Origin of the sequence: Sphingopyxis sp. Root1497 (assembly GCF_001427085.1) — a bacterium.
Classification (GTDB): domain Bacteria; phylum Pseudomonadota; class Alphaproteobacteria; order Sphingomonadales; family Sphingomonadaceae; genus Sphingopyxis.
Genome location: NZ_LMGF01000002.1, coordinates 64168 through 179510 on the forward strand (window position 1 = coordinate 64168; position 115343 = coordinate 179510).

Consider the following 115343-nt stretch of genomic DNA (forward strand, 5'->3'; position numbering starts at 1 on the left):
CAATATCCGCTCCAACTCCGCCTTCATCATCGCCGCGCGCTGATCGTCGAAGCGCTTCCAGCGCCCCAGCGGCGGGATCATGCGGGCTGCGGTTTGCGGGTTCTTCGGATCGAGCGCGATCACCATGTCGGCGATCAACTTGTAGCCCGCACCGTCCGCCTGGTGAAACGCCGCCTGGTTGCCGGTCAGCGCGCCATAGAGCGAGCGCACGCGATTGGGGTTCGCCAGCGTGAAATCGGGGTGCCCCGCGAGGTCCTTCACCGCCGCGACCGTGTCGGGGCGCATCGACCAGGCCTGCACCTGGAACCATTTGTCGAGCACCAGCGGATTGTCGCGATAGCGCTGGTAGAAGATGTCGAGCGCGTGCGTCCGCTCGTCGCTGTCGCCATGCGCCAGCGTCGCCAGCGCCGCCTGACGCTCGGTCATGCCGTCGGCGTTCGAGAAGATGCCGAACACCAGCGCCGGCACGTCGGCGATGCCGGTCGCGGCGAGATAGGCGATCGCGACACCGCGCAGGCGGCGGCCGCCCTTCGCCTTGGGCGACAGGTCGGTCGCGGGCGGCGCGGCGCCCGCGAGGATCGCGCGCCATTCGCCCTCGAGCGCGCGGCCGATCGCGGCCTGCAGCGCCAGGCGCTCGCGGCGGATCGCGTCGGGATCGACCGTCACCATCTGGTCGCCGACGAAGGCTTCGCTGGGCAGCAGCACGGCTTCGGCGACAAAGGCCGGATCGTCGGCGCGGCCCGCGAGCGTTCCCGCGACCGCGTCGATCACCGCCTGATGGTCGGCCGTTTCGCCCGACACCGCCGCCACCAGCGTGTCGAGCATCAACTGCTGCAACGCCTCATAGCGTGCAAAGGGATCGTCATCATGCGCCGCGAGCCAGGCCAGTTCGCCCGGCGCGCGGACATAATCGACGATCACCGGCGCAGAAAAACCGCGGTTGACCGACAAGGCCGGCCTCGCCGCGAAGGCGCCGAGCGGCACGCGCTGGCTCGCCCCGGTCAGCGTCACCAAAGTACCGGGCATCGCCGCCCCGCTGCCGTCCATCGCGAAGGCCGCCAGGCGCAGCGGCATCATCATCGGCTGCTTGTCGGGCTGGCCGGGCGTCGGCGGCACCGTCTGCGCGACGTCGAGGAACCAGTCGCCGCCAGCCTCGGCCAGCGCAAGCGTCAGCCGCGGCGTTCCCGCCTGTTCGTACCAGCGGCGGAACAGCGACAGGTCGATATCGCCGCCCTCCTCCATCGCGCGCACAAAATCCTCGCAGGTCGCGGCCTCGCCGTCGTGACGCTCGAAATAGAGGTCGGTGCCGGCGCGGAAGCGCTCGGGTCCGAGCAAGGTCGCCATCATCCGGATGATCTCGGCGCCCTTGTTATAGATGGTCGCGGTGTAGAAATTCGAGATTTCCTGAAAGCTGTCCGGACGGATCGGGTGCGCGAGCGGTCCGGCATCCTCGGGGAATTGCGCGGCGCGGAGCAGGCGGACATCCTCGATGCGCTTGACCGGCGGCGATCCCATGTCGGCCGAGAAGCTCTGGTCACGAAAGACGGTGAAGCCTTCCTTCAGGCTGAGCTGGAACCAGTCGCGGCAGGTGACGCGATTGCCCGACCAGTTGTGGAAATATTCATGCGCGACGACACCCTGCACGCCGTCGTAATCGAGGTCGGTCGCGGTATCGGCGTCGGCGAGGATGTAGCGGGTGTTGAAGACGTTTAGCCCCTTATTCTCCATCGCCCCCATGTTGAAATCGCTGACCGCGACGATGTTGAACAGGTCGAGGTCATATTCGCGGCCATAGACGCGCTCGTCCCACGCCATGCTATCCTTGAGCGCCTGCATCGCATGGCCGGTGCGGCCCTCATCGCCCGCGCGCACCCAGATACCGAGTTCGACCTCGCGCCCCGAAACGGTGGTGAAACTGTCGCGGTTGACCACCAGGTCGCCCGCGACGAGCGCGAAGAGATAGCTGGGTTTCGGCCAGGGGTCTTCCCACAGTGCCCAATGCGTGCCCTCCGGACCGTCGCCCTGCTCGACGCAATTGCCGTTAGACAGCAGGATCGGAAAGGCGGTCTTGTCGCCCGCCATGCGCACGCGATAGCGGCTCATCACGTCGGGACGGTCGGGATGGAAGGTAATGCGGCGAAAGCCCTCGGCCTCGCATTGCGTGCACAGCATGCCGTTCGATGCGAACAGGCCCATCAGATTGGTGTTGGCGCTCGGGTCGATCACCGTGTCGACCTCGACCGTCGCCGCCATCCGGTCGCCGAGATCGACGATCAGGTCGCTGCCCTGCATGCGCCAGTCGTTCCACACCGCGCCGTCGACGCGCACCTCGACCGGCGTGATCGCGTCGCCGCGCAGCGTCAGCGGCACCGGCGTATCGGCACGGCGCTCGACCGACAGGCCGGCCGACACCTTGGTCTCGTCGATGCCCAATGCGAAATCGAGCGCGACGTCGGGGACTTGCCATTCGGGCGGACGGTAATCGCCGCGGTGGATGGTGACGGGAAGGACGGGCGTCGAGGAGGCATCGGTCATGCCGGCAGGTCTAGGCGCGGGCCGCAGCCTGCGCAATAAGGCGCGGCGATGGGACAGATGCTGATCTTTGGAATGGGCTATGCCGCAAGCCACCTCGCGCGGCGGCTGGAGGCGCGCGGCTGGAACGTGAGCGGCACGACGCGCGATGGTCGCGGCGGGACGCTCGCGTTCGGCGACCGCGATGCGGTGCTCGCCGCGCTGCGCCCGGCAACGCACATCCTGTCGTCGGTCCCGCCCTCGGACGGGCGCGACCCGGTGCTCGACCATTATGGCGATGCCATCGCGCTCGCCGGCGCCACATGGACGGGCTATCTCTCATCGACCGGCGTCTATGGCGACACCGGCGGGGCGTGGGTCGATGAGACCGCCCCGATCAAGGGCCGCCGCGCCGACCGCAACCTGGCAGACGCGGCCTGGCAGGCGCTGCGCGGCGACATGTGCGTGTTTCGCCTCCCCGGCATCTATGGCCCCGGCCGCAGCATCCTCGACCGCATCGGCGAAGGCCGCGCGCACCGCATCGCCCTGCCCGATCAGGTCTTCAGCCGTATCCATATCGACGACATCGCGAGCGGCGTAATCGCGTCATTCGGCGGCCCCCCGGGCGTGTATAACCTCGCCGATGACGAACCTTGTCCCCAGAACCGCCTCGTCGAGTGGGGCTGCGCGATGCTCGGCGCGCCGGTGCCGCCATTGCAGGCCCTCGACGAAGCCGGCCTGTCGCCCGCCGCGCGCGCCTTCTATGCCGAGAATCGCCGCGTCGCGAACGGCAAGGCGAAACGCCTGCTGGGATGGACGCCGCGCTATCCGAGTTTTCGCGAGGGGCTTGTCACATTAAATGGTGACTTGTCATGAAGATAAAGTCGATAAGGCGGAAGCTTGGGCCCGCTTATCGTACCATGCTGCTCCCGTTTCTCTCAGCACCTCTTGTCGCCGCAGGTGAATTTTTTCCAACGCCTCCTCCGAAGGAATTGATTCATTGGCAACAATGAAGTCAAGGTCATCAGAGACTGCATAAAGCTGTGAAAGCGTGTTGGTATATTTCATCCAGAGCCATCGGTGATCGAAGAACGCCTCATATGCCGAAACCACGGCAACAGATGCGCTAATGACCAGCGCTATCATGTCCATCGATGATTGTAAGCCGTTTTCGACAACGATCTGATTGGATTTCGAACCTATTATTATCGAGAGCATCGCGGCCGCGGATGCGACATATATTTTGGTGCGGAACGCACTCGTCTTGTTTCTCCCAATCTTTCTTCGAAATGAATCGGCATCTCGATCAAGGGATTTTCTGAGAAAATCGACCTTCTTTTCTACACTCTCCATACAAGCCCCCCGATTTTTAGTACCGGATATCCAAGAAAGCTAAGCAGGGAATACTCGTCTGTCGGCGAAAGCTCAACTAGATCAGATCAACACATCCACCGTGTGGATCAGCACCCCGACCAGCCCGCCGACCAGCGTCCCGTTGATGCGGATATATTGCAGGTCGTCGCCGACGGCATTTTCCAGCCGGTCGGTGATCGTCTTGGCGTCCCAGCCGCGGATCGTGTCCGACACCAGTTTCAGCGCGGTCTCGCCATAGCTGTCGACCGCGCCGACGACCGCGCGCCGCGCGTAGCGGTTGAGCGTCCGCTTGATATGCGCATCCTCGCCCAGCATCGCGCCGAACTGGGTCACCAGTTCGCCGAGCCGCCCCGCAAGCATGGTGTCGGGATCGCGCGCGGCTTTCAGCAGTGCGCCGCGCCCCTGTTCCCACAAACCATCGAGCCAGCGCTTGACCGCCTTGTTCTCGAGCAGTTCGTCGCGGACCCGCGCGACCTTCGCCTGCACTTCGGGATCGTGCTGCAGGTCGAGCGCCATCTTGGCGAGCCCTTCCTCGACGCGGATGCGCAGCGGATGATCGGGTTCGACCGCCATTTCACTGAGCAGCTTGCCCAACCCCGCGACGATGCGGTTCGAAATGCTTTCGTCGAGCCCGGTGAAGCGCACGATCGCATTCGAATTGTCGTGCACCATCTGGTGGATCAGATGGTCGTTGAGTTCGAGCGTCTTCGACCCCCATTTGACCATCGCGTCGAGCAACGGCTGGTGCCGCCCCTCGGCCAACGCCGCCTGCAGCGCCTGCCCCAGCAGCGGCGCGACGTCGAGTTCGCGCAGCCGATCGGCGATCGCCGATTTGACCATGCCGCCCAACCGCTGCTGGTCGAGCGCGCCGAGGCCGTCGGCGATGATCCGCGACGCGCCGCGTTTCAGCCGCCCGCCGCCTTCGCCCGGTTGCGACAGGAATTTGCCCACCGCGCCCGCGATGTCGACCGTCTGCATCTTGCGCGCGATCAGCCGCGGCAGCAGGAAATTGGTGAGCAGGAAGCGCGCCAGCGTGTCGCCGATGCGGTTCTTGTTGCGCGGGACGATCGCGGTGTGCGGGATCGGGATGCCCATCGGGTGGCGGAACAGCGCGGTGACCGCAAACCAGTCGGCCAGCCCGCCGACCATCGCCGCCTCGGCAAAGGCGCGCACGAAACCGACGGCAGGATGGACGTCCTGGAAATATTTGGCGCTGACGAAGACGATCGCCATCACGACGAGCATGCCGGTCGCCACGGCGCGGATATTGAGCCCGCCCGTGGGAACTGCAACGCCCACCCCCCGGTTGATATGGGGGGGGTGAGCGCGACCGGTATCGGTTTGCGGCGAAACGCTGTCCGTCATGACCATCCAATGGCGAAGCGCGGCAAAGGTTGCAACCGGCGCCGCGCCGCGCGCTTTCGCGTCACTCCGCCGGGTGCGGTTCAGAAGGAATGCCGTGCGGCTTGGTGTCGTCGCCCGGCTTATAGGTCAGCAGGTTGCGCGAGAAGAATCGGCCCAGGCGCTTTTCGATGCTGTCGGCGAGGCTGAAGCCCGCCGGCACGATCAGCAGCGTCAGCATCGTCGACAGGATCAACCCGCCGATGACGACAACGCCCATCGGTGCGCGCCACGCGCCATCGCCCGACAGCGAGATCGCCGTCGGCACCATGCCCGCGACCATCGCGATCGTCGTCATGACGATCGGCTGGGCGCGCTTGCGCCCCGCGTCGAGCAAAGCCGGTCCCTTGGCGATGCCATGGTCCATCTCCTCAATCGCGAAATCGACGAGCAGGATCGAGTTTTTCGCCACGATCCCGAGCAGCATCAATATGCCGATATAGACGGGCATCGAGATTTCCATGCCGGTGATCCAGAGGCCGAGCAGGCCGCCGAGCGGGGCGAGCAACAGCGACGACATATTGACCAGCGGCGAGAGGAAGCGGCGGTACAGCAGGACCAGCGTCGAAAAGACGAGCGCGAGGCCCGCGACGACCGCGATCGCGAAGTTGAGGATCAATTCCTCCATGAACTTCTGCTGGCCCTGCACGATCTTGCGGATGCCCTGCGGCATGTTCTTGACCGACGGCAGCGCATCGATCTTGGTCTGCGCGTTGCTGGTCACGAGGCCCTTCGTCAGATCGGCACCGATCACGATACGGCGGGTCTGGTTATACCGGCGCAGCTCGGTTGGCCCCGCGCCGAAGCTGATCGCCGCGACCGATTTCAACGGAACCGTCGTACCGCGTGTCGTCGGTACCGGCAGATTTTCAAGCGTCGCCAGGCTGCGGCGCGAATCTTCGGACAGCAGCACGCGGATCGGGATCTGGCGATCGGACAGCGAGAATTTCGCCGCATTCTGGTCGATGTCGCCCAATGTCGCGATGCGGATCGTCTGGCTGAGCGCCGCCGTCGTAACGCCGAGGTCGGCGGCAAGGTCCATGCGCGGATTGATGATGATCTCGGGCCGCGGAATATCGCCCTCGATCCGCACCGCCCGCAGCTCCTTGAGCGCGCTCATCTCCTTGACAATCTTGAGCGCATGCTTTTCGAGCGCGACCGGATCGTCGCCGCCGATGATGAAGCTGATGTCGCGGCCCGAAAAACCGCCAGCCTGGCTCTGGAACGACACGCGCGCGTCGGGGATCGCCGCCATCTTCGGCTGCAGACCGCGCTCCCAATCGACGCTGCTCGTCTCACGGTCCTTTTTCAGGGTGATATAGACGCTGCCGCCGCCGACATTGACGTCGTAAAAGGCGTTTTCCACCGACTTGTCGGCCGCCAGGATCGCGTTGACCTGGTTCGAGATCCGTTCGCTCTGCGCCAGCGTCGACCCCGGTGGCAATTCATAGGTGATCTGGCTGTAGTCGCTGTTGATCGTCGGCTGGAACTGGCTGGGAAGCGTCGCGAAAAGGATGATGCTCCACACAAAGGCTCCGACGCCGATCCCGACGATCCACACGCGGTGATCGAACAGGCGCGCATACGCGCGCTGAGTCATATATTGCGCCCATCGGGTGAAGCGCCAGTGGTGCATCCCGAACAGGCGCCCGAGAAGCCAGGCAAGCGCTCCGAGCAGGATCGCCGCGGCCATGACCATGGCCCAGGACGTGATCGCCATCTGAGCCGGCGCCAACTTGCCCAGGAACCACAGAATCCCGCACAGCACGGCAACGATCCCGCCGACCCACGCATAGGCGCGCAAAGCCGACCTGAGTGTGGTCTGGTTGATCCATGCGACGAATGCGCCGAACAGGATCATCACCAGACTGCTCAGGAGGAAAGCGGCGACGGCCGCCATCGGCGTCAGCAGCAGGAAATGGAGAGCCGCATTCGGCCCGCTCTGCCCCACCGGCACCGGCTGGAAATATTTCATCGTCATCACGACCAGCGCGCCGAACGCCACCAGCAGCGGCAGAATCAGGAAGGTCGGCCGCGTCGCCGTCGGCTCGAAGCGCGCCCGCACCACCTTGTGCTTGCTGTCGTCGAGCGTCCAGCGCAGGATGTTTTCGTACCGGTCGACCCACGGCCCCGACGCATGGTCCTGCTCGCCCTGCGCCGACAGGAAATAGGCCGCGATCATCGGCGTGATCATGCGCGCGACGGCCAGGCTGACGAGCACCGCGAAGACGACCGTCATCCCGAACTGGATGAAGAATTGTCCCGACACGCCGGGCATCAGGGCGACGGGCAGGAACACGGCGACGATCGACATCGTCGTCGCGACCACCGCGAGGCCGATTTCGTCGGCGGCGTCGATCGATGCCTGATAGGCGGTCTTGCCCATGCGCATATGCCGGACGATATTCTCGATCTCGACGATCGCATCATCGACGAGCACCCCGGCGACGAGGCTGAGCGCGAGCAGCGACAGGCCATTCAGCGAAAAGCCCATCATGTCCATGAACCAGAAGGTCGGGATCGCCGAGAGCGGGATCGCGAGCGCCGAGATCAAGGTCGCGCGCCAGTCGCGCAGGAACAGGAACACGACGATGACCGCGAGGATCGCACCCTCGATCATCGCCGCCATCGAGCTGCGATATTGTTCCTTGGTATATTCGGTGCGCGTGAAGAGTATCTTGAAATTGACCTTGGGGTTGTTCTTCTTGATCTCGGCGAGCTTCTTCATCGTCTCGTCATGGACGGTGACGTCAGACGAGCCCTTGGCCTTTTCGATCGAGAAGGACAGCACCTGCCGCCCCTCGATCTTGGCGAGGTTGCGCTGTTCGGCATAGCCGTCGGTGACCGTCGCAACATCGCTGAGCCGGATCGTGCGGCCATTGCCGAGCGACAACTGGTAATTGCCGAGCTGGTTCGCGGTCCCGGCGTTGCCCAGCACGCGCACGGCCTGTTCGGACCCGGCTATTTCGGTGCGCCCGCCCGCGGCGTTGACGTTGACCTGGCGCAGTTGCTGGTTGATCTGGCTCGCGGTCACACCATAGCTTTGCATGCGCGCGGGATCGAGGATGACGCGGATTTCGCGGTCGACGCCGCCCGACCGGCGCACGCGCGCCATGCCGGGGATCGACAGCAGATCCTTGGCCACATTGTTGTCGACGAACCATGACAGCTGTTCGAGCGTCATGTCGGTCGCTTCGACCGCGAAATAGGTGATCGGCCCGCCGGAGAAATCGACGCGCACGACCTGCGGTTCGAGGATTCCGTCGGGCAGGTCGCTACGAATCTGCTGAACCGCCTGGTTGACGTCGTTATAGGCGCGGTCGATCGGCGTACCGATCGCGAACTGCACCATCGTGCTGCTGCTGCCCTCGCCGACATAGGAGGACATGTCCTCGACCCCGCTGACCGCCCGGACCGCGGCCTCGACGCGCTGCGTGACCTGCGTCTCGAGCTCGGTCGGCGCGGCACCCGGCTGCGCGACCAGAACCTGCACCGCCGGGAATTCGACGTCGGGGTTGTCGTTGACGTCCATCCGGTTGAAGCTGACGACCCCCGCCAGCAACAGCAGCACGAACAGGACGATCGGCGGCACCGGATTGCGGATGCACCAGGCGGAGATATTACGGAAGCTCATGGTTCAAACGCCCTTGTGCGCACGTCCGGCAAAAATCGGATATCAGTTCGACGTTTTCTGAAGGACCGGCTTCACGGTATCGCCGGGATTCAGGAAGGCGCCGGCCAGCACGACGACGCGCTCGTTGCCGGTCAGACCCGATGCGATCGCGATCCCGGCATCGGAGACCGAACTGACCTGGACCGCGCGACGCTCGACCTTGTTGTCGTTGCCGACGATCAGGACGAAGCTGCCCTCGGGGCCGCTCTGGACCGCACTTTCGGGCAGCAACGGCGCCTCGGCCGAACCGGCGACCAGCTTGGCATCGGCGAATCCGCCGGGGCGCAGTTCGGCGCTGTACGGGATCGCGATCCGCACCATGCCCTGTCGGGTCTGCGGATCGATGACCGGCGACTTCTGCCAGACCTGGCCCGCAACGCCCTGTGCGGCGCCGACCGGGGTCACCGTCGCCCGCGTTCCCACCGGAATGCGCGCCAGATCGGCCTCGGCCAGCTGTGCCATCATTTCCATCTCGCCGCCCTTCGCCATGCGGAACAGCACACCGCTGCCCGAGCTGACGATCTGCCCGGGTTCGACCTGGCGCGTCAGCACCAGGCCCGCCGCCGGGGCGACGATGTTCAGCCGGCCGTTGCGCGCCTGCGCTTCGCCATATTGCGCCTGCGCGACGCGGACGCGCGCATTGGCGGCATCGCGGGTCGCGCGCTTGCGATCCATGTCGGCCTTGGAGATGAAGCCGCGCGATACCAGCGCCTCGGCACGGGTGAGTTCGGCCTGCGCCAGATCGGCGTCGGCCTGCGCCACGCGGATCGAGGCGGACAGCGCCGCAGCCTGCTGCGATTGGACCGAGCGGTCGATCACCGCCAGCGTCTGCCCCGCACCGACCCACTGGCCCGGCTCGACGAGCACGCGGACGACCTGACCGCCCTCGCCGGCGACGCCGACGGGCATTTCGCGGCGCGCCGCGATGGTGCCGTTGGCCGAGATCTGCGCCTGAACCGACTGCTTGCCCGGGATCACGACGGTGATGTTCGGAATGCTTTCGCTCGATGGTCCGCCGGCGGACCCGCCAGCGGCGGCGGCGCCGTCGCCCTTGCCGGCCGAGAAGGCGAAATAAGCCGCGGCGAGCGCCGCGAGGATCAGCGCGATCGCGACGATCAGCAGCATCCGGCGCCGACGATTGCCGGCCTCGTCATCATAGCCCGCGAGGCTGTCCATCACATCCACTTTCCGCTCGTAGTTCACGCCAAATTCCTCTGTCCCGCCCCAACCATGGCATGCGAGGGCCGCTTCGTCCGTGCCCGCGAAGGGGCGCCGGAACCTCGGCCATTCTTCGCGGTGTATTATCCAATTAAATCACCCCTGACAAGGGGGAAACGCGACCGCACCGCTGCCCACGGCGCGGCGCTTCATAATCGGCCCGGCGGCCGAACTCCAGTGGCCTGGCGCCAAAAAAGGCGGCCGACTCGCGCCGACCGCCTTTTGGAAACCGATCCGAAAAGGACCGTCTATGTCAGCGGGATCAGCGCACCTTGCCGCGCCGCACGAGATTGACGATCCCGAGCAGGACCACCGCGCCGATGAAGGCGGTGAGCAAGGTCATCGGATCGAAGGCGTCGCCGCGCAAATGCCCGCCGCCGAGAAAGCGGCCGAACAGGAAACGGCCGAGGATCGAACCGAGACAGCCGACGATGATATTGAGGAAAATGCCCTGTTGCGCGTCGGTGCGCATCACGATGCTCGCGAGCCAGCCGATGACGCCGCCCATGACAATTGCGATAATCCAAGTCATATATGACCCCCTACGATCGTTTTGGATGCCCGAATATTACCGGGCAGACGCGATGGTAAACCAAATCGCGTCAACCGCCTAGCGATATGGCGGCGACGCCGAACGCCGCCGCCACGGGTGTCAGCGGACGCTGCCGCGACGCACCAGGTTGATCAGGCCGAGCAGCACGACCGCACCGATAAAGGCCCACAGCAGACCGATCGGGCTGAAGGTACTGAGGCTGGCGCCCATGCCGAACATGCCGCCCAATATATTGCCGAGAAAAGCGCCGACGATACCGACGACGACATTCAGGATGATGCCCTGCTGTGCGTCGGTGCGCATGACGATGCTGGCCAGCCAGCCGATGATTCCGCCGACGATCAGCGTGATGATGATACCCATAGACACACTCCCTTATTGCCGGACCTGCGGAGCACGCAGACCGGGTGACTTCCGGCAACGCCCGATGGCGTCCGAACCTCGTTTTGCCGATGTCAGCATAATGCGAGCGGGGTGCAAAAGGTTCCCGGCCGGTCCGCGAGGACGCGGCCGGGAAAGTGGGATCCGTTCCGATCGGGGAACTTCTCCGGGTCGCAAGCGGAGGGATAAGCAGGCGGGGGCGACGGCGGTGTGACAGAAGTCACAGGGCGCACGAAATATTTGGCGGTGGTTGCGGACGGGGCGATTTCGGGGTGGGACGCGGATGGTCCTGAAATCCTCCCTGTCGCGCAGCCATGGGGAGGTGGCAGCGGCAAAGCCGCTGACGGAGGGGCCGAGCCGTCACGCGTCGCGCAGCCTTTCGGCCCCTCCACCANAGGGAGGATATTTACGTCCGCTTGCGCTCGAAAGCAGACGTTCCAACGACCGCCTGCCCTGCATCGGTCGAGGCCACCGCCCCACCCACATCACGCGCACGCGAAATGGGGGCCGGCATCGCTGCCAACCCCCACTATCCGGTATCCTTCCGGTCGCTGCCCGCTTGCCTTCATCCCGGTCCGCTTCTCTTGCGATCGGCGGCCCGCAAAACGACGCTTGCGGCGCGTTCCGGAGCTATCCGGCGATGGTTTGGTCGGCCCCCTTTCGGGGGCCGGCCGCACCTGGAAAGCCCTTCATCATCTCTTCCTGCGTCTGCCGAAGCAATCGCCGTCCAAGCGATGGACTGCATTTCCTGTCCCGATCGGGTCCGCCTCAACTCGTGGGAATCGCGGCGTTCCGTGACCAGGGTATCGGTCCACTTCCTCGTCGTTCCGGTCCGTTTCCTTCCGGCTGGTCTTGCAACCTTCCTTCGTGTCCCGGCGGTCCGTCGTCTCCGTCGTCCGATGATTGGAAGCTGTCATGAGTCGGCGGAGTCGCCAACAAAAATTGCCGCGAAACGCCCCCGATTGCGCCGGCGACTGTGGATAAGTCCGGCATTAGCAATTAGCAGATTCGCTGCAGCATTTTTGTAACAAGAGCGCAGCATTTTCGGATTCGGTTTTCGAAAAGCTGGCCGCGACTCATCGCCGCGACTCGGTTTTTTAGACGCGACTCAGGCGCGTCCCAAATCGCCCTTGCCCACCGTCCCCGACGCCATCTCCAGCATCCGGTCGAGGCTCTTGCGCGCGGCGAGGCGAAGTTCCTCGTCCATCTCGATCCGCGGCTGCAGGTCGCGGAGCGCTATGTAGAGCTTCTCCATCGTGTTGAGCGCCATGTACGGGCAGATGTTGCAGTTGCAGTTGCCATCGGCCCCCGGCGCCCCGATGAAAGTCTTTTCGGGGATCGCCAGTTCCATCTGGTGGATGATGTGCGGCTCGGTCGCGACGATCAGCGTGTCCGACGGGAAGGTCTTGGCAAACTGCAGGATGCCGCTGGTCGACCCGACATAATCGGCATGGTCGACGATATGCGGCGGGCACTCGGGGTGGGCGGCGACCGGCGCGCCGGGGTGCTGTGCCTTGAGCTTGAGCAGCTCGGTCTCGCTGAACGCCTCATGGACGATGCACACGCCCGGCCACAGCAGCATCTCGCGCCCGAACTTGCTGTTGAGATAGCCGCCCAGATGCCGGTCGGGACCAAAGATGATCTTCTGGTCCTCGGGGATCTGGCTGATGATCATCTCGGCGCTCGATGAGGTGACGATGATGTCGCTGAGCGCCTTCACCGCCGCGGAGCAGTTGATGTAGGTCAGCGCGATATGGTCGGGATGCTTTTCGCGGAAGCGCTTGAACTGTTCGGGCGGGCAGCTGTCCTCGAGGCTGCACCCGGCATCCATGTCGGGCAGGATGACGATCTTTTCGGGGCTGAGGATCTTCGCGGTCTCGGCCATGAACTTGACGCCGCAAAAGGCGATGACGTCGGCGTCGGTGTCCGCGGCCTTGCGCGACAGTTCGAGGCTGTCGCCGACGAAATCGGCAAGGTCCTGAATCTCGGGCTTCTGGTAATAATGCGCGAGGATGACCGCGTTGCGTTCCTTGCGCAGCCGGTCGATTTCGGCGCGCAGGTCGAGGCCGGAGAGGTTTTCACGGATCGGAGCAGTCATCTTACTTCCTTGTCAGAGCAGGAATTTCCCGCCCCTCTACACGTCACCCGCCAGCGGGGCAATTCGCCGCGTCAGCCACCGGTCAGCCGCGCCGCCAGCGCGATCACCGGCGGCGCCAGCGACAGGAGATAGATGGTGGCGCGCACCGCGATGACAATGAGGAAGATGGCCTTGGTCGCCGGATGAACCCGCCCGAAGGTGCGGCGGTCGTGCAGCGCGATAATGCCGACGACGGCGAGCTGGATCAGGCCGATCGGGATGTCGGACCAGCCGATCATCAACGGCATCGGCAGGATGCGCCCTAGCGCGGGTTCGAGGATGACGATCGTCGCGCCGATCATCAGCCGTCGGTGCCATTGCGTCGCGTGCCGCCGGCGCACCGCCCACCAGACCATCGCGCCAAAGACCAGCGCCTCGACCGTCGTCAACGCGAGGAAATAGGGCGGCGAGAAAAAGGGCGGAAAGCGGTTCAGCACAAGCGACGCCAGACCGGTGAAAATCCCCAGCCCGGTGATGACGAGCGCAAGCCCGCCGCCGATCCAGCCGAGCCGCCGGTGCAGCGGCAGCTCGGCCCGCGACACAAGCGTGGGCTGGACGATCAGCAGGCCGAGCCAGGCGAGCATCGCGATCCCGTGGAGATGCACCCAGAAGGGCGCGGCCACGGGGTCGACGAACCCGCGCAAGGCGAATTGCGCAAAGCCGAAGATAATGAAGACCGCGAGGCCGATCGCCATCCGCTGCCAGAAACGCTCCGCGGGAATCACCCCCGCCGCCGACGTCGCCATGCCATCCCCCCCAGGTTGGTTACGCGGCAGGACTAGCGCAGCGAAGGCCGCGCGCAAAGGCCGATTCAGTCGGCCGTGTCCCCGGCGAACCGGGCAGTCACCTTGGCGTCGATGCCCGCCGCCCTCAGCGGCATGGCGAAGCTCTGCTCGATGGCAGTGCGCGCCGCACTCTGCGCCAGGCGCATCGGGGTCGTGGCCCTGGCCTGCTTGATCAGTTCGCCCTGCGCCGCCCTGCGGTTCGCGTCGTCGAGCGTCTTTTCGGCATCGGTCAGCGTCAGCAGGATCGCGCCGTCGCGAAACTCACTGATCGCGTCGATATCGATCTCGGGTCCGGCGAGCCGCAACGGCGGCAGCGTCACGGTCAGCGTGCCCGCCTCGGCATTCCAGTCGAGGTCGGATTGCTTGAGCTTCGCAAGGTCGAGTTCGTAGCGCACCGTACCCGGCATGATCAGCGTCTTTTTGGCGCTCAACCCGAGCCGGCTCTGCGTCGAGGTCACTACCGCGACATAACGCGCGGTGAAGGGGACGAGGATATTCTGCTCCTGCAATCCCTGCAGGCTCGCGGCGACGACGGTCTCGGGCTCATAACCGCGCTGCCAGTCCTGCCAGGCGCGCCAGCCGAGGAAGACCCCGACCGCCAGGACGACGAGGATCAGGATGCGGAAGAGCGAGCGGCTCATGCGACCAGCCGCCATGCGTCGGCTTCGCGCGCGACGCGGCCGCGCTGCTCGAGATCGAGCAGATGTGCGAGCACCGACCGCCCGGCAGCACCGGTCAGGCGCGGATCGAGACCCTTGTACATATGCGACACCATATCGGGGATAATGGTCGTGCCGCGTTCGAGTTCCTTCAAAATCTGGCGCTCGCGCTGTTTGCGGTGGCCGAGCATGCCGCGCACCAGTTGTCGGGGCTTGGTCACCGCAGGGCCGTGCGCCGGATAATAGACGCGGTCGTCGCGGTCGTAGAGCTTCGACAGGCTGGCCATATAGGCCGCCATGTCGCCGTCGGGCGGGCTGACGACGCTGGTCGACCAGGCCATGACATGGTCGCCGGTGAACAAGGCGCCGCTTTCGCGCAGCGCGAAGCAGAGGTGGTTCGACGTATGCCCCGGGGTCGCCACCGCCTCGATCGTCCAGCCGTCGCCCGAAATCCGCTCGCCATCGAGCAGCACGCGATCGGGGGCGTAATCGGGGTCGAAGGCCGAATCGGCGCGCGGGCCGCTGTCGCTGATCACCAGCGGAGCGCAGCCGATGATTGGCGCGCCGGTCGCCTCGCGGAGCGGAGCGGCGGCGGGGCTGTGGTCGCGGTGGGTGTGGGTACAGAGGATCGCCGCGACGCGCGCATCGCCAACCGCGCGCAGGATCGCATCGACATGGCCAACGCCATTGGCATCGGCGGGGTCGCCGACGCTGAACCCGCTGCCCGTCGGGCCGGGGTCGATCACCGCGACGTCGCTGCCCGCCCCGACGATCCACGTCTGGGTGCCGGTGAAGGTATAGGGCGAAGGGTTCGGCGCGAGCACGCGGCGCACGAGCGGCTCATGCTGCTCGCAATCGCCGGCGTGGATGGAGTCGGGCCAGGGCTTTTCGTCGCTCATGGGGTGCATGTGGCATCGGGAGCCGTCGAACGAAAGGGGGCGCAAATAAAAGAGAATGGCCGGTTACGGCCCACACCGCATCTTTCGACGGATGATATCAGGATTTCAACATCATTCGGATACCCGCCATGGCTAGGCCGATCACCAGCAGAGTCGCCAACTGTAAAAGGCCATTCTTCCAATCTTGATTGGCAAGCGGGACATCGTCAGGGAGGTCCTCCAAATTCTGGTACCATCGTTTCTCGAAATCTCGGAGCCAGAACCAGTACCAAATAGCCGCGGGGACCAGCGCGCCGACGGGCCACACCCAAATCGGAAAAGGGCTGTCAGCAGGTGCCGTGCCGAAAAATACGCATAGCGCATAGGCGGGCGCGACGGTCCAGAAAGCGCGCCTTCGTGGCGGTGCGTTGAGCGCGACAAAGAAGTGCAACACGGCGGCGACTAGCGCGATGATCAACAGACTGGCCGCCGCACTCAGACCCAGCATCGTCAGGATGCCTTCGTAACTCTCCATCACCGCCCCCAAGAAATAGTCCCGTCGCCACCTTATGCGCCAGCGTACGGGTCGCAAAGAAAAAGGGAGCGGTCGCCCGCTCCCTTTCCCCGCCCCTGCCGCAGATGCCCACCGGGGAGAAGGCACCCGCGTCAAAGCTGAAACTGTCAGTCGACCGGTTTTTCGAGGTCGGCGATCGCGCGGTCGAGGTCGGCGGTGACCTTGGCGCGCGTCTCGGCCGACATGTGGCCGGCCGTGTCACCCTTCGCGAAACTCTCGCGCGCCTTCTTGAGCGCCGACAGCCGCGCCGCCTTGCCCTCGTCGCCGCACGCCATCATCACGACGCGGCTGCGCTGTCCGCCGTCCTTGTCGTCGCGGTTGACCAGCGACACCGGCTTTTTCCCGTTGCCGCAATGGCCGATCGCCATCGCCTTGCCGTCGAACGACGACCAGGCAGCGGGCGGGAGCGGGGCCATGGGCGGCATCGGCGGCATCGGCGGCATTGGGGCCAGCGCGGTGCGGAAGCTTTCCTTGCGCTTCGCCTCCAGCTTGTCGGCGATCGCCTCGGCCTGCGCGCCGGTGACGCCCTGTTCCTTCAGCGTCGCGAGGATGTCGTCGCGCGACAGCGCACCGGGCATGCGCAGTTCGAAACGCTTCGCCTTGGCGTCACCAGGCGCGAAGACCATGGCCTTGCCCTCGCCGTCCTTGACCTCGCCGTTGCGGATCACGATGCGATGCACCTCGCGCTTCGTGCCGTCCCTGGCGGTCGCATCGCCCCCGCCATGCTCTTCGCTGGTAAAGATCATCACGCGCGAGGTGCCGGCGATGACCTCGGGGGCTTCGGGCGCGTCGGGCGACAGCGGCGCGTCGGAAGCCTCGGGCGGCGGCGAGGGTGCAGCGGGCACGTCACTTTGCACGCTCGCACTCGCGATCCCGGCCGGGACCAGCGTCGCGGTCGTCGCGAGCACCGCGAGCGTCGCGCCGCCGACGAGCAGCCGTCCGACGAGGCCGCGCTTCTTCGAAATATCCTGCTGCATCAGCATCGTCAGTCTCTCCTGCAAATTGTCGTGGACCGCCATCGGCGCCGCGAGCGACAGCCGCGAGCCGACCGCAGCCTTGGCAATGGCCGTCGCATAGCGCGCGGTGCGAACATTGCGCGGGGCGCTGTCGGTCAGCGCGAGAACCCGCGCGTCGCACGCGGCCTCCTGGTCGAAACGAAAGGCGCGGAGCGCGCGCCAGGCGAAGGGGTTGAACCATTGCACCGACAGCAGCAGCAGCGCGGCGGCATTGGCCCACAGATCGCCGTGCCGGTGATGCGCCAGTTCATGGTCGATCGCGAGCGCGCGTTCCTCGATCACATAGCGCGCGAAGAAGTCCTGCGGCACCGCGACATAGCGGCGCCACAGGCCGAAGGCGACGGGCCCGTCGACCGCGTCGGTCATCACCAGCCGGATCGTCCCGATCGGTTCGAGCGCCACCGCGCCGGTCAGCACCTGACGGCGGAAGCGGTGGTGCGACACCATGGCCGCCACGAGCACCGCAACCATACCCGCCGCCCAGGCGGTAAACAGCACCGGCAGCACGTCGGCCATGGTCAGCAGCGGAGCCGCCTGCACCGTCGGCGCCGCCGCGACCGTATCAGTCGGGGCGAGCATGATCAGTTCGGTAACGGGTTCGGCCGTCGCAGAGGCCGCGGCGGCAACGGCCGGTGCGACCTCGGGCTGCGCGAAGGGCAGCGGCGGCAGCAACAGGCGCAGCGCGGGCACCGCCCACAAAGCATAGGTGAGCCCCGGGCCGAAATGGCGCGCGAAGGGCTTGCGGATCAGCAGGATCATCAGGACGAGCACGGCGGTGGTGACCAGCGTGTCGCCCCAGGCCTGGAAGACCATATCGGCGCTCATGACTTCAGCCTCCTGAGCAGCGCCTCGATCTCGGCGATGTCGGTGTCCGACAGCGCCTCGCGCTCGGCGAGATGGGCGATCAGCGGGCTGACGCGGCCGCCGAACAGGCGATCGACGAAGCGCTGCGATTCCTCGCCCACCGCTTCGGCGCGTTCGACCGCGGGACTGTAGAGAAAGCGGCGCCCTTCGGCCTCGGCGGTCACCGCGCCTTTCTGGACGAGGCGCGCGACGAGCGTCTTGACCGTCGCGAGCGTCCAGCCGTTGGCGGCCCCGACATTCTCGGCAAGATCGGTCGCGCTCTGCGGGGATTCGTCCCACAGCGCCGACAAGATCTGCATTTCGGATTCGCTGGCGCGTTCTGCCATCGTGGAACCCCTCCCTTCGGCCTCATCTGCGATACGACTACAGATGTAGTCAATAGGCTGAACCGATGATGAATGAAGCTGAACGGCGCTGAGGGAACGATCTCCCTGTGGCGAAGCCATGGGGCGGTGGCAGCGGCGTAGCCGCTGACGGAGGGGCAATAGCGCCGAAGTTGCTGGCCCCTCCACCACTCGCTTCGCGAGCGCCCCCCATGGCTTCCCACAGGAAGGACCGACCTGTCGGGATTTTTGACACCCCCGATGCCCGGTAAGGAATTGCTAACCAGCACCTCCCCCCGAAAACCGCGATGTCGCCAAACTGGCACGCCCCTTGTATGGTATCGGATGTTCCCGAGTGTTCCGCTCAAAGGAGCGGTGGGGGACATCAGTCTGGTCCCTGATGTCCCCTGCCCCCACTCAGGACATCCCCACTTACCCCCGACGCGACGGGGGGCGGAGCGGCCGAAAGGCCCCGCCCCCCGGACGCACTTTCAGCCCCTTGACGCTGCGGCACGCCAACAGCGCCGCGAAATGCGTGCGATCAAGCCGCTGCCGAAAATCCTCTGAAAACCCGGCCTTCGTCATAATATGTATTTTTGTTGCATGTTTTAAGTTCCGCGAATAGATGCGCGTCATATGCATGTTCGGAGCGAGTCATGGAACAGGACGAGCAGATCGACGAAACCGCGCTCGAGCGCCTGATCCCCGCCTTCTACGACCGCGTGCGCGCCGATGCGGAGATCGGCCCGCTGTTCAACGACGCGGTGCACGACTGGCCCGGCCATCTGGAAAGGCTGGTCGCCTTCTGGTCGTCGGTGATGCTGACCAGCGGCCGCTACAAGGGCAGCCCGATGGCCGCGCACCTGAAGCACAAGGCGCACATCACCCCCGCGATGTTCGACCGCTGGCTCGCGATCTGGTCCGCGACCACCGACGAACTGCTCGCGCCCGCGGCGGCTGCCGCACTGCAGGCGAAGGCCGCCCGCATCGCCGAAAGCCTGCAACTCGCGCTTTTCTTTCGCCTCGAAGATCCTGGCATCCGGACCAGCTGACCTTCATCTGGTTCAGGACAAAGCCCCTATGCGCACCGCCTCCGCCGAGACGCGGGCCTGTGAGACCCCCGACGCGTCCCGAAGCCGCGTACCGGCACAAAAAGGCCCGCCGACGCACTCCAGCGTCGGCGGGCCCTTTTGTTCGGAAAGGCGATGTTCCCTTATTCGGCGCGTTATTCGGCGCGCGCCGGGACGTCGGCGACCAGCGTGTGCAGTTCGCCCGCCTCCCACATTTCCATCATGATGTCGCTGCCGCCGACGAATTCGCCCTTCACATAGAGCTGGGGGATCGTCGGCCAGTCGGAAAACTCCTTGATGCCCTGACGGATCTCCATGTCCTGCAGCACGTCGACGGTGTCATATTCGACCCCGAGCCGGTCGAGCATCGCGATCGCGCGCGACGAAAAGCCGCATTGCGGGAACAAGGGCGTGCCCTTCATAAAGAGCAGGACGGCATGGTCGCCAACCAGCTTGGCGATACGATCGTGGGTGGCTTCGGTCATGGTGCAGTCTCCGGTTGGGCGCGATGTCGCGCCCGAAAATCATCTGGTTCCTATGAAGGAACGCCGGTGGTCAATTGCAAGGCATGAAGTTCACCGCCCATGCGTCCGCCGAGTGCGGCGTACACCGCCTTATGCTGCGCGACGCGGGTCAGCCCTCGAAAACTCTCGCTGACGACATGCGCGGCATAATGGTCGCCGTCGCCGGCAAGGTCGGTGATCGTCACCTCCGCACCCGGAAAAGCGGCGGCGATCATCGCCTGCAGATCGGATTCGCGCATCGCCATCGCGCGGCGCCTTACTGCTTGTCCATGAACTGGCGGCGCGCTTCGACCGCCTTGTCGTTCAGCGCGGCGCGGATTTCGGCGTCGCTGATCTCGACCTGCGCCGCGGTCAGGTCGCCCGCGAGCTTGCGGATCACGTCCTCGTCACCGGCTTCCTCGAAATCGGCCTGGACCACCGCCTTGGCATAGGCGTCGGTTTCCTCGGGGGTCAGCCCCATACGCTCGGCGGCCCATTCGCCGACCAGCCGGTTGCGGCGTGCGGTGATGCGGAACTGCACCTCCTGGTCGCGGGCGAACTGCGCCTCAAATGCTTTTTCGCGATCGTCGAATGCGCTCATCATGTCCTCTTGGTTTGAAACCTGTCGGCTTGCAGATAGGTCGGGCGGCCAAGGCACGCAAGGCGCCTGTGCGCCAGATCACTTCCCTTTTGAATGCGAAGGGGTTAGGGTTCGCGCCAACGGTTATGGGTCGTACCGCAGCAACAAAGACTGCGCCTTGCCGCCATCGGGCTGGCACGGCGCCCTTGCGTTTGTGTTTGGGGGATTACGTTCATGGCCGCTCGACGTCCGTTTTTCGTCTCGTTTCTGGGAATGCTGGCGCTTGCCGCACCCGGGACGGCGTCGGCGCAGGCGTCCGACCCGACGCTGCGCGACAGCTTCGCGATCGGCGACAAGGGCGGGTCGCTGTGCGAGGTCCAGTCGACGGTGCGCGACTCGGTGATCACCGGCATGTTCGACCGCGCGTGGATGATCGTCTGCCGCGATGCCAGCCAGCCCGTCGGCTATGTCCGGATGCTACGCGCGACCCCGGCCGAAACCCAGGCCCGCGTCGATCGCGCGCGCGCCGGAACGATCGCCTGTACCGCGACGGACAACTGCATAGTCAAGGACAGCGACGTCCAATGGACCACGCGCATCGAGGGCGAGGGCAACACCAGCTACGCGGTCGAGGGCTTTACCGCCTATAAGGACGCACTGAACCTCGCGCTCGAATCGATCCGCCAGCGCAAGGTCGCCTCGGGCACGATCAATGTCGCGACCACCTCGATCGGCGGCAACGACGGCTTTGCCCGCACGCTCGCGGGGACGATCGACGTCGACCGCGCGCTCGCCGAGGGTTATCGCCGCAACCACAGCGGCGATTATGCCGAGGCCGCCGAATTTTTCGAAGCGCTGTCGCGTCGCGCGCTCGAGGAACAGGCCGCCGCCGACATCGATCCGACCGAATTCACCCTCAACCGCGCGCTGCAGAAATCGAACCTCGGCGAATTCGCCGAGGCCGAGCGGCTGTTCGGCGAGGTCGAGGCGATCCCGACCACCGATGCGGTGCAATTGCGCCTGCGCCGCAATTTTCGCGCGATCCACGCGCTCAACCAGCGCGACTATGCCGGCGCCGCCGACCTGCTCAACACGCCGATCCCGCCGCTCGCCAGCGCGGTCACCGTGTCGGGCGACGCGGTGACGCTGACCCCCGAGATCGTCGCCGGGGTCAACAGCGGCAGCAATTCCCGCGCGATCCGCCAAAGTTCGGACAATGAGCGGCTGACCCCGCTCGAACGCGCGCAGATCATCGACGCGCAGGCGGTCCACCTGCTCGGCACCGTCGAGCGGTTGCGCGGCAATCCGGCGGCGGCGAAAGCGGCGCAACTCAAGGGGCTGGCCGACGCGATGGCGGTCCGCGAAGGCCGCGTGACCTCGATCGTGCGGCTGCGCTCGCAAATGCTCGGCGAACTCGCGCTCGCCGAAGAGGCCGCGGGCGACAAGGACGCCGCCGATGCGCGCTTCCTGGAATCGATCAACGCGCTCGCGGTCGAATATCCCGAAACCAACGCGCTCGCCTCGGCGCGCGCGCGCTATGCCGCCTTCCTGACCCGCCAGGGTCGCGATGGTGAGGCGATGACGATCTATCACGACGTCGTCGGCGCGCTCGCGAGTTCGCAGCGCTCGACCTCGGGCATGGCGAACATGATGGCGCCCTATTACCGGCTGCTCGCTGCCAAGGCCGCGAGCGACACCGCCGCGGTCGGCGACTTCTTCGTCGCCAGCCAGTTGCAGGTCCGCCCCGGCGTCGCCGATACCCAGGCGGTGCTGGCGCGCGAATTGTCGAGCGGCAGCGCCGAAGGATCGCGGCTGTTCCGTCAGGCGACGACGCTGAACCGCGACATCGAACGCGCGCGGATCGAGGATGCGCGGCTCGCGCAAATGGTGGAAACGCCCGAAATCAACGCGCTGCGCGCCGACCTCAAGACGCGGCTCGACAATCTTGGCTTCCAGCAGGCCGAAACCGTCGCCGCGCTGTCGGCCTATCCGCATTATCGCGTCGTCGCGCCGGGCAAGCTCGACCTTGCCGAACTGCAAGCGGTGCTGCGCCCCGACGAGGGCTATCTGAAGATGCTCGTCGTCGGCGACGCCGTCTATGCGATGCTGATCGACACCAAGGGCGCGCAGCTGTGGCGCTCGGACATCAGCACGACGCAGCTCGAGAATGCGGTCGATAGCGTCCGCTCGACGATCTCGATCGTCGAAAATGGCCGCCGCGTCACCTATCCCTTCGACGCCGCGACCGCGCGCAGCCTTTACACCCAATTGTTCGGCCCGGTCGCCGACCGGCTGCCGACGATCGCCAACCTGATCTTCGAACCCGATGGCGCGATGCTGCGGCTGCCGATCAACCTGCTGATCACCGCCGATACCGGGCTCGCCGATTATGAGCAGCGCCTGCTCGATCCGGGGGCCGACGCGTTCGACATGCGCCGGATCGCCTGGCTCGGGCGGACGACGCGGCCAAGTACCGCGGTGTCGGCGCTCGCGTTCCGCAACGCGCGCCAGGCGGCACCGTCGAATGCAACGCACCAATATTTCGGGCTCGGGCAGAATCTGCCGGTGGGGCCCACCCTCCCCTCGCTCGGGTCGCGCGGCGCCGCCGGCGGGGTCGACGACAATTGCCAATGGGCGCCCTCGCAGTGGAACCGCCCGATCTCGGCCGACGAACTGAACACGGCGCGCGTCGCGATGGGCGACCGGGCGGCGGCGCTGCTGACCGGCGGCGCCTTCACCGATACGGCGGTCAAGGCGCGGGCGGACCTCAACGACTATCGCATCATCCATTTCGCGACCCACGGCCTCGTCACCGCACCGCGCCCGTCCTGCCCGGCGCGCCCGGCGCTGGTGACGTCGTTCGGCGACAGCGATTCGGACGGCCTGCTGACCTTCCAGGAAATCTACGACCTCAAGATCAACGCCGACCTGGTGATCCTGTCCGCCTGCGACACCGCGGGCGCCGCCTCGGTCAGCGCGACGCGCGAGGCCGGCGTCGCGAGCGGCGGCGGCAATGCGCTCGACGGGCTGGTCCGCGCCTTCATCGGCGCCGGTGGCCGGTCGGTGATCGCGAGCCACTGGCCCGCCCCCGACGATTTCGACGCGACCAAGCGGTTGATCGGCGGATTGTTCGCGGCACGGCAGGGTGAGAGCGTCGGCGACGCCCTGTGGGCAACGCAGACGCTGCTGATGGACGAAAAACAGACCTCGCATCCTTATTATTGGGCGGGCTTCGCCATCATCGGCGACGGCGGCCAGGCGCTGCTCCACGGCGGCACCGCGACCGCAGCGGCACCGCAAACCGGAGAGGCCGCCGGCCGCGCCGCCCGCTGATCCGATGACCGAAACCCCGACGACCGAAGCAGAGACGGCGCCCGAAGCCGCGGCCGAGAAGCGCGCGGCCATCCCGCTGCGCAAACAGGTGCGGCGGCTGTTCACCCAGCTTGGACCGGCGCGACTGGCGACGACGCTGATCTTCCTGATCGTCGCGATATTCGTCGCGCGGATGAGCTGGCAATTGCCGCTCGCCGGCGACGCCGAACGCGCGCTCTACGACAGCCGCGCCTCGCTGACGGCGCAGCATGTGGGGCAAGACCCGCGCATCGTCATGATCACCTATAATGACGAGACGCTGTTCAACACCGGGATCCGCTCGCCGCTCGACCGCACCCTGCTGACGACGGCGCTCGCCAACATCGACGCGATGGGCGCCAAGGCTATCGGCATCGATATCCTGTACGACTCACCGCGCCCCGACGACGACGCGCTGAAGGCGCAATTGCGCGCGATGAAGACGCCCACCTGGCTCGCCTATCTCTCGCAATCGGACAACCCGACCACCATCCAATACCAGCAACAGCAATTCCTCGACGCCTTTCTGGCCGATGTGACCACCGCCAGGACCCATCCGACCAGCGTGCGCTTCCGCACCGACGAGGACGGGGTGATGCGCAACTGGCCCGACCGGCCCAAGGGGTTGCCGCCGCTGATGGCCAATGCGCTGGCGCCGGTCGACAAGGCGCATGCTGACTATCAGGGCAATATCCGCTTCCGCTTGCCCGCCCGCGCCGATGCGGAGCAGGAAGAGCCGGTCTTCGCCAATATCCCGATCGACAGCTTCGCCATCCCGATGGACGACGAGACGCGCGTCGGTTTCGCCGAACTGGTGCGCGGCCGTTATGTGCTGATCGGCGGCGACATCGTCGACAACGACCTGTTCACCACCCCGCTATCGCGCCTGCCCGACCTGCAAACGGGCGAGCGCGAGCAGATGATCGGGCTGGAGGTGCACGCGCATATGCTGGCGCAGCAACTCGACGGCGCATGGTCGAACCCGGTTCCGGGCTGGGGCCTGTGGGCGCTCGCGCTGCTCGTCGTGATCGCGGGCGGGCTGACCAGCCTGATCGACCTCAAGGCGCGCTGGGTGGTGCTGATCTTCATCGCCCAGATGCTGTTCTTCCTCGCCTATCCCTTCTGGCTGCAAAAAATCGGGGTCGATACCACCGGCCTGCCCGCCTTCGGACAGGCGCTCGGCTGGCTGTTCGGTTTCGTCGCGGTCGGCTCGGCGGCGCGCGCCGTCGGCTCGCGCCAGCGCGCCTTCGCGCAATCGGCGCTCGGCAAATATCTGCCCGCCGACGTCGCCGAACAGATCATGCGCGATCCCGAACAGCTGTCGCTGCACGGCGAGCGGCGCAACATCTTCTGCGTCTTCACCGACCTCGAGGGCTTTACCAAGCTCAGCCACGCGACGACGCCGGAAACCGTCGCGCGCCTGCTCAACGCCTATCTCGACCGCCTGTCCGACGTCGTGCTGAGCCACGGCGGCACGATCGACAAATTCGTCGGCGACGCGGTCGTCGCCTTCTGGGGCGCGCCATTGAGCCGCCCCGACGACGGACCGCAAGCCGCCGCCGCGGCGATCGCGATGTACGAGGCGGGCGAGAAATTCCGCGTCGACCTCGCCGCCGAGGATGTGCCGCCGCTCGGCATGACGCGCGTCGGGCTGCATGTCGGCGACGCGATCGTCGGCAATTTCGGCGGCGAGGGCCGCATCCAATACACCGCGCTCGGCGACAGCATGAACACCGCCTCGCGGCTCGAGGCGGCGAACAAGAGCCTGAAGACCGGCGTCCTGATCTCGGCCGAGGCCGAGGCGCGCGCGAAGCGCGACGATCTGGTGCCGATGGGCCGGGTGACGCTGCGCGGCCGCGCGCAACCGGTCGACACCTTCACCCCGCGTCCCGACCTCAGCGCCGACCAGCGCGCGCGCATCGCCGAAATGGTTGCAGCGCACGCGGCGGGCGATAAAAATCTTTATGTGACCTGCGCCACAGCGGTGGGCGCCGAATTCAGTCACGATACATCCATCCTGTTCTTGATAGAACGACTGAACGAGACCGAAAGTGGAGAAAGCTATGTCCTGTCCTGAGATCCGCACGCGCCGGCTGGGATTGACCGCCGCCGCCGCGCTCGTCGCGATCGCCGTCACCGGCACCGCCGCGGCGCAATCGATGGTCGTCCGCTCGACCGGGCCGTCGGCCTCCAAATATCCGGCGGGCACCAAGCTCAAGAACAGCGACCGCGTGACGCTCGTCGCGGGCGACAAGGTCGTGCTGATCCAGGGCGGCAAGACCAAGACGCTGACCGGCGCGGGCACCTTCACCGCCGGCGCCACCGTCGTCGCCAGCCAGTCGATGGGCACCACCGTCACCCGCATGATGGCCAAGCGGCCGATGGCGACGCGCGGCGGGGCGTCGCGCGGGCCGGAGGAAATGAGCGCCGAGAACCGCGCGCCCAATTTGTGGCTGCTCGATTATCGCGCCGGCGGCACCTTCTGCGTCGCCGATCCGGCGACGCTGATGCTGTGGCGGCCCGACATGACGAGCGACACCGCGCTGACCATCGCCAGCGGCGACAAGAGCGAGACGGTGGCGATCGTCAGCGGCGCGCAATTCCGCAAATGGCCGACCGACAGCCTGCCCGTGCAATATGACGTCGACTATCGCCTCTCGGGCGGCGGGCTCGCCGCGCCGGTGACGGTCCGCTTCGCCGCGCTCGCGGCGATGCCCGAAACCCCCGACGCCGCCGGCGAAATGCTGCTCGGCAAGGGCTGCACGCCGCAGCTCGACAGGCTGGTCGACGCGATGGCCGAATCGGAAGCGACGGGCGGTTGACGGAAACGGGCGGGAATGATTGAACCCGCCCGATCCATCTGATAACAATGGGATGAAAAGCTGCCGTACGAGCGGCAAGTCCTTTCCTTGGGTCGAAAATTCGCGCAGCCCGTCACCGGGCTGGGCATGATGAATTGGACGTGCGGCGGCGACGCCGCGCGCCGTCGAACGCAAGGGGTGGAGATGATCGGCAGCGGCTATCAGGGGCAATCGCGCGAAGCCGAAACGCGGCGGCGGGCCTTCCGGCGCTTCGTCGCCGGGTCGGGCCTGATCGTCGCGGCCTTGCCCGTCGTCGGGCACGCGCAGGTCGCGACCCCGCAAATCCCGACCCGCGAGGAAATCCAGCGCCCGGCGCCGCCGCCGGTTCCGCAGGCGAACGAACAGGTCGTCACCGCCGACGATGCCATCGAACGCGCACCCTGCCCGCTCGCCAACCCCGAATTCGCCAATATCCGCGTCACGCTGCGCGACGTCCAATTCTCCAGCGTCGAGGGCATCGACCCGGCGACGCTCGCCGCGACCTGGTCCGACCGCGTCGGTCAGGACCTGCCAATCTCGGTGGTCTGCGACATTCGCGACCGCGCCGCGACGATGCTGCGCGCGAAGGGCTATCTGGCCGCTGTCCGCGTCCCGCCCCAGACGATCGACGACGGCATCGTCAAGCTCGAAATTCTCGCCGCGCGGATGAGCCGGATCGAGGTACGCGGCGACGCCGGCGCCAATGAAGGGTTGCTCCAGCGCTATCTGTCGCATCTTCAGGACCAGCCTGTCTTCAACATCGCCGATGCCGAGCGCTATCTGTTGCTCGCGCGCGACATTCCCGGCCTGTCGGCGCGGCTGACCCTGCGCCCCGGCGCCGCGCCGGGCGAAGTGGTCGGCGAGGTGACGGTCGACCGCACCGCCGCGATCCTCGACTTCAACGTCCAGAATTTCGGGTCGAAGGACGTCGGTCGCTGGGGCGGCATCGCCCGCGCGCGCGTCTTTGGCCTGACCGGCATGGGCGACATGACCACGGTCAGCTTCTATACGACTCCCGATCTCGACGAGCAGAATGTCGCGCAGGTCGCGCATGAATTCCGCGTCGGTGACGAGGGGCTGAAATTCGGCGCCAGCTACACCTATGCTTGGACGCGGCCGAGCGTCGCGACGCTGCCGATCAAGTCCGAAACCCAGATCATCAGCCTGTTCGCATCCTATCCGCTGGTGCTGACGCAGGCGAACCGGCTGACCGTCGGCGGCGGGTTCGACCTGATCGACCAGGACATCGGGCTGGGCGGCGTGCCGCTCAACCGCGACCGGCTGCGCGTCTTCAACCTGCGTGCCGATGGCAGCTGGACCGACCCGGCATCGATCGGCGGGCGCAGCGGGTTCAGCCCCGCCGAGCCGCGCTGGTATCTCGGCGCCTCGCTCGAAGCGCGGCAGGGCGTCAATTTCCTCGGCGCGAGCGACGATTGCGGCCCCACCGGCGCCGCCTGTTTTGTCCCCGGCGCGATCCCGCTGACCCGCATCGAGGGCAAGCCCGACGCCTTCCTGGTGCGCGCCAACGCGCTCGCCGAATGGCGTCCGGTCAAGAATTTCACCCTGTCGGCGGCGCCGCGCGCGCAATGGGCGAGCGATCCGCTGCTCGCCTATGAAGAGTTTTCGGGCGGCAACTTCACCGTCGGGCGCGGCTTCGACCCCGGCACGGTGATCGGCGACAGCGGCGTCGCGGTGTCGGTGGAGGCGCGCTACGGCAGCCTCGTCCCTGCGAACACCGAAAGCGGCGCGCTCCAGCCCTTCGTCTTTTTCGACGCCGCCTGGGTCTGGAACAAGGACCTCGCCTTTGCCGGGCTCAATCCGCAAAAACTCTATTCGGCGGGCGGCGGCATCCGCCTTGCCTATGGCGATGTCGGGCGGCTCGACCTGACTGTCGCGGTGCCGCTCAACCGCGCGGGCTTCCTGACCCAAAAGCCCGAACCCCGCTTCCTGCTCAATTTCACCACCCAGTTCGGCGTGAAGGCGCGCTGACATGAGCTTTTCATCGAGGACATCCGCCATGCGTGCCACCGCTTCGATCCCGACCGTCCGTACGGGCAAGCCGCACCTGCTGGCGAGCTGCGCGATCGCGGCGGGACTGGCCGCGATCGCCTTAGGCGGTCCGGCGCTGGCGCAGGTCGCCGGCACCGGTCAGGTGGTCGGTGCCAACCCGACGGTCATTACCACCCCCATCAATCCGACGAACACGACGCAGGTCAATACCAACGGTGCGAGTCAGACAATCATCAACTGGACCCCCACCGACAACGCACCAGCGGGCGGCACGATCGACTTTCTGCCGACAGGCAACAATCTGCAATTTTTCGGCACCGGAAACTATACGGTGCTCAACCGCTTCGTCGGACTGGACGCGCTCGGCAATCCGATCCCGCTCTCCCGCCAAATCGGCCTCAACGGCACGGTCAACGGTTATGTCGGCACCCCGGCGGGACTCGCGGCGGCAGGAACGCTGCCGCAGGGCGGCAATATCTGGTTCTACAATGCCGGCGGGATATTGATCGGCGCGCGCGCGGCGATCAACGTCGGCAGCCTGGTGCTGACCGCGAACGATATCGACACCACCGGCGGCCTGTTCGGCCCCGGCGGCGAAATCCGGTTTCGCGGCGCATCGGGCAGCACGGCGTCGATCGACATCAGCCCGCAAAGCTTCATCAGCGCTTCGTACCCCGGCAATCCGGGCAGCAGCTATGTCGCGCTCGTCGCGCCGCGCATCAACCAGGGCGGGATTATCGACGTCGACGGTTCGGCCGCGCTCGTCGCCGCCGAACAGGCCGACATCCGGATCAACAACGGCCTGTTCGACATCAATGTCACGGTCGGCGCCGAGGGCGGCAACGCCATCACCCACACCGGCATCACCGGCGGCCCGGCGCACCAGCAGGGCGATACCGACCAGAGCCGCGTCTATATGGTCGCGATCCCGAAGAACGACGCCGTCACGATGCTGATTTCGGGGCAGGTCGGCTATCGGGACGCGGTGGTCGCGCAAACCGACCCCGACGGCGCGGTGGTGCTGTCGGCGGGTTACAATGTCGCCAATGGCGTGATCGCCGGCGCGCCGGTGGGCACCGCCGCCGCGAACATCACCGTCAACGACACGATATTCCAGAGCAGCGTCACGGCGCACGCCAGTGGCGCTTTCGTCGGCCAGCCGATCGCGTCGATCCCCGCTGGCGGCCCTGTCGTCGCCGTGCCGCCGCCGCATCTCGGCCGCCTGATCGTCCAGGGCAACGCCACCTTCATCGGCGACGCCAGCGCGACGGTTTCGGTCGGCAACAATCAGATCGTCGGCGCCACCGGCAATTTTGTCGTCAGCTCGAACGGCAGCGGCGGCCAGGCCGGCAATGCGGCGATCAACGTCAATCCGGGCGGCGGGCTGGCGGTGCTCGGCAATCTGTCGCTGCTCGGCGCCGGGCGGCCCGATGCCGTCACCGGTAACAGCACCGGCGGCAGCGCCCAGTTCACGGTCGACGGCGGCACCGTCGTCGTCGGCAACGGCATTGCGATTTCGGCGGCCGGGACGGGCGACCTCAGCGCCACTGGCATCGGCGGCACCGGCACCGGCGGCACCGCCGGCCTCACCGTCCAGAACGGCGGTTCGCTGACCGCCGACACGATCGCCGTCTCGGCCAGCGGTCGCGGCGGCGGCGTCACCCTGTCGTCGCTGGGTGCGCCGATCATCGCCGACCAGGGCGGCAACGGCCAGGGCGGCACCGCCGAGGTCACCGTCGACAGCGGCGGCACGCTCACCGCGAACACCAGCCTCAGCGTCACCGCGAACGGCGCCGGCCAGATCGGCAACGTCCAGTCGGGCAATGGCACCGGCGGCACCGCGCGCATCCAGGTGCTCGGCGCGCTCAGTTCGCTGGCCTCGCCCACCACGACGCTCGCGGCGGGCGGCACCGGCGGCGGCTCCGTATCCAGCCCCAATATCGGCACCTTCCCCTCGCTGAACGGCGGCGACGGACAGGGCGGCACGATCGAACTGACCTTCACCGCCGACAATTCCTCGACCGCGGCGCTCGGCGACCTGACGGTCAATGCATCGGCGGCCGGCGGCAACGCCACCGGCGACGGCGCGACCGGCGGCAATGCGACGGGCGGCACGGTGACGATCACCGCCGACAATGGCATCAACGCCGAACAAAACTCCCTGTCCGTCGACGCCAGCGCGCTCAGCGGCGGCGCATCGAGCGTCAACGGCACCAGTTCGACCACCGGCGACGCCGTCGGCGGCACGATCAATGTCACCATCAACGGGGGCGCGACCCTCGCGTCGGACAGCTCGATCGGTTTCGACGCCAGCGCGCAGGCCGCGTCGGGCGAGAACCGCGGCAATGCGCGGGGCGGCACCATCGCCGTGACCGCGATCGGCAGTGGCGGCAACAGCAGCCTGACGGCTTTGACCACGATCACCGCCAATGCGAGCGTCGGCGGGGCCAATGGCACCCTGCCCAACAGCACCGGCACGGCAACCGGCGGCGACATCGATTTCACCGCCGATGGCGGCACGATCACCGCCGGATCCTTCGATATCGCTGCCACCGCGGCCTCCGGCAACAGCGCGGGTGCCGGCGGCGCCGCGCAGGGCGGCACGATCGACATTCGCGCCGCGAACACCGGCGTATTTTCGGCAACCGACAGCGCCGGAACCAGCTCCTTCGCGACCGATGCGGCAACGGGTTTTTCGCAGGGCGGCGCCTCGGCCACCGGTGGCCGGATCGGCGTCGTCGTCGATGGCGGGACCGTCAGCTTCGGCGCCCCCGCCTTTTTCAGCTCGACCGGCATCGCCGGGGGCGACGCGAGCAGCGCGGGCAACATCGTTGTCGGCCGCGGCGGCTCGATCCTGCTTCAGGTGCTCGACAACAATCTCAACACCAGCATCCTCAATTTCCAGAGCCTTTCCGTCAGCGCCGACGGACGCGCGGCCCAGATTTTCGAGGGGCCGGCACAAATGCCCGGCACCGCCGCAGGCAATGGCGGGGACATCACCGTCGACGTCCAGGGCGGCCAGGTGACCGGCGGACAGCTTCAGCTTTCGGCCAGCGGCTTCAGCGGCTCGGTCGCCGGGGACAACGGCGTCGGCAGCGGCGGCATCGCGGCCTATAGGCAGACCGGCGGCGCCGCGAACGTCGGCGACCTCGTTGTATCGGCGAACGGTGTCGGCGGCGGCAACCTGCGCGCGTCGGCCGGCGGATCGGGCTTTGGCGGCACGGCAACGATCGACCTTCTCGGCGGCACGCTCGACGCCACGACCATCAGCGCCGAAGCGGTCGGCGCCGGCGGCGTCGGGCAGATCGGCAGCGACAGCGACCCCGCGAACCCGGTCGACGGCCAGAATGGCGGCTTTGGCCAGGGCGGCACCGCGACGATCAACCTCAACGGCAACGCGGTCGTCACCACCACCACGCTCAGCGCCCTTGCGTCGGGCATCGGCGGCGACGGCGGCGATTTCATCAGCGCCGCGGGCGTCGTCGGCAACGCCGGCAACGGTGGCAACGGCCAGGGCGGCACCGCCGCGATCAACCTGACCGCGGGAACGCTGACCTCGGGGGACATCACCGCCGACGCCGGCGGTTTCGGCGGCAACGGCGGCGGGCTGCTCAACCTCAATTCGGGTCCGGTGTCGAGCGTCGCACGCGGCGGCAACGGCGGCAACGGCCAAGGCGGCACCGCGACGATCGACCTCGCGACTTTGGTCACCGCAACGGGCACCATGGGCGGCTATGCGCTGGGGGTCGGCGGCATCGGCGGCACCAACAATATCGGCGGCGACGGCGGTTTCGGGCAAGGCGGAACGGCAGAGCTGATCGTCGACAATATCGCTGCCGGCAGGGTCGACGTGATCCTCGATTCCAGCGCCGAGGGCGGCGACGGCGGCGACGGGATCGACGGCGCGGGCGGTTTCGGCGGCTCGGCCTTTGGGGGCATATCGCGCGTCCGGGTGACCGGCGCGAATGGCAGCGCCACCATCTCGCAGGACAATTTCACGGCCGGCGCACTGGGCGGCCAGGGCGGCAATGCGGCACTCGCAGCGGGCAATAATCCCCGCGTCGGCCCGGCCGGCGGCGGCGGCGGCAACGGCACCGGCGGCACGGTCGAAGTCATCGCCGACGACGGCGCGGTGACGCTGACCTTCGGGCGGCTCAGCGCCGTCGCGCTCGGCAGCTTCGGGACCGGCGGCGACGGCGGGACCGGCGCCGACAATCCCGGCACCATCACCCTGCCCGGCCCCGACGGCATCCCCGGCACGCCCGACGATGTGGTCATGGGGCTGAGCGGCGGCGACGGAGGCCTTGGCGGCGCCGGGTCCGGCGGACTCGTTCACCTGGTCGCCAATGGCAGCGGCAGCATTTCGTCGAGCGGGGCGCCGGTCTCCATCGCGGTCGGCGGCACCTCGGGCGCGGGCGGCGCGGGCGGCGTCGGCTCGGGGGGCGACGGCGCCGGAAATGCCTTCACCGGCACGATCGGCGGCCGGGTCCAGATCGAAACCTTCGGCAACGGGACCGCTGCCGGCACGATCACCCTCGGCGACACGACGATCGACGCCAATGGCGATGTCGCGGGACGGATCGAACTGCGGAGCGCGGGCACGATCCAGATGGCCAGCCTGACTGCCAATGCGTTCGGTGGCACCTCGCTGACCAACAACGACACCGACGTCGCGCCGCACGGCATCTTCCTCGGCGTCACCAACGGGCTGATCCAGACCGACGGCGCCGTGGCGCTGAACACCGACGGTTCGGTCGGCGTCTATGCCCAGGGCACCGGCCAGCTCAACGCCGGCGGTGCGCTCACCGTCAATGCGGGCGACCAGGTCGATATCCGCCACGATTTCCGCACCGGCACCGCGCCGACGATCCAGTCGGGCACCAGCGCCTCCTTCACCGCAGTGAATTCGATCCGCAGCGCTCCCGGCAGCCTGGTCAGCGCGGGCACCAGCCTGTTCATGAACGCGACCGGCACCAACAGCGCGATCGACGTCGATTCGCTCGATGCGCAGACGCTGACCCTGCTGCTCGCGACCGAAGGCCGCATCAACGTCTATGGCACCACGACCAGCGGCGACGACCTGACCGCCAATGCGCGCGACGAGGTGGCGATCAACGCCGCGACGGCGGGCGACGACATCAGCCTGACCGGCAACACGATCGTCGCCGGGCGGCTGGTCACCACCGGCACCGGGCTCGATTCCGAAGTCGACGGCAGCAACATCTTCTTCAGCACGGTGAGCGCGGCGAGCGTCGACCATGCCGAGGCCGACAATGATTTCACCGCCGACGTCGGCAGCTTCGCGACCGGCCCCAATTCGATCATCACCGGCGGCGACATCGACATCAATGCGGTCGGCGCGGTCGACCTTGGCAATTCGACGGCGGGCGGGTTCGTCGCGGTCGATGGCCAGTCGATCGTTTTCGACACCATCGGCGCCGGGACCACGGTCACCCTCAACGCGACCGGCACCGCGCCGGGGGCCGAGGGGATCCTCGGCAACGGCATCACCGCGGGCGACAATGTCGCCTTGTTCGGCAACACGATCCGGATCAACGACAGCGTCGTCACCTCGGCCTCGCTGTTCGCTTCCTCGAGCGGCGGCAATGCCCGCCTGTCGGCGACCACCGACGGCGACATCGTCATCAACAGCGCCGGCGACATCGCCGGCAATTATGCGGCCGGCGGCAACGTCAGCCTGACCGCGGCCACCAACATCACGGCGCAGGCGAACGCCGCCGGCACCTATGTCGGCCCCAACGGCCCGTCGGAAGGCTATCTCTTCGTCAACGCCGCGGGCGATGCCAATCTGCTCGCGGGCAGCAGCGCGGCGACGATGATCGGCGTCGCGGCGGGCACCAACGCCAATGTCGACGGCGCGACGGCGGGCGAGGATCTTTATGTCGTCGCGGGCAACACCGCGACCGTGACCAATTCGCTCGCGGGCGACGACCTGATCGTCACCGGCACCTGCTGCGTCATCGTCGACAATGTCTCGACCACCGGCGCCGGACCCGACGGGCGCAGCCTGATCCTCGCGCCTTCGAGCGCGGGCGGACCCGACATGTGGCAGATCCAGACCGGCCCCACCGACCTGTCGAACATCGTGCTGACCGCCTCGGCGGGGACGATCGACGCGTCGAACGCGGTCGCCTTCGACAATCTGACCGCGACCGCCAGCAATGTCGTACGCACGACGAACACCATTCGCTCGGGCCTCGTCACCACGATCACCGGCAGCGCGCTCGATCTCGAATCGGTCACCGCGGGCACCGACATCATCCTGACCTCGACCAGCGGCGGCATCGGCGCGATCGGCGCGCTGTCAGCGGGTCACGACCTGACGATCACCTCGGCCGCCGGCGGCAGCTTCGCCGACCTGTCGGCGGGCGACGATATCCGTATCACCGCCAACGGCAATGTCTCGGCGGCAACCCTGCTGACGACGGCGGGCGGTGCCGACAATGAGGCCGACAACTCCGGCGCCTATATCACCACGCCGGGCAGCATCGCGATCACCGGGGCGACGAACACCGTCGGCCAGACTCGCCTGACCGCCGGCGGCACCGTCGACGCCGGCGCGATCAACGCCGATTATACCTTCATCGACGCGGTGGGCGCGGTCAATATCACCGGCGATGTCACCAGCGGCGGCATGTTTATCGAGGGCAGCAGCGTCGCGCTGCGCAACGCCAACGGGCTTTCCAACCAGATCCTGCTGCGCGCGACCGGCGGCGACGTGACCGCCAACGGCAATGTCACCACGCTCGCCGACCTGCAGGTACAGGCGACGGGCGCGATCACCATCTCGGGTGCGGCCAGCGGCGGCAATTTCGTCGAGATGATCGGCGGCTCGATCGACGTCGCCGACGTCAGCTCGAACAGCTTCGTCACGCTGCGCTCGAACAGCGGCGCGATCAATTCGACCGGGACGATCTCGGCGGGCAGCGATGTCTTCATCAACGCCGCGACGGGCGGCACCTTCAACGCCATCACTGCGGGCGACGATGTGTCGATCGGCGCGGGCGGCGACGTCACCATCGCCTCGATCACCGCCGAGGGCAGCAACCCGCAAGGCGAGGAAATCGGCAGCAACGTTTCGGGCACCATAGCGGGCGTTCTGACCGTAACCGGCAGCACCTTTGCCAACGACGATGTCAATTTCAGCGCGACCAGCATGTCGCTCCAGGACGTGACCGCGGGCGGTTCGTTCACGGCGACGACAACCGGGGGTCCGCTGACGCTGGTCAGCGCCGATGTCGCTAACAATATCACGCTGACCTCGGCGCGCGACGTCGTCGCGACCGGCCTGCTGCAATCGGGCGGCGACACCACGGCCACGGGCCGCAACCTCAACCTCCGGTCGATCGCCGCCGATGGCGACGTCGACCTGACCGCCACCGTTGGCACGATTGCGACCGGCGGCAGTGTCAGTGGCTTCAACGTCACCTACGACGCGAACGGCGATATCACCCACGACAGCGACGGCCTGATAAACGCGGCCAACATCCTCACGCTCACCGCGGGCGGCAATATCGCGGTCGGCAACGCCACGTCGGGTGACAATATGCGTTTCACCGCCGGCGGCACGATCGACGCCAACGCGTTGACCGCGGGACGGCTGCTGGCGCTGGATGCCGATGGCGCCGTGACATTGACCGGCGACACCTTTGGCGCGCTGCTCGTCTCGATCACCGGCAGCACCGTCGATCTCGGCGACAATGATGTCGGCGGCGGCAATATCGCGCTGTTCGCAACGAATGGCGACATCGGCGGGACCGGGGCGATCACCGCGAACGGCGGCGTCACCGCGCTGGCGACGGGCGCGGTCGACCTGACCGGCGACATCGTCGCGGCATCGTCGGCCGACCTGCGCGGTGCCAGCGTCAACCTCGGCAACGTCTCGGCCAATGGTTTCGTGTCGATCGCCGCGACCAACGGCGCGGTGACCTCGACCGGCCTGCTCAGCGCCGGCCAGGACCTTTTCATCACGACGACGCAGGGCGCGACGCTCAATAATCTGGTCGCGGGCGACGATATCGGCATCACCGGCAGCGGGTCGGTGACCATCGCGTCGATGCGCGCCAACGGCACCAACCCGCAGGGCGAAGAGATCGGCAGCAACGCGACGGTCGACATCACCGGCACATTGACCGTCACCGGCGACACCTTCGCCGCCGACGACGCAACCTTCAACGCCCTCGGCATCGCGCTGCAAGGCGTCGAAGTCGGCGGCTCGCTGACCGCGACCAGCACCGGCAGCCCGATCACCCTCGCCAGCGCCGACGCCGGCGCCAATGTCATCCTGACCTCGGCGCGGACGGTCACCGCGACCGGCCCGATCCAGTCGGGACAGGCGACGACGATCCGCGGCACCGGGCTCGACCTGCAGTCGGTCACGGCCGGCACGGACGTCGGCCTGACCGCGACCACGGGCAATATCGTCACCGGCGGCGACGTCAGCGGCGTCAACGTCACCTTCAACGCGGGCGGCGACATCGCGCATGACAATGACAGCCTGCTCAGCGCCGGCAACGCGCTGACGCTGACCGCGGGCGGCGACATCGATATCGGCAACGCCAGCGCGGGCGGCAATCTGCTGATCGATGCCGGCGGCGCGATCGCCGCCAATGCCCTGACCTCGGGCAATAATCTGGTCCTGTTCGCCGACGAAGCGGTCGACCTGACCGGCGACCTCGACGCGACGAACCAGTTGCGCATCGAAGGCGCCAGCATCGAACTCAACGATGTCGGGGTCAACGCCGGCGCGCTCGCGCTCACCGCGACCACCGGCGGCATGCACGGCACCGGACAGGTCGATGTGGGAGGTGCCTTGGTCGCCTCGGCGAACACCCTCGTCGACCTGACGGGCGACATCACCGCCGGCGGCCTGATCGACATCACCGGCGGGTCGATCACCGTCGGCAATGTCACGGGCGGCGGCGATGTCGGGCTGACCGCGATCACCGGCGCGGTCAACTCGGCGGGCACCGTCCAAGCGGCGCGCGACATCGAGATCGTCACCGCGGACGGCGGCAGCTTCAATCGCCTCGTCGCGGGCGACGATATCCGCCTCTTCGGCCGCGGCGATGTCGACATCGCCTTCATGGACGCCACCGGGACCAACCCCGAAAGCGGCGAGAGCGGCAGCAACGTCGGTATCGACCTCGTCGGCAATGTCTCGGTCGGCCATGGCGAAGCCGCGGGCGATTTCATCGTCAATACGACCAGCTTCACCACCGGACTCAACTCGCTGATCGCCGACGGCGACATCGACATCACGACCACGGGCGCTTCGAATCTCGGCAATTCGACCGCGGGCGGATCGATCAGCGTCGATGCCGAGTCGATCGCCTTCGCCACGCTCGACGCCGGCGACTTCGTCAGCCTCACCGCGAGCGGCACCGCGCCGGGCGCCGAAGGGATCGCCGGGTCGACAATCCTCGCGGGAAGCAACGTCTTCCTGACCGGCAACAGCATCACGGTCGGCAACATCGACTCCGGCGGCCTGTTGTCGGCGTTCGGCAGCGGCGGCGACGTCGCGATCGCCAACGGCACGGCGGTGGGCAACATCGGCGTGCTGGCCGGCGGCAATATCAGCGGCGCTTATGCGGCCGGCGGCGACATCGAACTGAGCGCGGGCGGCAACATCAATGTGACCGCCAATGCCGCGGGCGGCGCCCCCGACCCGAGCAACGGTGACGTCGACACGGCGGGCAATGTCTTCGTCGACGCCGGCGGCAATGTGACGCTGACCAACAGCAGCGGGGCGGGCATGGTCGGCGTCAACGCCGACGGGTCGGCGACGCTGACCAATGTCACGGCGGGCGAAGACATGCTCGTGCTCGCCGGCACGACCGCCAACCTCTCGGGCATCACCGTCGGCGACGATCTCGACGTCCGGGCCGGCGGCGCAGTGATCGCGACCGGCGTTCGCGCGACCGCTGCGGGACCCGACGGCTTCGTCCTCGACTATACGGCGAACGGCTTCACCATCGGCCAGGGCGAAGGGGTCTCGTCGCTCGACGGCGCCGACATCGACCTGCGTTCGACCGGCGGGTCGGTCACCGCCGCCGGACTGTCGGCGGGCGACGACATCATCCTCGGTGCCGCCACGTCCTTGTCGGTCAGCGGCGCGACGACGCTCGGCCTCGGCCAGACCGGAGGCGACAGCAGCATCCGGACGCAAAGCGGCAGCGGCACCTTTGCCGGCCTCGCCGCTTTCGACGATGTCCGCATCAATTCGTCGGGCAATGTCGCGGTGACCGCGCCGGCAACCGCGGGCCGCGACATCACCATCGCCGCGGCGTCGGTCGATATCGCCAGCCTGACGACCCCGGTCGGCGACGGGATCGACAGCCTGAGCGCCGGTCGCAACCTGCAGGTCACGACAAGCGGCGCGATCAGCGGCGGCGCGGTGCGCGCCGGCGGCAATCTGGAACTCGCCGCCGGGACGACGATCGCAATCACCCGCGCCGTCACCGGCACCGGCGGCTCGCTGGCGCTCAGCGGCGGCGAAGGCGTGGCTGCGGGCACCGTGGCCAGCGGCGGCACCACCTCGCTCGACAGCGCCGACGGCGCGATCGAGATCGCCAGCCTGAGTTCGGTCGGACCGGTCGATGCGAGCGGCAACAGCATCGTGATCGGCAGCGGCAGCGGCAATCTGGTCTTCAGCACGTTGACCACCGATGTCGGCGACGCGTCGATCACCAACAGCGGCAATCTGTCGGTCACCGCCGGTACCGTGGCGGGCCGCGCATCGCTGCGTTCGACCAATGGCGACCTCAGCGTGACGCAGCTCGGCGCCGCCGACGTCCAGCTCGAATCCGACGATGACATGACGCTCGGCGCGGTGGCCGCGACCAACAGCCTGCTCGGCGAAGCGGGCGGGGTGCTGACGGTCAATGGCGCGGTCACCGGGCGCGAAATGTCGTTTGGATCGGCGGACATCGTCATCGGGTCCGGCGGGCGCCTCGGCACCGCCGGCACCACCGCCGTGCTCGACGTGCGCAACACCGACGGCAACAGCCAGACCTTCATCGGCGGCACCGGCGCGCGCGACGGCTATCATATCGACGCGGCCGAAATGGCGCGCCTCTATGGCACCGACATCCGTATCTTCGCCCCGCAGGTTGACGACAACAATGGCGGGTTCGTCGCGGCGGCGCCCGGCGGACTGCCGATCGGTTCGGTCGGCAGCAGCGCGCAGCCCGACGTGATCATCGACGATTTCACGATGACCGCGGGATCGCCGACCTCGAACCTCGGCACCAACGGCACGCTGACGATCGAAACCCCGGGCAAGGCGCGCGTGCTCGGCGACGTGTTGCTCACCGGCATGGGCGACAACAACGGCCTCGCGATCCGCGCCAGCGACGCGCTCGAAGTCATTTTGGGCGAAGGCACGATCCGGCTCACCGGCGGCAGCAGCACCAGCGGCGCCTCGACCCCCGGCGGCCTCCTGACGCTCGAATCGGAGGATGTCATCGTCGCGACCGCCAGCGCGATCGCCGACGTCGCGGCGGCGGCCGACATCGATGCGATCGACGACCGGCTGGCACAGAATGACGGGGTGACCAGCGACGAAGGCGCACTGTTCGCGGGCGGCATCGACGTCAGCGTCGTCGGCGGCTTCTATGTCCAGAACAGCGGCCTCGGCACGCGCTTCGCGCAGCGCCGCGGGCTGACCTTCGGCGCCCTCGGACTCAATGTGAACGTCGAGGGGTCGGATTCGCGAATCGTCATCAACGGCGTCCACCTCGGCCCGTCGGGCCAGGTCACCGGACTCGACGCCATCCCGCTGCTGTCGATCGACGGCTTCGTGATCGGCAGCGGTCCCTTGAGTGGCAGCGGCCTCGCCTTCGACTCGGGATCGACGATGAACGGGTGCCTGATCGTCAGTTCGACGACCTGCGCCTTCCTCGAATTCGAATCCTCCTTCCCGGTGCAGGACGTCATCAACAAGGAGGACGATGACGAAGGTGATAGCGACGACGCCGAGGGCATGAGCCTGCCGGTGCCGCTGATCACGATGCGCAGCCTCGACCCGCTGACCGGCGAGCCGCTGCTCGACGATCCGGTGACCGGCGCGGGCAACGACGACCTGTGGACGCCGCCGAGCGAATAAGCGTTTCGGTTGACGTTGGGCCTCGCGGCGGGGCATGGCGCGGTCGATGACCGACGCCCCTGCCCTGCCGCTGAAGCTGTTCAACAGCCTGACGCGCTCCCTCGAGGAGTTCGTCCCCGTCCATCCGGGCGAGGCGCGCGTCTATTCGTGCGGGCCGACGGTCTATAACTATCCGCATATCGGCAATATGCGCGCTTATGTCTTCGCCGACACGCTCGGGCGCACGCTGTCGTTCAAGGGGTACAAGCTCACCCATGTCATCAACATCACCGACGTCGGCCATCTGACCGACGACGCCGATGCGGGCGAGGACAAGCTCGAAAAAGCGGCGGCCGAGCGCGCGCAGTCGATCTGGGACATCGCGCGCCATTATACCGAGGCCTATTGGGCCGACATCAAGGCGCTCAATATCCGCCAGCCCGCGCACTGGTCGATCGCCACCGACTATGTCCCGCAGATGATCGAGTTCGCCAAGGCGATCGCCGACAAACATTGCTACGAACTGGACAGCGGCCTCTATTTCGACACCGCGAGTGTCAATAATTACGGGCGCCTCGCACGCCACGGCACCGATGAAGGCGAGAGCCGCATCGACCCCGTCGACGGCAAGCGCCAGCCTGCCGATTTCGCGATCTGGCGCAAGACGCCCACTGGCGAGACGCGCCAGATGGAATGGGATTCGCCCTGGGGCCGCGGCGCGCCGGGCTGGCATCTCGAATGCTCCGTGATGTCGGAGGCGCTGCTTGGTTTCCCGTTCGACATCCACACCGGCGGCATCGACCATCGCGAGATCCACCACCCGAACGAAATCGCGCAGAACCAGGCGCACAGCTGCAGCGACGCCAGCGGCGCGCGTTTCTGGATGCACAATAATTTCCTCGTCGAACGCAGCGGCAAGATGTCGAAATCCAGCGGCGAGTTTTTGCGTGTCCAGCTCTTGATCGACAAGGGCTACCACCCACTCGCCTATCGCCTGATGTGCCTGCAGGCGCATTATCGCAGCGAACTGGAGTTCTCGTGGGAGGGGCTGGGTGCGGCGCTGACGCGGTTGAAGCGGATGGTGATGGCAGTCGCCACCCTTCGCGACGCCGACGATGCGCCGGTCGCCGATCGCCGGCTGACCGACCTCTTGGCCAAATTCGACGCGGCGATGTCCGACGACCTCAACACTGCCGTCGCATTGACCCTGCTCGAAGAAGCAGCGGCGATGAAAAAGATCGACGCCGGGCAGAAGCGCACGGCGCTCGTCGCGATGGACGCTGTGCTCGGCCTCGACCTGCTGGCGATCAGCCGCGCCGACCTGCGCGTCCGCCCCAAGGCCGCAGCGATCGCCGAAGCCGACATCGAAGCCACCCTCATTCGCCGCAAGGACGCGCGCGCGGCCAAGGACTTCGCGACCTCCGACGCGCTGCGCGACGAGCTCATCGCCGCCGGGGTCGAGGTGATGGACGGCGACCCGCTCGGCTGGGATTGGCGGTTGGAGGCATAGCTGCCGTAATCATGGGCGAGGTTGGATTTCGACCGGTAGCGGCCATAGCGCTCCGCCCCGGAACGGGGAGGGGGACCAGCGAAGCTGGTGGAGGGGTACAGGCAGTTTGGCACTCCGTTGAGATCGCGCACCATGGGTCATTATGGATAAGTCCCAGGCGATGAAGGCCTTTCCGGTCTCACGCTGCGGAAACCTCCTGTGCCCCTCCGCTACCCTTCGGGTGGTCCCCCTCCCCGTGCCGGGGAGGATCGGCACCGTCCGCTTCCCACCCCAAATCTGACGCCACGCCCCTTGCTTACACTCCTGTAAGCGCTACACTCCCGCCATGCTCGACCGCATCGCCTGGCTCATCCTCGCGCTCATCCACCTCGCCCCGGCGCTCGCCTTCTTCCGCCCCGCGATGCTGACGCGCCTCTACGCGACCGACGCCCAAAGCCCGACCTTTCTGCTGCTCCACCACCGCGCGGCGCTGTTCGTCGTCGTCTGCACCCTCTGCGTCTGGGCGGCGTTCGACCCCGGCACGCGCCGTGCCGCCAGCGTCGCCGCCGCGATCAGCATGCTCTCCTTCCTGTGGCTCTATTGGCAGGCCGGATCGCCCCCGTCGCTCCGCACCATTGCGTTCGCCGACCTTGCCGGACTGCCCTTTTTGGCCATAGTGGTCTGGCGGGCCTTCTCCCCCGCCTGAAACACGGGATCGCCAACCAATGACCAAGACCGTCACCGTCCTCTCGGGCCTCGTCCGTCCGCTCATCGAAAGCCGCCTGCCCGACTGGGTCGAGCCGCGCTTTTTCCAGTCGAAGGAGGAGGCGATGGCGCTCGCGCCCGAGGCCGACATTGGCTGGTTCGACATGTACGACAAGCGCGACATGGCCGCCGCGATCACCGCTGCGGCGAAGATGCGCTGGCTGAACTCGATCTATGCCGGGGTCGACGGCATCCCGCTGGGCCTGCTCGCCGAGCGCGGCACGGTGCTCACCAATGGCGTCGGCATCAACGCGATCACCATCGCCGAATATGTCGTGATGGGCATGCTCACCGTCGCCAAGGGGTACCGCGAAGTCGTGCGCGCGCAGGAGCGGCATGAATGGCTCCAGGATTCGCCCGGCAAGGTCGAACTCTACGGGTCGAAGGCGCTGCTGCTCGGCTATGGCGCGATCGGCAAGCTGGTCGAGGAGCGGCTGAAGGCGTTCAACGTCGACGTCACCGTCGTGCGCCGCTCACCGGGACCGAACACGCTGACCCCTGACCAGTGGCGCGATCGGCTCGGCGACTATGACTGGGTGATCCTCGCCGTCCCCGCGACGCCAGAGACCGAGGGCATGATCGGCGCCGCCGAACTCGCCGCGATGAAGCCGTCCGCGACTTTGATCAACATCGCACGCGGCAGCGTCGTCGACCAGGCGGCGCTGGTCACCGCGCTCGACGCCAAGCAGATCGCCGCGGCCTTCCTCGACGTCACCAGCCCCGAACCGCTGCCCGCCGACGACGTGCTGTGGAGCCTCGACAATGCGCATATCACCATGCACCTGTCGGGCCGTGCGCAGGACAAAATGTTCGTGCGCGCCGCCGAGCGCTTCCTCGAAAATCTCGGCCGCTGGCACAAGGGCGAAGCGGTCGAGCCGCGCGTCGACCTGACGCTGGGCTATTAGCCCGGCCGTTCGGCCTTCAACTCGCGCACCAGCGGTTGCAGCCGCTCGTCATATTTCGCCAGCATCGTGTGCGATCCGGCGTGGTCGTAGAAGCTCACCAGCTCGCGCCCGTTCCAGCGATGGAGCGCATAGGCGGGGTCTTCGGCGACGATCATCGGGCGGTCGTCGGGCTTGTTCTCGTCGATGGGCCTGAGGTCGAGCGACACCTGCGGCGCGGTCGACGAACATATGGCGATGGTCCGCCCCTCCCACGACACGGTGACGCTGCGGTGAAGATGCCCGCATATCAGCCCGCGTACCTGCGGGTGGCGGCGGATCACGTCGGTGAAGGTCGCGACCCAGGGTTCGTCGGGATGCGTGTTCATCCACTCGATCCCGCTTTCGACCGGCGGATGGTGCATCACGACATAGGTCGGCTTGGCCGGGTCCTTCGCCAGTTCGGCGTCGAGCCACGCCGCGCGCGCCTCGCAAAAGGCGCCGCCATGGCGCCCTTCCTCAAGCGTATCGACGGTGACCAGCCGCAGTTCGGGCAGGTCGATGCTGTACTGGATAAAGCCGTTGCCGTCGTCGAAGCCCGGAAACTGCGCATGAAAATTGTCGCGCAGGTCGTGGTTTCCGACGCTCGGCCACACCGGAAAGGGGCAGCGCGAAAAGGCCGTCGCCAGACGGCGATAGCTGTCCGGATCGCCGCGATCGGTGATGTCGCCGGTGGCGAGCAACAGGTCGGGCCGGTTCGGCCCCTCGATCAGCAGGTCGAGCACCTCGTCCAGCCGCTTGCGATTATATTCGGCCGGATTGTCCGGATCGAACCCGATATGGATATCGGTGATCTGGGCGATCAGCATATCCGTCCCCTGTCTCAGGGCCTAAACCCAAGAACTGCGCGTTCGAGGCGTCGAAATGGCGAAGATATCGCCTTCGCGTGGCCGCCGCGGATGGTGGTTCCATCTGCAAGGCCGCGCGCAGGCGAGATCGAAGCCATTTCGGCGTCCCTTCGGGATTTGATCGATTTTGTCCATGGCTGCGTCAGCGAGTGTTGAAATATCGACATATTCCTGCCCCTCGCTTTCTGGCCCTGAACAAAATCGCTTCAAACCTCGAGCGCGCAGTTCTTGGGTTTAGGCCCTTTTGGTCGGCTGGTCCGACCGCCCTGTTGTCATCCGCCCTGTTCAGTGGCTTGTAGCGCTGGAGTGCGCCAAGTCACATTATAAAGATTTCGGCCCACACGCCCTGTGATTTGGCTCACAGCATAAGTATCGTGCGACGGTTGTTTTGTCATGAACGCCGTCTTTTTCTTGCGCTGGGTCGGAGGCATCCAGGGTTTGCCGCCGTCGCTGTGATATTCGTGGCACATCGCGCAGGGCGATTCGGTCGCGGTCTCGACCTTGACCAGCCGCGCGCCGCCCTCGCCGACATGGCAGTCGCGGCACTGGCGCAGCCCCGGGACGAGCAGGTCGGCCGATTGTTTCGACGCGCTCGCCGCGGTGTGGCAGTCGGCGCATTCGGTTTCCTTGTGCGCGTCATGGTCGAACCAGCCCTTTTGCAGGAAGCGCGGCGTCTGATTGACCGCCATCACTCGCCAGTCGTTGCCCGACGTCGGCGCAAAGATCGTGTGGCAGTCGTAACAGGCCCCGCCCTTCGAAAAGACCGCACGCACGGCGTCCTGGGCGCGGCTCGGCCGCACTGCGACCTCGCGGAAATAGATGTTGTAGACCTGCCCCTCGGCATATTGGCCCGGCCGCCGCCGCTCCATGCCGCCGAGTTGCAGCGGCCGTGCGGGCGGGGTCGAACGATAATAAGCGGTGAGGTCGGCAACGACCTGTCCAGGCTCGCCGTGGCGCAGCGTCCGCGTCACGCCGCCGACGGTTTCGAAGGCGAGGCTGTGACACATCGCGCAATCGCGCTCCATCTCGACCGGCTTGATCCGCACCCCGTCGGCGTCGGGCTTGTGACAGTTCGCGCATTCGAGCTTCTTGCCGAAGTCGTAGCGGCCCCGGAAGCTCGCCGCCATGCGCGCGACCCCGCCGGCCGCCTGCAGGTGCAGGTCGTGCGGGAATTTCAGGCCGTTATAGTCGAGCGGCGGCTTGCCGAGCGCGGCGCGCACCGGCTTGGCGCCCGGCGTCGCGTGGACGAGCGGACGGAAATCGGGATGGCTGGTGCCGAAATCGCCGGCATCGGCAAGCGCGGTCGGATGCCCCGCGGCCTTCAGCCGGCCGTTCATGCCCTCATGGCAATCGGCGCAGAATTTCTGCGGCGTCGCCGCCATCGGCCCCGCGCCCTCATGCTCGGTATGACATTCGACGCAGCGACCCTGCGGCCGGTTGAACGCCTGCCCGACCCCTGCGAGGAATTTGTCGAACCCGCCCGGCGGCGCGCGCGCCGCGAGCAGCATCGCGGTCGGCGCATTGGCGTGCGCGGTACTCATCGCCTTATGCTCGCCGGTGTGACAGCCGACGCACGCCTTGTCGGTCACCGCCACGAACGGCTCGACATGGCACGACTGGCAGTCGTTCTTCAGATTGGCGTGCGCGCTCGACAGCGGCCCCGACAGCCAGGCGGTGTCGGCATGATAACCCTTCGGCCGCTCGTCGACATTCTTGTAGCTCTGCCAGGCCCAGATCGGCCCGACGAGGAAGGCGAGCAGCATCAGGATCGCGAAGGTCCAGGCGCCGACACGCTTACCCGGCATCACCCCTTGCAGCGAGAAGGCCTTGGCCTCGTCGACGTCCTTCGACGACTGCGACAGCTCGTCGATGCGTTCGACGAGCAGGATGATCGCCTCGCCCTCGCGCGCGATCGTCAGGCGGTGGCCACCGAAGCGCAGCTCGGCACCGGCGGCGCTGTCGATGTCGGCGACCGTCTCGGGCCGGCCGTTGATGTCGAAGCCCAGCCCCTCCTGCGCCTGCACCCGGACATGACGCCCGTCGGTGCTGGTGATCGTCGCATGATGCGGGTTCACCGCCAGGTCGGCGATGTGAATGATGTTGCCGCCTTCGCGGCCCAGCGTGATCGCATCGCCGGGCAGCGCCTGGTCGCGGATGATCTGTTTGCCGGTCTTCGTTGTCGAGATACGGCGCAGGATGAAGCTCATATTTCCCCCTCCCCTCGCCTTACCAATAGAAGAACACGCTGATGATGTGCGCCGACAGCGCCGCGATCAGCGCAAAGGTCAGCGGCACATGCACGTAAAGCCAGATTTCGAGCAGCGCGCGGATGCGCAGATGCTGGCGCAGCCGCCCGAGCGCCGCCTGTTTCTGCTTCAACAGCCCGACGACCTTCTCGCGCGCATCGGCATCGCTGCTGCGCGATCCCGCGAGCGTGTGCAGCGCGGCGGCTGTCGCGCATTTGGGATAGCGCCCCGACAAGCGCGCGCCGATGCCGCCCGCGAAAGGGTCCTCGTCCAGCGCCGCGAGCACCGGCGCGGTGTCCTCGGGGGTCAGCGGCTGTGCGGCGCTGTGCAGCTGGCGGTCGAAGGCACGGATCGCCTCGAGCATCTGCATCTGCGTCATCTCGTCGCGATTGTTCGACAGCGCCGCGGGAAGCGTCGAATAGACGACGATGCCGTAAAGCCCCGACAGGATGACCAGCATCATCAGCGCCCAGGCGAGCGTATGGACGTTCCAGCCGAGCTGAAAGCCGGTGTGCCAGGTGCCGATCACCATCAGGCTGAGCCCGAGATAGACATGCGCCGAGGTCCAGGCCTTGAGCGACCAGTAATCGCTCGTCATCTTGCGCTTGCGATAGCCCAATGCGGTGAGCCACAGGATCAGCCCGGCGCCGAGCGTGCCGAGCGTATAGCCGTACCAGCTGCCGCCATTGTGCCGCGGCGTCACGTCGACCATCGCATAGCTGACGATGATCAGCAGGCAGAGCCCGCCCGAAATCTTGGCCCAGCGGAAATTGGCGTAGCGCAGGAAACCCTCGTGCCGCCGCTCGCGGACGCGTTCGGTCTGCGTCGCCTTGCTGCGGCGGCCGCCGCGGAACAGGTTCGAAAACAGGCTCGCCATCAGCCGGCGTCCTCTTCGAGCCGCGCGATCGACAGGAATTCCTCGGGCGATACGCGGATCGCGGCGCCGGTCGGGCACGCCCGCACGCATGCGGGGCCGCCCGCGATGCCCTTGCACATGTCGCATTTGACCGCGATCTTCTTCGGCTTCTCCTCGCCCAGTTTCTTCTTGGTCCATTTGGGCGAGGGTTCGCCGGGACCGGGACCGAAACCAGTGAGCAGCCAGCGCAGCAGGCTCGGCTTCTCGGGTGGTGCCGCCTCCATGCGGATCACGCCATAGGGGCAGTTGCGCATGCAGTTGCCGCAGCCGATGCACCCCGGCTCCATGAACACCTCGCCGTCGGGGCCGCGGTGGATGACGTTCGGCGGGCAGTCGGCCATGCAATGCGGATGCTCGCAGTGGCGACAGCTTGTCGGCACATGCAGATGCGCGAAGGTCTTGCCCGCCTCACGGTCGAGCCGCGACAGCCCTTCATGGCTGTCGGCGCAGGCCTTTTCGCAATTGTCGCAGCCAACACAGAGATTCTCGTCGATCAGCAACGCGTCGGTCGCCTCGCCCAGCCCTTCCTTCATGATGAAGCCGGCGGTGTCCGAATACAGGTCGACCGCGCTCGAATAGCTCGCTTTGCGCGATTCGATGAAGGCATTCATCGCGGCGCGCTCGGCGACCGCGGCCTCGGTCGCCTCGCGGACCTTCGGCCGCTTGGCGAGCATTTCCTTGAACTGCTGTCCCTTCAGCCGGATCACTTCGCTCGCGACCGCGGCCTTGACCGTGGCGTTGCGCGGCGCGCCGCTGAGCACCGCCATTTCGCCGAAATAGCTGCCCGCCGGCAGGTAGCGCAGGAAGATCGCCTTGCCGCCGATATCCTTCTCGACCACCATCGAGCCCGAGCGCACGACATAGACATCGTCGCCCTCGTCGCCCTCGGCGAGCACGACCTTGCCCGCCGGAAAGCGTTCGATCGCCGGATCCTCGACGATCGGTTCGAGATCCTCGACCGTCAGCCCGCCCTTGAAGATCTGGAGCAGCTGGCGCTCCAGCGAGATGCGGTTGATCACGCGCTTGGCGCCCGGCACCGACGCCATCAGCTTGAGCGCGGCGGTACGCGACACCTCGACAAAGATGCTATCCTCGCCGGCGCGGATCGTCGCGCCGCGCTTGCGGCCCGAGATCAGGCCGACCTCGCCGAAGATCGACCCCTGCTCGATCGGCACCGTCATGTCGGACCCGATCTCGACCACGGCATGGCCGTCGGCGATCGCGAACAGCGACGATCCCGGCTCGTCGGCGTAGAAGACGACTTCCCCCTTGGGATAATAGCCGACCTTCGAATCGAGCATGAACTCGCGCATCTGCAGCGGCGAGACATCGGCGAAGATGCGGACGCGGGTGCGGATATAGTCCAGCCACTCGCTGACCGATTTCTTCTGCGGCAATTTCTCAAAGATCGCCGCCAGATCCTTTTCGTCGGCGGGGGTCAGGTCAGTGTTGCCATTGATGAACTCGACGACGTCATAGCCCTGGTTCATGCAATGCTTGATCAGCGGATAGCCCGCGAGCGCGCCGATGACGAAAATGCCGGGGACGGTCGATTCAAAGGTCGGCGACAGTTTCGGAAAGGCTTCGCGATCGGGGCCGGTGAATTCGATCCCCATCGACTCGACGAACGCGCGCGGCGCGACCGACCCCAGGCGCGCAACGATCACGTCGCACTCGATCTTTTCGTCGCCGGTCGGGGTTTCCAGCGTCAGCCAGCCGGGCTCGACCAGCTTGGGCTGGGTCTCGGTGCGGATCGACATGAAACCATTTTCGCCCGCCTCCATCATGTCGGAGACATTCTTGGCCTTGGCGCGCGCGAAATCCTTCGAGCGGTTGAGGATGGTGACGGTGTTTTCCAGCGCCTCCTCGGCGACGCCGAGCGCATTCTCGATGCCCGCGTCGCCCGACCCGACGACGGTGATATGCTTATCCTTGAAATCCTCGGGGTCGTCGACGGTATAGATGATGTGCGGCAGGTCGTTGCCGGGGCAGCGCATCCGGTTCGGATTGCCCTGCGTGCCGATCGCGAGGATGATGTTTTCGGCGTGAAACACGTCACCCTTGGCGGTCTTGATCGCGAACGCGCCCTTTTGCCCGGTCACCTCGGCGACTTCGGCATGATAGGCGACCTGGACCTTGTTGTTCGCGGCATCCTCGTCCCAGTTGCCGAGGATATATTCGCGCGCGCCCTCGGCGAAGCGGCAGTCGGACCTGAGGTCGAGCCGCTCGGGCGTCGCCAGCACGCGCTTGCCCTTCTGATATTTGAAGATGGTGTCGGAAAGGTGATCGGTCTTTTCGAGCAGGATGTGCGACAGGCCAAGCTGTCCGGCGCGCGACGCGGCGCTCAGCCCCGCGGGACCCGACCCGATGATCGCGACCCTTACGACATTGGGGACCGACTCGCTCATGCGCGCGTCCGCCAGCCGCGCGATACGCCGCCCGACCTTGTCGCCGTGATGCTCACAAACCTGCGCACGGGCATCCCTGTCCCCCTGTCGCCAGCCCCCCGGCGAGTACAATATGGATGCGACCCGGACTTATGTCCTGGGCGTCAAGCTATGCCCTTGAAAGCGGGGAAAGGTCAACCGGCGAACGTCCAGTTTCTGGCTGCTGCGAGCCGTTCGCAACAGCGCCCCGACCACGCCAAAAACGCCGCGTGTCAGGCGAGTTCGAACTGCGCGGCGATACGGTCCGACGCGACCGGCTCGAATCGCGACCAGCCCTCGGGGCCAAGCTTTTCGAGCGGCCGGAAGCGCGCCTTATACGCCATGCGCGCTGACCCCTCGATCCAATAGCCAAGATAGACATAGGCCAGCCCCGCCTGCGCTGCGCGCTGGACATGGTCGAGGATGATGTACGTGCCGAGTCCCTCGCGCAGCGGGTGCGACGCATCGAAGAAGCTGTAGATCATCGACAAGCCGTCGCTCTGCCGGTCGGTGAGGCAGCATCCGATCAGCCGCCCGCGCACGCCGTCGACCGTCGGTTCGCGATATTCGATCAGATAGGAGTCGACCGGGGTCTGTTCGACCATGTCGGCGAAATCCTGTTCGTCCATGTCGGCCATGCCGCCATTGGGATGGCGTGAGGCGAGATAGGCGCGGAGCAGCGCATATTGTTCCTCGGTCGCCCAGGGCTTGCAGGCGGTCGCGACGATGTCGCCGTTGCGGCGCACATTGCGCTTATGCGACGTGTTCGGCGCGAATTCGCCGGCGCACACGCGCACCGACACGCACGCGGCGCAATCCGAACAGCTCGGGCGATAGGCGACCGACTGGCTGCGACGAAAGCCGATGCGGCCGAGCGCGTCGTTGAGTTCGCCCGCGCTGTGGCCGCTGAGTTCGGTGAACACCTTGCGCTCGGTCTTGCCCGCCAGATACGGGCAAGGCGCCGGGCTGGTGACAAAAAAGCGCGGGAATCGGAACGGGGCGGACACGCGGGCTTCATCTCCGAAACTGGCGCAGCAGGCCCCGACGCAAGGCCCCCCGACGCGTTGATGCAGGGGGTTATGCCGCGCCGCGCCGATGGTGCAAAGAGGATTTACCAATTTCGACCGTCCGCACGCGGGTCCGACCGATAAAAATTGTGCCTGTCCGGCACATCTGTGCCGGACTGAATCAACCCTCAGCTGTAACCGCGCAATTCATCGCCGGTCAGCGTCGCGACATGCAGCACATTGGTCGACCCCGGGGTCCCGAACGGCACCCCCGCCATCATCACCAGCTTCGCACCGGGCCGGCCGATGCCGTGGCGCAGCGCCATGCGCTTGCCCTTGGCGATCATCTCCTCGAAGCTGCCGATGTCCTTCGTCGGTACCGCATGCGCGCCCCACAGCAGCCCGAGCCGCCGCGCCGCCTCTTTCTTCGGGGTCAGCACGAGCAGCGGCGCATTCGGCCGCTCGCGCGCGACGCGGCGCGCGGTCGAACCCGACGCGGTGAAACAGATGATCGCATCGGCGGCGATCGTCGCGATGATGCTCCCCGCCGCTTCCGCCAGCGCATCGGCGGTCGTCGCGTCGGGCAACGTCTCGGTGAAATGCAGGCGGCGGAAATAATCGGGATCGCTTTCGACCGAGCGCGCGATCGAATCCATCATCGTCACCGCCTCGACCGGCCAGGCGCCCGCCGCGGTCTCGGCCGACAGCATGATCGCGTCGGCGCCGTCATAGATCGCGGTCGCAACATCGGACACCTCGGCGCGCGTCGGCGAGGGTGAGGTGATCATCGATTCGAGCATCTGCGTCGCGACGACCACCGGCTTGCCCATCCGCCGCGCGGTCGCGACGATGCGCTTTTGCAGCGGCGGAACGGCTTCAGGTGGCAATTCGACCCCCAGGTCGCCGCGCGCGACCATCGCGGCGTCGGCAAGCTCGAGGATCTCCTCGATCCGCTGGACCCCCGACGGCTTTTCGAATTTCACCAGCAGCGCCGCCTTGCCGCCGATCAGCGTCCGCGCCTCGGCGACGTCCTCGGGCCGCTGGACGAACGACAAAGCGATCCAGTCGACATGCTGTTCGAGCGCGAATGTCAGGTCGCGGCGGTCCTTTTCGGTCAGCGCCGCGAGCGGCACGACGACGTCGGGAACATTGACACCCTTGCGATCCGAAATCTTCCCCCCGACCTCGACGACCGTGTCGATCCGTGTCGGTGACACCGCCTGCACGCGCAGCACCAGCTTGCCGTCGTCGATCAGCAGCCGGGTTCCGGCTTCGAGCGCCGCGAACAATTCGGGATGCGGCAAATGCACCCGCGTCGCGTCGCCTGGCGCCTTGTCGGTGTCGAGCGCGAAGGGTTTGCCCTTGACCAGTTCGACCGGGCCACCCGCAAAGCTCCCGACGCGCAGCTTCGGCCCCTGCAGATCGACGAGGATCGTCGTCGGGCGGCCGGTATCCTTCTCCAGCGCGCGGATCGCGGCGATCACCTTCGCATGGCCTTCATGATCGCCGTGGCTCATGTTGACGCGAAAGGCGTCGGCACCGGCACGGTGCAGTTCGGCGATCATGTCGGGCGTCGCGCTGGCGGGGCCAAGCGTCGCGAGGATGCGCACCTTGCGCTGGCGGGGAGTGAAGCTCTGGACCACGGGGTGCTCCGGTCAAAAATCTGGGGGTGAATGTCGGCCGCTTGCCTAGGCGCGTTGCGGCGGCCAAGGCAAGCCGCGTATAGCTATTCATCGCCCCGAACCGGCCCAGTGGAGAAACGATCATGTCGTGCAGCGAAGACCAGAATGTTCCGAACGACGCGCTCGACACGCTCGACGATGCCGTCGCCGCCGCGGCCTTTCGCCGCCTCGTCCGTTTGCTCCAGCATCGCAGCGACGCCGCGAACATCGACCTGATGGGCCTCGCGGGCTTCTGCCGCAACTGTCTCGGCGACTGGATCGCCGAGGCCGGCGGCATCGACAAGCAGGATGGCCGCGCGATCGTCCACGGCATGCCGACCGCCGAGTGGAAGGCGCTCCACCACACCGCCGCGACCCCCGAACAACTCCGGCGGATGGAAGAAAGCATGGCGAAGAATCCCTGACCTCGCTAGGGACGCGCCAAGCGCGATTCTCGCGTCCCACCATCCCCATCACCGGAGTCCAAAATGAGCGAAGCCACCGTGTCCGACCAGCAACTGCGCCTGTTCATCGAGCGTATCGAGCGGCTGGAAGAAGAGAAAAAGGGCATCGCCGACGATATCCGCGACACCTATAATGAGTCGAAATCGCAAGGTTACGACCCGAAAATCATGCGCCAGATCGTCCGCCTGCGCAAATTGCCGGTCCACGACCGCAAGGAAATGGAAGCGATCCTCGACGTGTATAAATCGGCGCTCGGCATCGACTGACGCCCACATTCAGATCAGGAGAGAGTGACGATGTTCAGCACCACCACCAACGCCGTCGAGGGCCGCCCGGTCCGCGAATATCTGGGCATCGTCACCGGCGAAGTGATCGTCGGCGCCAATCTGTTCCGCGACCTGTTCGCCAGCATCACCGACATCGTCGGCGGCCGCTCGGGCAAATATGAGGACGTCCTCGCCCGCGCCCGCAAGGAAGCGCTGGGCGAGATGGAGGCCGAGGCCGCCAAGCTCGGCGGCAATGCGGTGATCGGCGTCGACCTCGACTATGAGGTGCTCGGCCAGAATGGGTCGATGCTGATGGTCAGCGCGTCGGGGACCGCGGTCGTCCTCTGACGATGCACCGGTTGTCTGCCCGCCGCGCCCGCGCTAGGGCGGCGCCCACATCCCAAAACCATATGGAGGACGGCGATGGCCGGCCATAGCAAATATAAGAACATCATGTACCGCAAGGGCGCGCAGGACAAGAAGCGCAGCTCGCTCTTTTCCAAGCTCTGCCGCGAAATCACCGTCGCGGCGAAAATGGGCCTGCCCGATCCCGACGCGAATGCCCGCCTGCGCGCCGCGATCAACGCCGCCAAGGCGCAGTCGGTGCCCAAGGACAATATCCAGCGTTCGATCGACAAGGCCGCAGGCAACGACGGCGATAATTACGAAGAAATGCGTTACGAGGGCTATGGCCCGGGCGGCGTGTCGCTGATCGTCGAGGCGCTGACCGACAACCGCAACCGCACCGCGACCAACGTCCGCACCGCCTTTTCCAAGAACGGCGGTAACCTCGGCACCTCGGGCAGCGTATCGCACGGCTTCGACCGCCTCGGCCTGATCAGCTATCCCGCGACCGCGGGCGATGCCGACACCGTGTTCGAAGCCGCGCTCGATGCCGGCGCCAACGATGTCGAATCGTCCGAGGACGGCCACGACATCTGGACCGACGTCGACGGGCTGCACGAAGTCGCCAAGGCCCTCGAAGCCAAGCTCGGCGAAGCCGAAGGCGTCAAGCTCGCCTGGCGCCCGACGCTGAAGAGCGACGTCACCGACGAAAGCATCGCGCAAACGCTGTTCAAGCTGATCGACACCCTCGACGACGACGACGACGTCCAGACCGTGTGGGGCAACTACGACATCGCCGACGAGGTGATGGAAAAGCTTGGCTAAACGCCAAAACCCGTTCGCATCGAGCGACGTCGAGATGCCCATCGGACGCGCACGCCGTCTGGGTGTCTCGACGTCGCTCGACACGAACGGGTCACCATGATCATCCTCGGCCTCGACCCCTCGCTCAGCTGCACCGGCTGGGGCGTGATCCGTGTCGAGGGCAGCCGGATCAGCCATATCGCGAACGGCCAGATCAAGACCGACGCCAAGGCCCCCCTGCCCGACCGCCTCGCCCATCTCGACACGGCGCTCGCGGCGGTGATCGCCGACCATGCGCCAAGCCAGGCCGCGGTCGAAGAGGTCTTCGTCAACGACAACCCGCAATCGACCCTGAAACTCGCCCACGCCCGCGGCGTCGCCCTCCTCGGCTGCGCGCGCGCCGGGCTGACGGTCGGCGAATATGCTCCGCGCCTCGTCAAGAAGGCGATCGTCGGCACCGGCGGCGCGGCGAAGGAACAGGTGCAAGCAATGCTGCGCGTGCTGCTGCCGGGCGCCAAGGTCGCGGGGGCCGATGCCGCAGACGCGCTCGCGGTGGCGATCTGCCACGCGAACCACCGGCCGCGCTTTTGATATTTCACGCGAAGACGCGGAGAAATTGTCTCGATCTCTCCTCCATTCGTCATGCTGAACTTGTTTCAGCATCCATGGCCTGAACGCAAATCCAGTGCCGCGCCGAAGGAAACGACAGGCCACGGCCCCTGAAACAAGTCGGCGTTTATCCCGTTTGCATCCGTAATCACGTCATTGCGAGCGAAGCGAAGCAATGATGGAGTGATGAAGCCTACGGATGCCAAGGGCATGATCGCCAAACAGAGTCTGGGTGACTATGATGTGGCAAGTCGCTTTTCTGGACCAAGGCAAATCTCTTCGCGCCTTCGCGCCTTTGCGTGAGCCCCCTTTTTCCTTCCCTGTTCCCTTTTCATTCCCGCCGGGCTAGCACAGCGAAATGATCGCAAAACTCACCGGACGGCTCGACAGCAGCGGCGCAGGCCATGCGGTGATCGACGTCGGCGGCGTCGGCTATCTGGTCGAGGCCTCGGCGCGCACCCTCGACGCGCTCGGCGCGGTCGGCGGCGACGTCACCATCCACACCGAAATGCTCGTCGGCGAGGATTTCCTCCGCCTGCTCGGCTTCGCGCGCGCCGAGGAACGCGACTGGTTCCGCCTGCTCACCAGCGTCCAGGGCGTCGGCGCCAAGGTCGCGCTCGCGATCCTCTCGGCGCTCGAAGTCGCCGACCTCCAGCGCGCGCTCGCCAGCGGCGACAGCGCAATGATCGCCCGCGCCAACGGCGTCGGCCCGAAACTGGCGCAGCGGATTACGCATGAGTTGAAAGACAAGGCGGGCGCGCTCGGCGGCATTGCTGGTTCGAGTCCGGCCAGGGGCACCACCTCCGGCCCCCTCGGCGACGCTGTCACAGCCCTCACCGGGCTCGGCTTCAAACCCGGCGAAGCAAGCGCCGCGGTCGCGGCGGCGAACGAGGAATTGGGCGCGGGTGCGAGCTTGGATGCACTAGTTCGCGTGGCTCTCCAGAAAGCAGCCAAATGATCATGAAGAGCTCGCGAACTTCGTTGGCTTTGAGCTGGCTGCTAACGATCCCCGCGGTCCCCACGACCGCGCATGCGCAAAGTTTTGACTTGGAGTGCGCGCCGATCGAAGAGAATGGCGAACCAAAATTCGGCGCTCAAACCATACACTATCAGATCGATCGAAGTTCGGGCCGATGGTGCGACCGGAAGTGCGAGAAAATCGAAACCGTCGCGCGCGATGCAGGCACCACGGTGACGCTAAAGGACTCCCTCTTCTACGGCGATCGAACGCTGATCGAATATCACGATGACGCCGGCCTGCTGGTCGATAGCTTTGCCTTGGGCACCGAATTCGAACGCATTTTGAAACACGCATGTACAAAGGATGCCTTCGGCAATTTGACGCCATATTTGGCTGAGCCGGTTCGACAGAAGGGAAGCTTCCCTATCAAGGGAGCGGACCTGTTCGACGACCCTAAAGCGAAGATGCCTTCGGGCATGGTGGGTTTCGAAGTGACTGCAGATTCGGAGGGAGTGCTTCGGGACTGTACGATTACCCTGTCGAGCGGAAACGCGTCGCTGGATACGCGCACCTGCGCCTTGGTCATGGAAAGGCTGAGGGTGCTGCCCGCCCGTGATCGGGTCGGCCTTCCCGTCGAAGGCAAGTTTCGAAACAGGATTCGCTGGTTCGGCGACGATGACTGAACCCACCCGCCACGCCTCCTGCCGTTGCGGCCAGCTCCGCATCGCCTGCACCGGCGAGCCGATCCGCGTGTCGGTGTGCCACTGCCGCGAGTGCAAGGCGCGCAGCGGCAGCGCCTTCGCCGCGCAGGTCCGTTTCCCAGAGGACCAGGTCCGTACCGAGGGCGAAGCGAAGATGTGGCAATATACCGGCGACAGTGGCAACACCGCCGACTTCTTCTTCTGCCCCACCTGCGGCGCACAGGTCTGGTACCGCGCACGGCCCTATCATGACGCCTATGCCATCCCGCTCGGCAATTTCGAGTCCGGCCACGGCTTCGTCCCCGACTATTCGGTCTATGAGGAGCGCAAGGAGCCTTGGGTTTCGATCACCGGCGAAGGCATCGATCATTATGATTGACCGCCGCGACCTCCTTTCCGCTCTCCCGTCGGGCGAGGGTTGCGCAGACTTGGCTGCGCAGCAGCCTAGTCGAAGCTGGGTGAGGGGATCACCGTCATCGCGAGTCCGCACCGCCGAACCCCCTCATCCAACTTCGCCTAGCCGCTTTCAGCGGCAAGGCTTCGTATCCTTCTCCCTCCGAGGGAGAAGGTATAAGGCGACACCGTGACCGATCTCACCACCCCGCAGCGCACCCCCGAGGACGCCGACGCCGCGCTACGCCCCAAGACGCTCGCCGAGTTCGTCGGTCAGGCTGCGGCGCGCGAGAATCTGCGCATCTTCGTAGAGGCCGCGAAATCGCGCGGCGATGCGCTCGACCATGTGCTGTTCTTCGGCCCGCCGGGGCTCGGCAAGACGACGCTGGCGCAGATTGTCGCGCGCGAGCTCGGCGTCGGTTTCCGATCGACCAGCGGCCCGGTGATCGCCAAGGCCGGCGACCTCGCCGCCTTGCTCACCAACCTCGAGGATGGCGACGTGCTGTTCATCGACGAGATTCACCGCCTGTCGCCCGCGGTCGAGGAAATCCTCTATCCCGCGATGGAGGACCGCGCGCTCGACATCATGATCGGCGAGGGGCCGTCGGCGCGCAGCGTGCGCATCGACCTCCCCAAATTCACTCTCGTCGGCGCGACGACGCGGCAAGGCCTGCTGACGACGCCGCTGCGCGACCGGTTCGGCATCCCGGTGCGGCTCAATTTCTACACCCATGGCGAACTCGAACAGGTGATCACGCGCGCCGCGCGGCTGCTCGCGCTGCCGCTCGCGCCCGACGGCGCGCTCGAAATCGCGCGCCGCGCGCGCGGCACCCCGCGCATTGCCGGCCGCCTGCTCCGCCGCGTCCGCGACTTCGCGACCGTTGCCGGACACGCGATCGTCGATGCGAAAGCGGCCGACGCCGCGCTCAACCGGCTCGAAGTCGACGCACTCGGGCTCGACGCGATGGATCGGCGCTATCTCCTTATGATCGCGGATATTTATCGCGGCGGCCCGGTCGGGGTCGAAACGCTGGCGGCAGGTCTCAGCGAGCCCCGCGACACGATCGAGGACGTCATCGAGCCCTATCTGCTGCAGATCGGGCTGATCGCGCGCACCGCACGCGGCCGCATGATGAACGCCAGCGCGTGGAAACATCTCGGGCTCAATCCGCCTGCGGGCGCCCAGGACGGCCTCTTCGACCAAGGAAAATAGGCGGAAATCCGCCACTTTCTTCCACCAAGCGGCATTATCGCGCGACGAACCGTTGATCAGGGGTTTGCGACGAGTCGAAGCATCGCTATCGGTTAACCAGATGAGCGACGCCCCGCCCCCCTTCGTCCCCGGCGCCTTTGTCGGGGCCGCGCATCATTACCGTGCGCGCGTCTATTTCGAGGACACCGACCTGTCGGGGATCGTCTATCACGCCAATTATCTGCGCTATATGGAGCGCGCGCGGTCGGACATGCTGCGCCTTGCCGGCATCGACCAGCGCGCAGCGATGGAGGGCGGCGAAGGCGCCTGGGCGGTCACCGACCTGGCCATCAAATATCGTGCCCCCGCGAAACTCGACGACGATCTGCTCGTCGTCAGCACCGTCGAGGCGGTGCGCGGGGCGAGCGTGATCATCGCGCAGCGCATCCTTCGCGGTCAGGATGCGTTAAGCTCCGACACGCTTACCGAGGGGCGTGTCACTGCGGCCTTCCTGTCCCCAGCCGGCCGTCCCCGCCGCCAGCCCGGCGATTGGGTCCAGCGCTTCACCGCCATCATGAATGGAGAGAATTTCCCTTGCTGAACAATATTTCGCTGGCCGCCGACGCGGCGACGCTGTCCCCGATCGCGCTGTTCCTGCAGGCCGACTGGGTCGTCAAGGGCGTGATGATCGGCCTGCTTGCGGCGTCCATCTATGTCTGGACGGTGATCGCCACCCACGGCCGCGGCGTCAGCAAGATGATGAAGGCGTCCGAACGGTTCGAGCGCGATTTCTGGCGCGCGGGCAATATCGACAAATTCTATGACGAGAATGGCCGAGAGGAACTGCCCAGCGCGAAAGTACTCGGCGCCGGGATTTCGGAATGGCGCCGTTCGACCGCGGGCAAGAGCGTCGACCGCGACGGCACCCGCGAGCGACTGGGCATTGCGATGAACGCCGCCGTCGCGGGCGAAGTCGACAAGCTGGCGGACAAGATCGGCGTGCTCGCCACCATCGGCTCGGTCGCGCCTTTTGTGGGCCTGTTCGGTACCGTGTGGGGCATCATGCGCGCCTTCACCGAGATCGCGGCGCAGAACAAGAGCAGCCTTGATGTCGTGGCCCCGGGCATCGCCGAGGCGCTGTTCGCGACCGCGATCGGCCTGTTCGCGGCGATCCCGGCGGTCATCGCCTACAACAGCTTCTCGCAGCGTCTGAACCGGCTCGAATCGCGGCTCGGCCGTTTTGCCGACGGGCTGCACGCGACATTCAGCCGCGAGCTCGAGGTCGAAGCCTAATGGCAATGTCGGGTCCCTCGGGCGGAGCCACCGGGCGGCGCGGACGCAGCGGGCGCCGCGCGCCGATGTCCGAAATTAACGTCACGCCGCTGGTCGACGTCATGCTGGTGCTGCTGATCATCTTCATGATCACCGCGCCGTTGCTCGCCTCCGCCGTCCCCGTCGATCTGCCCGAAAGCCGGGCCAAACCGGTCGAGACCGAGGAGCAGGAGCCGGTGCAGCTGTCGATCAACGGCGACGACACCATCTATATCGGCGAGGAAGTCGTGCCTGAGGCCGAGCTGCCCGCACGGCTCGACGCGATCGCGGCGGCGCAGAAAGAAGGCGAGCGGCCGCAGCAGATCATGCTGCGCGCCGACAAGGGGCTCGATTACGGCCGCGTCATGCGCGTGATGGGCGAACTCAACCGCGCCGGGCTGACCCGCATCGCGCTGGTGACCACGGGATCGGAGGGCGGGTCCGAAGGCCCAGCGCCTGCGGTCACCGACGGTTCAGGCACGGCTCCATAGGCTGACATCATGGCGGCGACACGGGCAATGAAGGGCAATGAGGCACGCGGCATCGCCATCGCGGTGATCGCGCACGTCCTGATCATCGGCCTGCTTTCAGTGCAATGGACCGCGGGCGAGCGGCGCTTCGACAATCCGCCGATGGAGGTCGATCTGATCGCCGAGACCGCGACCGAATCGAGCGCGCCGGTGCTTAGTGACACGCCACCCGCCGCGCGATTGGGCGAGGAGGATGCCGTCGATATCGCCGCGCCCGAGCCACTGCCTACACCCGCGCCGCCGCTGCCCGAACCGGTCGTGCGCCCGACCCCCGCACCAACCCCCAAACAGGTCGCGCGCCCGGTCCCAGCGCTGCCCAAAAAGACCCCGCCGGCGGTGGCCAAAGCACCGCCAAAGGCCGCGCCCAAGGCGCCCGCCACAAAGTCCGGCGCCCGCCCGACCGGGCGGCTCGATGGCATCACCGACGGGCTGGGCCGCGAACAGACCAAGGCACCCAGCAAAGGCGCCCCGGCCGCCAAGACCGCGGCCGAAGTCCGCCGGTCGATCGATGTCAGCATCAAGGCGGCAGTCGCGCCGCGCTGGAACGGTTGCCGCGTGTCGGGGGTCGATGTCGATCAATTGAAGACCGTGGTGAAGTTTCGATTGACCGCATCCGGGGCGCTCGCCGGGTTTACCAGCGTGACCACGACCGGCGAAAACGACAGCAACAAGTTTCAGGTCCAGCGTCATCAGGAATGCGCCAAGCGCGCGGTGGAATTGGCCGCTCCCTTCGACCTGCCCGAAGAAAATTACAGCTTCTGGCAAAATTACACGCTCGATTTCATCAAGAGGTAAGTGACATGATCCTCCGTTCCACCGCCTTCGCCCTCGTGCTGGCCCTCGCTGCTTCCCCCGCCATGGCGCAGGTCGCTCCGACACCGCCCGCCACGCCGGCACCGTCCGAACCGCGCGAAACGATCGAAGGCACGCTGTCGCAGGATCGCACGGTCATCGCGGTTCCCGCGCTCGCCACGCCCGCAGTGACCACCGTTGCGGGCCTGCGCACCGACAGCCTCGGTCGCCAGATCGCCGAAGTGATCGCCGCCGATCTTGAGCGCAGCGGCCTCTATGCGCCGCTCGGCCCGGGCAGCGTCCGCGCGATTACGATGGCCGAGGTTACCGCGCCGCGCTTTGCCGACTGGCAGGCCCGCAATGCAGAGAATGTCGTCCACGGCTTCGTGCGCACCAACAGCACCGGCGGACTGATCGTCGGCTGCTATCTTTATGACACCGACCTCGGCAGCGAGTTGGTGCGGCAGGGGTTCGAAATCCAGCCGAGCGACTGGCGCCGCGCCGCGCATAAATGCGCCGACGCCATCTATTCGCGGCTGTCGGGCGAGGCGCCCTTCTTCGACAGCCGCGTCGCCTATATTGCCGAGAGCGGCCCCAAGGGAAACCGCATCAAGCGCCTCGCGATCATGGATTCGGATGGCGGCAACCACCGTTTCATCACCAACGGTCAGGCGCTCGCGATCTCCCCGCGCTTCTCGCCCGACTACCAAAAGATCGTCTATGTCAGCTATCTGAACGACCGCGTCCGGGTGTTCATCTATGACGTGGCGGCGGGCACGCAAAAGCTCGTCACCGAAAGCCGCAACGCGACCTTCGCGCCGCGTTGGTCGCCCGACGGCACGCAGATTCTCTTCTCGATGGCGACCGGTGGCAATACCGACATCTATCGCATCTCGGCGAACGGCGGCACGCCGGTGCGGCTGACCAACAACCCCGGCATCGACGTCGGCGGCAGCTTCTCGCCCGACGGCAAGAAGATCGTGTTCGAAAGCGACCGGTCGGGCGGCCAGCAGGTCTATACGATGAACATCGACGGGTCGAACCAGCAGCGGATCAGTTTCGGCGGCGGGCGCTATGCCACCCCCGAATGGTCGCCGCGCGGCGATTTGATCGCCTTTACCAAGATGGGCGGCGGCGAATTCCGCATCGGGGTGATGACCCCGTCGGGGGGCGGCGAACGCCTGCTGACCAACGACTGGCAGGACGAGGCGCCGACCTGGTCGCCGAACGGCCGCGTGCTGCAATTCTTCCGTACCTCGCGCGGCGCCTCCGGCAAGTCGAGCCTGTGGCAGGTCGACCTGACCGGCGTGAACATGCGCAAGCTGCAGACTCCGCAGGACGGGTCGGACCCGAGTTGGGGACCCGTGCTGCCGTAATCGGCCAATCCGCACCAAATGCGCGGCGGAACCAATGTTGCAGCCTCGGGTTGAACCCACAGGTTCAACATGGGTTAATCTCAACATGAACAGGACCATCCGGATTAACACGAAAGGGACGACAACATGACGATACGGAAAACCACCGCCATGATCGCCGCGATCGCAATGCTCGCCGTGGGCGCTTGCTCGAAAAAGGCACCCGAGGTTCTGCCTCCCAACCCCGACGGCATCGACGACGGCAGCGGCGGCAATTCGGGCGGCGGCAATGCCGTGATCCCGGGTTCGCAGCAGGACTTCCTGAACAGCGTTTCGTCCGACCGCATCTTCTTTGGTTTCGACCAGTATAATGTCGATGCCGAGGACCAGGCGACGCTGAGCAATCAGGCCCAATGGCTGCAGCGCAATTCGGCGGTTCGCGTCCTGCTCGAAGGCCATGCCGACGAGCGCGGCACCCGCGATTACAACATCGCGCTCGGCGAACGCCGTGCAAATGCCGCGAAGAATTATCTCGCCTCGCTGGGCGTCGATCCGTCGCGGATCGAGGTGATCAGCTATGGCAAGGAACGCCCGGCCGACACCGCGTCGACCGAGGAAGCCTATGCGAAGAACCGCCGTGCGGTGACCGTGGTCATCCAGCGCTAAGCAACGGCCACAGCGGCACCGTCGCCCAGGCGGCGACAGTGGCAAAGAGACCGAAGGGGACCTGTCGCAACGCCAGCGGCTGGTCCCCTTTCTTTTGCGTGGTCAGCGCCCAGACCATGCCGCCGACGCTGGCGAGCAGCAGCATCAGCGGCAGCGCCTGCCAGCCGATCCAGCAGCCGATCGCGGCGACCAGCTTGGGGTCGCCGCCGCCCATGCCGTCCTGCCCGCGCCCGCGCCGATAGGCGAGCGCGACGAGCGCGAGCAGCACCCCGCCCGCGACCGCACCGATCCAGCGGTCGAGCAGCACCGTGTCGAGCAACGGCCCGGCGAGCAGCAGCCCGGCGATGGCCAGCACCGCATTGAGCCGGTCGGGCAGCCACATATGCCGCGCGTCGAGCAAGGCGAGCGGCAGCAGCAGCCAGCCGAACAGCGCCCAGAGCCACCCCGCGATGCCGGGCATGATCGTCAGCGCCAGCGCGCCGATCAGGCCCGATGCCAGCTCGACCTGCATATGAAAGGGATCGATCCGCGCGCCGCATGCCCGGCAACGGCCGCGCTGAACGAGCGCCGAGACAAGCGGGACGAGATCGAGCGGACCGAGGGCGCGCTCGCAGCCGTCACAGTGGGAGCGCCCCAGCAGCGACCGCCCGTCGGGCCAGCGCAGCACCAGGGTCGCGATAAAGCTGCCGAGGACCAGCCCAAGCAACGCCGCGAGGCCGACGCCCGCACCAAAGGGCAAGGCGTCAAGCGCCGCCGTCATCGGTCAGAAACGGCCCGAACTGACCAGCACGAAGCCGTTGCTGCCGGCGCGAAAACCGATCGCCGACAGCGCCGACGCCATCACCGGGTCATCGGCGGTGATCGCAAACTCGGCACGCCAGGCGCCGCTACCGTCGAAGCCGAGCGTCAGTCGCTCCATGCCGGACTGGCTGGCGAGCGCCGCCTGTGCGCGGCCCTCGACGCAGCGCAGCGGCCCCGTAAGGCCGCGCGTCAGGTCGAGCCCGGCGATCGAGGTGCCGACGCTAAGCTGGATGCGCCCGCTCGCCGAGACGCAGCGCCCGCGATCGTCGAACCGTACCGCGGCACCCTCGAAGCGCAGGCTGTCGACCGGAACGAGGCCGAGGCCGCCCGAGAGCGAGGTCGTGCCGCTGAGGTCCGAAAGGCCGCGCGGGGTGCTGCCATGGAGACGCCCCGCGAGTTCGCCGAGCCGCGCATCGGGCCGACTGAAAGCCAGCTCGACATCGCCGCCGAGCAGGGCCAGCGGCGACAGGCTGGCCCGGACATTGCCGAGCGGCAAGGCGCCGAGGCGCGCTTCGATCAATTCACCCGCCCAGACCGAACCATTGACCTCGCGCGCGGTCAGCCCCGACTTTTCGGCGCCCGCCATCGCGAGCGCGAGGCGCATCGGGAAGGTCGCGATAATCAGGATCAGAATGATCAGGACGGCGGCGAGGATGACCCGGCGGCGCATCATTTGCTCCCCCGCCGCAGTTCGGCGGTCATGCCGACGGTGCCGTCGGCGGCCGGGGTGATCGTCAGCTGGTCGACAACGAAGCCCTGCGTTTCCAATGAAGCGAGCCAGTCGGCGAGCACCGGCGCGCGCGCGGTGGCGATCGCGATCGTCGCCTGCCCCTGCCCGCGCGCTTCATTGCGGTCGAGCGTCAGCCCGATCTCGCCCGCCGACTGGGTGAGAAACTGGTCGATCGCGACCGCGTCATTCGCGGCAGCGGCCGAGGATGCCGGACGCTGCGCGAGCAATTGCACCTTCGCCGCGACGCGACCCTGCCGCTCGATCGCGGCGCGATGGTCGGCCTCGAGATTGGTGAAGGCGGCATAGGCCGGGCGGCCCAGCAGCCAGATGAAAACCGCCAGCGTCAGCACCCCGGCAACGCCGACCATCCAGCGTTCGCGGCGCGACATACCCTGCCACCAGTTGGCGATCCGCTCGATCATGGCACGGCCCTCACAGTAATGTTCGCCATCTGGTTGCCGTCGGTTCCGGCCATCGGCTGCGCGGTGATCTTGTAGCCACGCGCCTGCAGCGCCAGCAGCACGGCGTTCAGGTCCTCGGTGCGCGGCGCCGCGAGCGTCGTCGACAGCGTGCCGTCGGTGCGGTGCGACAGGCTCTTGAGCGCCACCCCCGGTGTGTCGCGCATCGCATCATAGAGCGCCGACGCGGGAACCGAGAAAGCGAGCGGCCCGCCGCCCGCAGCCGCGAGGCGCCGGTCGAGTTCGGCCTCGGCGCTCGCCGCGTCGGTGGCGGTGACGCCAGCTTTTTTGGCGGCGGCGACGCTCGCACCGTCGGCGCGGCCGATGTCGGCGTTGAGCCGGATCGCATGGATGATCGGGATCAGCAACGTCACGGCGAGCAGGGCGACGGCAAGCCGCTTCATCCACCGGACCAGCGCCGGATCGATCGCCCAGTTCCGCCTCGGCTGCCATGCGCCGGTCAGCAGGTCGAGCGGCGGCGCGGCGAGCGAGAGCAGCAGCGCCTGGCGCATCCGGTCGGCATCGAGCGGTGCGATCGGGCGGCCGGCGGCGATCAGCGGGTCGAGTTCGGGGTCGGAGATGAAACTGCGGTCGTCGCTGCGCAAAATCTGCTCGCGCCCGAGTTCGGCCGACCACAGGCTGTCGGGCTCGGGCGGCGGCACGGTCGCGGCGGCAGGGATGATCGCGACGGCGGATAACCCCTGTTCCTTCAGCCAGTCGGTCCATGCCGCCATCGCGGCGTGGGTGGTCACCGCGACGGGCACCGCCTGCCCCGCGTCGGCGGGCTGGCCCGCCACGACATGCAAGAGCGCCGCATCGCCCAAGCTGTCGCGCAGCGTATCGACGCGCGCGATCGCGGCGGCCTGTGCCGGGGCGGCGTCGGGATAGTGGCGCCAGCGCAGCGGCACGTCGGCGGCGGGTGCAAGCGCGATCAGCCGGTCGTCACCCTCGTCATCCCGCGGCTTTTCCCAAGCGTCGACCCAGCCGTCATCCTGTCCCGAATCGACGATCACGCCGTCGTCGACACGCAGCCACGCCGCGTCGACCCGCTCGCCGAGCATCGCCGCCGGGGGCAGCCAGAGAACCAATGTGCGCGCCATGTCAGCCGGTTTCGCCCCAATCGCGCCGCACGATCACCGGCGGCATCTGGCCCGCCGATGGCGCACCGCCGTTCGCGTCGATCAGCGATACAGAAGTCAAGAAACCATCCCCCATCGTCACGTCGGTCTTCAATATCAGCCAGCGGCTCGTCACCCCCGCCTGCTCGGCGACATCGGTGGGCGGATCGAGCCGGGCGAGCGGTCCGGATTCCCAGAATCGCACGCTGCTGCCATAGCCGCCAGCGGGCCGCGCCGCCAGCGCCGCGCGTGCCTCGGCGACGGTCAATTGCCCCGGCAACAGCATCGCGACGAGCGGCGCCTGTTCGGGTGCCAGCGTGTTGATGTTGAGCTTGACCGGGTCGGTCGCGGGCAGCGCGCAGATCCAGGGTTTGAGCCGCGCATAAAGCTTGGGCGTCACCCCGCGTACCGCGCGCAATTCGCTGATATCGGCCATCTTGCGGTTGGCGGGAAGATAGCTGCCGGGCAGCGAGCGATAGACGCCGTCCTCGGCGCCGAGCGGGCCGTCGACGCTGTCGCTGTCGATCCAGTCGGCGGTCGCGCCGGCCACCATGCGCGCCTCGTCGGTGTTGACCCCGAGCAGCGTCATCAGTTCGGCGAACTGGCCAGTACCACCGGGACGCTGGGTGAAGCGGCCCGGGATCGTCTCTGCGACGAGGCTGTTGAGGTTGAAACAATTGCTCGCGTCGGTCAGCCGCGCCGTCCCCTGCCCGTTCGGCAGCGGCAGGACGAAGTCGCGCCCGAGCCAATCGCCGGCGAGCGTGAGTTTCGCGGGATCGCGCCCGACGAGGTCGGCGACGCGGCGCAGCGCGATCTGTTCGGCGGCGAAGCTGTAGGCGCGGCCCTGATCGACCGTCGCGGCGCTGCCCGCGATCCGCGTCGCGAGCGTCAGCCGGTCGAGCGCGGTCGCGGCGATCACCGCCATCACCGCGACGAGCAGCAGCACGCTGAGCAGCGCGGCGCCGCGTTCATCGGATTGTCCGCGGTTCATGGCACGGGCGTCCCGAGCGGCAGCGGCGGCGGCGGTACGGGCGCGGTGAGGAACAGCATCACCAGTGGTGCGCGGCCCTGCCGGGTCAACCGCACCTCGACCGCGCGGGGCAGGCGATCGCCGGGATCGGATGTCCAGCTGCTGCCCCATTGCCCCTGCTCGTCGCGATAGCGAACGGCGACACCGGCCACTTCGTCCACCAGACGGTCGCCATCGCTCAATGCCGTGCCGTCGAGCATCGGCTGCACGGCACGGCGCCATTCGCCGCCTGTGAGCGCATACGCCACGCGCTCGATATTCGGACGCGCGCCGCCGTCGAGCGAGGCCGCACCGCCATGAACAAGCGCAAAGCCGGTTTCGGAGCCGGCAAAGGCGGGTACCGTTTCGCCCGAGGGGCCGCGCGTCGAACGCGGTAGCGCCTGCGCAAGGTCGTTGGCCATCAGCGCGCGCAACCGGTTGACCCCGCCCATCGCCTTCAGCCGGTCCTGCACCGCATCCTGCGTATCGATGCTGCTGCGCAGCAGCCCGACGCCGATCGCGGCGATCGCCGCGAACAACGACAAGGCGACGAGCATCTCGACGAGGGTGAAGCCGCGCTGGTCCTTCATCGCGACGGCCGGATGATCGTCAGCGCCGCCTGCCCGCGCCCGCTTTCGGGGCGGACGATCAGGTCGATGCGCAGCAGGCTGTCGTCGGCGGTCTTCGCGACACGCTGTTCGACGCGCCAGTTGCGCCCGGCATTGGAAACCCCGGTCGCGCTGTTGCCGATCGTCGGCGGCGCGGGGTCGGTCCACAATTCGACCGCGCGATTCTGCGCGACGATGCCCGCGATGGTGGTCTCGTCGAGGTCGCCGGCGGTGCGCACCGCAAAGGCGTCGAGGCGCACGAGGGTCAGCGCAGCGATGCTGATGATGCTGAGCGCGACCAGCATTTCGAGCAGGGTGAAACCGCTTTCGCGCTCATTCGCCACGGCTGACCTCCCCGGTCGCCGAGACGCGCACGACCTCGCGCGCGTCGCCGCCGCTCAGCACGATCGCCTGCGGGGTCGGGCTGGTGCCGACGCGGTCGAACAATATGCGCGCCGCGCCCTGCCCGTTGCCTGCGGCGAACCGGACGTCGGAGGGCCAGTTGCGCCGGTCGAACGAACGGCCGGGCAGCGGCTGCCACTCGCCCGCGATCCGCCGTTCGAAACCGTAACCCGACGGCGCGAAATTGACCGAAACGCTGCGTCCCTCGATCACGGCGACGTCGCGCGCGGCGGCGAGCCGCGCGGCGAGCCGGTCGGCTTCGCTGCGCACATTGCGCTCCTCGCCGGGGATGGTGAGTACCACCGCAGTCGCGGCGAGCGCCATGATGGCGAGCACGACCATCAGCTCAACGAGGGTGAAGCCGTTCGCCCGGGTCTTCGGCGCCCTAGTTCGCTCCACCGTGGATATCCGCATTGTCGTCGGTCCCGCCAGGCGCGCCGTCGGCGCCGAACGAAAAGACATCGAACGCCTGGCCGTTAGAGGCCGGCATTTGATATTGATATGGACGTCCCCAAGGATCGGACGGAAGCTTCTTGATGTATCCACCCCGAGCGTAACGCTCTGGTTGCGCAATCGAGGGCGGCGGCGAAACCAAAGCGTTCAAACCGTCTGCCGTACTCGGATAGGTAAAGTTATCGAGCTTGTACAATTCCAGAGCATTCTCGATAGTCGCGATATTGGCTTTCGCGGTGGTCACCATCGCTTTGTCTTTGCTTGAAAATACGTTGAGCATCACCACCGCAGACAAAAGCCCGATGATGAAGATCACCACCATCATCTCTGTCAGAGTGAAACCGCGCTCGTCCCTTTTGCGGCGCCGGTCGACGGGCGGGCGCGAGGGATCGAGCATCAGGCGAATGAAAAGCTGCATGAGCGACATTATTATAATCCGGCAAGGTTCTGCAACTGGAGGATCGGCAGCAGGATGGCGAGGATGATGAGGGCGACGCACGACCCCATAACGACAATTATGACAGGTTCGAGAAGCGCCATCGAGGCGGCGGTAAAACGGTCGAATTCGCGTTCGAGATAATCCGCGGCGCGCTCGAGCATCTGCTCGAGCCGCCCGGCGCTTTCGCCGCTGGCGGTCATATAGACGAGCAAGGGCGGGAACACCCCGGCGTCGCGCAGCGCGGCCGACAGACCGCCGCCGGCGCGCACCTGGTCGACGATCGTCGCGGTCGCGCCCGCCAGCGCGGCGTTGCGGATCGTCGGCACGGTCAGGCGTAGCCCCTCGACGAGCGGCAGGCGGCTCGACACCATCGTTGACAGGGTACGCGCGAAGCGCGCCGCGTGAAGATCGCGGAGCAGGCGGCCGAGGAGCGGCAGACGCAGCAGCCGCGCATCGATCCGGGCCTTGAACGCCGGGCGGCGCATCGCGGTCACCCAGCCGAAGACCGCGGCGGCGAACAGCAGCGCGACCAGCCACCACCAGTTGGCGGCGAAACTGGAAATGGCGATCACCGCGCGGGTGAGGAACGGCAGTTGCTGGCCGGAGTCGGTGAATTGTTCGACCACGCGCGGGACGACGAAGATCATCAGCGCCGCAACGACGGCGATCGCGACGAAGGCAAGCACGATCGGGTAAGCAAGCGCAGCGATCAGCTTGCCGCGCACCTCGGCCTGGCGTTCGAGCAGGTCGGCAAGCCGCGCAAGGATCGTCGTCAGGCTGCCGGTGGTTTCGCCCGCGGCGACCATCGCACGGTACAGCGGCGGAAAACTGCCCGGCTGGCGCGCCATCGCATCGGCGAGGCGGCGGCCTTCGAGCAGGCCGGCGTGGACGTCGCCGACGACGACCCGTGCACTCTCGGCCTCGCTCTGGCGGGTCAGCGTGCGCAGCGCTTCCTCGAGCGGCGCGACCTCGGCGAGCGTCGCGAGCTGGCGGGTGAAAAGCGCGAGTTCCTTGGCTGACAATTTGGTGCGGCGAAACGCGAACAGCGACCGGCCCGCCGCGGGTTTCGATCCCGCCGCCTCGACCGCGACGATATGAAATTTCCGCCGGACGAGATCGGCGCGCGCGGCGTCGTCGTTGGCGGCCGTCAGCCGCCCCTTGCGCTCGCGGCCCTGCGGATCGATCGCCACATAGCGATAATCAGGCATCGATTTCCTCGCGCCGCGCGACGCGGATCGCTTCCTCGGCGGTGGTCAGTCCCTTGGCGACCATCGCGCGCGCCGCCGACGCGAGCGTCGGCGATTTGAGGAAGGCGTGCTTGACGATCATCGCCTCGTCGCCGCCGTTATAGATATAGCGGCGGACGGTCTCGTCGACCTTGATCGCCTCGAACACACCGATCCGGCCCTTGTAGCCGGTGCCGCCGCAATGGTCGCAACCCGTGGGTCGCCAGATGACGGTGCCGATGTCGAGTCCGAGCATCGCGGCGATGCTGTTGTCGGCCTGCACCGGTTCGCGGCAATGGTCGCAAAGCTTGCGCACAAGCCGCTGGGCGATGACCGCGCGCAAGGTCGAGGCGAGCAGGAAGGGTTCGACCTTCAAATCCTTGAGGCGCGTGATCGCGCCAACCGCATCATTGGTGTGGACGGTCGAGAGCACGAGATGGCCGGTGAGCGACGCCTGCACGGCTATGTCGGCGGTCTCGCGGTCGCGGATTTCGCCGACCATCACGACGTCGGGATCCTGGCGCAGGATCGCACGAAGCCCAGCGGCGAAATCAAGCCCGACCTTGGCGTTCACCTGCGTCTGGCCGACGCCGTCGACGGCATATTCGACCGGGTCCTCGACAGTCAGGATATTGCGCTGGCCGTCGTTGAGTTGCTTGAGCGCAGCGTAAAGCGTCGTCGTCTTGCCCGACCCCGTCGGGCCGGTGACAAGGATGATGCCATTGGGTTCGGCCAGCGCCTCGCGCAAGATCTGATCGGCGGCACCCGACAGGCCGAGGACGTCGAAATCGATGCCCGCCGCGTCCTTGTCGAGGATACGCATCACGACGCGCTCGCCGGCGCGGCTGGGCAGCGTCGAAACGCGGACGTCGACCGCCTTGCCCGCGAGGGTCAGCCCGATGCGGCCGTCCTGCGGAATGCGGCGTTCGGCGATGTCGAGCCGCGCCATCACCTTGATGCGGCTGACCACGACGGGGGCGACGTGCGGCGGCATGCGCAGATGCTCGCGTAGCACCCCGTCGGTGCGCATGCGCACGACGAGCCCGCTTTCATAGGGTTCGATATGGATGTCGCTGACACCCTGGCGCACCGCTTCGGCGATGATCGCGTTGATCAGGCGGATCGCGGGGGCGTCGTCGGCGCTGTCGAGCAGATCCTCGGCGCTCGGCAGGCTGAAATCCATGTCGCTGCCGTCGAGCGAACCCGCCATCGCCGCCGCCGAGGCATCGACGGCATAATGGTCCGACAGCAGCCGGTCGAAATCGGCGGCGTTGATGGTGGCGACGCGCAGCGGCTGCGCGAGGTGTCGTTTCACCTCGATCAACACCGCAGGGTCGGCGCCTTCGCGCAGGGTCGCAAGCCAGACGCCGCCCTCGCCCGGCGCGATGACGACGCCGTGGGTGCGGGCAAAGGCATAGGGAATGTCGACCGGCGCCGGGGGCGCGGCGATCGGTTCGTCTTCGGTCACGGATAGTCTCCCGGCGGCGGGGCGGGGGCATTCGAGATCGAGGGCGGCACATCGGTCGTCGTGACGCTGCCGTCGGAACCGCGCAGCGCCGGCAGATCGACCGGGCCGACGGTGATGTCGGTCGCGGTCGGCGGCGACGGCGGGGTGGCGCCCATATAGTCACGGACCAGCGTGTCGAGCGCGGGTTCCTCGTCGGGATTGCGGCGCAGTTGGGTGTCGCGAATATAGCCATAGCGGCGCGCGGTGAGCGCGGCGTTGTCCTCGCGGTTGCGCAGGATCGTCGGGCGGATGAAGACCATCAAATTGGTCTTCGAGCGTGAACGGCTGCGCGATTTGAACAATTCGCCGATCAGCGGAATGTCGCTGAGCAGCGGTATCCGTTCGATCGTCTTGCGCTCGTCGTCGTTGAGCAGCCCGCCGATCGCGAGGATTTCGCCGTCGTCGACCGTCAGCACCGTTTCGAACGAGCGCTTGTTGATGATCAGGTCGCCGTTGCGCGACGAGACGGGTCCCGCGACGCTCGACACTTCCTGACGCAGGAAGAGTTTGACCTCTCCGGCGCCGTTTACCTGCGGCGTGACGTCGAGCTTGATGCCGACCTCCTCACGCTGGACGGTGCGAAAGGCGTTGTCGAAATTGTCGCTGAGCGCTTCACCTGTTGTGATCGGCACTTCCTGGCCGACGAGGAATTTCGCCGCCTGATTGTCGAGCGTGACGATGTGCGGGGTGGCCAGCAGGTTCGACGTCGTGTCGGACTTCACCGCGTTGATGATCGCCCCGAACACCGTATTCTTGCCGATGTCGCCCGCAAATCCCGCGAACCCGCCGGTCGCGGTGAGCAGCGATGCCGCCGCCGCTTCCTGCAGGCTGTTGCCGAGCGAGCTGTTCGTTTGCGTCACCGTGGTGTTGCCGTTCACCGTCGTCGTCTGCTGCGACAACTGGTTGGCGGCATAGGCCCCGCCGAGCGTCAGGATGTTGGGCGAGGCGTTGCCGTAGCTGGTCGCAACGAAGGGAATATTCTTGCCGCCGAGCAGGAACTGGACGCCGAGCTGTTTCGCCGCATCGTCGCCGATCTCGACCACGATCGCCTCGACCAGCACCTGCGGCCGGCGGCTGTCGAGCTGACGGATCAGTTCGCCGAGCATGCGCTGGACGTCGGGGTTGGCGGCGACGATGATCGCGTTGGCGCCTTCGTAGCGGGTGACGATCGCGGGGCCGCGCGTCGCGATGCTGCCGCTCCCGCCGCCGCCGGTCGAGACGGGCGCCGCTGCCGGGGCCGGGGCGCCCGTCGATGCGCCGTTGCCGCCAGAGGACGAGGACGAGGACGCCGCCGGCAGACCCGCCTTCTGCGCCGGATCGCTGCCGCCGCCGATGAGCTGCTGGATGGTCGGGAGCAAGGTTTCGGCGTTGGCATGGTCGAGCCAATAGACACGCAGCTCGGTGCCGCCCGCCGCCTTTTGATCGAGGTCGTTCGCCATCTGGACAAAGCGCGCGACGAGCGCCTGATCGCCGCGCAGCGCAATCGCGTTGCTGCTGTCGATCGGGACGATCGCGACCGGCGCCTGCGCGCCCTCCCCCGCCGCCGGCGCGAGCGCCTGGAGCGCGGCGGCGATTTCGCGCGCGCCGGCATTTTTCAGCGTCACGATCTGGCTGGTCGTGCTGTCGCGGTCGATGCTCGACGCGAGCGCGCGGATGCGGCGGATATTATCGGCGAAGTCGGCGACAACCAGGCTGTTGGCGTTGCGGTTCGCCGTCAGCGAGCCCTGCGGGCTGACCAGCGGGCGTAACGTCTCGACCGCGGCGACGGCGTCGATGTGGCGCAGGCGGATGATTTCAGTGACGAACTGGTTCTGCGCGGCGCGATCGCTGCCGATGCGGCCGGGCTGCGACGCCGCGCCGTCGATCGGCTGGATGCGATAGCTGCCGTTCGGTCCCGATACCGCGACGAGACCGTTCGAGCGCAAGGTGGCGAGGAAGATTTCGAAATATTCGCTGCGCGACAGCGGGCGGTCGGTCACCACCGACACCTTGCCGTTGACGCGCCCGTCGATCACAAAGGTGCGCCCGGTGATCCGCGCCGCATCCTGGATGAAGGCGCGGATATCGGCGTCGCGGACGTTGAGCGTATATTGCGCAAGCGCGGCGGTCGGCGTGGCCGAAACCAGTGCGGCGGCAAGCATCAGGGACAGTTTGAGGCGCATATACCCTACTTCGAAACAAAAATGGCGATCGGGACGACGTTGGCACCGCGCTCGACTTCGAGCGAGAGGCGTGCCCCCGGTGTGATTTGATTGGCGAGCGCGGCGGCATCGCCCGCCGAGCCGATCGGGCGGCCGTTGACGCCGCGAATGACGTCGCCCGGACGCAGGCCCGCGGCGCGGAAGGCGGCGCCGTCGCCCTGCGGCTGAACGACGACCCCGGTGACGCGGCCGTTTTCGCTGCGCGGTGCGAAGCCGACGCCGCTTTTCAACGCGGCGGGCGAAAGTTCGCCGACGACCGCATCATTGCCAGGCGCCGGCCCGACCTCGGGGGTCGGCGCGGGCAGCGGAGTTGCGGGCGTCGCAACCGGCGCCGCGCCGCTCTGGTCGAGGAACAGGCTTTCGCGCGCACCGCCGCGGTCGAGCAGCACATGGTCGAAGGCAACCCCGACGAGCTTCACCCCCGGCGCGATCTCGTCGCCCACGGCATAGCTGTTCTGGATACCGTCCTCGGCAGCGATGATTGCCGATCCGCCGCCGGTCGCTTCGTTGATGTTGACGCCGAACAGCGTCAGGCCGAGAGCGGTGACCGTCGCCGAGGCGGGCCCCTGTCCGCCGGTCCGGAAAAAGGGATCGAAGCTGGTGAAGAGCGCGCGGCGCTCGGCAGGCGAGGCGATGACCGCGGTCTGCGGCTGCCAGGCGCCAAGCGGCGACAGGGGTGTCACGATCGTCCAGAGCAGGCGCACGACCTGCACCGCGAGCAGCAGCGCCAGCAGGCCGACGACCAGCATGGGCCAGACCGCGCGTGGCGAGCGCTTGCCGCTGCGCAGCCATGCGGGCAATCCGCGCGGCAACCGAACGGCCGATCCGGACATCAGCGTCGCCATGAAAACCTGTTTATCCCCCGCATCACCATGGTGCCTCGCGAATCGCCTAGGGGCGATTGGTGACAATCAGCTGACGGGAAGATTACAGTTTTTTGACAGTCGGGCGAGTCCATCCTGTGGCGGCTCGCCGTATCTATCTTCCCGGTGCCGCAGGCATGGGGAGGTGGCAGCCCGAAGGGCTGACGGAGGGGCTTTGACGCAGCGTCGATGCCCCTCCACCACGTCCTTCGGGCGCGGCCCCCTCCCCACCGCTTCGCGGCAGGGAGGATGTTTCATCAGAATTTCAGCGACGCGCTCAGCGAGAAGCTGCGGCCGATTTTGTAGCGGTTGAAGAAGATCCGGTTGTCGCCGAACTCCTGTACCTCTTCATAATTGCGGCCCGTGAGATTGCGCGCCTCGAACTTCAGTTCGATTTCCTTGTTCAGCAGATTGATGCCCTGCCGCGCGACGAAATCGAGCGAAATCCCCGGCTTTTCGCGCAGGTCGGGCTGGCCTGAGGGACCGCGGCTGGTGACGCGCGGGCTGGCATAGGTCACGAGCAGGGTCTGCTGCGACAAATGGTCCTGATCCTCGAGCCCGATCTGGAAATTGACCAGATGGTCCGACTGGCCGGTGAGCGGCGAGCCGTCGAAGAAGAAGTTGCTCGCATCCTGCACCACGCCGTTGATCGTCGTGGTATCGCCCGCCGCGACCGAGATGTCGGACTGGGTATAGGTATAGTTGCCGATCAATACGAAGCGGCGGCTCGACCAGAAAGGCGCATCCGACAGCGTGTCGAGCGGGAAATATTTCTGCAGTTCGAACTCGACGCCATAAAGCGTCGCCTTCGGCGCGTTGGCGTAGCTGGTGTTGACCGAGGAGTCGGAGATCGAGGTATAGGCCTCGATCGGATTGTCGATCGACTTGTAGAAGCCGGCGACCGTCAGGCGCTGATCCTTGGCGAAATACCATTCGTACCGCGCTTCGGCGTTCGTCAGCCGGCTGTCGGTCAGCGACGGGTTGCCGCGGAACAGACGGTTCGATTCGGGATCCTGGTAGACCTGCGCCACCAACTCACGAAACTGCGGGCGGGCGATCGTCTTCGACCCGCTGACGCGCAGCTGCATGTCGGGTGCGACTTCCCAGGTCAGGGTGACCGCGGGCAGCCAATAGTCGTTGTTCAGGTTCGTATCGACGATCGACGACGCGCCCGAATTGAACAGGTCGATCGGCGACACCGTCTGCTTGGCATCCTCGTACCGGACGCCCGCGTTGATGTTGACGCCCGACAGCAGTTCGGCCTGCAGCTGCGCATAGCCGGCATGGGTGGTCAGCGCCGCGTCGAACGCCGCGGTGCCGTCCTGCGCCGAGGTTTCGAGCAGCGTGATGTCATAGAGCTGGATCGACGCGTCAGAGAGCAGATAGTCGGGGCGCAATTGCTGCACCGGGATCGGCAGGTTCGAGGCGCGATACTGGAATGCGCGGCGCACCGAGGTACGGCTGGTATCGCTATAGGCATAGCCGACGGTCCCGGTGATGCGCGGCGCGATTTCGTAAGACAGGTCGACACCGCCCGACCACAAATCCTCGTTCAGGTCGGAAAAGGCGATCGTCGCGTCACCCTTGTTGCCGCCAAGGTCGTTGACGAACTTGTCGCCGACGGGGTCCTGCGCGGTCGGCAGGTTGGTGCGGACATAGGTGAAGCTGCGTTCATAGGGGGCTTCGCGCTGCGAATTGGCATAGGCGCCGCGCAGGTCGAGCTTGAGCCGGTCGAAATGGAATTCGCCCACGAACTGGGTGTTGATCAGCTGGCGTTCGTACCACGCCGTGTCCTGCTTCATGATGTCGCGGCCCGACTGGTTCTGGTCGGTGCCGAGCGCGAGACGCGCCTGCTTGAGGGTGTCGCGGATATAGAGGTTGGTCCAGCGCAGCTTGTGATCGCCGATCTCGAGCCCGAAGCCGAGCAGGCCGTTGACGACGACGCGATTGTCGGTGACGACACGGTTGTAGCTGGTCTGCGGATCGCCCGACAGATCGGCCTCGACCGAGGTCTGCTGCAGCGTGTCGCGGGTGCGCCACTTGTTGCTGATCCCCGCCGTCGCGATGATGCCGAGTTCGCCGTCAGCCATAGGGATGGTCAGGCCGCCGGTGACGCCCGCCGACCAGTTGACCGGGATATGGTTGTTCTGTTGCAGCAGCGTCGTCGGCGCGTTGACGAGGTCCATGGCGATCGCTTCGAGATCGTCCTTGCTGAAATCGGCGCCCTCGATGATCGGCTTGCCGCTGGCAAAGGCCGCGGCGAGCGACTTGGGCACATCGCGGGTACCATCGTCGAAACCCGTCCAGTCGGCGTCGCCGCCATAATAAGTGTAGCCGAGTTCGTTGGTCGTCTCGCTGTCCCAGCCGATGCCGCCCGAGAAGGTCAGGAAATTCTCGCGCGGGGTCGACTTGGTGGTGAGGTTGATCACGCCGCCGCCGAACTCGCCGGGGAAGTTCACCGAATAGCTTTTCTGGACCAGCGTCGAATCGATGACGTTCGACGGGAAGATGTCGAGCGGGACGACACGCTTCAGCGGTTCGGGGCTCGGCAGCGGCGAACCGTTGAGCAGCGCGAGCGAATAGCGATCGCCGAGGCCGCGGACATAGACGAATCCGCCGCCGACGACCGACAGACCGGTGACGCGCTGGAGCGAGCCCGAGATATCGCCCTCACCGGTGCGCGCGATGTCGGCGGACGAAAGGACCGACACGACCTCGGGGGTCGCGCGGACGACATTGGGGGTATAGCGGCCGGTGACCACGATTTCCTGATCGGAACCGCCGGGGATCGACACATCGGGCTGATCGTCGTCGGCCGGCGCCGAATCGGCGGCATCGGCGGTCGGCGGCGTGGCTTCGGTGCTCGAACCCGCGGGTCCGGCGTCCTGTGCCAGTGCGGCCGGTGCGACCAACGCCGACGAGAGGAGCAGCATGCTGGCGAAAATCGACCGTTTGGTCATGGCCCTAAAAACCCCTATAATTCGGATGATAAGCGGGGCGGGGCGCGCCTCTGTGGTGCGCCCCGCCCCAATTCAGGTACGAAGGCGCGTCAGACCGGGATGAGCGTGCACGCGGCGCTCGACGAACCGAAGCTCGCGGTCGCGCTGTTGCAGGTCCAGCCGGTGAAGCGCGTGTCGCTGGCATCGCGCACCGCGCCGACATAGCCCGCGTTCACGAAGAAGGCGTTGATCGGAACCGGGTTGAACGCCGGGCGCGCGGTTTCGGTGGCGCCGTTGATGAACACGTTCGACAGCGTCGGGACATAGGTCGCACTGTTGTTCGTGCCGCCGTTGAAGATCGTCGCGACCTGGTCGTTGGTGACGCCGCTGGTGCCGAGGAAGGCGCTGGCGCCGCCGCACTGCATGTTGACCGAGTCGAACTTCGGCGGCCCGGCTTCGTCGGCACCCGTGGTCTGGATCGTCGTTGCCGAGTTGATGCGGACGCACGAGATGCCGGGCGCCACGATCAGACCGTTCATCAGGCGATAGTCGGCGCCGCCGCGGATCAGCACCGACGCGGTGTTGCCCGCCGCATTGGCGCGGTGGATGAAGGTGAAGTTCGACAGCGCGACATTCTGGCGCGGGGTGGTGTCTTCGTTGCCGTTCGAGTCGATTTCGAGCATCGAGTCGCCGACGGTGCCGCCGGCGCGCTGTACCGCGAGCAGGAACTGGACATTGCCCTTGTAGCCGACGTCGGTATCGAGACCGTCATCCTCGGCGCCCGTGATCGCCAGGTTGCGCATGTTGACGCGGCCGCCGAACACTTCGATGCCGTCGTCCGAGCTGTTGTGGACCTGGATATTCTCGATCGTGGTGCCCGAACCGACGCCCGACGGGGTCAGGCCCTGCAGTTCCTTGTCGGCGCTGAGGATGAAGCCCGAGTAGCGGATCTGGACATAGGACATGCGGCCCGAATTGTCGGCCGGCTGCGCGCCGCCATAAAGCGCGTTCGACGTGCCTTCGGTGTCGCGTTCGCACGCGGCGGTACCCGGCGTCGCGCCCGGTGCGAGGCAGTCGGTGACCGGCGCACGGCCGAGCAGGACGACGCCGCCCCACAGCTGCGAGGTATTGTCGTCGGCCGAACCGACGACGTTGCCGCGACCGGTGAAGATGATCGGCTGCGACGGGGTGCCGACGGCGTCGATGCGGTTACCGCGGTTGACGACGAGATAGGAAACGCCGGTCGCGCCGAAGATGGTGACGCCCGGATCGATCGTCAGCGTGACGTCGGTGTTCGTGCTGGTCGCGCCCTGGTCGGTGCCGACATCGACGCGGCCGGGGAGCGAGTAAATGACGCCGGCGACCTTGGGGATCGCGGTCGAGGCGGTGAAGCGCGCGGGGAAGCCGCAGTTGCGCCAGGTGCCCTGCGGACCGGTGATCGTGCCGAGATCCGACAGCGCGGGGCCGGCGATGCTCGGGCAGGCGGCGGCAGGGGTGACGCCGGTCGGGGTCGGCGTGGGGGTCGGGGTCGGCGTGGGGGTCGGTGTCGGCGCCGGGATCACGATGACGCCTTCACCGGGCGAAGCGACGCCGTCGGCACCACAGGCGGCCAGAATTGAACAGGCCACGCTGCTGAGCATGACCAAACGAACGCGCGCGAAAGCCGCCATGAAATTCTCCGTTATCCGCTGTGCGCCGCCGGATCGGTCGGCGCCCCTGCTGAAAAATCACCGGCCGGTTCGAGAGGAGTGCCCCGCCGCGCCCCCGGTGACGCCGCCACTAGGATGATTCGGTGACGGTCTGACGCCAGAGCGATGACATTTGGGTGACTCTTTGGAGTCGGTTTCGTGACAAGCACCAAAGCGCGTCACGCGACTTGTTCGCAGCTGCGAAAATAAATGCGACACAGCTTGCTTGCATCGCCCGAAAAGCTTTGCTAGGCGCCCGCTCCTACCCGGAGCCGGACCCGTTCGGCCCCATCATGATGTGCGGTCGTGGCGGAACTGGTAGACGCGCAACGTTGAGGTCGTTGTGGCCGAAAGGCCGTGGAAGTTCGAGTCTTCTCGACCGCACCACTCAGTCCTGCGGGAACTGGGAAATAAGGAATGAGAGAGAACGCAGCCGCGACGCGGCGCCGTTCCGGGCGCCTTACCGATCGACTGCCGTTCGAACCGAACGCCTCTCTTGGCCGGCCAGCGTTACCGGTCGCCGCCTACCGATCTGGTCAGCCAGACCCGAACCGGCGCTCTCGGTCATGCCAGTGATGAGGACGCTCGATCGTCGTCAGGCGCTGCGCGTCATGCCCTGAGATTTCCCGCGCCGGCATGATCAACCATCGTCGACAGGCCACGCGACAAGGCCCCGGGGTTCAACGCTCGCTCTGCGCCCATCGCGGCCTTCGCTTTTCTATAAAGGCGACCGCCGCCTCGCGATGGTCGGGATGGGCGCGTGCCAGCAGAAAATTATCGCTTTCGATTTCGATCGCCTCGTCTCTCGAGACCGTGGCGGCGGCCCGAAAATTCATCTTCACCTGCGCAAGCGCCATCGGCGACATCGAGGCGATGTCTTGCGCGAGCGTCAGCCCGGCTTGCTGAAGACCATCATCGGCATGAACCTCGGCAATCAAACCGAGCGCCAGGGCCTCGCTTGCCGAAAGCCGCTTGACCGACAGCGCGAAATAGAGCGCCCTCGAAGGTCCCAATATCCTGTTGAGGCTCCAGCAGGCCGCAAGGTCACCTGCAAGGGCGATCCGGGGATAAGCGAAGGCGAATTTGGCGCTGTGGCTCGCGAGCCGTATGTCGCAGGCGGCGGCCAGCGCCAGCCCGCCCCCTGCCGCGGCGCCATTCACGAGTGCGATCGTCGGCTTGGTGGCGTTCATGAGCGCGAGACAGCCCGAAGCCGACCGCGCGAGAAGCGCGCTGGTTTCCGCGTCGGGCCGCGCCGCGTCGAGCCCGGCAATCAAACCGCCGATGTCGCCGCCAGCCGAAAATGTCTTGCCGCTGCCGGTCAACAGGATCGCGCCGACGGCGTCATCGCTTTCGGCGTCGGCGATGCTGCTGTGAAGGGCCACGCCGAGTTCGGGCGACACGGGATGCCGGCCGCAATCGCTTTCCAGCGTCAGTTTAAGAACGCGGCCGTGGCGCGATTTGGAAAGAGAGGTGGTACTGGTCATGGCCTTCCCCGCCTTTGGATGCGTATCAGATGGAGCCGATCGTCGAGCCCGCCGCCCAGACGCACGCCAAAAAATAGCCGGCGAGCACCGCTCGCCGGCAAGGTTGGATGCTCGCTATATCCATCACCCCGCAAGACGCAGCATATGCTTCAGCACTTTGCCGGTCGCATTGCGGGGCAGTTCCGTCACGATCGTCAGGCGTTCGGGGGTCTTTTGTTTCGCGATGCCCGCCGCGGCGAAATGCGTGCGCAGCCCCTCGAAATCGAGCGTGGCGCCGGGCTTCAGCACGACGCAGGCGCGGACGATCTCACCCATCCGGTCGTCGGGCGCCGCGACCGCCGCGGCATCGGCAATCGCCGGATGCGTCAGCAGCACCGCTTCGACTTCCTTCGACGAGATATTCTCACCCCCCCGGATGATGATGTCCTTCTTGCGGTCGGTGATGTGAAGATAGCCCTCGGCATCGAGGCGGCCGATATCGCCGGTCCGGAACCAGCCCCCCGGCAGGAAGGCCGCGTCGTTCAATACCGGGTCGAGGTAGCCGAGAAACAGGTCCGGGCCGCGGGTGCAGATTTCGCCCTCTTCGCCGGATGCGACGTCGACGCCTGCGTCGTCGACGAAGCGGAGCATCGTACCGGGCGTCGGCCGCCCCTCGGTATGAAGCTGCTTTTCGACCGGATCGTCGACCACGCCCGAGGTGACCGTCGGATGTTCGCTCGACCCGTAACAATGATAGACCGCCAGGCCCTGTGCCCGACACCGTTCGACCAGCGACGCCGGAACCGGCGCCGCGCCGACCAGATATTGTTCGAGCGACGACAGGTCACGGCCCTCGGTCCCCGCCGCGGCGATGGTGCCCGACAGGTGAAAGGGCGTTCCCGACGATGTCGTCACCCGGTGGGTCTCGATGAGGCCGGCCGCAACCGCGGCGTCCCAATGATCCATCAGGACGAGCGGCACCGCGTCGCACAGGAAGCGGTACATCGCCAGCGCGCCCGCGACATGACCCGGCGGCCAGGGCGAGAGCACGACCTCCTGCTTCCCCCGCGCCCGCAGCGCCCGCATCGAAGCGAGTTCGGCCAGCAAGCCAGTGGCCGAGTGCATGACCCCTTTCGGCGCCGCGGTCGTTCCCGAGGTATAGACGAGGAGCGCCATGTCCTGGGGATCGCACGGCACCGCGTCGGCAATCATGCCCTCGGTTTCGAGCCGGTCGAACTCCGGCCCGACCGTCACATGATGCCGCAGCGCCGGAAGATCACCACAGGTGCCGATCAGCGCGGCGAAATCGACACCGCGAAAGCGTTCGGGGGTGAACAGCCATTTCGCACCCGACTGGCGCAGGATGAAACCCAGCTCGGTCGCGCCATAGATGGTGACGATGGGAAGCAGTACCGCGCCCGACTGCGCGGCGGCGACCGCAACAACCAGCCATTCGCGCCAGTTGGGCAGCATCGCGGCGACGACGTCGCCCTTCGCGACCCCGGAATCGGAGAGCCGCGTCCCCATCCGCCGGCCAGCCGCCACGACCTCGGCCAACGTGGTATGGCTCGGCTGCCCGTCCGACGCGACGACGAGCGGCGTGCCCGGCGCGCGGGCCTCGGTTTCCAGGATCGCCCCGATCAGGCTGCCGGGCACCGCCGCCATCTCAGGCGACCCGCCGTGCGAAACCCGCCCAATAGCGTTCGCGAATCTCGCGCTTGTAGAGCTTGCCGGTTTCGTGGCGCGGCAGCTCGGCCTCGAAATCGATGCTGCGCGGGCATTTGACCGCGCTCAACCGCTCGCGGCAATAAGCGATCAGCTCGGCCTCGAGCTCGGGTCCGGCATCGGCCGGGTCGCGCGGCTGGACGACGGCCTTCACCTCTTCGCCCATCTCGGCGCTCGGCACGCCGATGACCGCGACATCGGCGACCTTCGGGTGGACGGTCAGCAGATTCTCGATCTCCTGCGGATAGATGTTCACCCCGCCCGAGATGATCATGAAGTTCTTGCGGTCGGTCAGGAACAGATAGCCGTCGGCGTCGAGATAGCCGATGTCGCCGAGCGCCGACCAGCCCGGCTCGGTCGGGTGCCGCGAATCGCGCGTCTTCTCGGCATCGTTCAGATATTGGAAGTTCCAGCCGCCCTCGAAATAGATCAGGCCCTGCTCACCGGCTGGAAGCTCGCGCCCCTCGTCGTCGCAGATATGGATCACACCCCAATCGGCGCGCCCGACCGATCCCTTCTTGCGGAGCCATTCCTCAGAGGTGATGAAGGTCGAGCCATTGCCTTCCGAACCGCCATAATATTCGTAGATGATCGGTCCGAGCCAGTCGATCATCTGGTCCTTGACCTCGATCGGGCAAGGCGCGGCGGCGTGGATGACGTGGGTCAGCGACGACACGTCGGCTGCGGCCCGCTGCTGTTCGGGCAGCCGCAGCATGCGCAGGAACATCGTCGGTACCATCTGGGTCACTGTGACCCGATAGGTCGCGATCGCCGCGAGCGCGGCTTCGGGGGTGAAGCGCGGCATCAGGACGACGGTCGCACCCAGCCGCTGCGCGGCGGTCGAGATCGCGAGCGGCGCGGTGTGGTACAGCGGCGCCGGTGACAGATAGATGCTGTGCGGGCCCGTCCCATAACGATTGGCCTGCCGCTCGGCGAGCATGTGCGGTTCGGTCGCCGGCCCGCCCGTCAGCGGCAGGCGGATGCCCTTGGGGCGGCCGGTCGTGCCCGACGAATAGACCATGTGAAAGCCCGCACTTTCATCGGCGATCGGATCGGCCGGAAAGTCCGCGATGGCGTCCCAGCCGGGTAACGTTCCGTGCCCCGCACCCAGCGCATAGATATGCCGCAAATCCGGTGCGCTTGCGCTTGCGACGTCGAGGAAGGCGCCCAGTTCGGCGATGTCCCCGCTCGTGACCAGCAACCGCGAGCTCGAATCGCGCAGGATATAGGCGACCTCCTCTACCGTCAGCTTGGTCGAAATCGGGGTGATATAGAGGCCGGCCCGCTGCGCGGCCCAGTAGATCTCGTAATATTCGAGGACATTGGGAAGCCAGATCGCGATGGTATCGCCGGCCTGGATGCCGAGGCTACGCAGGAAATGCGCGCCGCGGTTCGCGCGCTGCTCGAGCGTGCCATAGGTCAGGGTCTCCCCCGTGTCCGACCGGATCGCGGCGGCCTGATCGGGGTTGCGGGCGGCGTGAATTCTGGGATGCATCGACGATCCTCTAGGCAAAGGCGCCGCGCGGCTCGCGCGCGGCGCCTCCATATCAGAAATTATAGCTGGCAGAGATGCCGTAGGTGACCGGCTGCGCCCAGGCGATCGCATCGCGCGCCGACGATTCCGACCGCGAGGTCGCATATTTGGTGTCGGTCAGATTGCGGCCCCAGATCGACAGGCGCAACTGATCGTTGGGCGAATAGGAAATGTAGGCGTCGACCGTGAAGTAGGACGGCTGCGAAATGCGTTCCTGGAAGGAATAATTGATCTTGCTCGACCAATAGGGGCGCACGCCGAAGCTGATCTTGCTGCCGCCCGCGAGTTCGAGGTGATAATTGGCCCCCGCGCTGATGGTGAACTCGGGCGCGCGCAGCAGCTTGTTGCCGCTGGCATCGACGTTGACCTGGGCGTTGCCGCAATTGAGGTCGGGGCACGGCGTGCCGTTCGTCAGCGTTGTCCGCGGGAAGAAGGCGGGGGCACCGGGGAAGCTCTTGAAGCGCGCGTGCGTCCAGGCGAATCCCGCGCGCAGGTCGAAATTGTCGGCGGGACGCCATGTCGCGTCGCTCTCGATCCCGTGGACGCGCGCGCGCGCCGCGTTGAACAGCCGGCTAACCCCAGACGTATAGTCATAGGCGGTCACCTGGATGTCGCGATAATCATAGTGATAGGCGGCGATGTTGAAGTCGATCGCGCGGCTGGCCGATTTGAAGCCCGCTTCATAAGCGGTGATCTTTTCCGGACGCACCGGCGTGGTGCTCGGCGACGACAGATTATAGGTGCCGCTCTTGAAGCCCTGGCTGAACGTCGCATAGACGTTACTGCGCGGCCCGACGTCGACGCGGAGGCCCGCGCGCGGCGTCCAGCTGGTATAGGTGACGTCGGTATCGACGGTATAGGCGCCGCCCGGAAAGCCACGCTGGAACCCGCGCTTTTCCTTGCTGTAGCGCAGCCCGGCGATGAGCGACACCGGACCCAGGTCATAGGTCCCGTCGGCAAAGCCCGAGATGCTGTTGCTGGTGATCCGCGCGCGATAGAAGGGATTGCCGTTGAGGCGCCAATTTTCCGATCCGGCGGCGTTCCAGTAATAATAGAGGCCTGCAACCCACGAGAAATCGCCACCGGATGGCGAGGTCAGGTTGATTTCCTGGCTGAAGCTTTCGTTGAACTGGTCATAGGTCGCGAAGGACGACGGCGCGTAGCTCGAGTCGAGGTCGGCGTCGATGAAGTCCTGTTCGTCGATATAGCCGCTGATCGTGTTGAGCGTCGCAAAGCCGAGGTCGATCTCGCTGCGCAGCGACACCGTGTTGACCTTCGCCTCGATCCGCGTCGCGATTTCCTGCGACGACGTGCCGCGCTCGACGGCGATCGGTCCCGAATTGGGGAAATTCCGCCCGACCGAATTGCCGTTGAGTGTCGTGTAGGTCAGCCCCGACGGATCCTTGGTTTCGGTATGCGACGCCGCGAGGATGAACCGCACCGCGTCGCTCGGCTCGAAAAGCAGCTTGCCGCGAATGTCGAAGCTCGATTGCTCGCCCCGGCGCTCCCCGGTCCGCAGGTCGCGGATGAACCCGTTGGTATGGCGGCGATAGACCGAAATATCGGCGGCGAGGGTGTCGGTGAGGCCGGTCGAGGCATAGGCGCTGAGCTTATATTCATTAAAGCGACCGAAGCTCGCGAACGCCTTGCCGGTCGGCGTGAAGGACGGGGTCAGTGTCGTCAACAGCAAGGCGCCGCCGGTCGCGTTACGGCCGAACAGCGTGCCCTGCGGTCCTTTCAGGACCTGCACCGACTCGAGGTTGACCAGGTCGAACATCGCGCCCGTCTGGCTCGCGAAATAGACCCCGTCGACATAGACGGCGATGTTCGATTCGGCGCCGCCGCCCTGGACGCTCGCGCCGATTCCGCGCACCGTGGGCTGCACATAGGCACCGGTCTTGTTGATCAGCACGCCCGGCGCCTGCCGCGTCAGGTCTTCGATCCCGTTGACTCCGGCCTGGGCCAGCGCCTCGCCGCTGATCGCGACGACCGACGCCGGGACATCGACGAGACGTTCCGAGCGGCGCTGCGCGGTCACGATGATGTCGCCATCGCCCGCTGCGCCTTCGTCCGGCGCCGGGCTGGCGACCGAGGTTTCGTCGTTCATCTGCGCCGCGGCCGGCGCGGCGACCGCGAGCGTGGCGGCCATGCCGGCAATTCCCAGAACCGTCTTCGTCTTCGTCATCGTCTGTCTCCCATCCTGCCGGTCAACCACGCCGGCTTGGCGTGCTTCAAATGCCATACGCTTTAATTGTCAAGCGATTTAGATTTAATCGCTATCGATATGTCATAGTGTTTGTCACATTCGACCGGCGACCTTATGGCTCTGCAATGACCGACCAGGATTTGATCGAAAACGAAGCGAACGGCGGCCACAAGGCGAGCGTCGCCGAACGTGTGGCCGAAGAGCTGCGCGAGGAAATCGCCGCCGGCGAATGGCCGGTCGGCGCGATGCTGCCCGCCGAGCATCAACTGATGCAGCGTTTCGAAGTGTCGCGCCCGTCGTGCCGCGAGGCGCTGCGCATCCTGCAATCCGAAGGACTGGTTCGCGTCGAGCGCGGCAGCCGTGGCGGCGCCCGGGTCCGCGAACCCGACGCGGCGCGCCTCGCTTCCTATTGCACGGTCTTTCTGCAGATGCGCAACGCGACGATTTCCGAAGTCTTCGAAACGCGCATCGTGATCGAAACCGCGGCGGTCGCATCGCTGACGCGCAACGTCACGCCGGCCATTCTGTCCGCACTGGCGCAGAATGCGGCGTCGCAGCGCTACCTTGTCCACGACCGTCCCGAATTCTATGCCCGCGGCCGACTCTTCCGCGAAACGCTGGTCGAAAATTGCGGCAGCGAGACGTTGCGGCTGATGGGCCTGATGATCGGCGGGATCGCCGACCGCCAGTTGTCGCTGCTGTCGGTCCGGCTGCCTCATCATCCGCAACAGGTCGAACGCTATCTTGCGGCGATCGGGGTGAAGGAGGAGATGATCGCCGCGATGGAACGCCGCGACGCGGACACGGCGGCGGACCTGTGGCGGCTCTACCTTCGGCGCTATCTCGAAAACCTTCAGGAAATCACGCCCAACTCGCTCCGGAAACTCAAGCCTTTTCCCTTCGAGTGAGAAATCGCTTTCGCATTTAATCCATATCGCTAACATATAAAAGAAAAGCGCTAGCGAATGGGATGAGAGACAATGCGGTACGACGCGTCGGTTGATGAGGAAGCGGGTCCCCGCGACGACGATGCGGCGGTGCAGGGCTATCCGCCGGCGTCGCGTGCCTGGGCCAGCACCGCCCTGATGACGCTGCTGTTCGCGATGGCCTATCTCGATCGCCAGATCGTATCGTTGATGGTCGAACCGATCAGCACCGAATTCGGCGTCGGCGATTTCGAGATCAGTCTGCTCCAGGGGTTCGCCTTCGCGCTATTGTTCGCGATCTGCGGTTTGCCGCTGGGCCAAGCGGTCGATCGGTACAAGCGCCGCTACATCATCCTCGGCGGCGTCATGATATGGTCGATCGCGGCGATGTCGTGCGGGCTGGCTCAGAATTTTGAGCAATTGCTCTTCGCGCGCATGTTGGTCGGCGCGGGAGAGGCGGCGCTCGCCCCGGCTTGCTATTCGCTGCTGGCCGATCTTTTCCCTCGCCGCAAGCTGACCTTTGCGATCGCCGTTTTCATGCTGGGGGCGCTGCTCGGCGCCGAGCTTTCGCTGGCCATCGGCGGCACCATTCTCGAACTGGCGAAAGATGGCGTCGACCTGCCCCTGCTCGGGCCGACGGCCGGATGGCGGTTCGCCTTCATCGTGACCGGCCTGCCGGGCATCTTCATGGCGTTTCTCGCGCTGTTCATTTATGAACCCGCCCGGCCGAAAATCGCCCAGACGCAGCACCGGGGATGGGGCGAAGTCTATGACTTCATCCGCGCGAAGAAGCTGTTCTTTTTCGTCCAGATCCTTGGGTTCTCGGTGGTCATGGCGCTCGTCTACGCGCGGCTCGCCTGGACCCCGACCTTCATGATGCGCAGCTTCGGCTGGAGCGTCAGCGAGACCAGCTATGCGCTTTCGACCTACGGCTTCGTCGTCGGGGCGTGCTGCCTGCTTCTGGGTGGCCGGGTCGTCGATCATCTGTTCCAGAAGGGCATGCACGACGCGCATTTCCGATATTATGTGGTAGGCGGCGTGGTGCTGGCGCTGCTCGGCAGCGCCGCCTATCTCGCATCGAGCCCGAGCGGTTATTTCCTCGCGATGGCACTCCCCTCCTTCCCTCTCGCCATGGGGGCGATCGGCGCGTCGGCGATCCAGATGGTCACCCCTGCGCCGCTGCGCGGGCGGGTCTCCGCGGTCTATTTGTTCGCGGTCAGCATCATCGGGATGTCGGCGGGCCCAGCGATCGTCGGCTATATGACCGACCATTGGTTCGGCGACCCCGCCGCGATCGGGATGTCGCTCGCCCTTACCTTCGGTGCCTGCGGAACGATCGTCACCATCATCTTCTTGTGCGGACTGCGCGCCATGCGGGCGGCTGTCGGTGAGGCCGAAGCAGCGGGCGCTTCGGCCGGCCATTGACACCGGCAGGCCAGCGCGTCCGGCCTAGGTTATGCGCTAGCGCGCGACGGCGCTCTCGATCAGCTTCAGTCCCAATGTCGTCGCGTTGAGCACCGCTTCCTCGCGGCTCGTCGCGCGCAATTTGCGCATCACATTCTTGAGGTGCCATTTCACCGTCTCGGGCGCGAGCTGCAACGTGCGCGCGATTTCCTTGTTCGACTCGCCGGCATTGAGCGCGCTCAGAATCTCGATCTCGCGCTCGGTGAGGAAGGAAAAGGCCTCGCCCGGCGCAGGCACGTGTGCGCCTTCGAGCGCCGGATCGTGCCGCGCCGGATCGGCGAGCTTGAGCAAGGCAAGGAAACAATCCGAACTATAGGCCTCGCTGCAGAAATTCTGCACCGCGCGCACCCCGGTGACGTCTAGCACGTCGACGATCGTGCGGCGGAAGCCGACGCTCGCGGCGTGGTTGAGAAAACGCACCGTTTCGAGTTCGACCATCTTGTCGCAGCGGCCACTGAGCTGCGGCAGGATGTTGAACAACGTTGCCGAGGCGCGCAATTCGGCATCGTCGGCGTTCGACGCCAGCCGCAGCAGTCGCTCGGCGACCGTCGTCAGCCGCGGCCGGTCGCCCTGCGCGATCGCTTCATAGGCGCGGGCTTCGGACAGCAGGGCAAAGGCGCGGCCCTGCGCCGACAGCGGATCGATCACCGCAGCTTCCTCGTCGGCGATCGCCACCACCGCTTCGGCATCAATCGTCGGCGGCAGCCGCAACCGCGCGCGCTCGACGATGCAAAGCGCCTTGAGCGACAGCCAGCCTCGCTTGAAGGCAAGCAGTTCGGCACGGTCGGTCAGGGCCGCGGCCTCATCGGTCCGCCCCATGCTCGCCGCGACGCGGATCGCGACGAGGAAGGCATGGGTCACGGCATCCTGGAAGGCGCTGTTTTCGAGCAATGGCAGCGCCGCATTGGCCAGCGCGGCAGCGGCCAACGGATCATCGCGCTCGTAACAACAGCGCGCCAGCGCGGCATCGACCAGCGCGGCGGCGAGATTGGCACCGGCAGCGGCCCTTTGCGCATCGCGCAACAGCCGCTCGGCCTCACCGAGCTGCCCCAGCGCCCGCGATGCCGCCGCGCGCGCGCAGACCGCCATCGCCAACGGCAGGTCGAGTGGCTGTCCCGCGCCGCGCAGCATCAGCGGACGAACCGAATCATGGACCAGCCCGAACAGGCCGCGCCGCGATGCCCCATGGGCGCGCATCGCGCGTAGCATTGCGATCGCAAAATCGGACAGATCGTCAGGCGCGGCGAGAAGCCGGTCGCAGGTCTCGGCGACTTCGTCGATCCGGTCGCCGGCATAGGCCCGATTGAACAGGGTGATGGCGGCGGCCTCCGCCTCCTCGCCGTCGGCCGCCAGGATGGCGACGTCCGCATAAGGGCGCGCGGTGAGCACCGAAAGCCAGGCATCGGCGACGCGAAGGCCCACCGTTTCGGCGATATCCTCGGGCGCCAGCCGACCCATCCAGTCGGCCACCCGGCCAATCTCGCCGCGCGCCAGCATCGGCATCGCGATATGCGCCAGCAACCCGGCGGCCAGCGCCGGATCGCCACCGGCAAGCGCCTGATCGACAGCTTCGCCTTTCATCCCCTGCGCGGCATAATGACGTGCGGCGACGCGGTGCAACTGCGCCCGGCTGTCGCGATCGACGCCGCGCAGCAATGCGGCGCGAAAGGCGGGATGAAGTTGGTAGCCGCCACCGCCGTCGGCGACCGGCTCGACGAACAGCCCCTCGGCGGCGAGATCGCGTAGCAGGCCAGCGGCATCGGCATCGCCGCTGAGCAATCGCGCTAGATCGGTATCCAGTTTCGGGGCGACCGCAACACGGCCAAGGAAGCGAAGCTTCGTTTCGGACAATTCGCTCACAAGCGTCGCAAGATGCGCCTCGATCTGGCCGGTCAAGCCGTTCCAGTCGCGATCGCGGGAAAGCGCCTCGCCCTGTTGTGCCGCCAACCGCGCCCCGGTCGGCCAGCCTTCGAGCAGGGCGCTGAGCGACACATGGCCCTGCGCATCGAGCCTCACCCCCGCACCTTGCAGGAAAGCACGCAGCATCTCGCCCGTCAGCGCAAGGTCCGCGCGGCCGATGTGGAGCGCCATGCCGCGCCGTTCGGCCGCCTCGATCGCCACCGCCGGTATCGCGCGGCTCGCGAGCACCAGCCGCAATTGCGCGGGCGGATGGCGAAGCAGCCGGCCCAGCACATCGAGCGCATGGGCGTCGCCCAGCCGGTCGATGTCGTCAAGGACAAGCAGCAGCGGCTGGTTGCCCGCGTCTATCTTTTCGGCGAGCGCATCGGCGAGTTCCGCCGCCGGCGTCGGTTCCGCTCCGTCGTCCGAAACCGCATCGCCGCGCGCCAGCATCACCGCCCGAACCATTCGCTCGACGGCGCCCGCATCATCGCCGTCGGCTTCGAAAGATAGCCAGGCCGCGTCCCAGCCCGCTTCCTGCGCCTCGGCAAACAGCGCCGCGCAAAAGGCGGTCTTGCCATAGCCGGCCGGCGCACGAACGACACACAGTTCGTGGGCCGCCAGCCTGTCGAGCCAAGGCCGCATGGAATCGAGTCCGACGAGATCGGGCGGAAAGCGCGGCGGCACATATTGGCGACGGACGAAACGCGGCCGATCGGCAGGCGGCACCGCGCGCAGCAGCGCCTTCGCTTCGATCCTCGATCCCGATTGGACGGTCATGCGTGTGCCCCTCCCTTATTCCCACTGGCTACGCCGCGCGAGGCCGCCCGGCAAGCGGCGCGCAGCCATCCCCCCCATCGCTCCCCCCGCCGCTTGGCCTGTCGCCGCGACCGCGACCGCCATAGCCTCCCTTTCATCGACGGCCCCGCAAAGAACCGGGTCGCGATCCTTGGGAGAGACGATATGACCAAGAAAGCATTTCTGGCGACCTGCCTGTCCACCACCATGCTGATCGGCTGGCATGGTGCCGCCTTCGCCCAGGACACCGCGGCGCCGCAGACCGAAAGCGGCGGCATCGCCGAAATCGTCGTCACCGCGCAGAAACGCGCGCAGAATTTGCAGGATGTTCCCGTCGCGGTCTCGGCGCTCGCCGGCGACGAACTCGAATCGCGCGGAGTCAGCGAGACCTCCGACCTTCAGGGCTTTGTCCCCAGCCTTCAGATCACGACGCCCTATGGCCGCACCCAGCCGAACTTCTCGCTACGCGGCGTGTCGGTGGCAAACGAGTTTTCTGCCTCCACCGCGTCGCCGGTCGGGGTCTATGTCGACGAAGTCTATCAAAGCTTCCGCGCCAGCCACGGCCAGCAGCTCTACGACCTCGAACGCGTCGAAGTGCTGCGCGGACCGCAGGGCACGCTGTACGGCCGCAACACCACCGGCGGCGCGATCAGCTTCTTCAGCAACAAGCCCCAGCTTGGCGCGAGCAACGGCACGCTGACGGTCGGCTACGCCAATTACGACACCAAGACCGTCGAGGGCGCATTCGAGGCGACGCTGGTCCCCGACAAGCTCGGCATCCGCTTCGCCGGCACCTTCGCCAAGGGCGATGGCTGGCAATATAACCCGGTGCAGGACCGCCATGTCGGCACCACCAACACCGTCGCCGGCCGCGTGTCGCTGCGCTGGAAACCGTCGGATACGGTCGACATCAACCTGAAGGGCTATTTCGCGCGCGACAATCCGCTGGCCCCCAATCCCTATGCGCTGGGACAGCTCGCGGGCGGGCGCGACGTGCTCGGCTATTCGCGCTTCGATCCGGCGCAGAACGGCGGCGCGCCTTTGGGCAAGAACGAGGTCGCCGCCGACACCGGCGGGCGTTATTTCACCTCGTCGCGCGGGGTCGCGCTCAACATCGCGGTCGAGCTCAGCGATACGGTCTCGGTCACCTCGATCACCGGTTATGACGGCGGCAAATATCGCAATTCGCCCTTCGATTGCGACGGATCGCCAAACAGCGTCTGCGCGCTGCGCTACAATTCGGTCAGCCAGAATTTCAACCAAGACCTGCGCTTCAATTACAAGGGCGACCGGCTCAATCTGGTGGCCGGCCTCTATTATGGCGTCGACAAGATCGACACGCGCAACGAGATCGATTTCTTCGGGGTGCTGAAACCGATCCTGCTCGGCGCGGGGGTGCCGACCTCCTTCTTCAACGCCCCGGTGTCGGCACCGCAGGCGGCGGCGATCATCCCCGCCTTCGCGGCCAACCCGGCGCTCGATCCGACCAACCCCGCCAATTGCTCGGCGGTGCCGACGGGCAACCCCAACGGCTTCCTCGACGCACGGTCGCTGATCGCGCTGCTCACCGATATCCAGGTCAATAATTCGGGTGGCGGCGGCTTCGGCGGCGCGATCTCGGCGGCGTGCCGCGCAGCGGGCGCGCCGCCCTTCGGCCCGATCAGCGGCGAGCAGAGCTACACGATCAAACGACCGTCGGCGGCGATCTATTTCGACGGCAGCTATGACCTGACCGACGCGCTGACGGTCAGCGTCGGCCTCCGCTACACGATGGACAAGGTCAAATATCAGAACGGCCGCACGGTACTCTACGACCTCGGCGGCACGATCCGCGCCAGCACCATCCCTTACACCTTCCCCTACAACCCGAACGCTCCGGCGCTCGAGCAGAATGAGAAGGCGAACCGCCTGACCGGCCGCGTCAACATCAGCTATGACTTCGCCGACGATATGATGGGCTATTTGAACTACAGCCGCGGTTACCGCAGCGGCAGCTTCAACGGCCTCGCCTATCAGGGCACCAATCAGGTCTATTATATCCAGCCCGAGCAGATCAACGCCTATGAAGGCGGGCTCAAGATGCGCTTCCTCGACCGCCGCGTGCAACTCAATCTCGCAGGCTTCTATTACGACTATAAGAACCACCAGGTGACGCAGGTCATCGGCGCGACGACCTTCACCCGCAGCGCCAACGGGCGCCTCTATGGCGGCGAGGCCGAACTGACGATCCAGGCCGCCGACTTCCTGCGCTTCGACGCGTCGATGAGCCTGTTGCGCAGCAAATATAAGGGCAATGTGATCGACCCGACCGACCCGTCGAGCCCGACCCGCAACGTCAACGGCAACCCCTTCCCCAACGCCCCGCGCACCACCTTCTCGGCAGGGGTCGACTGGGACGTCATCGACAGCGGCGACAACAAGCTGACGCTGCGCGCCGATGCCGCCTATACCGGAAAATATTATTTCGACCCGTTCGGTGACTATGGCCAGAACCCGTGCGATCGCGCCGGCGCGCCCGGCAACGTCCGCCCCGCCGGTCCCGCGATCACCTGCGGCAACCCCGGATACTGGCTCGTCAACAGCCGCCTGACGTTCGAACATGGCAATTACGCCGCCAGCCTGTGGGTCAAGAATCTGACCAACAAATTCTACTACAGCTACGGCCTGAACATCGACATCTTCGGACTCGATTATCTGAATCGTGGCACCCCGCGCACCTATGGCGTCGAAGTGACGGCGAAGTTCTGATCGCTTACCCCGGGGACCGGCGGGCGCCCCTCCTCCCGCCCGCCGGTCCCACCCCCGACCAGGCAAGGAGCATCCGATGATGCGGTTTACAGGCAAGAGCGTGCTGATCACCGGCGCCGCGCGCGGCATCGGGCTGGCGGCGGCACAGGAATTCGCCCGCGAAGGCGCATCGGTGACGATCACCGATATCGATGGCGATGAGGCGGAGGCTGCCGCCGCCGCAATCCGCGCCGAGGGGCACAAGGCCGAGGCGCGGCGGCAGGACGTCGCCGACGAGGCCGCGTGGGGCGTGCTGATCGCCGATATCGTCGCGCGCGAGGGCGGGCTCGACATCCTCGTCAACAACGCCGGCATGGGGTTCCTGAAATCGGTCGTCGATACCAGCCTCGGCGAATGGCAGCGGCTGATGGCGGTCAACCTCGAAAGCGTTTTCCTCGGCACCCGCGCCGGGATCGCGGCGATGAAGGACAAGGGCGGTGTCATCGTCAACGTCGCCTCGATCGCCGCCAATGTCGCCGAGCCGCTCTTCCCGGCCTATAACGCCAGCAAGGCCGGGGTCGCGATGTTCACCAAGGCCGCGGCGGTCGATTGCGCGCGCAAGGGCTGGCCGGTGCGCATCAACTCGCTCCACCCCGGCTATTGCGAGACCAAGCTGGTCGCCGACGCGGTCGGCAGCCTTGGCGACGCCGCCGGCGATTTTGCGGCGGCGACGGTCGGCGCGATCCCGCTCGGCCGTATGGCAACGACGCGCGAAATCGCCCGTCCGCTGCTGTTCCTCGCCAGCGACGATGCCGCTTACATGTGCGGCAGCGAGCTGATCGTCGACGGCGGCTACACCGCGATCTGATCTCCAACTCTTTCAAACTAGGGAATAATGACATGAGCAAGAAGCCGGTCATCGTCTATGGCGCCTCGGGCTACACCGGTCGCCTCGTCTGCGAATATCTGCGCGAACTCGGCATCCCGTTCATCGCCGCCGGGCGCGACGCCAAGCGTGTGCAAGAGGTGATGGACAAGGTCCCCGGCATCGAGACCGCCGACTATGAAGTCGTCGAGGTCGAGCATGATGTCGCGGCGCTGACCAAGCTGTTCAAGGGCGCGCAGGTCGTGTGCAACATGGTCGGCCCCTTCATCAAATATGGGCCCGAGACGGTCGAAGCTGCACTCGCCGCCGGCTGCCACTATCTCGACACGACCGGCGAACAGGACTGGATGCTGCTCGCGCAGGAAAAATGGGGCGACGCCTTCGCCAAGAAGGGCCTCCTCCTCTCGCCCTGCGTCGCGCAAATGTACACGACCGGCGAAATCGCGGCGAATATCGCGCTGGAAACCATGCCCGGCCTCGACACGCTCGACATGCTGGTGCTGTGGAAAGGCTTCCCGACCTATGCCTCGGTCCAGACGATCTTCACGATCCTCAAGGCCGACTGGTATTATCTCGAGAACAACCAATATGTTCAGTGGCCGACGCTGACGACGACCGAATGTCAGGTGCCCGGCCAGCACGCGACCGCGCTCACCCTGCCCTGGGGCGGCACTTCGCACCCGATCTGGTTCAAGACCGATCCGCGCGTCTCGACGGTCAAGGTCTATGGAGGCGTCTTCGCGCGCGAGGTCATGGACAATGTCGTCGCGATGACCAAGATGATCGACACCGACATCAAGCCGCTACCCTTTGCCGAACAAGAGGCGGCGCTCGCAAAAATGGCGGAATCGGTGCAGGGCGACATGCCGCCGCGCGAGAATCCGCGGCTCAACACCAGCATCGACTCGGTCTATGCCTCGGGCCCGCTCGGCCGCGTCCATGTGCTGATCCACGGCAATTGCAATTACAAGCAGACCGGGCTGATGCAGGCCTGGGCGGCGGCGAATTTGCTGCAACAGGCGCCGCGCCGCACGGGCTTCGCCTCGGCTTGCCAGGCCTTCGGACACCGCGAAATCCTCGGCAGCCTGCGCCAGTTCGGGCTGGTGCTGAAACCGATCGTCACGGTCCATGACTGACCAGAGCGCCTGATGCGGCTGGTCGACTGGCTCGACAAGGGGGCGTCGCTGGGCGCCGATGCCCCCTGCCTGACGATGAACGGGCAGAGCCTGTCCTATGCGGATGTGCAGGCGCTGACCCACCGCGTCGCGCACGGACTGAACGCGTCGGGCATTTTGCCGGGTCAGCATGTCGCGATCCTGTCGGGCAACGATCCCACCGCCTTCGCCTGCGTCTTCGCCATCGCGCGCGCCGCAGCGGTGTGGTGCCCGATCAACCCGCGCAACGAAGCGGCCGAAAACGCCTTCGTTCTCGACAATTTCGACTGCTCGGCGCTGATCTTTCATTCGAAATTCGCCGATCTCGTCGACGAACTGCGCGGGCAATTGCCCAAGCTGAAACTGCTCGTCTGCCTCGACGCCGAACAGCCCTTCGCACCTTCGCTGGCGGAGTGGCTGGCGGGCGCCGACGACAGCCCCTTCACCACCGACCCCGTCAGCGACCTCGCGATGCTCCCCGGCACCGGCGGCACCACCGGCCACCCCAAGGGGGTGATGCTGACCAATCGCAATCTCGAGGCGATGACCGCGCTCACCTTGATGGGCTATCCGTTCGAGGGCCGCCCCGTCTATCTCGCGATGGCGCCGCTCACCCACGCGGCGGGCGTGCTCGCCTTCCCGATTCTCGCGCATGGCGGCGAGGTGGTGATCATGCCCTATCCCGATATCGGCGAATTCCTGTCGGTCGCTTCACAGCACCGCGCGACGCATACATTCCTGCCGCCAACCTTGATCTACATGCTGCTCGACCACCCCGCGCTGCCCGCGACCGACCTCTCGTCGCTGAGATGCTTCTGGTACGGCGCCGCGCCGATTTCCGCCGTCCGGCTGGAGGAGGCGATCGAGAAGATCGGCCCGGTGATGGCGCAGCTCTTCGGCCAGACCGAGGCACCGATGATGATTTCGATGATGGCGCCCCGGGATCATTTCAACCCCGACGGATCGGTCGCGCGCCACCGCCTGTCATCGGCGGGCAGGCCGGGGCCTCTGGTCCGGGTCGCGATCATCGATAGCGATGGCAAGGAGCTACCGCAGGGCGAACGCGGCGAGATCGTCGTCAAAGGCTCGCTGGTCATGGATGGCTATTACAAGAACGCGGCTGCGACCGCCGAGGCGACGGTGAACGGCTGGCACCGCACCGGCGACATCGGCTATCTCGATGCCGACAATTTCCTGTTCATCGTCGACCGCGCCAAGGACATGATCATCACCGGCGGCTTCAACGTCTATTCGGCCGAGGTCGAGGCGGCGCTGCTCGCGCATCCGGCGGTGCAGGACGGCGCGGTGTTCGGCCTGCCCGACGACAAATGGGGTGAGCGCGTCTGCGCGGTGGTGCAATTGCGCGCGGGGCAAAGCGCCGATCCGGCTGACATCATCGCATCGGTCAAGGCGGCGATCGGCAGCGTCAAGGCGCCGAAGACCCTCGAAATCTGGGCCGATCTGCCACGCTCGAAGGTGGGCAAGGTGCTCAAAAAGGATATTCGTGCGCAGAAACTGGCGGCGGGCAACGACGGCTGAGCAACCTCGCGATCACGCGCCCTCCCCGGTTTCCGGCGCCGCTTCCGATAGCTTTCGATAAAATCGGCGAACTCGCTCTAAACTATCGCTCGATCTTGGTCGCGAGAATGACCGAGGTGGTCGTCCGTTCGACACCCTCAAGAAGGCCGACATCGTCGATCAGCTCGTTGAGTTGGACGCCGTCCTCAGCCTCGAGCATTGCGATGATATCATATTCTCCGCTGATCGCGTGGACCGCCTGAACCTGCCGCAGGGCAGCGAGCGCCTGTTCGACCTCACGGTGAAAACGGGGCAGCGTCTTGATCATCATATGCGCTCGGACCCGGCTTGCCGAGAAAGCATGGCCGAGCCGCACGGTGTAGCCCGCGACGACCTTGCCTTCCTCCAGCCGCGCGAGGCGCGAATAGATTTGCCCGCGCGAAATGCCGAGCTCCTTGGCGAGCTGCGCGATCGTCTGGCGGGCGTCGTCGCGGAGCAGGGTCAGCAGGCGTTCGTCGATCTCGTCGAGCGTGACGCCCCCGCTGGCCATCAGTCGGCCAGCTTTTCGTCGGCGAAGATCGCGGTTTGCGGGGTCTGCCCGGCGCTCATCCGCCCGCGATACATGCCGAGGTCGTTGATGGCGAAGGCCGGGTCGCCGTCGGGGCCCATCGCGATCAGCCCGCCGTCACCGCCGATCGCGCCGACCGCCAAGATCGTCGCCTGCGCCGCATCCTTCAGGCTCTCGCCCTTCCATGCGACGCGATCGCAGAGCTGGCGCGCGGCGCTTTCGCGGATGAAATATTCGCCTGACCCGGTCGCCGACACCGCGCATTGGCCGTCCTTGGCATAAGTGCCCGCGCCGATGATCGGCGAATCGCCGATGCGGCCCCAGCGCTTGCCGGTCATGCCGCCGGTCGAGGTCGCAGCGGCGAGATGGCCCTCGGCATCGAGCGCGACCGCACCGACGGTGCCGAACAAATGGGTGGGATCGATCGCCGCCTGCTGCTTCTTGCGCCAGGCCAGCAATTGCTGCCAGCGCTCCTCGGTGCGGAACCAGCTGGGGTCGACCTGTTCCAGCCCCTGCTCGACCGAAAAACGGTCAGCGCCGTCGCGCGCCAGCATGACGTGCGGGCTCCGGTCCATCACCGCGCGCGCGAGGTCGATCGGGTGGCGGGTGCGGGTGACCCCGGCGACCGCGCCGGCCTTTTGCGTCTTGCCGTCCATGATCCCCGCGTCGAGTTCATTCTTGCCCTCGGCGGTGAAGACTGCGCCGCGCCCGGCGTTGAACAGCGGATTGTCCTCGAGCACGCGCACCGCCGCGGCGACCGCGTCGAGCGCGGGGCCGCCCTTGTCGAGCACGGCGCTGCCGGCGCGCAGCGCCTCGTCGAGACCGGCGCGATAGGCGGCCTCCTTTTCGGGCGGCAGCGATCCGCGTTCGATCACCCCGGCGCCGCCATGGATCGCGAGCGACCAGCGCGGCACTTCGGCGATCGCCCCGGCGCGCGCGGCATAGTGGCGCTCGAACACCGGATTGTCGACGCGGCCCGAGGGCAGGTGGATCACCGAGTTCGGGCCCACCCCCGTCACCTTCACACGCGGCGCGTCGAGCGGGCGGCCCGCAGTGACGTCTTTCAGCCCGGCGCCGTCGACGACCCAGGCATAGCCATCGGGCGCGGTCGCATAGATCCGCCCGCGGCCGTCGGGCTCGACCGCCAGCGCGGCGCTTTCATCGACTCCCAGGCCGAGCATCGGGGGCAGCGCGGGGTCGCGCCCGACCTGCGCCTTGGCGACGAAGGCGAAGAGGCGGCCGAGCCGCTCGCGCTCCTTGAAATGGGTGTCGGTGACGACGCCTTTCAAGAGCGCGAGATGGAGGAAATCGCCCTCAATCGTGTTGGCGGGGCCGAGCGGGTCGGCAAGCGCCTCGGGACTCCGGATGCTGCCGTCGTCCATCGCGCCATAAAGTTTTTCGCCCTGCATCGCGAGCCCGGCGCTGGTCCCGGCGAGCGGCTTGCCCGCCGCGACGTGCGCGTCGAGAATCTCGGCGACCGGGGTGCCGCGCCAGTAGCGGACGTAGCGCGCCTGGTCGCCGCCGGCGATGAAGATGCCGTCGGCCTTGCGCAGCCGGGCGAGGATCTTCTTGTCGGTCGATTGCGAGCGCGCGTGGAAGACGAAGATTTCGGCCGACTCGATGCCGCCGATCTCGTCGAAGAATTCCTTGCCCATCTCCTCGCCATAAGAGGCGCTGATGATGACGATATGGCCGCGCCCGGCTTTGCCGAAGAACCATTTCATCGCGTCGATATTGCGGTCGCCGCCGCCCATCAGCAGCAGCCCGCCCGAGACGGGGCCGGGAGTCGGGGTGTCGAGCTTGCCGAAAACATAATGTTCGACGGGCTTTTCCTTCGCCTCCTTCGCGGCGGCCGGGGTCAGGGCGATGCCGAGCATCGCGATCGACAGCAGTCGGATTCCCCTGATGAACGCGCGCAGCATGGCTTTCCTTCCCCCAATGAACGGGCGGATGTTACATAATGTCGACCTGAAAAGACAATATGATTTCCAGATTCGACATATTGATTGAAATTATCGACGGTTTCTGGTGGGATGCGCGAAACATCCGGTGCGCGGGGCGCGTAGGGCATCGAGTCGAGCCGGGCAAACAAGGGGTTGTATGATGACGAATTTCTCGAGGCGTCCGATGCGGGTTCTGCTGGCATTGGGCGTTTGCGTGCCGGCGCTGTCCGCGCCGGCCTTTGCGCAGGAGGCCTCCGCCGAGGCGGGCAGCGAGGAAATCATCGTCACCGGGTCGCGCATTCCCACGATCCGCGACCAGGGGCCGTCGCCGGTCACCACGATCGATTCCGATACGATCCGCGCCAACGGCTATACCAGCGTCCCCGAATTGCTCGCCGCAATGACGCAGAACAGCGGCGAGACGCAGAGCCCGCAATCGGGCAGCAGCGCCGACTTCACCCCCGGCGCGCAGCAGGTCGACCTGCGCGGTCTCGGCCCCAACCATACGCTGGTGCTGATCAACGGGCGCCGCATCGCCGATTTCCCGCTACCCTATATCGGGCGCAGCAATTTCACCGACATTTCGAACATCCCCGTCAGCCTGATCGACAAGGTCGAAATCCTGAGCGGCGCGGGGTCGGCGATCTATGGCTCGGACGCGATCGCCGGTGTCGTCAACTTCAAGATGAAGGAAAAGCTCGACGGCATCACGCTCGACTATCGCCACGGACGCACCGAGCATGGCGGCGGCATGTCGCACCGCGTCACCGCGACGGGCGGCTGGTCGACCGATCGGTTCAACATCGCCGGCGGGATCGAATATATCGACCAGCGGCCGCTGTGGGCGTTCGACCGCAGCATCCAGGACAGCACCGACGACAATCCGGTGAACACGCTGGCGCGGCGTACCTTCCTGCGCATCGACGACAATGTCGACTATATCACGCCGCCGCCGGGTGCCTGCGCCGCGCTGTCGGGACTCAACATGGGCTCGATCCAGCAATATAACCGCCCGCGCTACGGCGATTTCTGCGGCAGCAAGCAATCGATCGCCTATGGGACGATCATTTCGGGGCGCAAGGGCTTCAATAGCTTTGGCACCATGTCCTACGAGCTGTCGGACAATGCCAAGCTGTTCACCGACTTCCAGTTCGGGATCAGCAAGGTGCGGCTGATGTACGACGTCACCGCCTGGGCGTTCGAACAATCGTCTTCGAGCGCCGACAATTATTTCTACAACGGCTTCACCGACCAGCTCGAGGATTGGTCGCGCCAGTTCACGCCGGAAGAAACCGGCGGGTTCGAGCTGCAGCGGATCAAGCAGACGACCTACAGCATCACGCCGGGCATCCGCGGCACGGTTGCCGACAAATGGAATTACGAGCTGTCGTTCAACTACAGCCGCTACCAGTCGACTGTCCGCTGGCCGCAGATCATCAACAGCAAGGCGCAGAAGCTGTTCCTCGGCGACCGGGTCGGCTTCGACGAGGACAGCGGATATCCGATCTATAACGCCGACCCGGCGCGGCTCTACACGCCGCTGACGCGCGCCGAATATGAAAGCATTTCGGCCGACACCGTCTATCGCCCTTACGCCTGGACCAACAATTTGCAGGCGACGCTGACCAACGGCGAGCTGTTCGAGCTGCCCGCCGGTCCGGTCGGCTTCGCGATGGTCGCCGAATATGGCAAGCAGGGCTATAATCTCCGGCCCGATCCGCTGGCGCTCACCGACTATTATTACAGCTGGAAGGACAGCGATGGCGAGGGCAAGCGCAGCCACGCCGCCCTGGGCGGCGAATTGCGCGTGCCGGTGCTCGATTTTGTGACGGTGACCGGGGCCGGACGCTACGATCGCTTCGGTTTTGCGGGCCGCAACGTCGGCAAATTCACCTATAATGGCGGCCTTGAAGTGCGGCCGATGGACAGCCTGTTGTTCCGCGCCGCCTATGGCACTGCGTTCCGCGCGCCCGACCTCCATTATGTGTTCACCGGACCGGGTAATGTGTCGAGCGGCGTCGACGATTATTACCTCTGCGGCATCGAAGAACCCGACGAAGACATCGGCGACTGCAGCTATTCGGGCACCGGCGTCGTCGTGAACCGGACCGGCAACCGCGACCTCAAGGCCGAAACGGGCAAGACGCTGACCGCCGGTATCGTCTTCGCGCCGTCGAGCCGCCTGCACCTGTCGGTCGATTATTTCCGCGTCTCGCTCGACAATCAGGTCGACGACCTCAGCATCGACCAGATCGCGCGCGACGAGGCCGCCTGCCGGCCCGACGCCAATGGCAACACCGAACTCGATCCCGCCTCGCCGACCTGTCAGGACGCGATCGCGCGCGTGTCGCGCTTCACCGGCGGCAGCTTCGCGGGACAGATCGAATCGATCCGCGTCAACCCGATCAATATTGCGCGCGAAAAGACCAGCGGTATCGACATCGCCTTCCGCGGCACCTTGCCCACCAGCTTCGGCGATTTCACCCTGTCGCTCGCGCACAGCCATGTGTTCAAGCACAGCTTCCAGCAATATCCGGGCGATCCGATCGAGAACAAGCTGGCGTTCGACAGCGGATTCTACCTGCCGCGCGACAAGTCGAACGGCAGCATCACCTGGGCCAGCGACGGATTGCAGCTCACTTTCTCGGGCACCCGTCTCGGCAAGCTGCCCAATTATGACGAGGACGCGTTCCTGAAGGCGAGCTATTTGTTCAACGCGACGCTGCAATATGATTTCACCGACCATATGCGCGGGTCGCTGACGATCCGGAACCTGTTCGACACCAACCCGGTGAAAGACCCGACCTGGTCGAGCTATCCCTATTACAACACCAGCTGGTTCGACAGCGTCGGGCGCAGCGTGTTTCTGCAGTTGACCTACAAGCTCGGCGGTTCGGCACTCTGAAGGCTTTCGAACCGATCCTTCGCTAGCGCGGCGGTTATGGGCCGGTTGTGGCGAGCCAGCTTTTTGCTTGGCTCTCCACCCCGGCCTGACCCCGGGCGTTTCGATCGAGAGCGGTCTGCGGAGACCGAGACGATCGCCGCTGTCAGCGGCGCGATGCGCGTCGGCGTGCCCCGCCGCGGCCGAAATCGCGTCGAAGCTGTAAAATGATCGCGACGGCGAGCGAAGTGGTGCACCCGACAGGATTCGAACCTGTGGCCCCCAGATTAGGAATCTGATGCTCTATCCTGCTGAGCTACGGGTGCGCCGCCGTCCGTGTAGCGGCGTGGCCCGCAAAGCGTCAATCGGCAGCGATCAATTCAGCGCATCGGGCGGCACGAAGGGAACGAGCAACGGCATCGCCGCGATGCCGTCGTCGCGTAGCGACTGAGCTTCCTCGGGCGAGGTCTGGCCATGGATCAGGTCCTCGGCGGCGCGGCCTTCGTGCATCGCGCGCGCCGCGTCGGCAAAGTCGCGGCCGACCCAGCGCGACTGCGGCAGCATCTCGGCCTGTTTCGCCGCGATCCCCGCCATCACCTTGCGGACGAGTTCGGGCGAAATTTCACCGGCATGGCCGTGCTGGGCCTCGGTCAGCGCCGGAGCCGACGGCGCGGCAAGCTGGTTCGACTTCGCCCCGATGCGCGGCGCCATCACCGCTTTCCGCACATCGCTGTCGCCGCAGATCGGGCAGGCGATCAGACCGCGCGCCTGCTGACCGGCAAAGCTATCGCTGCTGGCGAACCAGGCCTCGAACCGGTGGTCGCCGGCGGCGCAGCAAAGATCGAAGACGATCAAAGGTCAGGCCGTTCCGAGCAGCGGATCGAGCCCGCCCTTCGCATCGAGCGCGGCAAGATCGTCGCTGCCGCCGATATGGCGGCCGTCGATGAAAATCTGCGGCACCGTGCGGCTGCCGCCGGCGCGTTCGACCATCGCTTCGAACCCCGCGCGATCCATCGTCAGGTCGATTTCCTGATAGTCGGCGCCCTTGCGGTCGAGCAGCGCCTTCGCGCGCGAGCAGTAAGGGCAGAAAAATTTCGTAAAGACTTCGATTTTGGCCATATGGCTATCCTGTCATGATCTGATCGCTGATATCGGAATCCAACGTGGCAAAGTCAAATATGTTGCCGGTCATCAGCGCTTCGGGGACGACCCGCGCCCAGCTGAGCGCCGAAACGCGCACCGCACCGCTGCGCCGGAGCGCCCTGGCGGCGGCGCGCAAGGTCGCCCCGCTGGCATGGACATCGTCGATCAGGATCAGGTGACGTCCCGCGGCTCTCGCCTTGGCATCGGGGGCCAGCGCAAACGCGCCCGCGACGATCTTCTCGCGCTCGCGCCGGGACTTGCCGCGCAGCGACGCGGTCGCCCTGGCGCGCAGCAACAGATGATGATCGTGCGGGGCGCCGGTCAGCCGCGTCAGTTCGTCGGCGACGAGCGCCGCCTGGTTGAACCCGCGCGACCAGAGCCGCCGGCGGTGGAGCGGGATCGGCACGAGCAGCGCCTCTCCCCCGTCCGCCAGGGTCGTCAACGGCCGCGCCATCAGGCGCGCCATCAGCCGGGCATGACCGAGCCGCCGGCCATATTTGAGCCGCAGCGCGACGGTGCGCGCCGCGGGGCCATAAGCGACCGCCGCCGGAGCGCCATCGAAGGGCGGCGGATTCGTGAGACAGGCGCCGCATTGCAAATCGGCGCCCGCCAGCGCCCGCGGCAGGGGGATCGAACAGCGGGCGCAGGCGGGACCATCGAGGAAATCGAGCGATTGCCAGCAGGCCAGGCAGAATTGCCGGTCGCCGGCGACGATGATCCCGCAGGCGGGACAGCGCGGCGGCAAGGCATAGTCGACGATCGCCCGGCCCGCGTCGCGGAGGCCGCGCAGCAGGCTTGCGGCCCGCGCCGGCGTTTCGCTCTCGACCTGCCCCGCCGCGCTAGGGTCAGGATCTGCTAGTTGCACGTTCGAGGCGTCGAAATGGCGAAGATATCGCGTTCGGGCGGGTGCAGGGGTAGCACCGCTACCCGCGAGGCCGCGCGGGCGCGAGATCGAAGCCATTTCGGCGTCCCTTCGGGATTTGACCGATTTTGCCCGCGGCGTCGTCGGAAAGTCTTGAGATATCGACATATCCCAGCGCCTTTCCTCCTAGCCCTGAGCAAAATCGCTTCAAACCTCGATCGCGCAGCTAGCAGATCCTGACCCTTGGCCATGTCCGACTTGTGAAGCATCGCACGAGGCGGCACAAGCGCCGCATGTCGCAGCCCCCCGCCCCGCTTTTTTCCTCCGCGCGCCACCGCGCCCAGCGCGATCGCCTGGCGCACCTGCCCGCCGAGGCCAATTTTCTCGCGCCGATCATCGCCGAAACGCTGCTCGACCGCCTGTCGATGGTGACGCGCCGGTTCCCGCGAACCCTGCTGATCGGTGCCCATGACGGCGCGCTCGCCGACCATCTGCGCGCGATGGGCACCGAATTGACGATATTCGAGGCGGGGCCGGCACTGGCCGCCGCGACGGGGGCGATCGTGGGAGAGGCCGATGCGATCGACCTGCCCTTCGCCAGTTTCGATCTGATCGTCTGGCCCGGCGGACTCGACAGCGTCAACGACGTGCCCGGAGCGCTCGTCCGGTTGCGCGCGCTGCTCGCGCCCGATGGCTTGCTGCTCGGCGCCTTCGTCGGCGACGGCAGCCTGGCGCGACTACGGCGCGCGGTGATGACCGACGGGGTGCGCTCGATCGCCCGCCTGCATCCACAGATCGACCTCGCGGCGATGGGCAATCTGCTCCAGCGCACCGGTTTCACCATGCCGGTGGTCGACGTCGACGCGCTGAGCGTGCGCTATGGCGACTGGTTCGCGCTCGTCCGCGATCTACGCGCCGCAGGCCTGTCGAGCCGGCTATCCCCCGCGCCGCCGCCGTTGACGCGCGAAGAGGCGACGCACATCGCGGTCGCCTTTGCGGCGCAGGCCGACCCCGACGGCCGCGTCGCCGAACATTTCCGACTGATCCATTTCAGCGGCTGGGCACCGCATCCCGATCAGCCCAAACCCGCGCGACGCGGCAGCGGCACCGCGTCGCTCGCCGACGCGCTGAAACCGAAAGACTAGGGTCCTAGAGCAAGGCGTCGAGCAGCCCGATCAGCGGGCGGTCGGCGGGCGGCATGTCGAGGCCGTAAAGCTCGACCGGCCGCACCCAGCGCAGCGCCGTGGCGTGCTGCGCCACCGGCACGCCTTGCCATTTGCGCAGCGCATAAACGAGCAGCAGCAAATGCCGGTCGCCCAGCGGTTCGCTCGCAAAACAGGCGGGGGCCAGGCAGGCATGATCGACCACGATTCCCAGTTCCTCGTCGAGTTCGCGGATCAACGCCGCCTCGGGGGTCTCGCCGGGTTCGATCTTGCCGCCCGGAAACTCCCACAAACCGGCCATCGCCGTGCCTTCGGGACGTTGCTGGACGAGCACCCGCCCGTCGCGATCGACCAGCGCCGCGGCGACCACAATGAGACAGTTTTCGGCGGCTTTTATTGATGGGACAGAGGACAAATTATTAACCCTGATATGCGAAATCCGGAATCCTCGGGAACTCTAGGACCAGAATCCCCGAATTGCACGGCCGAGGTTCGAACGATTCTATCGTCTCGGACCCATGGCGCGATTGCGGCACGGACCAGTGCGGCATCGCGCGCACGTCACGGCCATGGACGGTCGTCCGGCGATTCGGGAATGCTGAGCCTGGAAAAAAGGCAGGGGCAGAATGATGACCAAGATTGCCAAGTTGCTGCGGTCGACCAGCGCCGCGACGGCTGTCGAATATGGGCTGATACTGGCCCTGATCTTTATCGCGGCGATGACCGCGATCACCAATGTCGGCAATTCGACCATCAGCATGTGGAACAATGTATCGACCGCGTCGACGAACGCGATGTGAGATTTCGGCTGTCCGAAAATGGGACTGACGAAAGCGGCCAAGAGCCGGCGGCGCATTAAGAAATTCAAAACCAATTCGCCGTAGAAGTGCAAATGTTGACCCGACCAGACCGTCAACAGGGTAAGTGACTTATCAGGAGACCAGACATGAAGTTTCTCAAGAAATTCGTTCGCGACACCAAGGCCGCGACCGCCATCGAATACGGCCTGATCGCCGCTCTGATCGCCGTCGCCGGCATCACCGCGATGACCTCGGTCGGCAAGAGCGTCAGCGGCACGTTCAACAACGTGAACACCGCGCTCACGACCTAATATTGCGATTTCGCCGACCGGTCCGCCGGCCGGCAATCCAATAGAAAGGGCGGTGGAGCAATCCACCGCCCTTTTTGCTGTCCGGTCGAAAAGTCCGCGCCGGTTCAGCGGCTCGCATACACCACGATCTTGACCTTCTGCCCCGGCGTCAGACGGCTTGTCGCGGTCAGCCGGTTGAGCACCTGAAACCGCTCGGTCTGGTAATTGCTGTACGCCATACGCCGCGCCAGCGTCGCCACGGTGTCGCCGCGGCCGACCGTCACCACATCGATGCGGCGCGGCTTGATCGCGGTGGCTTCCGCCGTGCTGAGGCGGCGCACGCTGTTGTACATCGTATTGAACACGCTGCCGCCGCCCGCCTTGGTCAGCGCAACGAAGTGAAACGCGCTGGTCCGCGAAAATTCATAGGCAAAGACCGTGACGTCGACCTGGCCCGACTGGGTGTTCGCCCGCGCCGTCGAAGTATAAGCGGGGATTCCGTTCACCGTCGTGCGCTGGATGCTGCTGGGTGTCAGCGCGGTGTTGCCCGCCACCGATTTGAACGCCGCGGCGACATAGGCATTCATGTCGCCGTTATAGGCCGCCGTCGTGAACTGCGCCTGCCCGCCGGTGCCGCTGACCGACACCGCGGCCGCGCCATTCTGCATCCCGTAACCGCTCGGCACCGCGAATTTCAGCCGCAGGTCGGGGTGGAGGAATTCATTGCCCTCGACGACGCCCTGCGCCGGATCGTCGCCATAGAGCACGCCGTCGACCGACGCGAGGAAGGCCTCGGCGTTGCGCACGCCGCCGGTCCCCGCACCCGAAGCGAGCGTCTGGGCGTTGCGCACGCGCGAGGCCGGGTCGGGGTGAGTGCTCGCCCATTCGGGCAGCGCGCGCGCATCGCCGCCCGACAGGCGGGCATCGAGATTGGTCTGGTTGGCGAGGCTGGCGAGCACCGTCGACAGCGCCAGCGGATCATAGCCCGCCTTGCGCAGATACTGGACGCCCAGTTGATCCGCCTCCAGTTCCTGACTGCGCGAGAATCCCAAGGTCGCGAGCTGCGCGACCTTCATGGCGTTGTTCTGAAGCAGCCCGCCGAGACCCCCGAGCAACCCGCCATTGTCGCCGATCGCGCCGCCGAGCACCCCGGCGAGGACGCCGAGGATCGAATTGCGCGTCGCCGCCGACTGCCGCTTCTTGCTATGCTGGGCCGCGACATGGCCGACCTCGTGGCCGAGCACGCCCGCGAGTTCGGCTTCGTCGTTCATCAGCGCCATCAGCTGGCGTGTGACGTAAATATAGCCGCCGGGGATCGCGAAGGCGTTGTTCACCGGCGAATTGAGCAGGGTGACGGTGAAGTCGCTACGCGCGTTCGAAAGGCCCGATTGCACCGCGATAGCCTGCCCGACGCGCCCGACATAGGCGGCCTGCGGCCCGGTGTAGGTGCCGCCGAATTCCTGCACCAGTTCGGGATGCGCGTCGCTGCCCTGCTTGCGCTCGCTCGCGGTGATGCTGGTCGCCGTCTTGATCGTCTTGGTTTTCGCATCGGCAATACCGCCGATCGTCACCGCGCTGGCAAGCAGCGCAGCCATCGCCAATTTCGTCCGGGTCATTTTGATCTCCCTTGGTCCTGTCCGCGATACCATAAGCCTATATTCGCGCGCGAAAAGACGCGCCATGAACATCCGGCTCAGGCAATTGACAGGGAAAACGTCGGTCCCGCGATCGGGTTCCGCCGCCTGTGGGTTCTAGGCGCGGCCCATGGCGAGGAATTTCTCCTCGCGCGCCGCAAGAATCTTGTCGCGCGGCAGGCCCGATAGCGCATCGAGTTCCTGCTCGATCGCGTCGCCCAGCGCCTTGATCGCAATTTCTGGCGCACGATGCGCGCCGCCGACGGGTTCGGGAACGATGCGGTCGATGATCTTCAGCGCGAGCAGATCCTCGGGCGTCATTTTCATCGCCGCCGCCGCGTCGGCCGCCTTGTCGGCGGTGCGCCACAGGATCGATGCGCAGCCCTCGGGCGAAATCACCGAATAGACGGCATGTTCGAACATCAGCACCCGGTTCGCCGCGGCGATCGCGATCGCGCCGCCCGATCCACCTTCGCCGACCACTGTCGCGACCATCGGCACGCCGAGCGCCAGGCATTGTTCGGTCGAGCGCGCGATCGCCTCGGCCTGCCCGCGTTCCTCGGCCTGGATCCCCGGGAAGGCGCCCGAGGTGTCGACGAGTGTGATCACCGGCAGCCCGAACCGGTCGGCGAGCTGCATCAACCGGATCGCCTTGCGATAGCCTTCGGGCTTCGCCATGCCGAAATTATGCTTCATCCGCGACGGGATATCGTCGCCCTTTTCATGCCCGATCACCATCACGCGGCGACCGCGAAAACGTGCGAGCCCGCCGAGGATCGCCTGATCGTCGCCAAAATTTCGGTCGCCGGCCAGCGGCATCCAGTCGTCGAACAGCCCCGCGACATAATGTTTGAAATGCGGCCGGTCGGGATGGCGTGCGACCTGCGTCTTTTGCCAGGGCGTCAGCTTCGCATAGATATCGCGCAACATCTTCGAGGATTTGTCCTCGAGCCGCGCGATGTCGCCCTCGATATTGAGCGTCGGATCGTCGCCCATTTCGCGCAATTCGGCAATCTGGCGATCAAGCGCCGCGACCTGTTTTTCGAAGTCCAGAAAGGCTGTCATCTGTGCGCGGTTAGGACGATGGCGCCGCAACGTCAACGTTCGCCGCCACCCCGCCCTTCGCGACATCCATGCGCGCGAGCGGATGGCGGCGATTGACGAGTTCTACAAGGCGCCGACTGTCGACATGGGTGTAGATTTCGGTCGTCGCGATATCGGCGTGGCCGAGCATCAGCTGCAGCGCGCGCAGATCGGCGCCGCCCTCCAGCAGGTGCGTCGCAAAGGCGTGGCGCAGCACATGCGGGCTCACCGCGGTCGGATCGATCCCGGCACGCGCCGCCAGATCGCGCAGCATCTGGAACAGGCGCACCCGCGAAACATGGCTCTTACCCGATGGAAACAGCCAGGACGTCCCGTCGGCGAGCAACGGCAGCCAGCGATCGAGTGCATTGCGCGCACGCTCCGACAGCGGGACCAGCCGCTCCTTGTCGCCCTTGCCGCGCACGATCAGATAGAGCCGCTCGCCCGCGATCGCCCGCCGCGGCAGCGACACCAATTCGCTCGCGCGCAGCCCCGAACCGTAAAGCAGTTCGAGCAGCAGCAACATCCGCACCGCGGCAGCAGGCGGCGCGTCCCCGTCGGCCTCCCCGCCCGCCTGCGCGAACAGGCGCTCGACATCGTCATGGGTCAATATACGCGGCAGCGGTCGCCGTGTCGTCGGCCGCGCAAGCGCCTGCGCCGGGTCATCGGCCCGCTCGCCCTCGTCGCGCAGGAACGCGTAAAATTGCCGCAGTGCCGATAATTTACGCGCCGCGCTGCTCGCCGCAAGTGATTGATAACCAGCCATGATCGTGCGCAGCGCGTCGGTGTCGGCATCCGCCAGCCCGTGCGGCGCCATCGTTGCCGCCTGCTCCAGGTCGCGGCGATAAGCGACGAGCGTGTTGCGCGCCGCGCCGCGTTCGGCGGCCATCATTTCGAGGAAACGGTCGATCAGCGCGGCGTCGCCGTCGCGCATGGTCAGACCCGAACCAGCGCCTCGGCCGCGATCATCCGCGCCTCCGACGCCAGCCCGACTTCGCGCAACGCCTTCACGATATGATAGAGATGATAGGGCGGCATCGTCGACCAGTCGCCCTGCATCCCCGCTGCCGCGAGCAGCGCGACCATGCCCGGTTCGCCGCGCGCTGCGGCGTCCGAAATCGCGCGCGTCCAGCGCGTCTGCTTGCCGAGGTTCACCTCGAGATCGCTCGCCGCCGACGCCGCCTGGCCGCTGTCGATGCGCCCGAGACCGGCCAGCCCCGCCAGCAGCAGCTTGCTACGCTGATAATCGGCGCTGTCGTCGTCGCCCGAAAAATTCGACACCGCGCTCGCGGTCGTGCCGTTGAGCGCGCGCGGCGATCCAACCGCGAGGACCCCCCAGGCGCGGCTGCCGACATTGACCGTCGGCACCCAATCGATCGCGCGATTGTCGTAACCGCCCGCGAGCATCGACCCGATCAACTGCCAGGGATCGCTGCCGACCGCGGTGCCGACCGGCAACGCCGCGGCGGCGCGAGCCGTCGCGACCTGCGCCGCGTAACGATCGACCGGATTGCTGCCTCGGCCCCACAGGCTTTCCATCGCCGCATAGCGATCGGCCGCCGTTTCGCCGCCAAAGGCACTGCGCAACAGATCGGTCTGCGCGGCCAGGCTTTCGGGCGGCTCCTCGTCGCTCGCCGCGGCGCTGAGCAGCGAGACATAGGCTTCGCTCGACAGCACCCCGCGTGCCGCGGCGTCGGGCGCGGCGGCGACGCGGTCGGCCATCTCGCTCATCGGCGCGAGCACGGTCCAGGCGCGCATCGCCGGGGTGGCGGTGCCGCGCAGCGGCGCCGGAATCGGCGTCGCGGTCGCGGTCGCCATGCCGAAGCGCCAGCTCGTCAATTTGTCGATCTTGTCCCACTGGATCGTGATCGAACGCCCGCCCGCGCCGCTCGCGCCGAGCACGCGTTCGGCGAGCAAAATGTCGAAATTCGATACCTTGCCGCTCGATCGCACGCGGCTCATCGCCCAGCCGGCGGGACCCGCCTCGCCCGACAGGCCGGCGCAGATGCCGGCGGCGAGCCGCCACGCCTGTTCGTCGCCATGCGCGAGGCCGGCGGGGACATAGGGGCACATGCCCGCAGGATCGGCGTTGGCGAGGAAAACCTGCTGCGCCGTCGCGACGAGCCGCGGACTCGCGCGGTCGTAATCGACCGACTGGACGATCGTGCGCGCGATATTCGCCTCGCCCATACGCAACAGCAAGCCGGCGCGGTCGGCGGCGAGGTCGGCGCCATTGATCGTGTCGGGGGTGTCGATCGCGGAGGCGAGCGAACGCCGCAGCAGGATCGCGCCCCAGCGCGACGCCAGCGGCCCGCGCGTCGAACGCATGATCGCGGCGGCATATTGGCCGCGCACGCCGAATGCATCGGGGCCAAGGCCGCCGGTTTCCGGCGTCAGCGGGCCGATGCGGGTAAGCAGGCGCCGCGCACCGGGCGGCAGGTCGTATTTCAGCGTGCCGGGTTCGACCTCTTCGCCGTCCTCGACCTCCTCGTCGTCGGTCGCAGTCGCGGTCGTGGCGGTGCCGGGGAGCGTCGCGGTGACGGTCGGGGCGACCGGCCCGGCCTTCGGCGTCGACGAAGGGGTCGGTGTCGCGGTCGGCGCGGGGGTCGGCGACGGGCTCGGCGTCGGGGCCGGATTGCCGAAACCTTCGGGCAGCAGCGATTCCTGCGCGAGCGCGGGCAGGACCAGCGCGGCGGCGAGAGCGGCGCCCGACAGGCCCAGCGTCAGCGATACCAGCCGCGTCTTCATTGCGGGCGGCTTTCGGGCGTCGCGCTGTCGGCAATCTTGTCGGTCACATCCACCTCAATCATTCGCGGTTCGATCGGCCGGCCCAGGAAAATCAGCAGCAGCCAGAAAACCAGCAGCACCAACAGGAACACGACCAATCGACCGACCCAGCGGCCTTTCCCCGATCTGCCCCGCCTGCGCAATATCCAATGCCATCCTTTGCCGACCAGAAGCCCGTTTTGCGCGGCGCAGCAAAACCATTGTCCCGCGCGGTCCAGCCGGTATAGCCGCGCCCAGCATGACGCGAAACCCGAAAAGCCCGGCACCGATTTCCTCGGGGGCCCTGTCCGCGGCGATCCGCGAGCGGCCGATCGTTCTCGTCGGGCTGATGGGATCGGGCAAGTCGACGATCGGCCGCCGTCTCGCCTCACGGCTCGGGATGCGCTTCGCCGACGCCGACGACGAGATAGAGCGCGCGGCGGGCATGACGATCAGCGAGATTTTCGCGCGCTTCGGTGAGGCGCAATTCCGCGACGGCGAGCGCCGCGTCATCGCGCGCCTGCTGACCGGCAAGCCGCTCGTCCTCGCGACCGGCGGCGGCGCCTTCATGAACGAAGAGACGCGCGCGCTGATCAAGCAGGCCAGCCTGTCGATCTGGCTCGACGCCGACATTCCGACCCTCGTCGAACGCGTCGGGCGCCGCAGCCACCGCCCGCTGCTCAAGAATCGCGATCCGGGCGAGGTGCTGCGCGAACTCGCCGTCGTCCGTAACCCGATCTATGCCGAGGCGCATATCCGCGTCAGCTCGGCGTCGAGCCCGCACGACCATACGGTGCGCGCGATTTTGGAGGCCCTTTCGCAATGGAACGCCTGACCGTCGAACTCGGCAGCCGCAGCTATCCGATCCTGATCGGCGACGGCCTGATCCGCGACATCGGCACTCATGTCGCGCCGCTGCTCAAGCGCCCGCGCACGATGATCGTCACCGACGACCATGTCGCGCAGCACTATCTGACGTCAGTCGGCGCCTCGCTCGGCGCCGAAGGCATTTCCTTCTCCTCGCTGGTCCTGCCGGCGGGCGAGGGCAGCAAGAGCTGGGCCGGCCTCGGCCGCCTCACCGAATGGCTGATCGGCGAGGGCGTGGAACGCAGCGACCATGTCATCGCGCTCGGCGGCGGGGTGATCGGCGACCTCGTCGGTTTCGCGTGCAGCATCGTCAAACGCGGCTGTGCCTTCGTACAGGTGCCGACCACGCTGCTGGCGCAGGTCGACAGCAGCGTCGGCGGTAAGACCGCGATCAACGTCGCGGCGGGCAAGAATCTCATCGGCGCCTTCCACCAGCCCGCGCTCGTCCTGATCGATCCGACGACGCTCGCAACGCTGCCGCGCCGCGAACTCGGCGCGGGCTATGCCGAAGTCGTCAAATATGGCCTGATCGACGATCCCACCTTCTTCGCCTGGTGCGAGGCGAACGGCGCCGCGTTACTCGCGGGCGACAGCGCCGCCCGGCACAAAGCGATTGCGCACAGCGTATCGGCCAAGGCGCGCATCGTCGCCGCCGACGAGCGCGAAACGCAGGATATCCGCGCGCTGCTCAACCTCGGCCACAGCTTCGGCCACGCGCTCGAGGCCGAGACCGGCTATTCGGACCGACTGCTCCACGGCGAAGCGGTCGCCGCGGGCATGGTGCTGGCGCATCAGTTTTCGGCCGCGAACGGCCTCTGCCCGCCGGAGGACGCCGCCCGCGTCCGTGACCATCTCGCCAGCGTCGACCTGCCGCACAGCCTCGCGAGCGCCGGCGTCAACAGCGACGGCGCGACGCTCGCGGCGCACATGGCGCACGACAAGAAGGTACGCGGCGGCAAGCTGCCGCTGATCCTGACGCGGGGCATCGGCCAAAGCTTCGTGACCGAAGACTATGGCCTCGACAAGGTCGCGGCGTTTCTGGACGGCGCCGACGCCGCCTAGGCGAACGGCTCACCCTCGGCCTCTTCCTTCGCCAGCTTCGCCG

General features: G+C 66.5%; 92 protein-coding genes and 2 tRNA genes (1 of these 94 running past the window's edge). 38 read left to right on the top strand and 56 right to left on the bottom strand.

Annotation, left to right across the window (positions count from 1 at the left end; genetic code table 11):
* Positions 1-2535: aminopeptidase N (gene pepN, locus ASD67_RS02965; protein WP_235535545.1), on the bottom strand; the 2535-nt coding region annotated here is incomplete at its 3' end.
* A gap of 48 nt (positions 2536-2583) precedes the next feature.
* On the opposite strand from pepN, the gene ASD67_RS02970 reads away from it, so the two are divergent.
* Positions 2584-3387 carry an NAD(P)-dependent oxidoreductase gene (locus ASD67_RS02970; protein ID WP_056343141.1) on the top strand — a complete coding sequence of 268 codons (804 nt, stop codon included), beginning with the start codon at positions 2584-2586 and terminating at the stop codon, positions 3385-3387.
* Here the strand turns inward: ASD67_RS02970 and ASD67_RS22885 are convergent.
* The 13 genes from ASD67_RS22885 to ASD67_RS03030 all read right to left on the bottom strand — a co-directional run bounded on the left by ASD67_RS22885 (position 3382) and on the right by ASD67_RS03030 (position 18350).
* On the bottom strand, positions 3382-3864 hold the full coding sequence (locus tag ASD67_RS22885) for an SLATT domain-containing protein (protein WP_156377550.1): 483 nt from the start codon (positions 3862-3864) through the stop codon (positions 3382-3384). The two genes, ASD67_RS02970 and ASD67_RS22885, sit on opposite strands and share 6 nt — an antisense overlap.
* 81 nt (positions 3865-3945) lie before the next feature.
* Positions 3946-5130 carry a DUF445 domain-containing protein gene (locus ASD67_RS02975; protein WP_235535555.1) on the bottom strand — a complete coding sequence of 395 codons (1185 nt, stop codon included), beginning with the start codon at positions 5128-5130 and terminating at the stop codon, positions 3946-3948.
* A gap of 181 nt (positions 5131-5311) precedes the next feature.
* Positions 5312-8920, bottom strand: coding sequence for an efflux RND transporter permease subunit (locus ASD67_RS23585; RefSeq protein WP_056343144.1), 3609 nt, complete (start codon positions 8918-8920; stop codon positions 5312-5314).
* Positions 8921-8962: 42 nt separating this feature from the next.
* The gene (locus ASD67_RS02985; RefSeq protein WP_056343154.1) at positions 8963-10135 is read right to left on the bottom strand and encodes an efflux RND transporter periplasmic adaptor subunit; all 1173 of its coding nucleotides are present in this window, start codon (positions 10133-10135) and stop codon (positions 8963-8965) included.
* 304 nt (positions 10136-10439) lie between these two features.
* On the bottom strand, positions 10440-10709 hold the full coding sequence (locus ASD67_RS02990; protein ID WP_056343170.1) for a GlsB/YeaQ/YmgE family stress response membrane protein: 270 nt from the start codon (positions 10707-10709) through the stop codon (positions 10440-10442).
* Between the two features lie 120 nt (positions 10710-10829).
* Positions 10830-11093 (bottom strand): GlsB/YeaQ/YmgE family stress response membrane protein, encoded by a 264-nt coding sequence (locus tag ASD67_RS02995; protein ID WP_056343173.1) that lies wholly within the window; start codon positions 11091-11093, stop codon positions 10830-10832.
* Between the two features lie 1126 nt (positions 11094-12219).
* Positions 12220-13209: a quinolinate synthase NadA gene (nadA, locus tag ASD67_RS03000; protein WP_056343176.1), complete on the bottom strand. Its 990-nt coding sequence runs from the start codon at positions 13207-13209 to the stop codon at positions 12220-12222.
* A 71-nt stretch (positions 13210-13280) separates the two neighbouring features.
* Positions 13281-13994 carry a hypothetical protein gene (locus tag ASD67_RS03005; protein ID WP_056343179.1) on the bottom strand — a complete coding sequence of 238 codons (714 nt, stop codon included), beginning with the start codon at positions 13992-13994 and terminating at the stop codon, positions 13281-13283.
* Positions 13995-14059: 65 nt separating this feature from the next.
* Entirely contained in the window at positions 14060-14674 is a 615-nt protein-coding gene (locus ASD67_RS03010) for a DUF4230 domain-containing protein (RefSeq protein WP_056343182.1), read from the bottom strand.
* Entirely contained in the window at positions 14671-15591 is a 921-nt protein-coding gene (locus ASD67_RS03015; protein WP_056343187.1) for an MBL fold metallo-hydrolase, read from the bottom strand. The genes ASD67_RS03010 and ASD67_RS03015 overlap by 4 nt, the downstream gene beginning before the upstream one ends.
* Positions 15592-15688: 97 nt before the next feature.
* Positions 15689-16105 carry a hypothetical protein gene (locus ASD67_RS03020; RefSeq protein ID WP_156377551.1) on the bottom strand — a complete coding sequence of 139 codons (417 nt, stop codon included), beginning with the start codon at positions 16103-16105 and terminating at the stop codon, positions 15689-15691.
* A 146-nt stretch (positions 16106-16251) separates the two neighbouring features.
* Positions 16252-17985 carry a M56 family metallopeptidase gene (locus tag ASD67_RS03025; RefSeq protein ID WP_056343193.1) on the bottom strand — a complete coding sequence of 578 codons (1734 nt, stop codon included), beginning with the start codon at positions 17983-17985 and terminating at the stop codon, positions 16252-16254.
* The gene (locus ASD67_RS03030; protein ID WP_056343197.1) at positions 17982-18350 is read right to left on the bottom strand and encodes a BlaI/MecI/CopY family transcriptional regulator; all 369 of its coding nucleotides are present in this window, start codon (positions 18348-18350) and stop codon (positions 17982-17984) included. Before ASD67_RS03030 ends, ASD67_RS03025 begins: the two co-directional genes overlap by 4 nt.
* Before the next feature lie 653 nt (positions 18351-19003).
* On the opposite strand from ASD67_RS03030, the gene ASD67_RS03035 reads away from it, so the two are divergent.
* A complete protein-coding gene (locus tag ASD67_RS03035) occupies positions 19004-19399 on the top strand; it encodes a group III truncated hemoglobin (protein WP_056343200.1) in 396 nt (131 codons plus the stop codon).
* A gap of 173 nt (positions 19400-19572) precedes the next feature.
* On the opposite strand, the gene grxD is transcribed toward ASD67_RS03035, so the two are convergent.
* Genes grxD through ASD67_RS03050 form a run of 3 tightly spaced genes read right to left on the bottom strand, consistent with a single transcriptional unit; the run spans position 19573 to position 20521 of the window.
* A complete protein-coding gene (grxD, locus tag ASD67_RS03040) occupies positions 19573-19902 on the bottom strand; it encodes a Grx4 family monothiol glutaredoxin (RefSeq protein ID WP_056343201.1) in 330 nt (109 codons plus the stop codon).
* A gap of 50 nt (positions 19903-19952) precedes the next feature.
* Positions 19953-20186 (bottom strand): BolA/IbaG family iron-sulfur metabolism protein, encoded by a 234-nt coding sequence (locus ASD67_RS03045; protein ID WP_056343204.1) that lies wholly within the window; start codon positions 20184-20186, stop codon positions 19953-19955.
* Positions 20187-20197: 11 nt separating this feature from the next.
* Positions 20198-20521: a DUF1476 domain-containing protein gene (locus tag ASD67_RS03050; protein WP_056343429.1), complete on the bottom strand. Its 324-nt coding sequence runs from the start codon at positions 20519-20521 to the stop codon at positions 20198-20200.
* Positions 20522-20734: 213 nt separating this feature from the next.
* On the opposite strand from ASD67_RS03050, the gene ASD67_RS03055 reads away from it, so the two are divergent.
* From ASD67_RS03055 to ASD67_RS03090, 8 genes are all read left to right on the top strand, one after another.
* A complete protein-coding gene (locus tag ASD67_RS03055; protein WP_056343207.1) occupies positions 20735-23833 on the top strand; it encodes a CHAT domain-containing protein in 3099 nt (1032 codons plus the stop codon).
* Positions 23834-23837: 4 nt separating this feature from the next.
* Positions 23838-25928 carry an adenylate/guanylate cyclase domain-containing protein gene (locus tag ASD67_RS03060; RefSeq protein ID WP_056343210.1) on the top strand — a complete coding sequence of 697 codons (2091 nt, stop codon included), beginning with the start codon at positions 23838-23840 and terminating at the stop codon, positions 25926-25928.
* Positions 25915-26673: a hypothetical protein gene (locus ASD67_RS03065; protein ID WP_056343214.1), complete on the top strand. Its 759-nt coding sequence runs from the start codon at positions 25915-25917 to the stop codon at positions 26671-26673. Before ASD67_RS03060 ends, ASD67_RS03065 begins: the two co-directional genes overlap by 14 nt.
* Before the next feature lie 87 nt (positions 26674-26760).
* Positions 26761-28680 (top strand): ShlB/FhaC/HecB family hemolysin secretion/activation protein, encoded by a 1920-nt coding sequence (locus ASD67_RS03070; protein WP_235535546.1) that lies wholly within the window; start codon positions 26761-26763, stop codon positions 28678-28680.
* A gap of 28 nt (positions 28681-28708) precedes the next feature.
* Positions 28709-40828 carry a hypothetical protein gene (locus ASD67_RS03075; RefSeq protein ID WP_056343216.1) on the top strand — a complete coding sequence of 4040 codons (12120 nt, stop codon included), beginning with the start codon at positions 28709-28711 and terminating at the stop codon, positions 40826-40828.
* A gap of 46 nt (positions 40829-40874) precedes the next feature.
* A complete protein-coding gene (cysS, locus tag ASD67_RS03080; protein WP_056343433.1) occupies positions 40875-42317 on the top strand; it encodes a cysteine--tRNA ligase in 1443 nt (480 codons plus the stop codon).
* 325 nt (positions 42318-42642) lie between these two features.
* Positions 42643-43002, top strand: a complete 360-nt coding sequence (locus ASD67_RS03085) for a hypothetical protein (RefSeq protein ID WP_056343221.1) — start codon at positions 42643-42645, stop codon at positions 43000-43002.
* A gap of 19 nt (positions 43003-43021) precedes the next feature.
* Entirely contained in the window at positions 43022-43966 is a 945-nt protein-coding gene (locus ASD67_RS03090; RefSeq protein ID WP_056343224.1) for a D-2-hydroxyacid dehydrogenase, read from the top strand.
* On the opposite strand, the gene ASD67_RS03095 is transcribed toward ASD67_RS03090, so the two are convergent.
* The 6 genes from ASD67_RS03095 to pyk all read right to left on the bottom strand — a co-directional run bounded on the left by ASD67_RS03095 (position 43963) and on the right by pyk (position 53088).
* Entirely contained in the window at positions 43963-44811 is an 849-nt protein-coding gene (locus ASD67_RS03095; RefSeq protein ID WP_056343226.1) for a phosphodiesterase, read from the bottom strand. The two genes, ASD67_RS03090 and ASD67_RS03095, sit on opposite strands and share 4 nt — an antisense overlap.
* Before the next feature lie 311 nt (positions 44812-45122).
* Positions 45123-47057 carry a cytochrome c3 family protein gene (locus tag ASD67_RS03100; RefSeq protein WP_056343229.1) on the bottom strand — a complete coding sequence of 645 codons (1935 nt, stop codon included), beginning with the start codon at positions 47055-47057 and terminating at the stop codon, positions 45123-45125.
* Between the two features lie 19 nt (positions 47058-47076).
* The gene (locus tag ASD67_RS03105; RefSeq protein ID WP_056343232.1) at positions 47077-47973 is read right to left on the bottom strand and encodes a hypothetical protein; all 897 of its coding nucleotides are present in this window, start codon (positions 47971-47973) and stop codon (positions 47077-47079) included.
* Positions 47973-50420: a cyclic nucleotide-binding domain-containing protein gene (locus ASD67_RS03110; RefSeq protein WP_056343234.1), complete on the bottom strand. Its 2448-nt coding sequence runs from the start codon at positions 50418-50420 to the stop codon at positions 47973-47975. The genes ASD67_RS03105 and ASD67_RS03110 overlap by 1 nt, the downstream gene beginning before the upstream one ends.
* Positions 50421-50671: 251 nt before the next feature.
* On the bottom strand, positions 50672-51445 hold the full coding sequence (locus ASD67_RS03115) for an arginyltransferase (RefSeq protein ID WP_056343236.1): 774 nt from the start codon (positions 51443-51445) through the stop codon (positions 50672-50674).
* A gap of 188 nt (positions 51446-51633) precedes the next feature.
* Positions 51634-53088 carry a pyruvate kinase gene (gene pyk, locus ASD67_RS03120; RefSeq protein ID WP_056343238.1) on the bottom strand — a complete coding sequence of 485 codons (1455 nt, stop codon included), beginning with the start codon at positions 53086-53088 and terminating at the stop codon, positions 51634-51636.
* Between the two features lie 122 nt (positions 53089-53210).
* Between pyk and ASD67_RS03125 the strand changes: the two genes are divergently transcribed.
* The 15 genes from ASD67_RS03125 (at position 53211) to pal (ending at position 63496) form a co-directional block, all read left to right on the top strand.
* The gene (locus tag ASD67_RS03125) at positions 53211-53531 is read left to right on the top strand and encodes a DUF1244 domain-containing protein (protein WP_056343241.1); all 321 of its coding nucleotides are present in this window, start codon (positions 53211-53213) and stop codon (positions 53529-53531) included.
* 63 nt (positions 53532-53594) lie between these two features.
* Positions 53595-53837, top strand: a complete 243-nt coding sequence (locus tag ASD67_RS03130) for a DUF2312 domain-containing protein (protein WP_056343244.1) — start codon at positions 53595-53597, stop codon at positions 53835-53837.
* A gap of 30 nt (positions 53838-53867) precedes the next feature.
* Positions 53868-54185: a YbjQ family protein gene (locus ASD67_RS03135; RefSeq protein WP_056343246.1), complete on the top strand. Its 318-nt coding sequence runs from the start codon at positions 53868-53870 to the stop codon at positions 54183-54185.
* Positions 54186-54260: 75 nt separating this feature from the next.
* A complete protein-coding gene (locus ASD67_RS03140) occupies positions 54261-55007 on the top strand; it encodes a YebC/PmpR family DNA-binding transcriptional regulator (protein WP_056343248.1) in 747 nt (248 codons plus the stop codon).
* Positions 55008-55103: 96 nt separating this feature from the next.
* The gene (gene ruvC, locus ASD67_RS03145) at positions 55104-55577 is read left to right on the top strand and encodes a crossover junction endodeoxyribonuclease RuvC (RefSeq protein WP_056343251.1); all 474 of its coding nucleotides are present in this window, start codon (positions 55104-55106) and stop codon (positions 55575-55577) included.
* Between the two features lie 376 nt (positions 55578-55953).
* Positions 55954-56553 (top strand): Holliday junction branch migration protein RuvA, encoded by a 600-nt coding sequence (gene ruvA / locus ASD67_RS03150; RefSeq protein ID WP_056343253.1) that lies wholly within the window; start codon positions 55954-55956, stop codon positions 56551-56553.
* Positions 56550-57239 carry an energy transducer TonB gene (locus ASD67_RS03155; protein WP_056343256.1) on the top strand — a complete coding sequence of 230 codons (690 nt, stop codon included), beginning with the start codon at positions 56550-56552 and terminating at the stop codon, positions 57237-57239. Before ruvA ends, ASD67_RS03155 begins: the two co-directional genes overlap by 4 nt.
* A complete protein-coding gene (locus ASD67_RS03160; protein WP_056343259.1) occupies positions 57232-57636 on the top strand; it encodes a GFA family protein in 405 nt (134 codons plus the stop codon). The genes ASD67_RS03155 and ASD67_RS03160 overlap by 8 nt, the downstream gene beginning before the upstream one ends.
* Before the next feature lie 204 nt (positions 57637-57840).
* Entirely contained in the window at positions 57841-58863 is a 1023-nt protein-coding gene (gene ruvB / locus ASD67_RS03165; RefSeq protein ID WP_056343262.1) for a Holliday junction branch migration DNA helicase RuvB, read from the top strand.
* Positions 58864-58963: 100 nt separating this feature from the next.
* The gene (locus ASD67_RS03170) at positions 58964-59443 is read left to right on the top strand and encodes a YbgC/FadM family acyl-CoA thioesterase (protein WP_056343265.1); all 480 of its coding nucleotides are present in this window, start codon (positions 58964-58966) and stop codon (positions 59441-59443) included.
* Entirely contained in the window at positions 59437-60135 is a 699-nt protein-coding gene (gene tolQ, locus ASD67_RS03175; RefSeq protein ID WP_056343269.1) for a protein TolQ, read from the top strand. The genes ASD67_RS03170 and tolQ overlap by 7 nt, the downstream gene beginning before the upstream one ends.
* On the top strand, positions 60135-60644 hold the full coding sequence (gene tolR, locus ASD67_RS03180; protein WP_056343272.1) for a protein TolR: 510 nt from the start codon (positions 60135-60137) through the stop codon (positions 60642-60644). Before tolQ ends, tolR begins: the two co-directional genes overlap by 1 nt.
* Positions 60645-60653: 9 nt before the next feature.
* The gene (locus ASD67_RS03185) at positions 60654-61478 is read left to right on the top strand and encodes a hypothetical protein (RefSeq protein WP_056343275.1); all 825 of its coding nucleotides are present in this window, start codon (positions 60654-60656) and stop codon (positions 61476-61478) included.
* Positions 61479-61483: 5 nt separating this feature from the next.
* Positions 61484-62851 (top strand): Tol-Pal system beta propeller repeat protein TolB, encoded by a 1368-nt coding sequence (gene tolB, locus ASD67_RS03190; RefSeq protein ID WP_056343278.1) that lies wholly within the window; start codon positions 61484-61486, stop codon positions 62849-62851.
* A gap of 126 nt (positions 62852-62977) precedes the next feature.
* Positions 62978-63496 carry a peptidoglycan-associated lipoprotein Pal gene (gene pal / locus ASD67_RS03195; protein ID WP_200937980.1) on the top strand — a complete coding sequence of 173 codons (519 nt, stop codon included), beginning with the start codon at positions 62978-62980 and terminating at the stop codon, positions 63494-63496.
* On the opposite strand, the gene ASD67_RS03200 is transcribed toward pal, so the two are convergent.
* The 15 genes from ASD67_RS03200 to ASD67_RS03270 all read right to left on the bottom strand — a co-directional run bounded on the left by ASD67_RS03200 (position 63483) and on the right by ASD67_RS03270 (position 79920).
* Positions 63483-64256 carry a prepilin peptidase gene (locus ASD67_RS03200; protein WP_056343281.1) on the bottom strand — a complete coding sequence of 258 codons (774 nt, stop codon included), beginning with the start codon at positions 64254-64256 and terminating at the stop codon, positions 63483-63485. The genes pal and ASD67_RS03200 overlap by 14 nt on opposite strands.
* 3 nt (positions 64257-64259) lie before the next feature.
* Positions 64260-64967 (bottom strand): type II secretion system protein N, encoded by a 708-nt coding sequence (gspN, locus tag ASD67_RS03205; protein WP_235535547.1) that lies wholly within the window; start codon positions 64965-64967, stop codon positions 64260-64262.
* Positions 64967-65449 (bottom strand): type II secretion system protein GspM, encoded by a 483-nt coding sequence (gspM, locus tag ASD67_RS03210; RefSeq protein WP_056343287.1) that lies wholly within the window; start codon positions 65447-65449, stop codon positions 64967-64969. Before gspM ends, gspN begins: the two co-directional genes overlap by 1 nt.
* Positions 65446-66585, bottom strand: a complete 1140-nt coding sequence (gspL, locus tag ASD67_RS03215) for a type II secretion system protein GspL (RefSeq protein WP_056343290.1) — start codon at positions 66583-66585, stop codon at positions 65446-65448. Before gspL ends, gspM begins: the two co-directional genes overlap by 4 nt.
* A 1-nt stretch (position 66586) precedes the next feature.
* Positions 66587-67594, bottom strand: coding sequence for a type II secretion system minor pseudopilin GspK (gene gspK, locus ASD67_RS03220; protein ID WP_056343293.1), 1008 nt, complete (start codon positions 67592-67594; stop codon positions 66587-66589).
* A complete protein-coding gene (gspJ, locus tag ASD67_RS03225; protein WP_056343295.1) occupies positions 67591-68202 on the bottom strand; it encodes a type II secretion system minor pseudopilin GspJ in 612 nt (203 codons plus the stop codon). The genes gspK and gspJ overlap by 4 nt, the downstream gene beginning before the upstream one ends.
* Positions 68199-68564, bottom strand: coding sequence for a type II secretion system minor pseudopilin GspI (gspI, locus tag ASD67_RS03230; protein ID WP_235535548.1), 366 nt, complete (start codon positions 68562-68564; stop codon positions 68199-68201). Before gspI ends, gspJ begins: the two co-directional genes overlap by 4 nt.
* On the bottom strand, positions 68554-69036 hold the full coding sequence (locus ASD67_RS03235; RefSeq protein WP_056343297.1) for a GspH/FimT family pseudopilin: 483 nt from the start codon (positions 69034-69036) through the stop codon (positions 68554-68556). The genes gspI and ASD67_RS03235 overlap by 11 nt, the downstream gene beginning before the upstream one ends.
* A complete protein-coding gene (gene gspG, locus ASD67_RS03240; protein WP_443028002.1) occupies positions 69008-69493 on the bottom strand; it encodes a type II secretion system major pseudopilin GspG in 486 nt (161 codons plus the stop codon). Before gspG ends, ASD67_RS03235 begins: the two co-directional genes overlap by 29 nt.
* An 11-nt stretch (positions 69494-69504) precedes the next feature.
* Positions 69505-70722 carry a type II secretion system inner membrane protein GspF gene (gene gspF, locus ASD67_RS03245; RefSeq protein ID WP_056343300.1) on the bottom strand — a complete coding sequence of 406 codons (1218 nt, stop codon included), beginning with the start codon at positions 70720-70722 and terminating at the stop codon, positions 69505-69507.
* Positions 70715-72208, bottom strand: coding sequence for a GspE/PulE family protein (locus ASD67_RS03250; RefSeq protein WP_056343303.1), 1494 nt, complete (start codon positions 72206-72208; stop codon positions 70715-70717). The genes gspF and ASD67_RS03250 overlap by 8 nt, the downstream gene beginning before the upstream one ends.
* Complete coding sequence (gene gspD / locus ASD67_RS03255) at positions 72205-74409, bottom strand: type II secretion system secretin GspD (RefSeq protein WP_056343307.1); 2205 nt, start codon at positions 74407-74409, stop codon at positions 72205-72207. Before gspD ends, ASD67_RS03250 begins: the two co-directional genes overlap by 4 nt.
* Positions 74410-74414: 5 nt before the next feature.
* On the bottom strand, positions 74415-75281 hold the full coding sequence (locus ASD67_RS03260) for a type II secretion system protein N (RefSeq protein ID WP_235535549.1): 867 nt from the start codon (positions 75279-75281) through the stop codon (positions 74415-74417).
* 287 nt (positions 75282-75568) lie between these two features.
* A complete protein-coding gene (locus ASD67_RS03265; protein ID WP_056343311.1) occupies positions 75569-78271 on the bottom strand; it encodes a TonB-dependent receptor domain-containing protein in 2703 nt (900 codons plus the stop codon).
* 89 nt (positions 78272-78360) lie between these two features.
* Positions 78361-79920, bottom strand: coding sequence for a hypothetical protein (locus ASD67_RS03270; RefSeq protein ID WP_056343314.1), 1560 nt, complete (start codon positions 79918-79920; stop codon positions 78361-78363).
* Between the two features lie 318 nt (positions 79921-80238).
* On the opposite strand from ASD67_RS03270, the gene ASD67_RS03275 reads away from it, so the two are divergent.
* Positions 80239-80325 (top strand) — tRNA-Leu (locus ASD67_RS03275).
* A gap of 293 nt (positions 80326-80618) precedes the next feature.
* Here the strand turns inward: ASD67_RS03275 and ASD67_RS03280 are convergent.
* From ASD67_RS03280 to ASD67_RS03295, 4 genes are all read right to left on the bottom strand, one after another.
* Positions 80619-81422 carry an enoyl-CoA hydratase/isomerase family protein gene (locus ASD67_RS03280; RefSeq protein WP_056343317.1) on the bottom strand — a complete coding sequence of 268 codons (804 nt, stop codon included), beginning with the start codon at positions 81420-81422 and terminating at the stop codon, positions 80619-80621.
* 123 nt (positions 81423-81545) lie between these two features.
* A complete protein-coding gene (locus tag ASD67_RS03285; RefSeq protein WP_056343322.1) occupies positions 81546-83066 on the bottom strand; it encodes an AMP-binding protein in 1521 nt (506 codons plus the stop codon).
* A 1-nt stretch (position 83067) separates the two neighbouring features.
* Entirely contained in the window at positions 83068-84621 is a 1554-nt protein-coding gene (locus ASD67_RS03290; RefSeq protein WP_056343325.1) for an acyl-CoA synthetase, read from the bottom strand.
* Positions 84622-84673: 52 nt separating this feature from the next.
* Positions 84674-86845 (bottom strand): TonB-dependent receptor, encoded by a 2172-nt coding sequence (locus ASD67_RS03295; RefSeq protein WP_056343329.1) that lies wholly within the window; start codon positions 86843-86845, stop codon positions 84674-84676.
* Positions 86846-86991: 146 nt separating this feature from the next.
* On the opposite strand from ASD67_RS03295, the gene ASD67_RS03300 reads away from it, so the two are divergent.
* The gene (locus tag ASD67_RS03300) at positions 86992-87774 is read left to right on the top strand and encodes a FadR/GntR family transcriptional regulator (RefSeq protein WP_056343333.1); all 783 of its coding nucleotides are present in this window, start codon (positions 86992-86994) and stop codon (positions 87772-87774) included.
* A gap of 72 nt (positions 87775-87846) precedes the next feature.
* Positions 87847-89217, top strand: a complete 1371-nt coding sequence (locus tag ASD67_RS03305; protein ID WP_056343337.1) for an MFS transporter — start codon at positions 87847-87849, stop codon at positions 89215-89217.
* Between the two features lie 36 nt (positions 89218-89253).
* Here the strand turns inward: ASD67_RS03305 and ASD67_RS03310 are convergent, their stop codons facing one another.
* On the bottom strand, positions 89254-91935 hold the full coding sequence (locus ASD67_RS03310; protein ID WP_056343341.1) for a LuxR C-terminal-related transcriptional regulator: 2682 nt from the start codon (positions 91933-91935) through the stop codon (positions 89254-89256).
* 183 nt (positions 91936-92118) lie between these two features.
* On the opposite strand from ASD67_RS03310, the gene ASD67_RS03315 reads away from it, so the two are divergent.
* The 4 genes from ASD67_RS03315 (at position 92119) to ASD67_RS03330 (ending at position 98259) form a co-directional block, all read left to right on the top strand.
* Positions 92119-94701, top strand: coding sequence for a TonB-dependent receptor (locus ASD67_RS03315; protein ID WP_235535550.1), 2583 nt, complete (start codon positions 92119-92121; stop codon positions 94699-94701).
* Positions 94702-94777: 76 nt separating this feature from the next.
* Positions 94778-95548: a glucose 1-dehydrogenase gene (locus ASD67_RS03320; RefSeq protein WP_056343344.1), complete on the top strand. Its 771-nt coding sequence runs from the start codon at positions 94778-94780 to the stop codon at positions 95546-95548.
* A gap of 32 nt (positions 95549-95580) precedes the next feature.
* Positions 95581-96702, top strand: coding sequence for a DUF5938 domain-containing protein (locus tag ASD67_RS03325; RefSeq protein WP_056343348.1), 1122 nt, complete (start codon positions 95581-95583; stop codon positions 96700-96702).
* Between the two features lie 12 nt (positions 96703-96714).
* Positions 96715-98259, top strand: a complete 1545-nt coding sequence (locus ASD67_RS03330; RefSeq protein WP_056343350.1) for an AMP-binding protein — start codon at positions 96715-96717, stop codon at positions 98257-98259.
* A gap of 82 nt (positions 98260-98341) precedes the next feature.
* On the opposite strand, the gene ASD67_RS03335 is transcribed toward ASD67_RS03330, so the two are convergent.
* Both ASD67_RS03335 and ASD67_RS03340 read right to left on the bottom strand, forming a co-directional pair.
* The gene (locus ASD67_RS03335) at positions 98342-98788 is read right to left on the bottom strand and encodes an Lrp/AsnC family transcriptional regulator (RefSeq protein ID WP_056343352.1); all 447 of its coding nucleotides are present in this window, start codon (positions 98786-98788) and stop codon (positions 98342-98344) included.
* Positions 98788-100728, bottom strand: a complete 1941-nt coding sequence (locus ASD67_RS03340; protein ID WP_056343355.1) for an isoaspartyl peptidase/L-asparaginase — start codon at positions 100726-100728, stop codon at positions 98788-98790. Before ASD67_RS03340 ends, ASD67_RS03335 begins: the two co-directional genes overlap by 1 nt.
* 181 nt (positions 100729-100909) lie before the next feature.
* On the opposite strand from ASD67_RS03340, the gene ASD67_RS03345 reads away from it, so the two are divergent.
* Positions 100910-103654 (top strand): TonB-dependent receptor domain-containing protein, encoded by a 2745-nt coding sequence (locus tag ASD67_RS03345; RefSeq protein WP_056343447.1) that lies wholly within the window; start codon positions 100910-100912, stop codon positions 103652-103654.
* A 225-nt stretch (positions 103655-103879) separates the two neighbouring features.
* On the opposite strand, the gene ASD67_RS03350 is transcribed toward ASD67_RS03345, so the two are convergent.
* The 4 genes from ASD67_RS03350 to ASD67_RS03365 form a co-directional block, all read right to left on the bottom strand.
* A tRNA-Arg gene (locus ASD67_RS03350) sits at positions 103880-103956 on the bottom strand.
* A 49-nt stretch (positions 103957-104005) separates the two neighbouring features.
* Positions 104006-104485, bottom strand: coding sequence for a DUF1178 family protein (locus tag ASD67_RS03355; protein ID WP_056343362.1), 480 nt, complete (start codon positions 104483-104485; stop codon positions 104006-104008).
* A gap of 3 nt (positions 104486-104488) precedes the next feature.
* A complete protein-coding gene (gene grxC / locus ASD67_RS03360; protein ID WP_056343365.1) occupies positions 104489-104749 on the bottom strand; it encodes a glutaredoxin 3 in 261 nt (86 codons plus the stop codon).
* 4 nt (positions 104750-104753) lie between these two features.
* Positions 104754-105566: a ComF family protein gene (locus ASD67_RS03365; RefSeq protein ID WP_056343450.1), complete on the bottom strand. Its 813-nt coding sequence runs from the start codon at positions 105564-105566 to the stop codon at positions 104754-104756.
* Between the two features lie 362 nt (positions 105567-105928).
* On the opposite strand from ASD67_RS03365, the gene ASD67_RS03370 reads away from it, so the two are divergent.
* Entirely contained in the window at positions 105929-106780 is an 852-nt protein-coding gene (locus ASD67_RS03370) for a methyltransferase domain-containing protein (RefSeq protein ID WP_056343369.1), read from the top strand.
* 4 nt (positions 106781-106784) lie between these two features.
* Here ASD67_RS03370 and ASD67_RS03375 read toward each other — a convergent pair whose 3' ends face one another.
* Positions 106785-107168, bottom strand: coding sequence for a (deoxy)nucleoside triphosphate pyrophosphohydrolase (locus ASD67_RS03375; protein ID WP_200937981.1), 384 nt, complete (start codon positions 107166-107168; stop codon positions 106785-106787).
* Positions 107169-107427: 259 nt separating this feature from the next.
* Here ASD67_RS03375 and ASD67_RS22545 point away from each other — a divergent pair, with 259 nt between their 5' ends.
* Both ASD67_RS22545 and ASD67_RS03380 read left to right on the top strand, forming a co-directional pair.
* Positions 107428-107598: a Flp family type IVb pilin gene (locus ASD67_RS22545; RefSeq protein WP_082544820.1), complete on the top strand. Its 171-nt coding sequence runs from the start codon at positions 107428-107430 to the stop codon at positions 107596-107598.
* A 146-nt stretch (positions 107599-107744) separates the two neighbouring features.
* Positions 107745-107909 carry a Flp family type IVb pilin gene (locus tag ASD67_RS03380; protein WP_056343372.1) on the top strand — a complete coding sequence of 55 codons (165 nt, stop codon included), beginning with the start codon at positions 107745-107747 and terminating at the stop codon, positions 107907-107909.
* Positions 107910-108013: 104 nt separating this feature from the next.
* On the opposite strand, the gene ASD67_RS03385 is transcribed toward ASD67_RS03380, so the two are convergent.
* The 5 genes from ASD67_RS03385 to ASD67_RS23590 all read right to left on the bottom strand — a co-directional run bounded on the left by ASD67_RS03385 (position 108014) and on the right by ASD67_RS23590 (position 113490).
* Positions 108014-109504, bottom strand: coding sequence for a M48 family metalloprotease (locus ASD67_RS03385; protein WP_056343374.1), 1491 nt, complete (start codon positions 109502-109504; stop codon positions 108014-108016).
* Between the two features lie 135 nt (positions 109505-109639).
* Positions 109640-110587: an acetyl-CoA carboxylase carboxyltransferase subunit alpha gene (locus ASD67_RS03390; RefSeq protein WP_056343377.1), complete on the bottom strand. Its 948-nt coding sequence runs from the start codon at positions 110585-110587 to the stop codon at positions 109640-109642.
* Positions 110588-110597: 10 nt separating this feature from the next.
* The gene (locus ASD67_RS03395; RefSeq protein WP_056343381.1) at positions 110598-111539 is read right to left on the bottom strand and encodes a tyrosine recombinase; all 942 of its coding nucleotides are present in this window, start codon (positions 111537-111539) and stop codon (positions 110598-110600) included.
* 2 nt (positions 111540-111541) lie between these two features.
* A complete protein-coding gene (locus tag ASD67_RS03400; protein WP_056343382.1) occupies positions 111542-113353 on the bottom strand; it encodes a hypothetical protein in 1812 nt (603 codons plus the stop codon).
* Complete coding sequence (locus ASD67_RS23590; RefSeq protein WP_156377553.1) at positions 113350-113490, bottom strand: hypothetical protein; 141 nt, start codon at positions 113488-113490, stop codon at positions 113350-113352. The genes ASD67_RS03400 and ASD67_RS23590 overlap by 4 nt, the downstream gene beginning before the upstream one ends.
* Before the next feature lie 140 nt (positions 113491-113630).
* Between ASD67_RS23590 and ASD67_RS03405 the strand changes: the two genes are divergently transcribed.
* Together ASD67_RS03405 and aroB are read left to right on the top strand one after the other, a co-directional pair.
* Positions 113631-114206 carry a shikimate kinase gene (locus ASD67_RS03405; protein ID WP_082544812.1) on the top strand — a complete coding sequence of 192 codons (576 nt, stop codon included), beginning with the start codon at positions 113631-113633 and terminating at the stop codon, positions 114204-114206.
* Positions 114194-115300 (top strand): 3-dehydroquinate synthase, encoded by a 1107-nt coding sequence (gene aroB, locus ASD67_RS03410; RefSeq protein ID WP_056343385.1) that lies wholly within the window; start codon positions 114194-114196, stop codon positions 115298-115300. The genes ASD67_RS03405 and aroB overlap by 13 nt, the downstream gene beginning before the upstream one ends.
* Here aroB and ASD67_RS03415 read toward each other — a convergent pair.
* Positions 115297-115343 carry the 3' portion of a cation:proton antiporter domain-containing protein gene (locus ASD67_RS03415; RefSeq protein ID WP_056343389.1) on the bottom strand. The gene runs 1840 nt beyond the window's last position, so 47 of the gene's 1887 nt are visible here — the last part of the coding sequence; its start codon lies beyond the right edge, outside the window; its stop codon occupies positions 115297-115299. The genes aroB and ASD67_RS03415 overlap by 4 nt on opposite strands.

Coding starts and splice junctions, on each gene's coding strand:
- ASD67_RS03030 (WP_056343197.1), bottom strand. CDS start 18,350: ATGGCAGAACGCGCCAGCGAATCCGAAATGCAGATCTTGTCGGCGCTG.
- ASD67_RS03285 (WP_056343322.1), bottom strand. CDS start 83,066: ATGGCGGCGGTGCCCGGCAGCCTGATCGGGGCGATCCTGGAAACCGAG.
- ASD67_RS03325 (WP_056343348.1), top strand. CDS start 95,581: ATGAGCAAGAAGCCGGTCATCGTCTATGGCGCCTCGGGCTACACCGGT.
- ASD67_RS03200 (WP_056343281.1), bottom strand. CDS start 64,256: ATGACGGCGGCGCTTGACGCCTTGCCCTTTGGTGCGGGCGTCGGCCTC.
- ASD67_RS03035 (WP_056343200.1), top strand. CDS start 19,004: ATGGAACAGGACGAGCAGATCGACGAAACCGCGCTCGAGCGCCTGATC.
- grxC (WP_056343365.1), bottom strand. CDS start 104,749: ATGGCCAAAATCGAAGTCTTTACGAAATTTTTCTGCCCTTACTGCTCG.
- tolR (WP_056343272.1), top strand. CDS start 60,135: ATGGCAATGTCGGGTCCCTCGGGCGGAGCCACCGGGCGGCGCGGACGC.
- ASD67_RS03320 (WP_056343344.1), top strand. CDS start 94,778: ATGATGCGGTTTACAGGCAAGAGCGTGCTGATCACCGGCGCCGCGCGC.
- ASD67_RS03075 (WP_056343216.1), top strand. CDS start 28,709: ATGCGTGCCACCGCTTCGATCCCGACCGTCCGTACGGGCAAGCCGCAC.
- ASD67_RS03235 (WP_056343297.1), bottom strand. CDS start 69,036: ATGCGGATATCCACGGTGGAGCGAACTAGGGCGCCGAAGACCCGGGCG.
- gspG (WP_443028002.1), bottom strand. CDS start 69,493: ATGCAGCTTTTCATTCGCCTGATGCTCGATCCCTCGCGCCCGCCCGTC.
- ASD67_RS02975 (WP_235535555.1), bottom strand. CDS start 5,130: ATGCTCGTCGTGATGGCGATCGTCTTCGTCAGCGCCAAATATTTCCAG.
- ASD67_RS03335 (WP_056343352.1), bottom strand. CDS start 98,788: ATGGCCAGCGGGGGCGTCACGCTCGACGAGATCGACGAACGCCTGCTG.
- cysS (WP_056343433.1), top strand. CDS start 40,875: ATGACCGACGCCCCTGCCCTGCCGCTGAAGCTGTTCAACAGCCTGACG.
- gspK (WP_056343293.1), bottom strand. CDS start 67,594: ATGAACCGCGGACAATCCGATGAACGCGGCGCCGCGCTGCTCAGCGTG.
- ASD67_RS03125 (WP_056343241.1), top strand. CDS start 53,211: ATGTCGTGCAGCGAAGACCAGAATGTTCCGAACGACGCGCTCGACACG.
- nadA (WP_056343176.1), bottom strand. CDS start 13,209: ATGACTGCTCCGATCCGTGAAAACCTCTCCGGCCTCGACCTGCGCGCC.
- aroB (WP_056343385.1), top strand. CDS start 114,194: ATGGAACGCCTGACCGTCGAACTCGGCAGCCGCAGCTATCCGATCCTG.
- ASD67_RS02970 (WP_056343141.1), top strand. CDS start 2,584: ATGGGACAGATGCTGATCTTTGGAATGGGCTATGCCGCAAGCCACCTC.
- ASD67_RS03060 (WP_056343210.1), top strand. CDS start 23,838: ATGACCGAAACCCCGACGACCGAAGCAGAGACGGCGCCCGAAGCCGCG.
- ASD67_RS03380 (WP_056343372.1), top strand. CDS start 107,745: ATGAAGTTTCTCAAGAAATTCGTTCGCGACACCAAGGCCGCGACCGCC.
- ASD67_RS03155 (WP_056343256.1), top strand. CDS start 56,550: ATGATCATGAAGAGCTCGCGAACTTCGTTGGCTTTGAGCTGGCTGCTA.
- ASD67_RS03015 (WP_056343187.1), bottom strand. CDS start 15,591: ATGAGCGACGAAAAGCCCTGGCCCGACTCCATCCACGCCGGCGATTGC.
- ASD67_RS03005 (WP_056343179.1), bottom strand. CDS start 13,994: ATGGCGACGTCGGCGGCGGGGGTGATTCCCGCGGAGCGTTTCTGGCAG.
- ASD67_RS03170 (WP_056343265.1), top strand. CDS start 58,964: ATGAGCGACGCCCCGCCCCCCTTCGTCCCCGGCGCCTTTGTCGGGGCC.
- ASD67_RS03055 (WP_056343207.1), top strand. CDS start 20,735: ATGGCCGCTCGACGTCCGTTTTTCGTCTCGTTTCTGGGAATGCTGGCG.
- ASD67_RS03045 (WP_056343204.1), bottom strand. CDS start 20,186: ATGGCGATGCGCGAATCCGATCTGCAGGCGATGATCGCCGCCGCTTTT.
- ASD67_RS03310 (WP_056343341.1), bottom strand. CDS start 91,935: ATGACCGTCCAATCGGGATCGAGGATCGAAGCGAAGGCGCTGCTGCGC.
- gspJ (WP_056343295.1), bottom strand. CDS start 68,202: ATGAAGGACCAGCGCGGCTTCACCCTCGTCGAGATGCTCGTCGCCTTG.
- ASD67_RS03260 (WP_235535549.1), bottom strand. CDS start 75,281: ATGTCCGGATCGGCCGTTCGGTTGCCGCGCGGATTGCCCGCATGGCTG.
- ASD67_RS03090 (WP_056343224.1), top strand. CDS start 43,022: ATGACCAAGACCGTCACCGTCCTCTCGGGCCTCGTCCGTCCGCTCATC.
- ASD67_RS03390 (WP_056343377.1), bottom strand. CDS start 110,587: ATGACAGCCTTTCTGGACTTCGAAAAACAGGTCGCGGCGCTTGATCGC.
- ASD67_RS03025 (WP_056343193.1), bottom strand. CDS start 17,985: ATGAGCGCCGATATGGTCTTCCAGGCCTGGGGCGACACGCTGGTCACC.
- ASD67_RS03085 (WP_056343221.1), top strand. CDS start 42,643: ATGCTCGACCGCATCGCCTGGCTCATCCTCGCGCTCATCCACCTCGCC.
- ASD67_RS22545 (WP_082544820.1), top strand. CDS start 107,428: ATGACCAAGATTGCCAAGTTGCTGCGGTCGACCAGCGCCGCGACGGCT.
- ASD67_RS03370 (WP_056343369.1), top strand. CDS start 105,929: ATGTCGCAGCCCCCCGCCCCGCTTTTTTCCTCCGCGCGCCACCGCGCC.
- ASD67_RS03105 (WP_056343232.1), bottom strand. CDS start 47,973: ATGGCGAGCCTGTTTTCGAACCTGTTCCGCGGCGGCCGCCGCAGCAAG.
- gspD (WP_056343307.1), bottom strand. CDS start 74,409: ATGCGCCTCAAACTGTCCCTGATGCTTGCCGCCGCACTGGTTTCGGCC.
- ASD67_RS03265 (WP_056343311.1), bottom strand. CDS start 78,271: ATGACCAAACGGTCGATTTTCGCCAGCATGCTGCTCCTCTCGTCGGCG.
- ruvA (WP_056343253.1), top strand. CDS start 55,954: ATGATCGCAAAACTCACCGGACGGCTCGACAGCAGCGGCGCAGGCCAT.
- ASD67_RS03270 (WP_056343314.1), bottom strand. CDS start 79,920: ATGGCGGCTTTCGCGCGCGTTCGTTTGGTCATGCTCAGCAGCGTGGCC.
- ASD67_RS03130 (WP_056343244.1), top strand. CDS start 53,595: ATGAGCGAAGCCACCGTGTCCGACCAGCAACTGCGCCTGTTCATCGAG.
- ASD67_RS02985 (WP_056343154.1), bottom strand. CDS start 10,135: ATGGACAGCCTCGCGGGCTATGATGACGAGGCCGGCAATCGTCGGCGC.
- ASD67_RS03385 (WP_056343374.1), bottom strand. CDS start 109,504: ATGACCCGGACGAAATTGGCGATGGCTGCGCTGCTTGCCAGCGCGGTG.
- ASD67_RS22885 (WP_156377550.1), bottom strand. CDS start 3,864: ATGGAGAGTGTAGAAAAGAAGGTCGATTTTCTCAGAAAATCCCTTGAT.
- gspF (WP_056343300.1), bottom strand. CDS start 70,722: ATGCCTGATTATCGCTATGTGGCGATCGATCCGCAGGGCCGCGAGCGC.
- ASD67_RS03340 (WP_056343355.1), bottom strand. CDS start 100,728: ATGCTGCGCGCGTTCATCAGGGGAATCCGACTGCTGTCGATCGCGATG.
- gspL (WP_056343290.1), bottom strand. CDS start 66,585: ATGGCGCGCACATTGGTTCTCTGGCTGCCCCCGGCGGCGATGCTCGGC.
- ASD67_RS03330 (WP_056343350.1), top strand. CDS start 96,715: ATGCGGCTGGTCGACTGGCTCGACAAGGGGGCGTCGCTGGGCGCCGAT.
- ASD67_RS03295 (WP_056343329.1), bottom strand. CDS start 86,845: ATGACGAAGACGAAGACGGTTCTGGGAATTGCCGGCATGGCCGCCACG.
- ASD67_RS03300 (WP_056343333.1), top strand. CDS start 86,992: ATGACCGACCAGGATTTGATCGAAAACGAAGCGAACGGCGGCCACAAG.
- ASD67_RS03010 (WP_056343182.1), bottom strand. CDS start 14,674: ATGAGCCGCTCGCTCTTCCGCATCCTGATCCTCGTCGTCCTGGCGGTC.
- ASD67_RS03020 (WP_156377551.1), bottom strand. CDS start 16,105: ATGGAGAGTTACGAAGGCATCCTGACGATGCTGGGTCTGAGTGCGGCG.
- grxD (WP_056343201.1), bottom strand. CDS start 19,902: ATGACCGAAGCCACCCACGATCGTATCGCCAAGCTGGTTGGCGACCAT.
- ASD67_RS03095 (WP_056343226.1), bottom strand. CDS start 44,811: ATGCTGATCGCCCAGATCACCGATATCCATATCGGGTTCGATCCGGAC.
- ASD67_RS03160 (WP_056343259.1), top strand. CDS start 57,232: ATGACTGAACCCACCCGCCACGCCTCCTGCCGTTGCGGCCAGCTCCGC.
- ASD67_RS03305 (WP_056343337.1), top strand. CDS start 87,847: ATGCGGTACGACGCGTCGGTTGATGAGGAAGCGGGTCCCCGCGACGAC.
- ASD67_RS03110 (WP_056343234.1), bottom strand. CDS start 50,420: ATGAGCGAGTCGGTCCCCAATGTCGTAAGGGTCGCGATCATCGGGTCG.
- ASD67_RS03135 (WP_056343246.1), top strand. CDS start 53,868: ATGTTCAGCACCACCACCAACGCCGTCGAGGGCCGCCCGGTCCGCGAA.
- gspM (WP_056343287.1), bottom strand. CDS start 65,449: ATGATCGAGCGGATCGCCAACTGGTGGCAGGGTATGTCGCGCCGCGAA.
- ASD67_RS23585 (WP_056343144.1), bottom strand. CDS start 8,920: ATGAGCTTCCGTAATATCTCCGCCTGGTGCATCCGCAATCCGGTGCCG.
- ruvC (WP_056343251.1), top strand. CDS start 55,104: ATGATCATCCTCGGCCTCGACCCCTCGCTCAGCTGCACCGGCTGGGGC.
- ASD67_RS03140 (WP_056343248.1), top strand. CDS start 54,261: ATGGCCGGCCATAGCAAATATAAGAACATCATGTACCGCAAGGGCGCG.
- ASD67_RS03100 (WP_056343229.1), bottom strand. CDS start 47,057: ATGAGCTTCATCCTGCGCCGTATCTCGACAACGAAGACCGGCAAACAG.
- ASD67_RS03065 (WP_056343214.1), top strand. CDS start 25,915: ATGTCCTGTCCTGAGATCCGCACGCGCCGGCTGGGATTGACCGCCGCC.
- pal (WP_200937980.1), top strand. CDS start 62,978: ATGACGATACGGAAAACCACCGCCATGATCGCCGCGATCGCAATGCTC.
- ASD67_RS03400 (WP_056343382.1), bottom strand. CDS start 113,353: ATGAAGACGCGGCTGGTATCGCTGACGCTGGGCCTGTCGGGCGCCGCT.
- ASD67_RS03395 (WP_056343381.1), bottom strand. CDS start 111,539: ATGCGCGACGGCGACGCCGCGCTGATCGACCGTTTCCTCGAAATGATG.
- ASD67_RS02990 (WP_056343170.1), bottom strand. CDS start 10,709: ATGACTTGGATTATCGCAATTGTCATGGGCGGCGTCATCGGCTGGCTC.
- ASD67_RS03185 (WP_056343275.1), top strand. CDS start 60,654: ATGGCGGCGACACGGGCAATGAAGGGCAATGAGGCACGCGGCATCGCC.
- ASD67_RS03405 (WP_082544812.1), top strand. CDS start 113,631: ATGACGCGAAACCCGAAAAGCCCGGCACCGATTTCCTCGGGGGCCCTG.
- ASD67_RS03315 (WP_235535550.1), top strand. CDS start 92,119: ATGACCAAGAAAGCATTTCTGGCGACCTGCCTGTCCACCACCATGCTG.
- ASD67_RS03345 (WP_056343447.1), top strand. CDS start 100,910: ATGACGAATTTCTCGAGGCGTCCGATGCGGGTTCTGCTGGCATTGGGC.
- ASD67_RS03290 (WP_056343325.1), bottom strand. CDS start 84,621: ATGCATCCCAGAATTCACGCCGCCCGCAACCCCGATCAGGCCGCCGCG.
- tolB (WP_056343278.1), top strand. CDS start 61,484: ATGATCCTCCGTTCCACCGCCTTCGCCCTCGTGCTGGCCCTCGCTGCT.
- ASD67_RS03050 (WP_056343429.1), bottom strand. CDS start 20,521: ATGAGCGCATTCGACGATCGCGAAAAAGCATTTGAGGCGCAGTTCGCC.
- gspN (WP_235535547.1), bottom strand. CDS start 64,967: ATGCGCCGCCGGGTCATCCTCGCCGCCGTCCTGATCATTCTGATCCTG.
- ASD67_RS02995 (WP_056343173.1), bottom strand. CDS start 11,093: ATGGGTATCATCATCACGCTGATCGTCGGCGGAATCATCGGCTGGCTG.
- ASD67_RS03280 (WP_056343317.1), bottom strand. CDS start 81,422: ATGACCAGTACCACCTCTCTTTCCAAATCGCGCCACGGCCGCGTTCTT.